This is a genomic window from Pseudomonas sp. PDM05, assembly GCF_014851685.1.
Classification (GTDB): Bacteria; Pseudomonadota; Gammaproteobacteria; order Pseudomonadales; family Pseudomonadaceae; genus Aquipseudomonas.
Genome location: NZ_JACVAC010000012.1, coordinates 1 through 115,343 on the forward strand (window position 1 = coordinate 1; position 115,343 = coordinate 115,343).

Genomic DNA, 115,343 nt, shown 5'->3' on the forward strand with positions numbered 1-115,343 from the left:
ATTATTTTCAGAAGCTTTCGAAGATTTCTTCAACAACTTCAACCACTTGCGCTTACGATCTCTCGTTAGCGGGAGGCGAATTCTACAGCGTTACACGCTGCTGTCAACACCTCTTTTTCAACTTCCTGAGCGCTTCGATGAACTGAAGCAACCTGCTGCCGAAAACCGCGTAACTCATTGTTTACCAAGGAGTTTTCCGTTTCGACTGCGCCGGAAGTGGGGCGAATTATAGACATCCAGAATCTGCCGTCAATGCCTTTCTTCATATTTCTGTCATATAAGTCAGAAAAGCCCCAAAAACGCAAAAGCCGGCCCCAAGTGCCGGCTTTTGCCTCAAGCGTTACAAGCTAGGGAAAGCAAACTGCGACGCTTCATGGCTGGCCCGTTGCGGCCAACGCTGGGTAATCGCCTTGCGACGGGTATAGAAACGCACACCATCCGGCCCATACGCATGCAAGTCACCAAACAGCGAGCGCTTCCAGCCACCAAAGCTGTGATACGCCACCGGCACCGGCAACGGCACGTTAACCCCGACCATGCCCACTTCAATCTCGTCACAGAACAAACGCGCCGCTTCACCATCACGGGTGAAGATACACGTACCGTTGCCGTACTCGTGGTCGTTGATCAGTTGCATCGCCGCTTCCAGGCTATCGACCCGCACCACGCACAGCACTGGCCCAAAGATCTCTTCTTTGTAGATACGCATCTCAGGCGTCACATGATCAAACAGGCTGCCCCCCAGGAAGAACCCCTCTTCGTGACCGGCAACGCTCAGACCGCGACCATCAACCACCAACTTGGCACCCGAAGAAACTCCGTCTTCTATATAGCCACTGACCTTATCCCGCGCCTGCCCCGTCACCAACGGCCCCATATCCAGGCCGCAGGAGGTGCCCGCACCGATCTTCAGCGCCTTGACCTGCGGCACCAACTTGGCGATCAACGCATCCGCGACCTGGTCGCCCACGCACACGGCCACCGAGATTGCCATGCAACGCTCACCGCACGAACCATACGCCGCGCCCATCAACGCGCTGACGGCGTTATCCAGATCCGCATCCGGCATCAATACCGCGTGGTTCTTCGCCCCACCCAGCGCCTGCACGCGTTTACCGCGCTTGGTCGCCTCGGCATAGATGTACTCGGCAATCGGCGTCGAGCCCACAAAACTCAGCGCCTTCACTTCCGGCGCTTCGATCAGCGCATCCACTGCGCCCTTGTCACCGTGCACCACGCTCAGCACACCTTTGGGCAAACCGGCTTCCTGCAACAGTTGTGCGATCAACAGCGTCGAGCTTGGATCACGCTCCGACGGCTTGAGGATGAAACAGTTACCGCAAACAATCGCCAGCGGATACATCCACAACGGCACCATTGCCGGGAAGTTGAACGGAGTAATACCCGCTACCACGCCCAACGGCTGGAAATCCGACCAGGCATCAATATTCGGTCCTACGTTACGGCTGTATTCGCCCTTCAGAATCTCCGGCGCGGAACAGGCGTATTCAACGTTCTCGATGCCACGCTTCAATTCACCGGCAGCATCTTCCAGCGTCTTGCCATGCTCTTCGCTGATCAACTGCGAAATGCGCGCTTCGTTCTGCTCCAGCAATTGCTTGAAACGAAACATCACCTGGGCACGCTTGGCCGGCGGGGTATTACGCCAGGCCGGGAACGCCGCCTTGGCCGAGTCGATCGCCTGTTGAATGGTTTCACGACTGGCCAACGGCACCTGGTGGATCACTTGGCCGGTCGACGGGTTGTAGACGTCGGCACTACGACCGCTGTCATTGACCAATTCACCGTTGATCAAATGCTGGATAAGGCTCATGCAGGGCTCCTGAAAAATTGTTCTATATAGAAGGAGAAATCAGTCGATCTTGTTCAGCACTTCGCCGACCGCATCGAACAGGCGATCCAGGTCCTGCGGCTTGCTGTTGAAGGTTGGCCCGAACTGCAGGGTGTCACCGCCAAAACGTACGTAGAAACCGGCTTTCCACAAGGCCATGCCGGCCTCGAATGGACGCACGATCGCATCACCGTCACGCGGGGCAATCTGAATCGCACCGGCCAGACCGTAGTTGCGGATGTCGATCACGTTCTTGCTGCCCTTCAACCCGTGCAGCGCATTCTCAAAGTGTGGAGCGACTTCGGCTACGCTCTGCACCAGATTCTCCTTCTGCAGCAGGTCCAAAGCCGCCAGGCCTGCAGCACATGCAACCGGGTGCGCCGAGTACGTATAGCCGTGTGGGAATTCCACCGCATACTCCGGCGTCGCCTGGTTCATGAACGTCTGATAAATCTCGCTGCTGGCAATCACCGCACCCATCGGGATGGCACCGTTGGTGACTTGCTTGGCGATGCACATCAGGTCTGGCGTCACGCCAAAGCTGTCGGCGCCAAACATCGAACCCGTACGGCCAAAACCGGTGATCACTTCGTCGAACACCAGCAGGATATTGTGCTGATCGCAAATTTCACGCAGACGCTTGAGGTAACCCTGCGGTGGCACTAGTACGCCAGCAGAGCCGGCCATCGGCTCGACAAACACCGCGGCGATGTTCGACGCGTCGTGCAGTTCGATCAACTTGAGCAACTCATCGGCCAAGGCGATGCCGCCCTGCTCCGGCATGCCACGGGAGAACGCATTGCTCGCCAACAGGGTGTGCGGCAGATGGTCAACATCCATCATCGCCTGACCAAAAATCTTACGGTTGCCGTTCACACCGCCCAAGCTGGTACCGGCAATGTTCACACCGTGATAACCACGGGCACGGCCGATCATCTTGGTCTTGGTCGACTGCCCCTTCAGGCGCCAGTAGGCACGCACCATCTTCACCGCGGTATCGGCGCACTCGGAGCCGGAGTCGGTGAAGAACACGTGGTTCAAGTTGCCTGGAGTCAGGTCGGTAATCTTTTCCGCCAACTGGAAGGACAACGGATGACCATATTGGAAGCCCGGCGAGTAGTCCAAAGTCCCCAGTTGCTTGGCCACCGCTTCCTGGATTTCCTTGCGCGTATGCCCGGCGCCGCACGTCCACAAACCCGACAACGAGTCGTAGACCTTGCGCCCCTTGTCATCGATCAACCAGCTACCTTCCGCGCCCACGATCAAACGCGGGTCACGCTGGAAGTTACGGTTGGCGGTGTAAGGCATCCAGTGCGCGTCCAACTTCAGTTGGCTGGCCAGGGACGATGGGGCGTTTTCGGGCATGTTCATCAGCAAAACCTCGCAGGGCAAAAGGCAGCGTCGGGATTGAAAAGCGTTGTTGCAGCTAAATTGCCACGGCGATAAAGTCGGTGAAATTCAACTCTTCTAACCTTCAGTCAGGCCTTCACTAAACTATGAGCAGCCGTCGACCCGATCCCCTCGCCCAAGTCAGCGACTTCGATATACGCTTGTTGCGCATCTTTCGCAGCGTGGTCGAATGCGGCGGCTTCTCGGCAGCGGAAACCGTGCTCGGCATCGGCCGCTCCGCCATCAGCCAGCAAATGAGCGACCTGGAGCAGCGCCTCGGACTGCGACTCTGCCAGCGCGGCCGCGCCGGTTTCTCCCTGACCGAAGAAGGCCGCGAGGTCTACCAGTCCGCGTTGCAACTGTTGAGCGCCCTGGAAAGCTTCCGCACCGAGGTCAACGGCCTGCACCAGCATCTGCGCGGCGAGTTGATCATTGGCCTCACCGACAACCTCGTCACCCTGCCCCACATGCGCATCACCCACGCCCTCGCGCAGTTGAAGGAACGCGGCCCGGACGTGCAGATCCAGATCCGCATGATCGCCCCCAACGAAGTCGAGCAAGGCGTACTCGACGGCCGCCTGCACGTCGGCGTGGTGCCCCAGGCCAGCGCCCTCTCTGGATTGGAATACCAGCCGCTGTACAGCGAGCGCTCGCTGCTCTACTGCGCAGTCGGCCACCCGCTGTTCTACGCCGACGACAAGCAACTGGACGACGCACGTATTGATAGCCAGGACGCCATCGCCCCCACCTTCCGCCTGCCCGCCGATATCCAGGCCCACTATCAGGCGCTCAACTGCACCGCCAGCGCCTCGGACCGCGAAGGCATGGCGTTCCTGATCCTCACCGGCCGCTACATCGGCTACCTGCCCGACCATTACGCCAGTCTATGGGTGCAACAAGGCCGACTGCGCGCGCTGAAACCGGCTACACGTTTTTACGATTTGAGCCTGGCATCGGTCACACGCAAGGGGCGTCGCCCTCATTTGGTGCTGGAAAGCTTCCTGGAAAGCCTGGCCGCCACCCGTTAATTCGGGCGCAAACGAAAAGCTGAGCAGTTGGACAGCTTTTTGCAAGAACCCAAGGACATAGACCTTGAGTTTGCCCGCCATGCCACCAGAATCCTCCAGCAGCAGCGACCTGATCTACGGCCTCAACGACCGCCCGAAACCCGCCCCGGCCCTGCTCGCCGCACTGCAACATGTGCTGGCCGCGTTCGTCGGCATCATCACCCCGCCGCTGATCATCGGCTCCACCCTGGGCCTTACCGCGCACTTGCCCTACCTGATCAGCATGGCGTTGATGGTCTCCGGCGTCGGCACCTTCATCCAGGCACGTAGGCCGTATGGCATCGGCGCCGGCATGATCTGCCTGCAGGGCACCAGCTTTGCGTTTCTCGGCGCGGTGTTGTCGGCGGGTTTCCTGGTCAAGCAACGCGGCGGCAGCCCGGAAGACATCATGGCAATGATCTTTGGCGTGTGCTTTTTTGGCGCCGTGGTGCAGATCGTGCTGAGTCGCTTCATCGGTCAACTGCGCCGGGTTATCACACCGTTGGTGACGGGGATTGTCATTACCCTGATCGGCATCAGCCTGATCAAGGTCGGTATTACCGATCTGGGCGGTGGCTTCAATGCCCCCGACTTCGGCGCCCCCATCAATCTGGCACTGGGCGTGTTCGTCGTATTGACGATCATCCTGCTCAACCGCTCGAACACCCCATGGGTGCGCCTCTCGGCCATCATCATCGGCCTGGCGCTGGGCAGCCTCGCGGCCTGGTTCAGCGGCAAGCTGGTGCCCCAAGCCTTGCCCGACCTGCCCCTGGTCAGCCTGCCGATCCCATTCCGCTACGGCTTCAACTTCGACTGGAGCGCTTTCCTGCCCATCGCGCTGATTTATCTGATCAGCAGCATCGAAACCGTCGGCGACCTCACCGCCAACTGCATGATCGCCCGCCAGCCCATCAGCGGCCCTTCTTATATAAGCCGACTCAAGGGCGGCGTACTCGGTGACGGCGTCAGCTGCATGATCGCCGCCACCTTCAGCGCCTTCCCCAACACCACGTTTGCCCAGAACAACGGCGTGATCCAACTCACCGGCGTGGCCAGCCGTTACGTCGGCTTATACATCGGCGTGCTGTTGTTTTGCCTCGGCTTGTTTCCGTTGATTGGCGCGGTACTCCAGCAAATCCCCAAACCGGTGTTGGGCGGCGCAACCCTGGTGATGTTCGGCAGCGTGGCCGCCGCCGGGGTGCGCATCCTCGCCCAGGCGCCACTGGATCGGCGCAGCATGTTGATCATCGCCACCTCGTTCGGCGTCGGCCTGGGCATCGCCGCCCAACCGAACCTGCTGCACCTGATGCCGACGCTGGTGCAGAGCCTGTTCGACTCGGCGATCACCAGCGGCGGCTTGACCGCCATCGTGCTGTGCCTGCTATTACCGGAAGCCAAGGCCACCGGGAATGCCGCAAACCACGCGTCGGAAAGCGACACGGTGGAATCGCTCTGACGGTTTTATTGCATCAGGACTTGTCTGAGGCTTGAGGGTGGGTTATCTGTGCACACGTCGTCTCTATCGATCTGCACGGAAACCTCCATGAGCCTCGAAGTTCCTGCCCACAGCAACCCCACCGGAAAACCCGCCAGCCGCATTCGGCAAAAGAACGAACAAGCGATTCTCCAGGCTGCTGAAGACGAATTCGCGCGCCATGGCTACAAAGGCACCAGCATGAACACCATTGCTGCCAGTGCCGGGCTGCCCAAGGCCAACTTGCACTACTACTTCACCAACAAGCTGGGCCTCTATATCGCGGTGCTCAGCAATATCCTCGAACTGTGGGACAGCACCTTCAACACGCTGACCGCCGAGGACGACCCCGCGGTAGCCCTGGCTCGCTACATCCGCACCAAGATGGAGTTTTCGCGACGCCAGCCCCAGGCCTCGCGGATCTTCGCCATGGAGATCATCAGTGGCGGCGAATGCCTCACCGAATATTTCAGCCAGGACTACCGCGCCTGGTTCAGTGGCCGGGCCGCCGTGTTCCAGGCCTGGATCGATGCGGGCAAGATGGACCCCGTCGACCCCGTACACCTGATCTTCCTGCTGTGGGGCAGCACCCAACACTATGCCGACTTCGCCACCCAGATCTGCCGCGTCACCGGTCGCACCAAGCTGACCAAGCAGGATATGGAAGACGCCGGCACCAACCTGATCCACATCATTCTCAAGGGCTGCGGCGTCAAGCCGGCTCTATAAACGAAGCGACTTATGCCTTTCACGCTCACCGGCCTTTGCGAGTTTCACGAAGAAATCCGCAAAAGCCGCTTTATCACCCTCGCCGCCCCGATCACCAGCCCGCAGGACGCCCAGGCGTTTTTCGCGCAACACAGCGACTTGAACGCCACGCACAACTGCTGGGCCTGGAAATTGGCTGATCAATACCGCAGCAACGACGATGGCGAACCCGGCGGCACCGCCGGGCGGCCGATCCTGGCGGCCATCGAGGCGCAAGGTTTCGATCAAGTCGCGGTGCTGGTGATCCGCTGGTACGGCGGCATCCAGCTCGGTACCGGCGGCCTCGCCCGTGCTTATGGCGGCGGTGCGAACAAATGCCTGCAGAACGCCGAGCGCATCGAACTGATCAGCCGCGTCCCGCTGAGTTGCGCTTGCAGCTTCTCCGAGTTGAACCTGGTGAAACTGCGTGTCGCCGACCTGGGCGGGCTGGTGGTGGAAGAAACCTTCACTGCCAATGGCGTCGAACTACAACTCGCTGTCGGCCAAGCGCATATCGATACCCTGCAAATTCAACTCGCCGACCTCAGCCGCGGGCGTATCCTGCTACAACGCTGAACTCCCTGAACCGCGACTCCAAAGGAAGCTTTTCATGTCTACGCCAAAAACCGCACTGATCATCGGCGCCTCCCGCGGGCTGGGCCTTGGCCTGGTCAAGCAACTGCTCCAGGACGGCTGGGACGTGACCGCCACCGTGCGTGACCCGAGCAAGGCCGACGCCCTCAAAGCGCTCGGCCCGGTGCAGATCGAGAAACTCGACATGGACGATCAGCAAGCCGTGATCGCCCTGAGCCAGCGCCTCAAGGCGCGCACCTTTGACCTGCTGTTCGTCAACGCCGGCGTCAAAGGCCCGGCCAACCAGGAGCCTGGCCACGCCACCCTGGCGGAAGTCGGCCAACTGTTTTTCACCAACGCCGTGGCGCCGATCAACCTGGCCCAGCGCTTTGTCGGGCAGATCCGCAAGGACAGCGGCGTGTTGGCCTTCATGAGTTCGGTGCTGGGCAGCGTGACCATCCCCGACGGTTCCGACCTGGCGCTGTACAAGGCCAGCAAGGCTGCACTCAATTCCATGACCAACAGTTTCATCACCCAACTGGGCGATCACAAACCCACCGTGCTATCGCTGCACCCGGGCTGGGTGAAGACCGACATGGGCGGCGAAAACGCCCACATCGATGTCGACACCAGCGTGCGTGGCCTGGTGGATCAGGTAAATGCCTACACCGGCAAAGGCGGCCATCACTTCATCGACTACAAAGGCGACACCATCGCCTGGTAAATGTCGGCAGTCAGAATGTGGGAGGGGGGACTTTCCCTTTCCCACACTGACTGAGCCTACTTTCCTACAGATGGACGAGACCCCGAACTACACGTAATCTAGCCCCTCGCCTTCACCGGCGACCCTGGATCAGCAGACAGGGCAACACTGAGCTGGCAAACCTGAACCCATCATTCAGAGGAGCCGGCCAATGCCTGCGACCCGTATCTGGTTAAAAAACCCCCTCGCGATTTTCACTGCCAACGGCCTCGACGCCCGTGGCGGCCTGGTGCTGCAAGACGGTGTCATCACCCAAGTGCTGGCCCTGGGACAAACACCCGCACAGCCCTGCGCACAAACTTTCGATGCCCGTGAGCATGTGGTCCTGCCGGGCCTGATCAATACCCATCACCACTTCTACCAAACCCTGACCCGCGCCTGGGCGCCGGTGGTCAACCAGCCGTTGTTCCCCTGGTTGAAAACCCTGTACCCGGTCTGGGCACGCCTCACCCCGGAAAAACTCGCCCTGGCCACCAAAGTCGCGCTGGCCGAACTGCTGCTCTCGGGCTGCACCACGGCGGCCGACCACCATTACCTGTTCCCCGACGGCCTGGAAAACGCCATCGACGTGCAAGTGCAAAGCGTGCGCGAACTGGGCATGCGCGCCATGCTCACCCGCGGTTCCATGAGCCTGGGCGAAGCCGATGGCGGCCTGCCACCACAACAAACCGTGCAACAAGGCCAGGTGATCCTCGACGACAGCCAGCGCCTGATCCGCGCATACCACGAGCGTGACGAAGGCGCGCAGGTCCAGATCGCCCTGGCGCCGTGCTCGCCGTTCTCCGTCACGCCAGAAATCATGCGCGCCAGCGCCGAATTGGCTGACAGTCTCGACGTACGCCTACACACACACTTGGCGGAAACCCTCGACGAAGAAGATTTTTGCCTACAGCGCTTCGGCCTGCGCACCGTGGACTACCTCGACAGCGTCGGCTGGCTTGGCCCGCGCACCTGGCTGGCCCACGGCATTCACTTCAACCCGGATGAAATCGAACGCCTCGGCGCGGCCGGCACCGGCATCTGCCATTGCCCAAGCTCGAATATGCGTTTGGCCTCGGGCATCTGCCCGACCCTGGACCTGCTCGCCGCTGGCGCGCCCATCGGTCTTGGCGTGGACGGTTCAGCCTCCAACGATGCGTCAAATATGATCCTTGAAGCGCGCCAGGCCCTGTACATCCAGCGCTTGCGCTACGGCGCGGAAAAGATCACCCCCGAAGGCGTGCTGGGCTGGGCGACCAAAGGTTCTGCGCAGTTGCTGGGGCGCACGGATATTGGTGAATTGGCTGTGGGAAAACAGGCCGACCTCGCGCTGTTCAAACTGGATGAACTGCGCTTCTCCGGCAGTCACGACCCGATCTCGGCACTGCTGTTGTGCGGCGCCGACCGGGCGGACCGGGTGATGGTGGCGGGTAAGTGGCGGGTGATTGATGGCCAAGTGGAAGGCCTGGACCTGAAAGGTTTGATCGCCGATCACAGCCAAGCGGCTCGAGCATTGATCGCCGGAACCTAAGTCATACGCAAATCAAAATGTGGGAGCGGGCTTGCCCGCGAAGACGGCGGGTCAGTCAATGCATGTGCTGACTGATACACCGCTTTCGCGGGCAAGCCCGCTCCCACAGCTGATTGGCGGCGGCTATAGACCCAGTAACGACAACATAATGAAGGTCGCAAACAACACAAAATGCGTCATCCCCTCAATGGCATTGGTTTCCCCGTCATTGAGGTTGATCGCACTGACAATCAACGTGATCAACACCATCACCGTCTGCACTGGCGTCATCGCCATCTGGAACGGCTGGCCAGTGTAGAGCGCCATCGCCTCCATCACCGGCACGGTCAGGATCACCGTCGACAACGAGGCCCCCAACGCGATATTGACCACCGACTGCATGCGGTTGGCCAACGCCGCACGCAACGCCGTCAGAATCTCCGGCGCCGCCGAAATGGCCGCGACCACAATTGCCGTGATCACCGGCGGTGCGCCCGTGCCCTCCAGGCCCAGGTCGAGGGTCTTGGACATCACCTCGGCCAACGCGCCAATCACAATCACGCCAAACACCAACGTACCGATAGAAAACGCCAGATTGATCGAATGCGCCTCTTCCGACGGCTTCTTACCGCGTTTCTCCGGGTAGCTGTAGCTGAAGAAATAACTGTGCGGCCCCACCTGCATGCGCAGGAACAGGGTGTAGAGCACCACCATCGCGCCGATGGTGAATGCCGAGTAAATTTTCCAGTCGGCCTCTGGGATAAATTCCGGCACCACCATCGACACGCCCATGGCCGTCAGAATCATCACGCTGTAGCTGCGCGCCGAATCGTCGTTGTAGGACTGTTCGCCATGCTTGATGCCGCCCATCAGCGCCGCCAGGCCGAGGATGCCGTTGATGTCGAGCATCACCGCCGAATAAATCGTGTCGCGCACCAAGGTCGGCGAAGGCTCGTTACTCATCATGATCGCCAGGATCACCACTTCCACCAGCACGGCGGCCAGGGTCAGGATCATGGTGCCGTAGGGGTCACCGACTTTTTCCGCGAGCTGCTCGGCGTGATGGGCCACGCGCATCGAGGCGATCACGATGAACACGATCAGCACCACCCCGCCAAGCAGTGCTACGCCCTGCCCGCTGTTGAGCATCCAGTGTTCCAGGGGGTATGCGGCGATGGCGGCAAGCAGCGCCAGCAGCATGAATTTTTCTTGCTTGAGGGATGTGAGCATTCCGGGCCTTATCAAACAGCGAATCAGTCATTGATGGAGTACAGACTACGGCAGGCTGCTAACGTTTCGTTACACCTTAGTTCACGCGGCCCTTGCGCGAATCCAACGAAAACGATCCTGCTGGTCAGGTTTTACCGATTATTTCAGCCATGCCCTGTAGAATGCCGCCATTGCACCTGATGAGAATTTAGAAAATGTACGATTGGCTCAACGCCCTGCCCAAGGCTGAACTGCACCTGCACCTGGAGGGTTCGCTGGAGCCTGAGCTGCTGTTCGCCCTGGCCGAGCGCAACAAGATTGCGCTGCCGTGGAACGATGTCGAAACCTTGCGCAAGGCTTACGCCTTCAACAACCTGCAAGAGTTTCTCGACCTGTACTACAAGGGTGCCGATGTGCTGCGCACCTCCCAGGATTTCTACGACCTGACCTGGGCCTATCTGCTGCGCTGCAAAGCGCAGAACGTGATCCACACCGAACCGTTCTTCGACCCGCAGACCCACACCGACCGTGGCATCCCGTTTGAAGTAGTGCTCAACGGTATCGCCGCTGCACTCAAAGATGGCGAGCAGCAACTGGGCATCACCAGCGGCTTGATCCTCAGTTTCCTGCGCCACCTGAGCGAAGCCGAAGCCGAGAAAACCCTGGATCAGGCCCTGCTATTCCGTGACGCGTTCGTGGCCGTGGGCCTGGACAGCTCGGAAATGGGCCACCCGCCGAGCAAGTTCCAGCGCGTGTTCGACCGTGCCCGTCACGAAGGCTTCCTCACCGTGGCCCACGCCGGCGAAGAAGGCCCGCCCGAGTACATCTGGGAAGCCATCGACCTGCTGAAAATCCAGCGCATCGACCATGGTGTACGCGCCATCGAAGACGAGCGTTTGATGCAGCGCATCATCGACGAGCAGATCCCGCTGACCGTGTGCCCGCTGTCCAACACCAAGCTCTGCGTGTTCGATGACATGTCCCAGCACAACATCCTCGACATGCTCGAACGCGGCGTGAAGGTCACCGTGAACTCGGATGACCCGGCGTACTTCGGCGGTTATGTCACCGAGAACTTCCACGCGCTGCACACCGCGCTGGGCATGACCCAGGACCAGGCCAAACGCCTGGCGCAGAACAGCCTGGATGCACGCTTGGTCAAGCCATAACCCGCACTCACTGGATGAGTGCAGGCTAAATGTGGGAGCGGGCTTGCTCGCGAAAGCGGTGGATCAGTCCATATAGCACTGACTGAAAGACCGCCTTCGCGAGCAAGCCCGCTCCCACATTAGAGGTGTATCGTCGATCAGATTTCGCTCAGCTCTTCCAGCGTCTTGCCCTTCGTCTCCATCCCAAACACCCACACCACCAGCGCCGCCACCGCAAAACACAGCGCGCCCAGGGCAAACACCCCACCCTGCCCGGTCATCGGAAATACCAACCCGGTCACCAACGGCCCCAGCAACGAACCGACCCGGCCGATCGCCGAGGCAAACCCGGACCCGGTCGCACGCGCCGAGGTGGGATAGAGTTCAGGCGTATAGGTGTACAACACCGCCCACATGCCAAACAGAAAGAACTGCATCAACAAGCCCGAGGTGATCAGCAAGCCCACATTGCCGCCAAACACCGCGCTTTGCCCATACACAAACGCCATCACCCCGCCACCGAGCAGCGTCACCACACACACCGGTTTACGTCCCCAGCGCTCCACCAGCCAGGCCGCCATCAGGAAACCGGGAATCCCGCCCAGGGAAATGATCACCGTGTAATACACCGACTGCGTCACCGCAAAACCCGACTGCTGCAACAGCGCACTCAACCACGACGTCAGCCCGTAGAAGCCGAGCAGGGCAAAAAACCACACACTCCAGATCATCATCGTGCGTTGGCGATACTGCACCGACCACAGTTGCTGGAACGCCGAGAAAAATGTGCCCGGCGTGCTCTCCCCCCGTGGCAGGCGAATTGGCTCCGGCAACTGTGCGCCGCCCAGGGAGTTGCGCACTTTCTGCTCGATGCCCTGCAACACTTTGTCCGCCGCGTCATGCCGCCCGGCCTGTTCCAGCCAGCGCGGCGACTCAGGGATAAAAAACCGGATCGCCAGCACAAACACCGCCGGCACCGCCAACACCAGGAAAATGTCGCGCCAGCCGATCACCGGCAGCAAGAAGTACGACAGCACACCCGCAGCCACAAAACCCAACGGCCAGAAACCATCCATCAAGGCGATGTAACGCCCGCGCCGCTTGGCTGGAATCAACTCCGACAGCATCGACTGCGCGATGGGAAACTCCATGCCCATGCCGATGCCCAGCAAGATGCGAAACAGCGTCAGCGTCTCTACCGTCTGCGCGGTGGAACACAGGTAACTGGCGATGCCCCATAACACGATGCTCCACTGGAACACCGGCTTGCGCCCGAAGCGGTCGGCGAGCATCCCGGACAACGATGCGCCCACCACCATGCCGAAAAAACTCGAACTGGCCAGCAATCCGGCCTGGGCCGTACTCAGCCCGAACTCGGTTTTGATCGAGCCCAACAGGAAGGTCATCATCGCCAGGTCCATGGAGTCGAAGAAAAACGCCAGGGCGATGATGATGAAAATGACTCGGTGGTAGCCGCTGATGGGCAACCGTTCCAACCGTTCCGCTGCGCTGTAGCCTCTCATACCCATGCCGCACCCCCAGTGTAAAAGTCCTCTCGGCGAGTGTGCGGCATGCTTTTTCCAGATTATTGCTGGATGCGACCTGATTGAAACTCTGAACGACGCCCGTATGGCCAAGGTTGCCGGGGCACAGGTATCTGCACAACTTTTGGCGAGCGCAAACACTATGACAACCGTGTTGTAGTGAGCGGGTTCGCCCGCGCCGGATGGCGAAGCCGCCCCAAACGGGACGCCGCCGTGTATCAGTAAGACCGCGGCGCCTGGATTTGGGGCGGCTTCGCCACCCGGCGCGGGGCGAGCCCGCTCACTACAGGGATGAGGTTCACGGTTTAGAGATTCTCGGGCGCAGCCAAACGATTGATTTCCACCAGCCCGCTGTCGTTGACCTGCAAGGCGTGTGACTCCTTGATCAGGCTGACCCAGTTCGATTGCAGAAACAGTTGCAGCAAGCCCGCGCCCAACGCACCGCCCAGATGCGGTTGCTGCTGGCTCCAGTCGAAACAATCACACACCACGGGCAATGCCAGCGCCTGGGTAAAAATCCCCAGGTCTGCCAAATGCCGAGCGCCCTTGAGGGTCACGCCCAGACGCTGCTCATGCCGCGCAATCCAGCCGGCCGCCAACATCCGTTGATACAACCCTGCCGCCAGTTCGCCGCCAAGGTGGCCGTGGCACATCCTGGCGTGACGCAGCAGCGATGGCACCACCAACGGCGGCGGTGGCGCACCCGGGCGACTGCGTGCGGCGCTGGCCATGGTGGTACTGGCCAAGGCATCGATGGCCGCACTGACATCCGGTGCCGCCACACGAAACAAGCGCTGGCCACGACGGGTCTCGACCCGCAGCAAGCCGCCACCTGTCAATCGCGCCAAATGCGCAATGGCCGAGGCCGGTGACAGCCCTGCATGCGCCGCCAGATCCTGCGACGACTTTGCCGAGCCGTCCATCAAGGCCCAGAGCATCGCCGTGCGCTTGGGCTCGGCGAGCAAGCTGGCAACTTGACTGATGCAAGGTGCTTCTTCCATGGTTTCACTCCCTGTTAAATCATTTTTCTGCTGTGGTTGGCGCCAAAGTATAGGGGCGCAAGCAACCCGTTCCGCGCCGTCCGATAGCGCGGATAAGGACAGAATCTGAGTGAAATTTCCTCGCTTGCTGGAGGCTACTGCCCAGCGGTCAATCGCTCCGGCCACTGCGCGGTCAAAGTCGCACAACGCGACACAAGCATTTCGCGCAGCAGGTTGACCGGTTTGCTCAATTGCGCACGGTGGGCACACAGCAGATTCAGCGGCGTACGCTCACCACGCAGCTCCGGCAGGATCACGCGCAAGCGCCCGGCGAGCACGTCAGCGCTGACATCCAGCCAGGACTTGTAGGCAATCCCCACCCCCGCCACTGCCCAGCGGCGCACCACGTCGGCATCGTCACTGAAGCGGTCGCCACTCACCGTCAGGCTGACCTCGCGTTTGCCGTCGTGAAAGCTCCAGCGGTCATGCACGCGGCTGCCGAGCATGTACAGCAGGCAATTGTGCTGGGCCAATTGCTCCAGGTGCCGGGGTTCGCCGTGCCGTGCGAGGTAGCCGGGCGCCGCGCACAACACGCGCACATTGTCCGGGGCCACCGGCAATGCGATCAGGCTGGAGTCCTCGGGCTCGCCGTAGCGCAGGGCGATGTCCACCGGCTGGCGAAACAGATCGGCAATCCGGTCGCCCAACAACAGACGCACGGTCAGTTGCGGATGCTCACGCTGGAAGTCATCCAACCACGGCAGCAACAGGTTGCGCCCCAGGTCCGAGGGTGCGGACAACTGCAGCACACCGCTGACCTGATCCTGGCCACTGGCCAATAGGCGCCGCCCCTCGTCCAGCGAACTCAGCGCAGCGCGGGCATATTCCAGGAACCCCTCACCTTCAGCCGTCAGGCGCAGGCTGCGGGTGGAGCGCGCCAGCAAGCGTGCGCCCAGTTGCTGTTCGATGCGCTTGAGCGCTGCACTGGCCACGGCGGGCGACAGGTCCATCACCCGCGCTGCCGCCGACAGGCTGCCCAAATCCGCCGAACGTACAAACAACTGCAAATCGTCAAAACGCAGCATGCCGCCCATCCATTATCAAAATTTTATTGAAACAGACCTCTGTTTTAGCCGCTTTTATCTATACGGGAAATAGCCAATCATCTGTCCATCCCGTTTATTCGCCCATTCCCCGGAGCCCCCCCATGAAAGCCATCGCGTACTACAACTCGCTACCGATCAACGATCCCCAATCCCTGCAAGACATCGAACTGCCAGCGCCGATCGCCGGCCCGCGTGACCTGCTGGTGGAAGTCAAAGCCATCTCGGTCAACCCGGTGGACACCAAAGTGCGCCAGAACGTCGCCCCGGAAAACGGCGCCGCCAAGGTGCTGGGCTGGGACGTGGCCGGGGTGGTCAAGGCGGTCGGCAGCGACGTGACGCTGTTCAAGGCCGGCGATAAGGTGTTCTACGCCGGCTCCCTGGTACGCCCCGGCGGCAACAGCGAACTGCACACCGTGGACGAACGCATCGTTGGCCACATGCCCAAGAGCCTGGGTTTTGCCGAAGCCGCCGCGCTGCCGCTGACGGCGATCACCGCCTGGGAATTGCTCTTCGAGCGCCTGCAAGTATCAGAGGGCAAAGAAGACAGGGGCCAGAGCCTGCTGATCGTCGGTGCCGCCGGTGGCGTGGGGTCGATCCTGACCCAACTGGCCAGCCAGCTCACCGCGCTGAAGGTGATCGGCAGCGCCTCGCGCCCGCAAACCCAGGCCTGGGCCAAGGCACTGGGCGCAGACCTGGTGATCGACCACAGCCAACCGCTGAGCGAAGAACTCAAACGCGCCGGTGTCGGCCAGGTCACCCACGTCGCCAGCCTGACGCAAACCGACCAACACCTCGATCAACTGGTCGAAGCCCTGCAACCCCAGGGCAAGCTGGCGTTGATCGACGACCCGAAGGCGCTGGACGTCAGCAAGCTCAAGCGCAAGAGCCTGTCGCTGCATTGGGAGTTCATGTACACGCGTTCGATGTTCGAGACGGCGGACATGATCGAGCAGCACCACCTGCTCAACCGCGTCGCCGAGCTGATCGACGCTGGCACCCTGCAAACCACGGTGGGCGAACACTTCGGCGTGATCAACGCGGCGAACCTGCGCCGCGCCCATGCCCTGCTGGAAAGCGGCACGGCCAAGGGCAAGATCGTGCTGGAAGGATTCTGAAAAGGGTCTGTAGGCGTCGTCCGTTATTCATGTGAGTGATGGACGACACCATTAGTCAGAGAGTTGATCTTTGTCATATTTGCGCGGGTATTCGGGTTTATATTGGCCGCCTTTGCCACGATTCTTTTACGCGAGGAAGTCAGTAATGAAGATCCTGATAAAAGCGTTAGCAAAATCCCAGTGGGAAGTGCGCCTGGACCAGAAGGCCATCACCTTCCACAGTGAAGCCGAGGCCCGCGCCTTTGCCGATACCCTGCAAGCCCGAATCCAGGCCCCTCACCGTCTTCCCGTCAACCAGCAACACTCCACCGCTGGCTGACCGCCACCTCAGACCTGCGCTTGCGCGGCCCGAGCCCGCTGCAGGCGCTGGGTCGACACGGCCACCGTCACTGCCAACACACCGCACAGGCTGATGACCATGGCCATCGGCATCGCCGTGCCATCGTGCAACAGGCCGACCAACGACGCCGCCCCCGCCGCCACACCAAACTGAATGCAACCGAGCAGCGCCGACGCACTGCCCGCCCGCGCCCCTTGCCCACTCATGGCGCAGGCCGAGGTATTGGGCAAAATGCAGCCCAGGCTGGCGATGCAGATAAACAGCGGCACCAGCAGCGGCCACAGGGCATCGGTGTGCAAAGCGCTGATCGCCAGCAATGACAACGCCGCCGCCAGGTACACCCACACGCTGCGCGACAGCAAGAACGCCGGGCCGCGCTTGGCCAGCAAGCGCGCGTTTACTTGGGCGATCAGGATGAAACCGGCCGCGTTGGAACCGAACACCCAGCCGTAATGCTCGGCAGGCACGCCATAGAGTTTGATGAATACGAAAGGTGAACCGGCGATGTAGGCAAACATCCCGCCAATCGCAATACCGCCAGTGAGGGCGTAGCCGAGGTAGACCCGGTCCGACAGCAACGACAGGTAGCGCCGCAGCGAGCCGGACAATGGCTGGCGCGGCTGATGGGCCGGGAAGGTTTCCGGCAGGCCGACGGCCACCGCAATCGCCGCCAATACACTGAACGCGGTCAGCGCGAGGAAGATCGACTGCCAGCCCCACAACCCGACCATCACCCCACCCGCCAACGGTGCGAGGATCGGCGCCAACCCCGTGACCAGCATCAGTTGGGAAAACACCTTGGCCGACCCCACCGCATCACATTTGTCGCTGACCACGGCGCGGGAAATCACCATGCCCGCACAACCACCCAGGGCCTGGACGAAACGTGCGGCGATCAGCCATTCCAACGACGGCGCATAGGCACAGGCAAAGGACGCGAGGGTAAACAGGGTCACACCGCTGAGCAGCGGCACGCGCCGGCCAAAGCGATCGGCCAGCGGGCCGTAGATCAATTGGCCGATGGCCAGGCCGGTGAAATACACCGCCAGGGTGGTCTGGATATGTTTTTCGTCAGTGCCGAACGCGATAGCCATGGCGGGGAAGCCCGGCAGGTAAAAGTCGATCGCCAACGGTGCGAAGGCGCTCAAGGCGCCCAGAATCAGAATTATGCGCAGGTTCATCAGACACCCAAGTGAGTCGGCAGCTCGACAGTCTAGCCGCGCTTGGGTGCCTTGAACATTACGTTAGCTCGCTAACTATTAAAAATCAGACGACGCTGTAGCCTTCTTCCCGAATCGCGTCGGCGATTTGCTGCGCGCTCAGTTGGCTTTGCACGCTGACTTGCTTCGCGGCGAGGTCCACCTTCACTTCGGCGCTCGGGTCCTGGTTGTGCACTGCCTGGGTCACCGATTTGACGCAATGGCCGCAGGTCATTCCTTCAACGCTGAATACTTGCATGACATGACTCCTGTATTGAGGGTGGAGGCAGTCTCGACCTTGCCATCATGGCAAGGTCAAGCTCAGAAAATATCCGCCGGGCTGGTATTCGCCCGCGCTGTCGGCCAAGCTTCACCCATCTTTGATTCAACCCACGGAGCATTCGCCATGCGCTGGTCGTTTTTTGCCCTTGCCGGCCTGATGAGCTTGTCTGCCGCTGCGCCGCTGGCCAGTGCCGCAGAAGACTATGCGGTGTTGATCATTTCCCGGGAACGCCTGGAAGTGTCGACCAACTGCGAGATCGGCCTGTACCTGAATGATCAGTTGGCCGGGCGGCTGTTCCAGGAACAGTCCACCTCGTTCAACCTGCCGGCGGGCAACCTGTCGTTGCGCCTCAAGTTGCTGCCGGGCCAGGCACCGGGCTGCCAGCCGGGCCTGCTCGCGCCGCCAGCACAGAACATCACGTTGAAGGTTGGCGACGTGCGCAAACTGCGCATTGCCCAGGGTCCGGACGGCATGTATCTCAAAGCCGCTGCGCTGGACTATTAAACGGCCTTGACCTTCCCCACAGGTCAAGGTTGATGCTAGGGGCCACTTCTCCTGGAGGACTGCCCCATGAATGGAACCACCACCTTTGACCTGCCGATCAGCGGCATGACCTGCGCCAGCTGTGCCGGCCGCGTCGAGCGCGCGCTGGGCAAGGTGCCGGGGGTGCAAAGCGTCAGCGTCAACCTGGCCAACGAGCGTGCCCACGTCGTAGTGGCGGGCCAGATGGACCCTGGTGTGTTGATTGCCGCCGTCGACAAGGCCGGCTACACCGCCACCCTGCCGCAGAGTGAAACCGCTACCGAAGTCGATCAGGCCCAGCGCCTGCAGCGCGAACGCCTGTCGCTGCTGCTGGCGATTGCCCTGGCGCTGCCGCTGGTACTGCCGATGCTGGTGGAACCCTTCGGCCTGCACTGGATGCTGCCCGCCTGGGTGCAGTTCGCCCTGGCCACCCCGGTGCAATTCATCTTTGGCGCACGCTTCTATATCGCTGCGTGGAAAGCCGTGCGCGCCGGTGCTGGCAATATGGATTTGCTCGTGGCCATCGGCACCAGCGCCGGTTACGGCCTGAGCATCTATGAATGGCTCAGCGCCCACCCCGGCATGGCGCCGCACCTGTATTTCGAAGCCTCGGCGGTGGTGATCGCCCTGGTGCTGCTGGGCAAATACCTCGAAAGCCGCGCCAAGCGTCAGACCGCCAGCGCCATCCGCGCCCTTGAAGCCTTGCGCCCGGAGCGGGCGATTCGGGTCAATGGCGGGCGTGAAGAAGACGTCGCCATCAACGCGCTGGCGCTCAATGACCTGGTGTTGGTCAAGCCCGGCGAACGCTTCCCGGTGGACGGTGAAGTGGTGGAAGGCCAGAGCCATGCCGACGAAGCGCTGATCAGCGGCGAAAGCCTGCCGGTGCCGAAGCAGCCAGGGGACAGCGTTACCGGCGGCGCCATCAACGGCGAAGGCCGCCTGCTGGTGCGCACCACCGCCCTGGGCGCCGAAAGCGTGTTGGCGCGGATCATCCGCCTGGTGGAAGACGCCCAGGCCGCCAAGGCGCCGATCCAGAAACTGGTGGATAAAGTCAGCCAAGTGTTCGTGCCCGCCGTGCTGGTGCTGGCGTTGGTCACGTTGGTGGGCTGGTGGCTGTACGGCGCATCGCTGGAAACCGCGATCATCAACGCGGTCGCCGTGCTGGTGATTGCCTGCCCGTGCGCCCTGGGCCTGGCTACACCCACCGCAATCATGGCCGGCACCGGCGTGGCTGCGCGCCATGGCATCCTGATCAAGGACGCCGAAGCCCTGGAGCGCGCCCATGCAGTCAGCGCCGTGGTCTTCGACAAGACCGGCACCCTCACCTCCGGCACGCCAAAAATCGCGCATCTGAGCGCCGTGGATGGCAACGAAGCCCTGCTGCTGCAACAGGCCGGGGCGCTGCAACGTGGCAGTGAACACCCGCTGGCCAAGGCCGTGCTGGACGCCTGCAACGAACAAGGCCTGGTGGTGGCCGACGTGAGCGCCAGCCAATCCCTGACCGGGCGCGGCATCGCCGGTACCCTCGATGGTCGGCAGTTGGCCCTGGGCAACCGCCGCCTGCTCGAAGAAAGCGGCTTGAACGCCGGTGACCTGGCCGAGTCCGCCAAGGCCTGGGAGGCCGAAGGCCGCACCCTGTCCTGGCTTATCGAGCAAGGCGCGCAACCGCGGGTGCTGGGGCTGTTCGCCTTTGGCGACACGCTCAAGCCCGGCGCACTGGAAGCAGTCCACCAACTCAAGGCGCAACACATCAGCAGCCACCTGCTCACCGGCGACAACCGCGGCAGTGCGCGCGTGGTGGCCGAGGCGCTGGGCATCGACGACGTGCACGCCGAGGTGCTGCCCGCCGACAAAGCCGCCACCGTCACCGAATTGAAAAAAACCGGCGTGGTGGCCATGGTCGGCGACGGCATCAACGACGCCCCGGCCCTCGCCGCCGCCGATATCGGCATCGCTATGGGGGGCGGCACCGACGTGGCCATGCACGCGGCCGGCATTACCTTGATGCGCGGTGATCCACGCCTGGTGCCGGCCGCGCTGGAGATCAGCCGCAAGACCTACGCAAAAATCCGCCAGAACCTGTTCTGGGCCTTTGTGTATAACTTGATCGGCATTCCACTGGCAGCATTCGGCCTGCTCAACCCGGTGTTGGCCGGTGCGGCGATGGCGCTGTCGAGTGTCAGCGTGGTCAGTAATGCCCTGCTGCTGAAAACCTGGAAACCCAAGGACCTGGAGGATCACCGCCCATGAACATCGGCCAAGCCGCACGCCAGAGCGGGCTCAGCGCGAAGATGATTCGCTACTACGAATCCATCGGCTTGCTCAAGGCCGCCCACCGCACCGACAGCGGCTACCGTGTGTACGGTGCCGACGACCTGCACACCCTGGCGTTTATCAAACGCTCGCGGGACTTGGGGTTTTCTTTGGAGGAGGTCGGCAAACTGCTGACCCTGTGGCAGGACCGGCATCGGGCCAGCGCCGACGTAAAAGCCCTGGCGCGCCAGCACATTGATGAGTTGAATCAGAAGATCATGGAACTGGGGCAGTTGCGCGATACGTTGCAGGACCTGGTGGAGCACTGCCATGGCGATCATCGGCCGGACTGTCCGATTCTCAAGGAGTTGGCTTCGGGCAGTTGCTGCACCTGATGGAATCTACCTGACTACATACAAAACCAAATGTGGGAGCGGGCTTGTGTGGGAGCGGGCTTGCTCGCGAAGACGGTGTGTCAGTCAACGATATATTCACTGATCCACCGCATTCGCGAGCAAGCCCGCTCCCACATTTTTAGATCTACGCAGGCCTTGAGATCACTGCATCCAAGGCGGCGGCGGTGGCTCGTCCGGCACTTTGCTCGGTGGTGCATCGTCCGCCGCGCGGATCGCCTGCCGACGCTCTTCATCCAGCCGCGCCGCTTCGATCTCGCGGATTACACCGCCCACGTCCGCCAGCTCTTCCGGCTCATCGAACTCGCCGGTCAACACACTGGCCGGGTGCAACGTGCCGGCTTCGTAAAGCGCCCACATTTCCTTGGCGTATTTGGTCTTTTTCAACTCCGGGGCAAAACGCCCGAAGTACGACGCCATGTTGCCCACATCCCGCTCCAGCATGCTGAACGCGTGGTTGTTGCCCGCCGCATCCACCGCCTGGGGCAGGTCGATGATCACCGGGCCGGTCGGCGTGAGCAGTACGTTGAACTCGGACAAGTCACCGTGCACCAGGCCGGTACACAGCATCAGCACGATCTGCGAGATCAGGAAGGCATGGTATTCACGCGCCTGGTCCGGCTCCAGCACCACGTCATTCAGGCGCGGCGCCGCATCGCCGTACTCGTCGGCCACCAGTTCCATCAACAGCACGCCTTCCAGGAAGTCGAACGGCTGGGGCACGCGAACGCCCGCACCGGCCAGGCGGAACAACGCCGCCACTTCAGCGTTCTGCCAGGCATCTTCGGTTTCTTTCTTGCCGAATTTGGAGCCCTTGGCCATGGCCCGGGCCTGACGACTGTTGCGGACCTTGCGGCCTTCCTGGTATTCGGACGCCTGACGAAAACTTCGTTTGTTCGCCTCCTTGTAAACCTTGGCGCAACGCAATTCATTGCCGCAGCGCACCACATAAACAGCTGCTTCTTTACCACTCATGAGTGGGCGCAGCACTTCGTCGACCAGACCGTCTTCGATCAGGGGTTCAATGCGTTTAGGAGTCTTCATCAGCTTTTATTGTGGGTCCTTTATTACCAAATACGCGTATGGCACTCGTTATACGGCAATCGGCCCGCCGGTGGGAGAGGCGACTGACCGTTGATCACTTAAGAATGCATCAGATATGCCAGTTTCAGCGCTCAATGATCGCCGTAACCCCCTGCCCGCCTGCCGCACAGATTGAAATCAGCCCACGCCCCTTGCCCGCCGCGTCCAACAGTTTGGCCAGGTTGGCGACGATACGCCCACCCGTGGCAGCAAACGGGTGCCCGGCCGCCAATGAACTGCCCTTGACGTTGAGCCGGCTGCGGTCGATCGCGCCGAGGGGGGCATCAAGCCCGAGGCGCGTCTTGCAGTAGTGCGCATCCTCCCACGCCTTGAGCGTGCACAACACCTGGGCAGCGAAGGCTTCGTGGATCTCGTAGTAATCGAAGTCTTGCAGCGTCAGGCCATTCCTCGCCAGCAAACGCGGCACCGCATACACCGGCGCCATCAACAGGCCTTCGGCACCGTTGACGAAATCCACCGCCGCCGCTTCACCATCGCGCAAATACGCGAGGATCGGCAGGCCACGCTCTTTAGCCCAGGCCTCGCTGCCCAACAATACCAATGAGGCACCATCTGTCAGAGGCGTGGAGTTGCCCGCCGTGAGCGTGGCTTTTTCGCCGCGTTCGAACGCCGGCTTGAGCGCGGCAAGTTTCTCCAGGGTCAGATCCGGGCGCAGGTTGTTATCGCGGGTCAGGCCGAGGAACGGCGTGAGCAAATCGTTGTGCCAGCCTTCGGCGTAGGCGGCCGCCATGTTCCGGTGACTCTCCAGCGCCAGCTGATCTTGCTCGGCGCGGGGGATCTGCCAGGTCTGCGCCATCAGTTCGCAATGCTGGCCCATGGACAACCCTGTGCGTGGCTCACCGTTGCGCGGCAGTTCCGGCTTGAGGTGATGGGGGCGCAGTTGCAACAGCACTTTAAGCCTGTCCGCCAGGGATTTGCTGCGGTTGGCTTGCAGCAGAATCTTGCGCAGCCCTTCGTTGACGCCGATGGGCGCGTCGGACGTGGTGTCGACCCCACCCGCAATCGCGCACTCGATCTGGCCCAGGGCGATTTTGTTGGCCACCAGCAACGCCGCCTCAAGCCCGGTGCCGCATGCTTGTTGAATGTCATAGGCCGGGGTTTGCGGCGACAGGCGCGAGCCGAGCACGCATTCGCGGGTCAGGTTGAAGTCCCGCGAATGCTTGAGCACCGCGCCGGCGGCCACCTCGCCGATACGCAAACCGTGCAGGTTGTAACGCTCGATCAGGCCTTCCAGCGCAGCGGTCAGCATCGCCTGATTGCTCGCCGTGGCGTAGGGACCATTGGAGCGGGCAAAAGGGATACGGTTACCGCCAATGATCGCTACACGGCGCAATTGAGTCATGAAAATCTCCCTGCTGGAAATGGGTGTAATCCGTCAGCCTAGCCTAGGCTGATCGAACGACTAGCGCGTTTTGATGGTCAACTCTTCTTTGAACCACAGTTTCTGGAGAGCGTTCCATGCCTGACCGTTATATCGACTTCGCCAATTCAGGCCTCGGCCATCGTCTGGTCGCCGCCCTTGGCCTGCCGTCACCGGTACGCCTGGAACGCTGGCAGGCCGGGCGTCTGCGCCCGGTCGAAGGCGCCTTGTTACTCGGCGGTGGCGGGTTGGTGGACAAGGTGCAGGCATTCGCGCACAAACTCACCGACGCCATTTACACCTACGGCACCGAAACCTCGACATGGATCCCCGGACATGGCCCGAAGATCAAGGCCGTGGTATTCGACGCCAGTGAGTTGCAGCACACCGAGCAACTCAAGCAACTGCGCGAATTCTTCCAGCCACTGCTGAAAAACCTCGATAACAGCGCACACCTGGTGATCCTCGGTCGTGCGCCAGAGAGCTTTCTCAACCCATTCGCGGCCAGTGCCCAACGCGCCCTTGAAGGCTTCAGCCGGTCCCTGGCCAAAGAGTTGCGCAACGGTGGCGTGCTGCAATTGCTTTACGTCGGTGACGGCGCCGAAGACCAACTGGAAGGCGCGCTGCGATTCTTCCTCTCACCCAAAAGCGCATACATCTCGGGCCAGGTGATCCGCCTGGAAGCCTGCGCCACGCCGGTCGAGGACTGGACCCGCCCGCTGGCCGGGCGCACGGCGCTGGTCACCGGAGCCGCCCGAGGCATTGGCGCGGCCATCGCCGAGACCCTCGCCCGCGACGGCGCCGAGGTGGTCCTGCTCGATGTGCCCCAGGCCAAGACCGACCTCGACGCTCTGGCCGCACGCCTGGGTGCGCGTAGCGTCGCGCTGGACATCTGCGCCGACGCCGCCGCCGACCAGTTGGTCGAGCAACTGCCCACCGGCCTCGACATTCTGGTGCACAACGCCGGTATCACCCGCGACAAGACCTTGGCCAACATGACCCCGGACTTTTGGGACGCGGTGGTGGCGGTCAACCTGAATGCCCCGCAAGTGCTGACCAAGGCGCTGATTGACAGCGGCACCCTGCAAGACCACGCCCGCGTGGTGCTGTTCGCCTCCATCAGTGGCATCGCCGGCAACCGTGGGCAAACCAACTACGCCGCGAGCAAGGCCGGCTTGATTGGCCTCGCGCAGGCCTGGGCGCCGCTGCTCAAGGGCCGTGGCATCAGCATCAATGCCGTGGCGCCGGGCTTCATTGAAACCCAGATGACCGCGCATATCCCGTTCGGCCTGCGTGAGGCCGGGCGTCGCATGAATTCGCTGGGCCAGGGCGGCCTGCCGCAAGACGTCGCCGAGGCCGTGGCCTGGCTTGGCCAACCGGGGTCCGGCGCGGTCAGCGGCCAGGCGCTGCGGGTGTGCGGGCAAAGTCTTCTGGGAGCGTAGCCATGGATTGGCAAACCTTAGGCAGCACTCCGTTTCTGCCACCGCTGTACTGGCGTGCGGCGCTCAAGCGCCAAATCAGCGGCGACACCTTGCCCGCCCTGGGGCTGCGCTGCCGGGTCAGCGTCGACCCTACGCACGTGGCGGCCTATCGCAGGGTCTGCGGCTTTGCCGACAGCCCGATCCTGCCGGCGACGTACCCCCATGTCCTGGCGTTCGGCCTGCAGATGCAGTTGCTCACCGACACAAGGTTCCCCTTCCCGTTGCTGGGCCTGATTCACCTGGGCAACTGCATCCGTATCCACAGGCCCTTGGGCGGCATCAGCGAGCTGACCCTCAGCGTACACACGCAAAACCTCAAGCCTCACCCCAAGGGTGCGACCTTTGACGTGGTGACCACCGTCGAAGATGCCCTGGGCCTGCTGTGGGAAGCCGAAAGCCGCATGCTCTGCCGAGGCGTGAAGACTGACGGCAACGCGGCGGACGACGCCCTGCCCACGCCCCCCCCCGTCAGCGAACTGACACGCTGGCCCGCCCCTGCCGACGTCGGTCGGCGTTATGCCAGGGTGTCCGGCGACTACAACCCGATCCACCTCAGCGCCCTGACCGCCAGGCTGTTCGGGTTCCCCCAGGCCATTGCCCACGGTCTATGGAACAAGGCGCACGCCCTCGCCGCCCTCGGTGAGCATCTGCCCGCGGCCAATATCGAAATACACGTCGAGTTCAAAAAACCGGTGCGCTTGCCCAGTGAAGTGCGGTTATTCACCAGCGCAGCCGGTTCCAGTGGTGAATGGGTGTTGAAAGGCAGCGAAGAGATTGAGCATATGCTCGGCAAGTGGCAACCCATTGCCTGAAACAAACCGATAAATTGTATATATACACCTTAAGTGATAGCGGACTTCATAAAGTCCGCCCATTTATTCAACCCCATGTTTTTTAATATATATACATCCTCCCCCTACACCCTTCGTATTAATCGCCAAGTACAGACTTGCCCTCCCTATATAAATCGTTAATACCAAGTTGAGCATTGCGCGAAAGTTGCCCCAGGCCTGTGATGATTCCACGGACAAACCCATCGCTATCCAAAGAAATAGCGAGTGTTTGAAGACAACTCAGGTTGTACAGGTGCAAGGAACTCAATCATGAAAACTCAAGTAGTGTTTTGGAAAGCAAGTACCGCACTCGCCCTCGCCGTAGCACTGACACTCGGCGGTTGCAGCAGCGGCGGTGGTGGGCATCACAGCGGCGGCTCGTCCTCCACCGACGATACGACTGCCGGCACAGGTGGCACCGGCGGTGGTACTGGCGGCGGCACTGGAGGTGGAACAGGTGGCGGCACTGGTGGCGGCACTGGAGGAGGTACTGGAGGAGGCACAGGTGGCGGCACCACCGGTCCTGGCACTGGCACCGGCGGCACGACCACGCCATTGGTCACCGCCACCGTCGTCGACACCGTGGGCACTACCGTGACCGGTGCCGGCACCGCGGTCGAAAGCCTAGGCACCCAACTGGGCAACCTGCCGATTGTCGGCGCTACCGCCGGCGGCCTGGTGACTGCCACTGGCACCGCAGTGGGCAGCATCGGCACCGGTTTGTCGGACGGCTTGGGCACGCTCGGCACTGACAGCAACGCACTGGGCACGACCCTCGCCGGGGTCGGCAACGGTGTCTCGGACCTGGGTGATGGCGTGAGCACGACCGGCACCAACGTTGCCACCTTGCTCGGGCGCGTGCCCGTGGTCAGCGGTGTCGCGCCGGCGGTCGGCGGCGCAGTCGACAATGTCGGCAACGTCGTGACCATGCTCGGCGACACCCTGAGTACCGCCAGCACCACCGGCCCACTGGGTTCGGTCACCAACGCCGTCGGCGCCAGAGTGCTGGTGCCCGTGGTCTCGCTGGTGGAAAAAACCACCGGCCAAGTCGGCACCGCGACCGGCCTGAACAGCCCTGTCAGCGGCCTGCTGAATAAAGTCGGGAGTACCGTCGACGGTCTCGGCAATCAAGTCGCCAGTGCGGGCGGCACTGGCAACCCAGTCACCGGCGCGGTGGGCAGCGTGCTCAATGGCGCAGGTACCGTGGTCACCAGCGCCGGGGGCTACGTCAACCCAACCGGCGGCACGGGTGGCGGCACGGGGACAACCAACCTCGGCCTGCCGGAACTCATCGGCGGCGTGATCGCCGGCGCCGGCAACGGCCTCAATGCCGGCAACACCAATGGCCTGGTCAGTGCGGCGGGCATCACGGGCGGCAACGCAGGCGGCAGCGTGGCATCCCTGGGCACGCTGCTCGGCGGCAGTGGCGTGCCGAACAGCGCAGCGGGTGCGCCGGTGGCGGCACTCACCACCAGCGTGGGTGGCGCGCTCAACCCGGTCACCAGCGGCGTCACCAGCCTCACGCAGAACGTCGGTAGCGCCACTGGGCTCGGCGCTCCGGTCAATGGCCTGGTCACCAACGTCGGCGGGGCTGTGAGCAACCTGGGCGGCGCCATCGTCGGCACCAATGCCAACCCGGTCACCAATGCCTTGGGCGGCACTGTGAACGCCGTCGGCAACACCGTGGCCTCGGTGGGTGGCGTGGTCACAGGTGGCACCAGCGGCGGTGGGTTGCTCGGTGGCGGCCTGAACCTGGGCGGCAGCGCATCTGCCAGCGCCAGCGCCGGTACGAGCAGCAACGGCGGCCTGCTCGGAGGCCTGATTGGCAAGAAATAGAATTGCACCTGGCCGATTAGACGGCCTCCCCTACAGCGCCTACGCTTGGTTGAGACGAGAGACCCAGTAAGTCTCTCGTCTTTTTTAGCGCCAATGAAAGGCACCCGAACCGCGCCCCCAGAGCCCGGCGGGAATCTGCGAAACGCTGCAGCAGTTTTGACCATGGAGTGTCCTATGCGCGCTTTCACGCCGTTGTTGTTGCTCACCCTCAGTGCCTACGCCCACGCCGATACCCTGCCCAGCTTCCTTAATAGCAACGACACCATCCGCAACCTGCCCGTGCCCAACCTGCCCGCCGATGCCTATCGACCGAACACCCCGCAGACCCAGTTGCCGACGCCCGCAGCCAGCGAAGCAAAACCCTTATTGATGGACACCAAAGTGACCATCCGCAAACTGCAGATCGACGGTGGCACGGTCTACCCGCTCAAGGAACTGGCCCAGGCGTTCGAGCCGCTGATTGGCCACGAAACAGACCTGGCCCACCTGATCGAAGCCACCCGCAGCATCACCCGGCGCTACCAGGCGGATGGCTACTTGCTGTCCTACGCGTTCCTGCCGGAACAACATTTCGAAGGCGGCCTGGTGCACGTCGTGCTGGTGGAGGGCTATATCCGCGATTACCACGTGCAGGGCGACATCGGCTCGGTGTCGGCCTACGTCGCCAAACTCGCGGACAAACTCAAGGCCGAACGCCCCCTCACACGCAAGACGTTCGAGCGTTACACCACGCTGATGGGCGCGATACCAGGCGTGACGCTCCAGGCGCAAGTGCCGCCACCGGGCACCACCGACGGCGGCACCCGCATGCAGATCACCGCCAGCCGCAAGCCGTTCACCACCAGCATGAGCCTCAACCAGGCCAGCCGTGGCGGCCTGCAAGCGCTGCTCAGCGCTACCAGCAACTCCCAGACGTCCATGGGCGAGCAGTTGACCGTCAGTGGCCTGTTCCCGCCGGGCGACGACAAGGAACACTACTACCGCGCCGCCTACAGCCAATTCATCAACGCCGAGGGCACCCAACTGGCACTTTCGGGGGAACGCTACCGCGCCGACCCAGGCACCCATTTGCAACTGGGCGGCGGTTTCGAGCTCAAGCCGCACCAGGCCATCGACCGATTTTCCATTGGTTTGAGCCACCCGCTGATCGCCTCGCCGACCGAGTCGTTGAGCCTGGGTACACGCTTGTACGGCGTCGACCAGAAAACCCGCTATCAACTGGTGGGTTTCCCCAATCGCTTCGATGTCGAAACAGACCTGCGCGCCCTGGCCTTCGAAGGCGACTGGCGCAAGGCCGACAGCGACCAACTGCGCATCCTCAGCGCCGGTTTGTACCAAGGCATCAACGGCATGGGCGCCAAGACCCGCAGCGATCTGCAAGGGCTAAAACCCGACCTCGACTTCTTCCGCCTGCGCCTGTCCGGCGTGCAAAGCAACAAGCTGTTCGCCAGCAACTTCCAGGGCGTGCTGTCGGGGGCGTTCTACTGGAGCGACGACACCCTGCCCGACAGCGAACGCGCCACGTTCGGCGGGCAGAATTTCGGCCGAGGCTACCCGGATGACCAGGGTTCCGGCGACAAGGGCTGGGGCGTGGCCTACGAGGTCAACTACAGCTACAACCGCGCCGGCGACTGGGTGCGCATCCTGCAACCCTACGTGGTGTTCGACCGCGCCAAGACGTGGTTCAACGAAGTGCCGGTCAAGGGCAATAACCTGTCCTCGGCGGCCGTCGGCCTGCGCTTTGGCGACAGCAAGTACTACAACATTGCGCTGGAAGCGGCCAAGCCGATGTCGGACGTCGCGCTGGACAGCTTTGATCGGCGGCCGCGCTATACCTTGAGCTTCAGCTATCAACTCTGAACGGCAGGGTTGCAAACCTGTGGCGAGGGCGCTTGTTGCCTCGCCATTGAGGTCAGAGATGGCGTTTCTGGAGAGGAAACAGATTGTTGAGGGTATCGATCAAGCGCACCAGATAGATCGGCTTGCGAAACAGATCCAGCACTTGCAGGCGCAGCATGTCGCTGACGTCATCCATCTCGGCATGACCCGACATCACGATCACCGGCAGGTGCTGGCGGTCGGTGTGTTCGCGCAGGCGCTTGATCAGAGAGATGCCACTTTCCTCGGGCATGCGCAGGTCGGTGATGATCAGCGCGATGTCGGGGTTGAGGGTCAATTCCTGTAGCGCGAAGGTCACGGAGGTGGCGGTGAAACAGACAAATCCCTCATTTGCGAGGGATTCGGCGAGTTCGATCAGGGCGTCTTCTTCGTCGTCCACCAAGAGGATTTGTTGCCGGGAAGACGAGGCAGGGAGGCTCATGGAAAAAGATTCTGACACTAAGAATGTACTCAGGTTAGTCGCGTCAATAAAATGATCAAGTCGACAGCAGGCTCGTTTCGATCAGGTTGAACAATACCTTCACACGGTCGCTGATCGGGGTCATGAAAATACCGATCACCGCCGCGCACATCGCCGCCACAATGGCGTACTCGATGCCGGAGGCGCCGTCCCTGGCGCTCACCATTACTTGCACTTTCACGTACGCGCTGCGAATGCTGTCTTCGATGTGCATATAGAGCTCCGTCAAACTAAAGAGGAGAACGCAACGCATTAAAACATCAAGTACCGATCCCGGTTTGTATGGAAGTAAAGATAGCCTTCACCTTGGTGCTGATCGGCGACATGAACGCCCCGATGACCGCCGCACACATCGCTGCAACAATCGCATATTCAATACCGGAAGCCCCTTCCCTGCCATACGACAGGATCTGGATTTTGATGAACACCTTGCGAATACCGTCAAGGAACATATTGAACATATGACTTCTCCTTTGCGCAGGAAGCGCGATGTAGCGGGCTTGCAACATGATCTTGCTATGCCACAAGAGCATTGTCGGCAAATCCACTCCCAACAACTGTAACAAGCGACTAATCACAAAGTATTAGTCAGTTTCATGGCGCCAACCCCCCTGTATTTGTGTGGCGACGCATAATATTCAGACGGATTAATGGCGTTTTGTCCTAGCTCTACTACCTTCAAATAGCGAAATAGTCAGAAGCCCAGAATGCACTGATTGCGTAGTCGCTGGACGGACCCGATGGCAGGCCCGGCAGCAGGAAAGGGAGAGCCTTTATGAGCAGTCGTATCAGCATGATTCTGGCCGTGATATTGCTGCTCGGCGCGCTGATCGCCGGGTATTGGGGCCTCGTCCTGAGCCGGCCGGAGCCCATCACCGCCGTCGCGCCACCTGTCATTAACAACGCCCCCGTGGCTCCCGTCGAAGACCCGACCCGCCTACCCGTGGTCGTACTGATCCATGACGTGCCGCCCTTCGTCGCGCTGACCGCCGCCGACCTGAGCGTGGAAAAACTCAAGACCGTGCCCGCCGGCAGCCTGACCCGCCTGGACCAAGCCGTCGGCCGCGCCCCATGGCGCGCCCTGGAAGCCGGCACCTGGCTGACCGAAGAGAGCTTCAGCGCCGGCGGCAACCTGTCCCGCATGATCCGCCCCGATGAGCGCGCACTGGCGGTCGCCGTGGATGAAGTGACCGGCGCCGGCGGCCAACTCAACCCGGGTGACTACGTTGACGTGATGCTCTATCTGCGCCAGGAAAACGGCAACCCGCAACCCTCCGCACAAACCATCATCCCGGCCCTGCGCCTGCTGGGCGTGGGTGATCAGCTGGGGCTGACCAACGACGGCAAACCCGGCTCCCCGGTACCCGTCACCCAGGAAGACAAGGCCAGGCAACAACAAAACCGCGCCAGTGCGCGCACGGTGTTGCTGGCGGTGCCTGAACAGTTGATGACCCGCCTGGTCCTGGCCATACAAGCCGGCAACCTGCGCCTGGCCGTACGCAGCGCCGACGAGCAGCGCCTGAGCCACTACTGGAGCGGCGGCACCGACGCCATGGCCAACCTCGACAGCGCCAAGCGCGATCTCTACCAATTCAACCAACTGGCGCTCACCACGCCGCCCCTCGGCAACTTCAACCGGCCCGCCACCACGGGCGCCCCGCGGCGCTCTGGGGTCGAAGTCATACGCGGCAACCAGATCACTCAACAAACGCCCTGATAGCGCTAAGGATGTCTTGAATGAGCAGTCGTTCCATGCCGAAGTTTTCGCGAGTGTTCTGGGCCGTCATCACCCTCAGCCTGCCCGTCGCGGCCGCCCAGGCGGCTTCCGCCAACTGCGCCAGCCTGGGACAGTTGCCCGCCACGCTGGAGGTGGGTGAAGGGCTGCAACAGGCCATACAGTCGCCGGTCGCCATTACCCGGCTGGCCGTCGGCGATCCGAAAATCGCCGACGTACACGTCAACGGCAACCAGGCCTTCCTGCTCACCGGCGTCGCACCCGGCGCCACCACCCTGATGATCTGGACCGCCTGCTCGCCCAACCCGCGCCAGACCATGGTGTTCGTCAAAGGCAAGGCCACTTCGGCGTTGACCAGCCTGTCGCTGTCGCCATCGGATGACCCTTCGCTGCCCAGCCAGGTGCAGACCGACATCCGCTTCGTTGAAGTCAGCCGCACCAAGCTCAAGGAGGCGAGCACCAAGTTCCTGGGGATCGGCACCAACTTCTTCGTCAGCAGCCCGAGCATCGTCTCGCCCTCGGAGAGCGTGTTCAAACTGCCGGTGAGTACCGACAATTTCAACGTCGGCTTCGGCGGGGGTCGAGTCAAGGCGATGATCAATGCCCTGGAAAGCAGCGGCTTCGCCTACACCCTCGCACGCCCCAGCCTGGTGGCCCTGAGCGGCCAGAGCGCGACCTTCCTGGCCGGCGGCGAAGTGCCGATTCCGGTACCCAGTTCCGGCAGCGACAGCATCTCCATCGAGTACAAGGAATTCGGCATCCGCTTGACCCTCACCCCCACGGTGATCGACCGCAACCGCATCACCCTCAAGGTGGCGCCAGAAGTCAGCGAACTGGACTACAGCAACGCCATCGCGATCCAGGGCATCCAGGTGCCCGCGCTTACCGTGCGCCGCACCGACACCAGCGTGTCCTTGGCCGATGGCGAAAGCTTCGTGATCAGCGGGCTGATCAGCACCAACAACCGTTCGACCATCGCCAAGTTTCCCGGCCTGGGTGACATCCCGATCCTGGGTGCATTTTTCCGTGACTCCAACATCAGCCGCGAAGAAAAAGAGCTGCTGATGATTGTCACCCCGCACCTGGTCCAACCCCTGGCCGCCAACGCGCAACTGCCTTCGCTGCCTGGGGAAAAACTGCGCAGCTATGACCCGAACTGGTATCGCCTGTTCTTCCTCGAAAACGGTAATTTCGACCGACGCACGGGACTGTCCCAATGAGTGAAAGCCTGAGCCAGACCTTCCTTGCAATCACCCGCAACAGCACCGACCTGGAATGGCTGCAGGGTGCCCTCGCGCCCCTCGGCCAAGTGGTCAGCGCCGGCAGCGGCAGCCTCGACGAATTGCTGGCGTTGGTAGACGTGACCTTCGCCAACCTGGTGTTCATCGGCCTGGACCGGGAAAACGTCAGCAACCAGTGCGCTTTGATCGAAGGCGCCCTGGAGGCCAAGCCCATGCTGGCCATCGTGGCCCTGGGCGACGGCATGGACAACCAACTGGTGCTGAACGCCATGCGCGCCGGGGCCCGGGACTTTGTCGCCTACGGCTCGCGCTCCAGCGAAGTGGCGGGGCTGGTCCGGCGCCTGGGCAAACGCCTGCCCGCCGTGGCCCACACCAGCCACCTGGGCGGCCTGACCGTGCTGTACGGCACCCAGTGCGGCACCGACGGCGCCATGCTGGCCGACCACCTGGCCCACGTGGTGCAGAAAAGTGGCCAGCAAACCCTGGTGCTCGACCTGGGCCTGCCACGGGGCGACAGCCTGGCGTTGCTCGGCCTGGAAAGCTCGTTCCACTTTGGCGATGCCCTGCGCCACCTGCGCCGCCTCGACGCCACGCTGATCAACAGCGCCTTTACCCAGGCCGAGGATGGGTTGCGGATCCTCGCCTACACCGACGGCGACGATCCCTTGGAACAAACCAGTGCCGCCGAGTTGTACATGCTGCTCAGCGCCCTGCGCCAACACTTCCAGCACATCGTGGTGAACCTCACTGGGCAGCCGGACAGCGACGCCCTGCGCACCGTTGTCAGCCACTGCGACAAGCTCTTGTGGTGCACCGACCAGAGTGTGCTCGACTGCCGTCGCAACCTGGCGGTGCTCAATCGCTGGCGCGAAAAGGGCATGAAACTCGAACACGGGCGGCTGCTGATCGACCGCTACATCAAAGGCGCCGCGCCCGAGGCCGAAGCCTTGGGCAAAACCTTCGGCCTGGAGGTGATGGCCATATTGCCGCTGAGTGCAGACATCCGCCTCAACGCCAAGAATCAGGGCCAAAGCCTGTTCACCCTGGCCCCGCGCGAACCGTTGACCCAAGGCTTGCGCAACCTCGGCGAGCGCTTGGCCAAGCGCTCCGAAGGCCTTGAGAAACCCACCGCCAACTGGCTGACCCGTCTTTGGAGCACCAAATGAGCGGCGACAAACTGTTCGGCGGGCCGGGCGGGCGCAGCGCCGTCGGCAACACCGACCATGACGGCCTCAAGCTGGTACTGCACCGCTACATCATCGATGCCATCGAGGAGTCGGGGCGCAACCTGCTGGAAGGCACACGCCAGTCCCTCGCGCAGTTTGTGATCGACAAGGTCAGCGAATACATCACCCGCATGCACCTGGCGATTTCCCGCTACGAGATGGAACGCCTGGCCGAAGAGATCGTCGACGAACTCACCGGCTTCGGCCCCCTGGAAGTGCTGCTGCGCGATGCCTCTGTCACTGAAATCCTGGTCAACGGCCCCCATCGGGTGTTCGTTGAGCGCGAGGGGTTGCTGCACCAGAGTGACCTGCGGTTTATCGATGACCATCACGTGGAACGCGTCATGCAGCGCATCCTCGCGCCGTTGGGGCGGCGCCTGGATGAGTCCTCGCCGATGGTCGATGCGCGGCTGCCCGACGGCAGCCGGGTCAACGCGATCATCCCGCCGATTGCCCTGGATGGGCCGTGCCTGTCGATCCGGAAATTCCGCAAGGACATGCTCAAAAGCAGCGACCTGGTGGCGATGCAAACCATCGACCAGCCGATTTTCGAGTTCTTCCAGGGCGCGGTGGGCAAGCGCTGCAACATCCTGATCAGTGGCGGTACCGGCACCGGCAAGACCACCTTGCTGAACATCCTCAGCCAACTGATCAACCCCCATGAACGGCTGGTCACCATCGAAGACGTGGCTGAACTGCAACTGGGCCACCCCCACGTGGTACGCCTGGAAACCCGCCCGCCGAATGCCGAAGGCCACGGCGAAGTAAAGGCCAGCGACCTGATCCGCAACGCCCTGCGGATGCGCCCGGACCGCATCATCCTTGGCGAGATCCGTGGCGTCGAAGTGCTCGATGTGCTCACCGCAATGAACACCGGCCACGACGGCTCGATGAGCACCGTGCACGCCAACAATGCCCAGGACGCGCTGCTGCGCCTGGAGACGCTGGTGGGCCTGACCGGGCGCCTGATCGCGGAAAAAACCCTGCGCCAGATGATCTGCGCGGCACTCGACGTGATCATCCAATTGTCACGCCTGCCCGACGGCCGCCGCTGCGTCACCGAAGTGGTGGAAGTGGTCGGCGTGCGCGATGACATCTACGTCACCAATACCTTGTTCCGCCTCGACAAGCGCACCGGCTACGGATTCTTGCGCGAGGCCATCCACCCCGCCGGCGACAAGCTGCGCCGCGAGAGCCACCTGCCGCACTAGGAGGCGTGCCCCATGCTTGGTCCGATACTGCTCGCGCTGACCTCCCTGGCCATGTTGTTGCTCGGTGTGCAGTTGATGCGCCGCGGGGTACGTCAGGCCCAGACCGACCGCGTATTGGAGCGCCTGGCCCACGGGCAGCCGCAAGCCCAGGAAAGCAACCCACTGCTCAACAGCCTGGAGCGCGCCTTTATGCGTGCCGGCCTGGGCAAGCCGACCGAACGCCTGGGGCTGTGGCTGAGCCTGTGGGCGCTGGGCGTAGTGCTGGGCTTGCTCGCCTTCGAATGGCTGGGATTGCTGGTGATGCTACTGGGGCCGCCGCTGATCCTGCGCTTCTACATCTCACTGCGCTATCAACGGCGCTTGCAGCGCATGATCGAACAACTGCCGCAGTTGCTCGATCACGCGGTGCGCAGTCTCAAATCCGGGCGCACCCTGGCCGATGCGGTGCTCAACGCTATCGACGCCAGCGACGACCCACTGCGCACCGCCATGGGCCGCATCAAGCGCAATGTGCTGCTGGGCGTCAGCCTGCCGGAGGCCACCCACGATTTCGCCGAGCTGTATGAACAGGATGAATTGCGCCTGTTTGCCCTCGGTTTGAAGGTCAACCATCGGTATGGCGGCAACGCCAGCGAGCTGCTGGAAAACCTGATCAAGATGATCCGCGAGCGCGACCAGGGTGCGCGCCAACTGCGCGCAATGACCGGCGAAACCCGGGTCACCGCGGTGGTCCTGGCGTTGTTGCCGGTCAGCGTGGCGAGCTATTTCCTGCTGACCAACCCGACGTATCTGGTGGGCATGTGGGCCGATGACAGCGGCCAATGGTTGCTGATCGGCGCCTTCAGCATGCAGGTCATCGGGTGCGTGGCGCTGTGGCGCATGCTGAGGAGCGTCTGAGATGGCCGTGATGATCAGCATCGCCCTGTTTTTCGCGGCACTCGCGCTGCTGGTCATCAACCTGCTCGCCCATCGTCGCCAGCAGCGGCTGGTCAGCCAGCGGCTACAGGGCAACACCGTACGCGATGACAAGATGGGCCAGTTGCTGCGTCAGTTGGGCAATACGCGCATCGGCCAGCGCACCATCAGCCTGGACAACGAAACCCAGACCCTGCTCAACCGCATCGGCTGGAGAAAGGCCAGCCAGCGCTCGATGTTCGCCGCCTGCCAGGTGGGCGCGCCGATTCTGTTGCTGGGCCTGACGATCCTGGTGCAAAGCCTGTTTTTCCCGGACGTCGCCCATGTCTGGCCGGTGCCGTTTCTCGGGTTTGCCGTCGGTTACCTGCTGCCCAAACGTGTGCTGGCCTCCGTCGCCAAACGGCGCCAGGAGCAGATCGCCCAGGAGATTTCGACCTTTATCCCACTGCTGCGCATCCTGTTCGAGTCCGGCATGGCGGTGGAGCAAACCTTGCGGGTCATGTCCAACGACTCCCAGACGTTGATGCCGGTGCTGACCGCCGAGTTGCGCCTGGTGCTGGCACGGGTGGACTCGGGCCTGGAGCTGGGCGAAGAACTGAGCAAAACCAGTCTGATGCTCAGCGTGGATGAGTTCACCGACACCTGCACCATCCTGCAACAGCTGCTGTATCAGGGCGGCGGTGCGATGAAATCGTTGCAGGCCCTCAAGCAACTGCTCGATGACCGGCGCCTGACGCGCATGCAGGAATTCATTTCCAAGATGTCGGCCAAGATGTCGGTGGTGATGATGGTTTTTCTGTTTCCCGCGCTGCTGATCGTACTGGCCGGCCCGGGGTTTATTGCCATATCCAAGGCCATCGGCACTTGAGAGGACGCACCATGAAATTACTGTTTGCCGCCTGCAGCCTGCTACTGATCAGTGGTTGCGCGAACATGGGCCAGGCTCCCTGGGCCGGGTTCGCCGGCACCGGCAGTTGCACCAAGCCCAACGCCGACCAGGAGCTGTCGCTGAACCTCGCCGACGACATGGCCAACGACGGCAAGCTACACGCCAGCCTGGCCAATCTGCAGAACCTGTCGGACAACCTGCCGCAGGTGCGCCTGCGCAAAGCCAAGGTCTACCGCTTGCTGGGACGCAGCGAGGCCGAAGGGTTATATCGCGGCCTGCTCGGCACGTGCCTGGCGGCCGAGGGCGAGCACGGGCTGGGCCAACTGGCGGTGGCCAAGGGGGATAACGGCCAGGCCATGGAGCATTTGCAGCGGGCAGCCAGGTTGTCGCCCATCGACGAGAAAATCCGCAATGACCTCGGCGTGGTCTACCTCAACCAGTTGCGCCTGGAGGACGCGCGCTTCGAATTCCTCACCGCCATGGAACTCAACCAGAGCAGCTCACTGGCGGCGGTCAATCTGGTCACCCTGCTGATCTATCAGGACAACTGGACGCAGGCGTCGCAGTTGGTCAGCCGCTTTGGCTTGAGCCCCGAGCAATTCACCCAGGCCCAGCTCCGCGCCGAACAACTCAAGCGCTCGGCGCCCCGCGCCAGGGAGCAAGTGGCAACCGTCAGCGACGCACGGCAAGTGCCCGTCAAATAAGTATCCGAGGGAGTATTCAGATGACACTCAAACCGTTCGCCCACCTGCTGCTGGCCACCCTGCCCCTGAGCGCACTGGCCATCGAGCCCGGCCCGTCATCGCCTTATCAACAGCAGACCGAAGGCTGGCTGCAGATGCAGGTCACCGGGCAATTGGCTTCGTCCACAGCGCAAAAAGCCTCCCCGGCGGAACGCGAGCAGGCCATGCAACGCTTGATCGAAAGCTACAAGCACCCCATTCCCGAGTACTACGACCAGAAGCAGGGTGGCGCCGCGAAGAGTGGCAGCAGTAACTAGTGGGCGCTCACGCGCTGGCGGATCGACGCGCTGGCGGGTGACAGCGCGAGCGCCAGTTGCGTGCGGTTGTGCATGTGGGTCAGGCGCAGCACCTGGGACACGTAGAGCTTCACCGTGTTTTCGGTGATGCCCAGTTCGCAGGCGATCTGGTAGTTGGTCTGGCCCTTGCCGACCAGGCGCGCCACATCCAATTGGCGCGGCGACAGTTGCTTGAAGATCACCGGCATTTCGGCGCCTTCGACGTCGTCGCCCAGGGCGTCATCAGTAGCAGGTTGCGGGCCGCTGCGCACCTTGTCGAGGTCGTGGTAAAGGTCGTCGATCGACGCGGACAGGAACTGCAATTTCTGATTCAACTGCCCCAGTTCCAGATCCTTCTGGCGCTCATGCAACGCGGCCTCCTGGCGTTGCAGGCCTTCAAGCAGTTCTTCGAGGTTGATCGGCTTCTGATAGTAATCGGCGATGCCCGCCCGCAGCGCCTTGATCACGTCCTGTTTGTCGGCACGCCCGGTCAGCATGATCGCCTCGAAGGCGCGGCGTTTGCCGGCAAGGCGTTGCAGCTCCTGGACCAGCTCGATGCCATCCATTTCCGGCATGTGCAGGTCGCACAGCACCAGGGCGATTTCAGCGTCTTCACGGAACCGCGCGATGGCCTGCCGGCTTGAATCGCAAGGCACGCAACGGTAACCGCTGCTTTCGAGGTATTCGCACAACTCTTCCACGATCAAGGGCTGATCGTCGACCACGAGGACTTTCATCTGAGAGATAAGCTTGTTCACGCTCTACTCCATGCCTGGCCAAGCAAAAATCGGTTCAAAACGGTACAACCGCGTCTATTTCGCACATCCTGGCTATAAACGTAGACGCACTTTCCGACTATGTACATAGAGCTACGCTACGTTGCGATCAGTGGGTTCCAAAGCCAGGCGAGGGTAAATCCGACCAACAAAAACGGCGCGAATGGCTGTTTTTTTGACTGGTGCGGGCCGAGGTACTCAAGGGCATTTCTAAGCCCTTGATTCATCAGCGGCCACAATTTTGGCGCCAGCAGCAGCCACACCGCGCTGGCCAGGCCGGCACCGACAAACGTGCCGAGCAAGTACGTGCAATTGCTCGCCAGGCCCAGGGCCGCCAGCAGTTTTACATCCGCAGCGCCAAGACGCCCCAGGGCATAACCGGGCAAGGTGAACACCACGGCAAGGGCAAATGCCCAGGCGCCCTCGGCCGGCGTCGCGCCCAGCCAGGTGGAACCGCTCCACACCAGGTAAACCAGTGCCAGCACGAAACCGCCGAGGGTCAGGCGGTTGGCGATCTGGCGTTGACGGGTATCTTGCACGGCGCACAGCGCCAGCCAAGCAAACACGATGAGGCTGTGAATCACGTAAAAAAAATCCCTTTTTACTGAATGACTCTATGCTGATATCAAGTAGTCGTTGTCAGGGTAGACGCGGTCATGAGAAAGGGCCTCCCCAGAAAACAGAAAGGTGCCGCCGCGCTTGAGTTCGCGATGGTGTTCATAATCTTTTTTGCCGTGTTTTACGGTTTGGTCAGCTACAGCCTGCCGTTGCTGTTGCTGCAATCGTTCAACCAGGCCACGGCCGAGGGTGTCAGGCGCAGCGTTGCGCTGGACCCCACCACCCCCGGTTACTCCAGCGCCGTCACCGCACGTGCCGTGGCGACCGCCCAGGCTCAATTGCAGTGGCTGCCTGCCGCGTTCAAATTCGTCCCGGGCTATGTCACCGCCACCTACTCGGCCGGCAACCTGTTGACCGTGCAAATCAACTACCCCTCCGACAACCTCAAAAGCGTCCTGCCATTCCTGGTGCTGCCGGGCTTCGGCACCGTGCCCAACCTGCCCACCACGCTGTCGGCCCAAGCGAGCCTGCAATTTTGACCTCGGGGGAAAAGTTCTTCGACCGCCTGCTCGGCCGCCCGCCCGAGTCACACCTGCCCGCGGCGCACGTCCCCGTCAACGCCGGTTTGCAGATTGACCTGGACAACCTCGGCCGCGTCCTGCAAACCCACGGTCCGCTGCGTCATCGCCTGGTCAAACACACCGCCGAGCAACATCCCGAACCGCTGGTGGACTACCTGTGTGCCCACAGCGCCGTGGTGATCGAGGGCAGCCCCGCCGATTGGCAGGGCCAAAACCTCGACCTGGATTTCAATGGCTTCGCCGGGCGCCCCCTGCAAACCCGTGGCTGGATCCAGCCCAGCGGCGACGGCTGGGTTTTGCAACTGTTGGACATCGGCGACTTGATCGGCCACCGCGAGCACGCCGAAGCCCGCGAGCAACACCAGTTGCTCAGCGCCCAGGTCAGCGAACGCTTGCGCGTGTGCAGCCTGACCCGGCTGCCGGAAGTGGTGCAGGACAACCTGCAAAGCATCGCCCAACACTTTCAGATTCCCTGTGTCGCCATCGCCCTGCTCGACGAACAGGACCTGGGCTGGCGGGTCCACAGCCAATACCGCACGTTTGACGCCCCGGTGCTGTGGCACGATGGCCAGGCACTCGGCGCGGCCCTGGACAGTTTGGGCGGCACCGCGCCCTTGAGCCTGACCCTCACCCACGGCCACAGCGAGCATCCGCGCCTGCAAGGCATCTTTGCGAATGCCGAGGGGTTCCTGGTGCCCTATCGCGATGACCATGGCGTCGCCGCCTGGCTGCTGTGCGGTTTCTACCACGCCCAAGACACCTTCGAGCGCGACTGGCTGCAACTCACCGCAGCCCTCGCCGCGCCCCTGCTCAGCCGCCTGCGCGAACAGCGCCACCAACAGCAACTGGATCGCCTCGAAGCCCTGCAAGGCCTGCTCGGCACAGGTTGGTGGGAACTGCCCAACCTCAGCGACGACATCCAACTGGCGCCCCAGCTGCAACAGCACCTGAACCCCGACGAAGCCACCACACGCCACACCTTGAGCGACTGGCTGCGGCTGTTTCACCCCGCCGACCGCGAGGAACTCGCCAGCCGCCTGCACGACTTGCAGACCCTGAGCAAACCGCTGTCGACCAGCGTGCGCCTGCACCGTCTCGACGCCGCGCAAAACCCCATCTGGTATCGCGTCCAGGGCCAGGCCCTGGGCGTCGGCAACCATCGGCGCCTGGTCGGCTTCATGCTCGACATCAGCGACATCAAAAACCAGCAACAGCAAGCCGCTGCCGCCCACGCCCGGCTGGACAACCTGATCGCCAGCTCACCGGCAATCATCTATGTGCAGCGCTACGTCGAAGGCACCCTGCAACCGCTGTTTTTCAGCGACAGCCTGCTGCCGTTGCTCGGCCGTACGCTCGCCGAATGCACGGCCGCCAGCCTGATCGAATGGCTGCACCCCGACGACCGCGACCTGTATTTCGAACGCACCCGCCAACTGCTGCGCGAAGGCAATGTGCGCAGCCGCTATCGCGTGCAGGACAAGCAAGGCAACTATCACTGGCTGCTCGACGAAGCCAGGCTGCTGCGCGACGACCTGGGCCTGCCGGTCGAAGCCGTGGGCCTGTGGTTGGATGTGACCGAGGCCACCCTGGCGGCGGAGCACGTCAAGCAAAGCGAGGAACGCTACCGCATCCTGGTAGAGGACTCACCGGCGATGATCTGCCGCTACCGCCCCGACCTGACCCTGACGTTCGGCAACACCCCGCTGGCCAACTATCTGGAGTGCCGCCCGGAACAATTGCCGGGGCTGAACCTGGCGGATTGGCTGTCGGCCGAACAACGCGACAGCTTTGTGCAGCGCATTGGCCGACTGACGCCGGAGTTCCCGGTCAGCACCGCCGAAATCAGCCTGCAACTGCCGGGGCGCGAACATGCCTGGTGGGTATGGTCGGACCGCGGCGTGTTCGATGAGCAGGGCGCGCTGGTGGAAGTGCAGGCTGTGGGCCGCGACAACACCGAAGTGCGCCGCTCCCAGCAACAACTGACCCAGAGTGCCAAAATGGCCACCCTCGGCGAAATGGCCACGGGCCTGGCCCACGAGATCAACCAACCGTTGAACGTGATGCGCATGGCCATCGTCAACGTGCTCAAGCGCGTGCGCGATGGCGATGCACAAATCGACTACCTGACCGAAAAACTGCAACGCATCGACACCCAGGTGCAGCGCGCGGCGCGGGTGGTCGACCATATGCGCGTGTTCGGCCGCCGCTCGGAAGTCGAGCAGCACCCCTTCGACCCGGCACAAGCGGTGGAAGGCACGCTGTCGCTGCTCAGCGAAGGCTTGCGCGGCAAGGGTGTGGAGTTGCGCCTGACACCGCCGGACTTCACGGCGCAGGTCAAGGGCCACGTCGACCAGTTGGAACAGGTGCTGATCAACCTGATCGTCAACGCCCGCGACGCGTTGCTCGGCCAGCGCGAAAAACAGCCGCAGCTGCGCCCCTGGATCGCCATGCACAGCGAGCATGACGGCCGCCACGTGCGCATCTGGGTCGAGGACAACGGCGGCGGCATCGACCCGCGCCTGCTGGAGCGGATCTTCGAACCCTTCTTCACCACCAAGCCGATTGGCGTAGGCACCGGCCTCGGGTTGTCGGTGAGCTACGGGATTGTGGAAAACATGGGCGGACGCCTGAGCGTCAGCAACGGCGAGCACGGCGCCCGGTTTTGCGTGGAGTTGCCGCTGGCCTAGTTCACCAGCGCCGCCTGGCCATGGGGGCGGCAACTGAGGTTGGCACCGACTTCGACCTGGTTGAGGTTGATGCCGAGGGTGTTCAGCAGGCCGTTGACCAGTGGGTCGACGACTGGGCTGAGTACGTTGCCGATCAGCCCTCCCAGCGTGGTATTCAAATCATTGAGCAACGTTGCGCTGGTCACCAGCAAGCCGCCCAGCAGGTTGAAGCCGGTGGGTTTGTAAACCTGGAACTGAATGCCCGCCAATGTCGTCTTGAGCGAGCCCACCAGCCCGGTGGTCGAGAATGCGTAGTAGAGCGCCGGCTGTTTGATTTCCGGCGGTTGATTGTAGGTGTGAGCACCAAGGGCCGCAGTGGTCGTCCCGACAGGACTGTTGATACTCAGCCCGATCCCGCCGCCATAAAACGCCTTGCGTGTCGCGGGGTCGCACGTGGTCGGCCCGAGCCCCAGCAGCGGTTTGAAGCAGGTGATCGCGCCGATGTCGACCACCGGTAACGGCGGCACAGGACTCAACGGCGGGCTGGAGGCCAGCGAGTTGATCAACGTGGGAGTCTGGCCGATCTTGACGGTGACTACCGAGGCGTTGGATTGGGTGGTCAAGGTTTTGGTCGCGTCGCTCACGCAGGTGAACCCGGTGACATAACTTTCAGCACTGCCCAATTCCAGAATCACATCCACGCCGGTGATAGGGGGGCTGGAGGCCGAGGTCAGCACTTTCAGGTCTGTACGCTCGCAGTAACCGCCCAATACACACAACAACGATGACACGGTCCCGCCCAGGTTCAGGCTCAACAAATTATTCAAAACGTCAGAAAGCGGACCGAGCAACCCGTTCAAGACCAGGTTCACTGGCGCCGTGTCGAGGAGTGGCAGCCCCACCGTCAACCCAACGCTGACTTGCGCCGTGCGCACATAAATCCGCGTCGTCGCATCGGTTTTGTTCTTGGCGTACGTGGGATCGCCAATCGCCGACAACTGCGGCGGCTGGATCACTTTGATCTTGAGATTCGCCGTGACCCCGGGCAGCGTCACCGGCACGTCGGCAACCACGGCACTTGTCTTGTTGGCCAACTGCACAAACGCCTCGATCAACTGGAAGGCATTCACCGTGGTATTGAGCCCCGCGGACACCGCGCCGGTCTGCACTTGCATCAAGCTGCCCAACGTCACGTCCAGGTTGCCCACCAGCGCACTGATCTTCGCCGCCCCCGCTGCAGCCGCCACCGAGGCGGTGCTGCCTCCGGCCTGCAACACCGTGACCGCTGCATCCACCAACTGACCGAGCTTGAGGTTCTTGGCCAACAACTCATCGTAATTGCCTGCCTGCACCCCCACGTTCAGCGCCAGTTGGTTCAGGTAACTGAGCAGGTTTATATCGGTGCCCACCAACCCTTGCCAGCCCGCCAGGCCCACCGACAGGTTGCCGCCCAGCAGCTTGCCGAACAGCAGGTCCAGGGCGTCCGACTTGCTGGAGTCGACCGTCAGCACCGTCGACTTGATCGTCAACTGCGCCTGCGGCGGCAGAATCTTCGGCGCGGCGACGGCCCTGGCGGTCAATTGAGTCATCACGTTGTAGGCGTTGCCATTGACCAGCGTCCAGACGCCACCCGCAACGCTGGTCAATACCGGACGTGAGGCGGTCACCTGGATGGCATCGGTCTTGGTGGAGTCCTGGCTGAACACGCGCAGGTTGCTGGCATTGGTGCTCAGCACGCCGCAGCGCACGTCCAGTGCACTGCCGGGGGGAATGACATAGCCGTTGCGCGTGGCGCTGGCGCCGGCAAAGGTCGGCGCGGTGTTGGTGGCCGGTATGCAATTGCCGTTGCGCTGCACCGCTTCCAGCGCGGCCATGTCGGCGATGCCTTGCAGCTTGCGCTTCTCCAGGTACAGCCGCCCGCTATCGACGACCAGCAACAGAAAGACCAGCGCCAGCCCCAGGGTCAGGGCCGCCATCAAGCCAATCGCACCACGCTGCCTGGAACGAAGCCGGGGAGACATCGAGCACTCCTTTAGCGCTTACTCTCCGTAGTGCAGTGGAGTGTAGACAAGGCGTTGCGGCCGCGCCGGCCAGTCGCCACATTGGCGACTGACGGAGATTGTGGGGCGTGCACAAAGCTAGAGGTGGGAGCGGGCTTGCTCCCACAGGGGGATTGCGGTGTTGGTTAGTGCGGCGGGTAGTTGGAGAGAATTTTAGTCACCGTCGCGCGGATGGCATTGCTGCGATCCTGGGGATTCGGCGTGCTGCTCATCATCTGCTCGTCGCTGCCGCGCCACACCAGCTTGCCGTCCTTGCCGTCGAGCAGGTCGATCTGAAGGGTCGCCACTTTGTAAGTGATGTTGCGCGTTTCGTTGTACATCGGCGCGCCCCAGTAGCCGTTCCACGGGCCGCCCCAGGCGCCGCCGTAGTTGGTGGTGACTTGTTGCTGGCGGTCTTCGACGATCAGGTAGGCCTGCACCTTCAAGTCCGCCTTGGCGCCAGCCGCCGCCGGACGCAGGCCGCGCTGGTCGAGTTGTTCGCCGACGGCCTGGCGGATGCGTTGTTCGGTGAGGTCGCTCTTGATCCGCGGGTCATCCGGGCGGTATTGCAGCGCCGGGTCTTTCCAGGCCCAACTGCGGTACGCGCCGAAATCACGGCTGGCGTCAAAATCGTGGTTGACCTGGCTGGTCTGGCAACCGCCCAGCAGCACTACAAAAGCGAGCGTTGCGATACGACGAAACATGAGTGTTCTCCAAAATAGACCGGGGCCTGTCATTGAGCTTAGCGCTTAACGCGGCGGATAAGCGCTCATCGCCTTCTGCACTGCCTTGCGCAGCCCATCGGCGCGTTCGCTGAGGCTACCCTGGCTGGCGGTTTCCGCGCTGGTGCTCCACACCGGCTGGCCGCTGCGGGCGTCGAACAGGTTGACGCGCACCACCGCCACCGTCACTTCATAGGTGCGCACGATCGGTGCCGAGTTGTACATGCCGTAGCCATTGCCATAGCGGTTGTAGCCACCATAGCCGTAGCCATAGTCATCCTGGACTTGCTTGAGGCGCTTCTCCAGGCGCACGTCGGCGCTGACCAGCAGGTCCGGCGGGCGATTGTCGTGCAGGGGGCGCAAGCCGCGCTGGTCGAGGGCGCCGCTGACCGCTTCGGCAATCTGCGCCGAATCGGCCCAGGCCGTGCCCGCCGGCAGCTGGCCGTTGCGCCAGGCCCAGTTGCGGTAGGCGCCATAGTCGCGCACCGGCGCCGGGTAGGCACTGGCATCAAAGGTATTGGCCGCCTGGGCCGGGGCCGGCGGCATCGGGGCCGAGGCGGCCACGTAGGGATTGGGGCTGGAACAGGCGCCCAGCCCCAAAGACAACAGGATCAAACAGAGACGACGCATTTCGACCTCCGCAGACTGGGCCGCTTAAACCGGACGGCAGATCCAGTGCAAATAACGCCCAAGTCCGGCAAAGCTTGGGTGACGACGGTGAGCGAGTTCCATCTCCAACAAGTCCTGCAGATTCGCGCGGGCCTGGAATTCCACCGGCATGTAGTCGTGGAACACCCGCACGCCACTTTGGCTTTCGACCTGCCAAAGGCCTTCGAGTTGCGCCGCCAGTTCACGCGGGTCCAGTGGCTGTTGCGGGGTGAGGCTTTGCTTTTCCCCGGCCATATCGTTCTTGCGCATCTTGCGGAAGTGGCCTTTGAGCAGATTGCGGTAAATCAGCGCATCACGGTTGTAGAACGCCAGGGACAACCAACCGCCGGGCACCGTGAGTTGGTGCAGCACCGGCAGGATCGCGTGGGGCTCGGCCAGCCATTCCAGCACGGCGTGGCACAGCACCAGGTCATAGGGTTCGGTGAGTTGGCCAAGCAAATCCTGCCACGGCGCGTGAATGAACGTTGCGCTCTGCCCGGCCTCGGCGAAGCGTTGGCGCGCGCCTTCGAGCATCGGTTCGGCGGGTTCGGCCAGGGTCACTTGATGGCCCTGCTCGGCCAGCCACAACGACATATGGCCCAGGCCCGCGCCGATGTCCAGCACGCGCAATGGGCGCTGGGGCAGCGCTTCGGTCAGGTCGGCCTGGAGCACCGCCAGACGGATCGCCCCCTTGGCGCCGCCGTAGATTTTCTCGGCAAACCGCGTGGCCAATTGGTCGAAATGTCGGTCACTCATGGGCAAACCGCCGTTCGCTGTCGGCCAGTTTGGCGCGCACCACCTCGTTCATGTCCAGGCCCAACTCGCTGCACAGCAACAGCAGGTACAACACGATATCGCCGACTTCCTGCCCGGCATGGGCGAGTTTGTCGGCAGGCAGCTGGCGGGATTGGTCTTCGCTCAGCCATTGGAAGATCTCCACCAGCTCGGCCATTTCCACGCTGGCGGCCATGGCCAGGTTTTTCGGGCTGTGGAACTGCTTCCAGTCGTTGGTATCGCGGATGCGGTGCAGGCGTTCGGTGAGGTGTTCGAGGTTCATGCGTGAGGCTCCTGAAGGTGAGTAGCTTCGGGGGGATTGGCCTTGAAGGCAAGTGAATCTCCGGGTGTTCTTGAGGACGCCTTCGCGAGCAAGCCCGCTCCCACGCTTGAAGGTATTCACAGATCAAAATGTGGAAGCGGGCTTGCTCGCGAAGGCGATTTAGTCGACGACACTGAACTCAAGCCGGGCAGTCTGCCCCGCCTCATCCAGCACACTCAACTGATACCGCCCCAACCGCTCAAAGCTGGCATTGATAAAGTCCTGGTTGGCACTGTCCCCCAACGGCTCGCCATTGAGAAACCACCAACGCCGCCCACTGCCACCCAGCGCCGAGATTTTCAGACGCAGCGCCTGCTGGCTGGCAGCCGGCAAGCGCAGTTGATCACCCTCGCGCACTCCTACAATCGACAACGGCGACGACGCGGCCAATACCGGCGGCGGGCAATCGGGATCGGCGGCCGGGATGCGTGCTTCGCGGCGCTCGACCCGCGGCAACCATGGCTCCAGCGGCGCCGGCCACAAGGCGATGCTTTTCGCCTCGGCGCCAGGGCAATGGGCGTCGACCCGCAGACCCTTGGCGTTGACCCACACGCTCTCCATCAACCCCACGCTCAACGGTTGATCCAACGCCTGCAAGGTCGGCGGTGTGGTGTTGTCCAACGTCCAGGCAAAACGCTGGCGCCGGCAATTGGGATCGCTGCGGCCCAGCGGCTGGCCCAGCGGCCAACAGATCGCAGCCACGCCAACATTCGCCGGCACCGGTTTGACGGGCGCACTGATGCCGCGCTGGCTGTCGCGGTTGGTCAGCACATCGTGCACCTGCAGCATCAACGGCGCCGCCGAGGCCAGGCCGAACTGCCCCGGCACCGGCGTGCCGTCCGGTCGGCCGATCCACACGCCGATCAAGTAACGCGGCCCCACACCAATCGCCCAGGCATCGCGAAAGCCATAGCTGGTGCCGGTTTTCCAGGCCAGCACCGGGCGCTGCACCAGTTCGGCACGCGGGTCGCGGTCGGGGCGTGCCTGGCCACTGAGGATACGTCGCACAATCCACGCCGCACCGGGGGACAACATCGGCCGCTCCCTGAGAACGTCGTCTGGCTGCAAGCGGATGGTCGCGCTCTTGCCATCCCGGGCGAAGGCGCTGTAACCGCTGACCAGATCCTCCAGACGACTGCCCGCGCCGCCAAGAATCAATGCCAGATTGGGCTCGGCCAGCGCCGGCAACGCCAAGGGCACGCCGCCGATGCGCATTTGGGCGGCGAAGCGCTTGGGCCCATAGGCTTCCAGCAACTGCACCGCCGGCAGGTTCAGCGAACTGGACAACGCCGTACTCGCAGGCACCGCGCCGGTAAAGCCCATGGAGAAATTGCCCGGCCGGTAATCGCCGTAACGGCGGGGGACGTCTTGCAACAGCGACTCGGAGTGGATCAAGCCGTCATCCAACGCCATGCCATACAGAAACGGTTTCAACGTGGAGCCTGGCGAACGCAACGCGCTGATCATGTCCACATGGCCAAAGCGCTTGGCATCGTTGATGTCCACCGAGCCGACGTAGGCGCGCACGGCCATGCTTTCTTCTTCCACCACCAGGATCGCGGCGGAGGTGTACTCCGGCAAACGGGCGCGCCAGCCCAGCAGCAGGTCTTCGAGACGGCGTTGCAAGGTGGCATCCACAGTAGTGCGGATCAGCGGCGGGCTGTCCGGACGGTTCAGGCGGCGCGCGAGCAAGGGAGCCAGGCTCGGCTCCAGGCGCGGGGCGAGCAGCAGCGGTTCCTCCAGGGCTTCGTCGACAGCGGTTTGCGGCCACACCTGGAACTCGGCGAGGCGGCGCAGCACCTTGTCGCGGGCTTGCTGGGCGCGTTGCGGGTGACGGTCCGGGCGCAAGCGGCTGGGGGCCTGGGGCAGTACGGCGAGCAAGGCCGCTTCGGCATGGGTCAAGTGCGCCGGGGATTTTCCGAGGTAGGCCCAACTGGCCGCCGCCACGCCTTGCAACGTCCCGCCAAACGGGGCGCGGTTCAGGTAGAGGTTGAGGATTTCGTCCTTGGACAGGTGCCACTCCAACTGCGCCGTGCGCCACAACTGGCGCAACTTGCCGTGGAAGGTGCGCGAATGCGGGTCGAGCAGGCGTGCGACCTGCATCGACAAGGTGCTGCCGCCGGACACTACCCGTGTGCCGCTGAGGTTCTGCCAGGAGGCCCGCACCAGCGCCAGCGGGTTGACGCCGGGGTGTCGGTAGAACCAGCGGTCTTCATAGGTGAGCAGTGCGTCGAGGTAATACGGCGAGACTTCGCCGGTTTGCACCGGGTAGCGCCACACGCCGTTGGCATCGGCGAAGCGCCACAAGGGCGTACCGTCTTCGGCGAGGACCACGCGTGCCAGGTCGTCCTGAGGGAGCGGCAAGGGCCAGATACGGTCGGCCAGCCACAACAGCGCGATCACCAACACCACAACCCCCAAGCTCCAGCGCAGTAACCGTGGGAGCGGGCTTGCCTGCGATAGCGGTGGGGCCGTTGGTAAATTTTTCACTGACCCACCGCGATCGCAGGCAAGCCAGCTCCCACATGGGATTGTGGGTATCCGATACTAAGCAAACCCATTATTTAACCTGCAAACCTCTATGCTTATAGGGAACTAGCCTGGCGCAATCACAACCAAAGGCACAGATACGCCCACCTTCTCATCAGGACACACACATGCAGGTAGAAAGCTTCTTCGAATGGCTGGGCCAAGCGCTCGGTTCGGTCATCCGCTTTATCGTCGATGGGCTCAGCGGATTGTTCGGGGCCTTGACCAACGCTGGCGGCAACTTTGTCGAGGGCCTCTCACGTACGCTGGGCATGGACACTTCGATCATCAGCATCCTCACGCTGATCATTGGCCTGCTGTTCCTGTATTCGGCGGTGCGGGCGTTTATGCGTGCGTCGATCATCTTCGGGATTATCTGGTTGCTGCTGGGGCTGTGGCTGCTCAGCTGGGTCGTGCACTGATCCCCAAACAACCAGCCCCCTCCTGTGGGAGCGGGCTTGCTCGCGAATGCGGTATGTCAGTATCAGATGTACTGGCTGACACGCCGTCTTCGCGAGCAAGCCCGCTCCCACATTCAGGCCCCATTTCAAGTTGAGATCTCAGCGGCCCTTGATCACCAAGTCCGCCGGGGTCTCGCCCACCGCCTGCCAATTCGGCCGGTACATCGACTCCACTTGCGGCGGCGGGACGCGGTACGTGCCCGGCGTCACCGCTCGTGCCAGATACAGCAAGTGCGTGGTGCCGGAACCGTCCAGGTTCAGCGCGGCCACATAACGGTCATCGCGGAACTCCTGATGCTTGAGCGACGCGTTCTGCATCGACTCACGCCATTCCTTCACCTGGCTGCTGGCGTTTTCCAGGCTGGCAGCGCTCTGTGCCAGGTTCTGGTTTTCCAGTTCCAGGCCGGCGGGCAGCAGGTCCACCACCAGGGCGTCCGGCACACGTTGCTTGGCGCTGACGGCCAAGTGCACCAGCACCAGGTCGCCGCTGTTGAGGCTGTGCAGGTTCAGCGGCTGGCCGTTCATGCCCAGGTATTCACGGCGGATGCTCAAGTTGTCGCCACCTGGCGCCGGTGGCACCTGTGGGTAACCTGAAATCGTCAGTTGCTGGTAAACCGGCACATCGCCCTGATTGGTCAGGCTCAGGTTGCTGGAAAGCAGCTTGCCCTCCAGATCCAGGGTCGACTGCTGGTTATTCAACTCGTGGCTTCCAGCGCTGCCATCCAGTAGCACTTTCCAGTCCGATTCAGGCTTGGCAAACCCCAGGCGCCCGGCGAGGAACAGCGAATTACGCTCCTGGGTCGACAAGTACGGGCTCGCTGCCAACTGATCCGACAGCGTGAACAAGCGCTCCTCACGCTTGCCCTTGGCCAGGTCGTTCTCCTCCAGCAGCGCCAGGATCATCGCTTGATCACGCAACGGGCTGCCGTAGTCGGCCAGCCATTCATTGGCATTGCGCTGCGCCGCCAGACCGGCCAGCAACGCCTGGTCCGCCCGTGGCTGGTCGCCCATTTTCTGCAACGCAATCGCCAGTTGCACCAGCGGCAACCCGGAGCGCGCATCGCTGCGACGCTCGAAGATGCTGCGCAACGCGCCCAACGGCGCCTGCAGGCTGCGCGCCAGGACCATGCCGGCGTAGGCCTGCACGGCGAAGCGGGTGTGGTCGGCGTTGTCGCTGTAATCGACGTCGATCAGGTTGCGTTCCTGCACATAACGCAGCAGTCGCTCGCTGGCCTTTTTCAAGGCCTCCTGCGGCACCGCGAAACCCTGATCGCGGGCGCGCAGGAGGAAGTCGGTGACGTAGGCTGTCAGCCAATATTCTTCTTCGCCGTCAGCCCCCCACAATCCGAAGCTGCCGTTATAGCGCTGCATGCCCAGCAAGCGCTCGATGCCGATTTCGATCTTGCGCTTGCGCTCGGCATCCGGCTCGCCCTTGATCGCCAGGCGCTTGAGCAACGTATCGTCGGCGTACAGCGACGGGTACAGGCCGCTGGCGGTCTGCTCCAGGCAGCCATAAGGGTAGGCCTTGAGCGCACTGATCTGCGCGCCAAGGTTCAACGGCGGCCGGCTCGACAGGCTCAACAGCGCCTCGCGCCCCGACGCATCGAACTGATCCAGGGTGCCCGCTGGCAGGCTCCACGGCTGATCCTTGAGTACCGCGCGGTACTGCTTGAGCAATGCCGGATACGCCGGACGCACGCCCAGGGTCCATTCGCGAGTGAACGGCGGTAGATTTTCACCCGGCAGGTCGAGGCCATTCACGGTGACCTTGACCTTGCCCTGCCCCAAGCCGCCCCAGGCTTTTACCGGGATGCGCAGGGTGGTGCGCTGGCCTTGTTTGAGTTCGAGGTTTTGTGCGCCAGGGCTGACCAATTCCAGCTGCCCCTCGACGCTCAATTGCACATCGAGCTTTTGCGCCCGGCCCGACAGGTTGGACAGGTCCAGCGCCAAGGTGGTCTGGTCGCCCCCGGCAAGGAAACGCGGCGCCGACAGCTCGGCGATCAGCGGCGCGGCAATCACTGTCTTGGCTTCGGCCATGCCATAGCGATCATCGCTCCAGGCCTGGGCCATCAGGCGCAGTTCGCCGTTGAAGTCGGGGATGTTGACGCTGACTTCGCCCTCGCCCCGCTCATTCAAGGTCACGGGCGCGCTTTGCAGGGCGACGATGGTGAGGCTGGTGTCCGGGCGCTTGCCGCCTTTGGCCAGCGCAGCGTCACCACCAAATGCCAGGCTGGCCAGGCGGCCCTGGCCAGCCTCGATCAACTGGCCGTAGATGTCGAACTGGTCCACGCCGTAAGCCTTGCGACCGAACAGGCTGGCGTACGGGTCCGGCGTCGGGTATTCGGTGATATTGAGGATGCCCACGTCCACCGCCGCGACCAGCACGTGCACCTGTTTCGGCACGCTGCCATCGGCATTTTTGGCGGCGACTTTCACCGTCAGCGCTTGCTTGGGACGCATTTTTTCCGGCGCGCTGAGGGTCACGCCGAGTTTGCGCTGGGTGCGATCCAGCGGCAGGTGCAGCAGGCCCACGGCCCGTTTGGGGGTGATATTGGCTTTGCGCTCGCCGGGACGAATCACCAGGGCACTGACGTACAAATCATGGCGCGACCATTTCGGGTCGAGCTTCACGGCGAAGCTTTTGCCTTCGGCCGGCACGTCGATTTCCTGCCACCACAACGGCCCTTCGGCGGACTCCACCAGCAGGTAGCCCTTGCCGGCGGCAGGCGGGGTCACGGTGACGTTGGCGGTATCGCCGTCGCCATACGCCGGTTTATCCAGCGCCAGCTTGACCTGATCGGGGCGTACGGCGCCGCCTTCGGTGTTGTCCTGGGCCTGGTAGCCGGCCCAGAAGCGCAGGCTGCTGACCAGCCCGGTCTGCGGGTCTTCGACCTCGACGCGGTAAGGGCCCCACTCGACCTGGAAGCTGACCTTGGCGGTGTCGCCCGCCTTGATGTTCAAGGTCTGTTCGTCGAGGTTGAGGAATTTTTCGTTGAAGTGGTAACTCCAGCCATCGTTGTCGGAGTAGTTCCAGTAGTAATCGCGACGCTCACGCACCAGGCGCACTTTGAGGTTTTGCGCGGCGAGCTTCTGCCCTTGCGGGTTGGCCAGCAGTACTTCGAATTCTGCCGGGCCATCGCCGTTGGTTTCCTTGCCGTCAAACAACCCGCGCAGGCCCGGCAGTTGTTCGGCCGGCCAGATCGGCTGCACCAGGCGCCGGGTGATGGGGCGCCCGCCGGACTCGTGCAGGCTGGCTTGCACGATCAGTTGCAGCGGCGACTTGGCGTCGGCCCATTTGCTTTCCAGGGTCAGTTCTTCCTGGCCCTTGGCGTCGAGCACGCTTTCGTCGAGTTCGAAATCCTGGCTCAGTTCTTCTTCGGTGACAGAGCCGAACTGATAGCCCGGCAGCGCCTTGACCGCTTCGCGCAACGGCCGCACATAGATTTGCCCGCTGACGCGGTTGCCCGATGCCGGGGCGCCGTAGAGGTAGCGGCCACTGACCTGGATGACTGGGTTATCGGCCGGGCTCAACGCCGTGTCGCTGCCCTTGAGTTCCAGCGCCAGGCGCTCGGGCAGGAAGTCTTCGACGAGGAATTCATACAGCTGAGGCTTGCCGTCACCCAGGTCGAACACCAGCTGCCAGCGCCCGGTCGGCGCTTCGCCAGCCAGTTGCAGTGGGTATTGATAGAGGCCGGACGCGTCGGCATCCCACACGAACTTACGGCTGACCTGCTCATCCGGGCGACGGACCTCGACGCTCACGGGTTGCGGCTTGACCGCGTTGCCATCCTTGTCGCGCAACAGGGCGTTGAGCAGCACGGTTTCGCCGGGGCGATACAGGTCACGCGGGCCGAACACAAAGAACTGCAACGGATGGGACGGCTGGCCGCCGATGTCGAACTCGGCCAGGTCCAGCGCCGCGCTGTCGAGGCGCAACAGGCTGGTTTGCTCGCCCTGCTTGGCCAGCAACACCTGGGCTTTTTTCGGCAACGGCAGCTCGGCGTGGCCGCCCTTCTCGGTCTTGCCCTGGCCCAGCACGCGGCCGTCGGCATCGAGCACTTCGAGGTCGACGCCATCCAGCGCCTTGCCGCCTTCGAGGGCCTGGGTAAACACGTCCAGGCGATTGGCGTAGCGGTGCACCGACAAGCCGATGTCACTCAAGGTAAACAGCGTCGCCGGCTGGGAATAGTTGTAGGTGCCGGAAGCGCGCATCACCGCCAGGTACACACCTGGCTGCTGCAATTGCTTGAGGCCGGCAATCGGCAGCAGCAGGGTTTCGCGGGTGTTGCGTGCCGGGTTCAGATCGAAACGGCCGCCGTAGACCAGGTCGGCCATCGGCAGCAGTTCGCGGGCCTCATAACTTTGCAGGCTGCTATTGCGGCCCCATTGCGCGAGGAAGGTGGGCAGGGATTCGGGCTTGATGCGAAAGAATTCGACGTCGATCTTGTCGACGTTCAACGCAATCACCGGCAGGCCTTCGGCCAGGCGCGTCGGCAGCAAGGTGCCACGGCTGGCGAAACCGACGGTGGCTTGCAGGTCGCGGGTTTCCAGGCGGGCGCTGTATTCGGCGGCGAGCTTGGCGTCGTTGACCGCTTTCACGCCGGCGTCGATGGTCAGCACCAGCTTGCGCTGTGGCTCCAGATGGCGCAGGCGCAGCTCCATCAGGTTGTCGGAAATTTCCCAGGCACCATCGACCTTGCCGGACTTGCTGTCCACCAGGTGAAGTTTGTCGGCGAATTTCTGATCGGGGTCCAGGGGAATGGAAAAGCTCACGGAGAGCGTGCTGGCCCCATCGAGCTGCACCTCGGACACATCCACCACGCTCAACTCACGCCCGGCGTAGCGCTGCTTCAGCGCCGCCACGTCCACCGCGGCCTTGGCAGGCTTGGGCGCAACCGTCGCCGCGGCGGGGGCAGTCGGAGCCGCCGGCTTATCGGAGGAATCGCAGGCGCTCAGCAGGGCCAGCGCACAGGCCAGGAACAATCCTTTGTTAAGCACGCTTTTATTAAGCATGTGAGCACTCGTTGTGAGGGGGTCCAAGGGGATGAACTATATATCAGCCCGCGCGGGGCCGATGTGGTGCTGGTCACATTGACCGACGGAGGGTGGTTTGGTTCTTGATGAGGCGTGATGCCAAGCCAAATCCCACAAACACTGAAGACCAAAATGTGGAAGCGGACTTGCTCGCGAAAGCGGTGGATCAGTAATACCTGTGCAGGCTGAACCACCGCTTTCGCGGGCAAGCCCGCTCCCACAGGTGATTGGTGTTGATGGATAGTGAGTGTTTGGCTGCACGGCTGTCGGAGCTGGAGCTTTAGCGAGGCCGCGAAGGCGGCGGCACTGTTGCAACCATGGAATCTCCCACATTGGTCCTGCTGTGGCAGGGAGGGGCGGTTACAATGCCGTTCTCCCAAGGAGCCTGCATGCCCACCTTATTGACCGACTGGCGCGACCGCTTTACTCATCGACGTGTATGGGCCCTGGCCGCGCCGATGATCCTGTCGAATATCTCGGTGCCACTGGTGGCCCTGGTCGACAGCATGGTCATCGGCCACCTGCCCCACGCCCATCAACTGGGCGCCGTGGCCGTCGGCGCCAGCCTGTACACCTTCCTCGCCTGGGCCATGGGTTTCCTGCGCATGGGCTCCACCGGGTTCGCCGCCCAGGCCGCCGGGCGCAATGACGGCGCGGCGCTACGGCAAATTCTCCTGCAAGGCTTGTTGCTGGCGCTGGGGCTGGCCATGCTGCTGGGCAGCGTGGGCATTCCATTGAGCCATCTGGCCCTGGAATGGATGCAGCCCTCCCCCGAACTCAATCAGTTGACCCAGGATTTTTTCCACACCCGCCTGTTCGGCTTGCCCGCCGCCCTCGCCAGTTATGCGCTGGTCGGCTGGTTCCTCGGCACGCAAAACGCCCGCGCGCCGTTGGCGATTCTGCTGACGACCAACCTGGTAAACATCGCCCTGAACCTGTGGTTTGTGCTTGGCCTGGATTGGGGGGTGATCGGTTCGGCGCGCGCCTCGGTAATCGCCGAATGGACGGGGGCCCTGCTCGGTCTGGCCCTCACGCAAAAAGCCCTGCGGGCCTATCCCGGGCAGATCTTCTGGGCTGCGTTGAAACGCTGGGAGAGCTGGCGCCCGTTGCTGGCGGTAAATCGTGACATCTTTATCCGCAGCCTGGCGCTGCAGTCGGTGTTTTTCATGATCACCGTACAAGGTGCACGCCTGGGCGATGCCACCGTGGCGGCCAACGCGTTGCTGCTCAACGGCCTGTTGCTGACCGCCCACGCACTGGACGGATTGGCCCACGCGGTCGAAGCCCTGTGCGGCCATGCCATCGGTGCCCACGACCGTCAGGCGCTAAGGCGTTCACTGGTGGTCGCCGGCGGTTGGTCGCTGATCGCCAGCGTCGGTTTTGCCTTGCTGTTCACGGTCGGCGGGCACTTGTTTATCGCCATGCAGACCGACATCCCCAGCGTGCGCGAAACGGCTGACCGTTACCTGCCGTATCTGGCGGTATTGCCGTTGATTGCGGTGTGGAGTTATTTGCTCGATGGCCTGTTTATCGGCGCTACCCGTGCGCGGGAGATGCGCAATGGCATGTTGCTGACGGTGCTGTTGACGCTGCCGTTCGCCTGGCTGTTGCAGGGGTTGGGCAACCACGGGCTGTGGCTGACCTTCCTGCTGTTCATGGCGCTGCGCAGCCTGACCTTGTGGGCGATTGCGTGGCGACTGAACCGGCAGGACCAGTGGCTTGGATAAAAAAATGTGGGAGGGGGCAAGCCCCTTCCCACATCTTGGATCGCCGTCGACTGTGCTTATGAGGACAGGTACGACGAACGCGTCAGGCCCAGGCGCAAGGCGTCGAGGAACTGGGTACGCTCAGACGCAGAGATCTTCGCGCTCGCACACTTGTCGCGGTAGTGGGTCATCAACTCCTCCGGCGACAAGTGCACATAACGCAGCATGTCTTCGATGGTGTCGTGGGTCTCGATCCCGGCGCTGTACACCGAACCGTCTTCACGCTGGTAGATGTTCACCGAATCGGTGTCACCGAACAGGTTGTGCATGTCGCCCAGGATCTCTTGGTAAGCACCGACCAGGAAGATGCCCAGCAAGTAATCCTCACCTTCGTTCAACGCATGCACCGGCAGGCTGGTCTCGATGGACTGCTCGTCGACGTACTGCTTGATCTTGCCGTCGGAGTCGCAGGTCAGGTCCTGCAACACCGCACGGCGCAACGGCTCTTCGTCGAGACGGTGCAGCGGCAGGATCGGCAGGACCTGGCCGATGGCCCAGGTGTCCGGCAGGCTCTGGAATACCGAGAAGTTGCAGATGTACTTGTCGGCCAGCTTGTCGTTGAGTTCGTCCAGCACCTGGCGGTGCGAGCGCTGGCGGGCCTTGAGCGAGTTATGCAGGCGGCGGCACACGGCGAAGTAGCACTGTTCGGCCAGAGCCTTTTCCGCCAGGGTCAGTTTGCCGTCGGCGTACTGGGCGGCCACGTCGCTCATGTAGTGGGTGGCGCGCCAGTAGGTTTCGGTGACCATTTCAATGTCGGTCGGACCGAGCAGGTCCACCAGCCACTGCACGGTTTCCGGCAGGCTTTCCTTGTTTTCGATCAGCGGGATTTCGTCGTTGTGTTTCTCGACGTCGGTAACCTGCACCACCAGCATGGCGTGGTGGGCAGTCAGGGAGCGGCCGCTTTCGGAGAAGATATGCGGGTGCGGCAGGCTCTGGGCATCGCAGAACTCCTTGAGCATGCCCACCACCACGCCGGCGTAGTCGTCCATGTCGTAGTTGATCGAACTGGCGTTACGCGAGTGGGTACCGTCGTAGTCCACGCCCAGGCCACCGCCGACGTCGATGTGATCCACCGGCAGGCCGAGGTTGCGCAGTTCGCCGTAGTAACGAATGGCTTCCTTGAACCCGTGCTGGTAATCCGCCAGGTTGGCGATCTGCGAGCCCATGTGGAAGTGCAGCAGGCGGATGCCCTGGTCCAGGCCGGCGGCGCGGAAGCGCTCGACCACCGACAGCAGCTGCGCCGCCGACAGACCGAACTTGGATTTCTCGCCGCCGGTGTCCGCCCACTTGCTCGACGCCAGGGACGACAGGCGTACGCGCAGGCCGACCTGTGGCTTGACCTTGAGGCTGGCGGCCTCTTCGATCACCAGGCCGACTTCGGATTCTTTCTCGATCACGATGAACACGTTGTGGCCGAGTTTCTGCCCCATCAGCGCGAGGCGGATGAACTCACGGTCCTTGTAACCGTTGCAGACGATGGTGCCGCCCTTCGGCGCCAGGGCCAGCACGGCCAGCAGCTCAGGCTTGGAACCGGCTTCGAGGCCGATGGACACGTTCTGGGTGGCGATGATGTTCTCGATCACCGCTTCCTGCTGGTTCACCTTGATCGGGTACAGCGCGGTGTACTTGCTCTGGTACTCCAGGCGCTCGATGTTCGCATCGAAGGCGCCGGTCAGCTGGCGTACACGGTCTTGCAGGATGTCGGGAAAGCGCACCAGCAGCGGCAAGGACAGGCCGCTCTTGCGCAGCTCGTCGACTTGCTCGTAAAGGTCGACAGGCGTGCTGTTCGGGCCGTTCGGACGGACTTCAACGCGACCGGCATCATTGATCGCGAAATACCCGGCCCCCCAATGGCGAATCCCGTAAACACTGCGGCTGTCCGCAACTGTCCATTGGCTGCCATCGTCTTTGCGTGTGCGTCGTACGGACATCGAAGTCCCCTATAAATGAAGTCGAAGGCGCAGCCCCCTATCAGAGGCTGGCGCAGTCTAAAGAATGAAAATGACGATTTGCCTGCGCGAGAGGTAGGACCCCACTTGCAGGACAGAGTTTAGACACAGGTCGGGAAGAGGCTTTCAGCCGCCGGACTTCTTGGCCTTGTACCCGAGCTTGATCAGCTCGGCCAACAGCAACTCGACGTGATCGCCCTGGATCTCGATGACGCCGTCTTTCAACGCGCCACCGGTGCCACAACGCTTTTTCAGCGTGGTGGCGAGTTCTTTCAGGGCATCCTCGGCCAACGGCACGCCGGTGATGGTGGTCACCGTCTTGCCGCCACGGCCCTTGCTCTCGCGTCGCACGCGGGCAATACCGTCGCCTTCGGGGATCAGGGTCTGTTTGCAGGTGCACGAATCCACGGGCTGACGACAGTCCGGGCAGTGTCGACCTGCGTCGGTGGAAAATACCAGGCCACCAAGGGCGGCGAAGGATGCGGCTTTTTTGGCCACCGGCAATCCTCTTGGGAGGACAAAGACAGATCGGTGCCCGCAACGGGACTACCGACCGCGAAGCCCCACTCAGGCAGGGGCAGCGCTACCGAACCGCCCCACTCCTAATAGCAGGAAGGCTCGGGTGAAAAGTCGCGCAGTGTAACGGCAAAAAGCCGACTTGCTAAGGGCCAAATCGCGCCAATTTATGCAAGTTTAGCGACGCAGGGCCAGATAGCGACGCAGGCCCTCCTGGGCGTCCGGGCAATAGGGCTTTTGTTCAGCTTCCCGAAGGATAACGTCGAGGGGCAGAAAGTGCGCTTCCATGACCTCTTCGGGCTGCAAACGCAGCGACCCGTCCCACACGGCAGAGTAGGACTTGCACCAGAGCCGGCTGTCGCCGTCGGCGAAATAGAAGTGATCATGCTCGACCAGTGCTACCCCGGCCACACCGAGTTCTTCTTCCAGCTCGCGGGCCGCCGAATCGGCGTAGCTCTCCCCCGCCGCGACCATCCCACCCGCTGCCGTATCCCAGAAACCGGGGTACAAGGCTTTGCTCAGTGTGCGTCGATGCACACACAGCTCGCCCTTGGAATTGAACAGGAAAATGAAGGTGCAACGGCCGATAAGACCGCGCTGGCGCAGGTCGGACCTGACCAGGTGACCGAGGAGCCTGTCCTCTTCGTCAACCCAGCAGATCAGTTCAGCATCAGAGGCCGCACGGTGTGCGGCCTCGTTTTGAGTAGCGTCCATCATCAACCCTGGTTGAGGAGCTGACGCAAGTCGATCACTGCAGCGTTGGCCCGGGAAATGTAGTTGGCCATCACCAGCGAATGGTTCGCCAGTACGCCGAAGCCACTGCCGTTAAGAATCATAGGACTCCAGACCGGTTCCTGCGAGGCTTCCAGCTCACGGATGATCTGGCGCACGCTGACCGTGGCGTTTTTCTTGGCCAGTACATCGGCAAAGTCGACCTCGATGGCGCGCAGCAGGTGGGACAGCGCCCAGGCCTGGCCACGGGCTTCATAGAACACGTTGTCGATCTGCATCCATGGGGTTTCCACCACTTCTTCATCGACCTGCGGCACTTCACCCGGCGCCAGGGCTTCGGTTTTCAGCGCGGTGTTCAGTTTCACCCGGCCGACGCTGGCCGACAGGCGCTGCGACAGCGAACCCAGGCGGGTCGCCACGTCACCCAGCCAGTTGTTCAGGTTGTCGGCACGTGCATAGAACAAGGCGCCGCGCTGGTTCGGGTCGGACAGGCGCGCTTCATAGCGGCTCAGGGAGTTGATGCCTTCCTGGTATTCGGACTCGCTGGAAGGCAGCACCCAGCTCTTGTTGTCGAAGTTGAAGCGCGGTTCGGCCTTGGCCAGGTCCGCGTCTTCGGCCGACTGCGACTGGGAACGCGCGAAATCTTTACGCAGGGCGCGGGTCAGGTCACGCACCTGGACCAGCACGCCGTATTCCCAGCTGGGCATGTTGTCCATCCACAGGCCAGGCGGGAAACGGTCGTTGGAGATATAGCCACCGGGTTTGTCCAGCAAAGTGCCGACCACGGTCTTGAGGGTTTCGACGGTGGTATAGCCCACCACCATCTGCTTGCCTTCCTTCTCGGCGGCAATCTGCGCATTTTGCTGGACCGGGAACAGCGCCGGCTCTGCGCTCCAATACCACCCCAGGGCACCCGTGACCAACAGGTACAAGCCCAGCAGGCTGAGCACGGCGCGGCTCATCAGCAGGCTGCGAAAGTAGCTGCGGTTGGCCGACTTGGGTTCGGGGGCGGGGCCTTTGGTACTGTCTGCGCGGTTTTTCCAGTCCAGCATGGCGGGATCCTTTCAATCACTTGAGTTCATGCACGTCTATTGTCCGGGTGCGTTCAAACACTCCGACCACAACCCTACCCCATCGTGCCCGTCAGCGCGGGGCTTTTAAACGAAAGTGGCGCATACGGGGCGTTCGACTATAAAGGATGCACACTTTTTACGCTGCGCGACCGATGAGTCGAAAATTGAATGCGTAAGTCTCGCAGTTAATTGACGTATGACACTCATGCAACAGAAAAGAGGTGCTAGCATAGAGCCATCAGTTCGACCTCAGCATGCAGCCTTACTAGTAGTCAGGATATGACCGAGCCAGAAGACCCCAGCCGTGAGCGTCTCAAGCACCATTTTGCCCAGCGGGTAATTCATCAGGCACGTCAAATTCTTGAGATCTGGCAGCGCCTGCAACGCAGTGAATGGTCCAACGCTGACCTCTCCGAACTCAGCGAAGCCAACCTGCGCCTGCAGCGTTTTGCCGAGCGTTTCGAGCAGCCGGAGCACGGCCAGTTGGCGCGGCATATCGGCGAATCGCTCAAGCAGGTCGACGAAAACCGTGGCCGCCTCAGCAGCCACCTGATCACCGAACTCAATCGCCTGATGCAGCGCCTGTCGCGCACCGGGCTGCGCCAGGGCGACCAGCTCGAACAAACCTTCCTGCCACCGATGCGCAAGCCGATCTACGTGATGCTCGCCGATCACGACCGCGCCGAGCGCCTGGCCAAGCAGCTGGAATTTTTTGGCATGAGCGCGCAGTCCCTGGACAGCGTGCCGGCGTTCCGAGCGTCGATGGCCGAGCGCTTGCCGTCGGCCATCGTCATGGACGTGGACTTTTGCGGCGCCGGCCTGGGCCTCAAGCTGGCCGCCGAAGCCCAGGAAGGCCTGGAGCAAAAACTGCCACTGCTGTTTTTCAGCCTGCACGAAACCGACACCCCGACCCGTCTCGCCGCCGTGCGCGCCGGTGGCCAGGAGTTCCTCACCGGCACCCTGGAAGCCTCCAGCCTGCTGGAGAAGATCGAAGTGCTCACCTGCGTCGCCCAGTACGAGCCGTATAAAGTGCTGATCATCGACGACTCGCGCGCCCAGGCCCTGCACACCGAACGCCTGCTCAACAGTGCCGGCATCGTCACCCGCACCTTGATCGAGCCGATCCAGGCCATGGCCGAGCTGGCGGACTTCCAGCCCGACCTGATCATCCTCGACATGTACATGCCCGCCTGCACCGGCACCGAACTGGCCAAGGTGATCCGCCATAACGACCGCTATGTCAGCGTGCCGATCATCTACCTGTCGGCTGAAGATGACCTGGACAAACAGCTGGACGCGATGAGCGAGGGCGGCGACGACTTCCTGACCAAGCCGATCAAGCCGCGCCACCTGATCACCACCGTGCGCAACCGCGCCGCCCGCGCCCGCCACCTCAAGGCGCGCATGGTGCGCGACAGCCTGACCGGCCTGTACAACCACACCCACATCCTGCAGTTGCTCGAAGACTGCAGCTTCCGTGCACGCCGCGAGAACAAGCCGCTGAGCTTTGCCATGCTCGACATTGACCACTTCAAGCGGGTCAACGACAGCCACGGCCACCCCATGGGCGACCGCGTGATCAAGAGCCTGGCGCTGTTTCTCAAGCAGCGCCTGCGCAAGACCGACTACATCGGGCGCTACGGCGGCGAGGAATTCGCCATCGTGATGCCCGACACCGACCTGGAATCGGCCTGCAAGGTGCTGGACGAAATCCGTGGGCGCTTTGCCGAAATTCACTACCCGGCCCAGCCGCAGGACTTGTGGTGCACCTTCAGCGCAGGGGTTGTGGAGCTGTGCGACGGTTCCGACAGCCTGATGATGGCGGCCCAGGCCGACGAGGCGCTGTACCGCGCGAAGAACGCCGGACGCAATCGAGTACAAGCGGCGCGCACATCAAAGCAAAGTGCCACCTTTTCACCGGAATCCACTGATTCCGTCATAACCTTGTAATGAAAGCGCAATAACTTCAGGCACTTACCTTTTGCTGTCGGTTGAAATCCCGCATGCGCCTGAAGCTGCTGACCAATCTCAATACCCTTCTGCTCGTGGCCGTGTGCCTGGCGCTCGGGGCGACACTCTGGTGGTCGCAGCGGGCACTGGAGCGTCCGTATTTGCTGATGGAACGCTACCTGGGCCTGTCCCAGACCTTCCAGAACCAGGCCGCGCGCAATATCGACGACTACCTCGCCAGCGGCGACGCCCTGCGTTTGAGCAGCGCCAGCCAGAGCCTGGAAAACCTGCTGCAACATCTGGATGAACTGCCTGCCGACCTCGCGCAAAACCTGCGCCCGAGCCTTGTGGATCTGGACGCCTTCAGCAAGACCGACCTGCTCGCTGCCGGCAAGCTGGCCGGCGACCCGCAAGCCCTGCTGCTGCAAGCCGAGCGCGAATTGGGCGCGAACCTGGAGCAACTGAGCCAATACGCCATCGGCGTGAATTCCCCCCAGGCCGCGCGCTACCTGCCGCCGCTGCTGGCCGCGTCGCAACACCTGGGCAAACTGTCCCTGGCCCGCGACAAGCTGGTGAGCAGCGGCCGTGCGGAACTCGCCGCTGATGTGGAGCGCGAAGTCGGCAACATCCGCAGCCAGGCGGACCTGCTGGAGCAACTGCCGCTGCTGGGCGTGACGGCCAGCGCCGAATCCAGCGCCGACGACTTCTCCGCCCTGATGGGCCTGGAAAACAGCGAAAAAACCGAAGCCCAGGACACCGGCGTCGACCTCAAGCGCGAACTCAACAGCCTGCTGACCCGCTACCCCGCCGAACTCAAGCGCACTCGCGAGCAGATCCAGCAGCGGGCCGACCTGGCCAACGCCACTCACCTGAAAATCAACGCCGTGCAACAAGCCATCGCCAGCCTGGAGCCGGTGGTGCGCGCGCAGCACGGCAAGATCCAGGGCGAAGTGCGGGTGATGCAAGGCGTGATGATCGGTCTGATCCTGCTGATCGCATTGCTGATCGACACCCTGCAACGCCGCTTGGCACGAGTCCTGACCAACCTGGCACCGGCCCTGTCGACCTGGGCCGAAGGCGACTTCAGCCAGTCGATTGCCTTGGGCAAGACCAACCGCGAACTGCACGACATTGAAGCGTCGCTGAACCGCCTGCGCGCCTATTTGGTGGCGTTGGTCGGCACCATTCGCGGCAATGCCGAGGAAGTCGCCGGCAGCAGCCGTGCATTGGCCGAACTGAGCAGCGGCCTGCATGACGGCGCCGAGCGCCAGGCCGGCGACACCGCGCAGATCCGCGACTCCCTGGGCGAACTCGAAGCGACCATTCAACAAGTCGCCGGCGACGCCAGCCAGGCTGCCGGGGCCAGCCGCAGCGCCGGTGACGCGGTGGAACAGGGCCAACGGGTGATCGGCCTGAGCCTGACCGGGCTACATGCGCTGGTGGGTGAAGTGCAGCAAAATGCGCAGATGATCGAGAAACTCGCTGAAGAGTCCGCGACCATCGGCGGCGTGCTGACGGTGATCCGCTCGATTGCCGACCAGACCAACCTGCTCGCGCTCAACGCGGCAATTGAGGCCGCCCGGGCCGGTGAAGCCGGACGCGGGTTTGCCGTGGTCGCCGACGAAGTGCGCTCCCTGGCGCAGCGCACCGCCGGCGCCACCGCCGAAATCCAGACCCTGATCGCCGGCCTGCAAGCGGCTGCACACCAATCGGTGCAAGGCATGCGCGCCCAGGTCGAACACGCCGAAGCCACCGCCCAGCAGGCCCAGGCGGCCGACGGCGCGCTGGATGAAATCGTCGGGGCGATCCAGACCATTTCCGCCACAGCAGTGCGCATTGCCGATGTGACCGCGCAGCAGAGCAGCGCGGTCAGCGAAATCCGTGATAACAGCGAGCGGATTCACCAATTGGGTGAGGACAATTTGCTGCGCATCGGCCAGGGCCGCAGCCAGGGCGAGCATCTGCTGGTGCTCGGCGGGCAGCTCAACACCGCTGTCCAGGCTTTCCGCGTTTAACCCGGTCTGAGCCTGGATGCCGCTCCCACACTGACCGGATCCAGCCTCGCAGTCACAAATTTTGCGCTATCCTCGCTAATCGTGCTGCCTACTGCATAGAACTGGACAGTCACAAAGGCTTTGCGGCATAGTCGCCGGGTTCTGCCGTACCCACATCAATAACAAGGAACAGCCGATGGCGACCTTTCTGGTTCTACACGGACCCAACCTGAACCTGCTCGGCACCCGCGAACCGGGCGTCTACGGGGCAGTCACCCTGGAACAGATCAACCTCGATCTGGAACGCAGGGCCCGTGAAGCCGGCCACCATCTGCTCTACCTGCAAAGCAATGCCGAGTATGAATTGATTGATCGCATCCATGCCGCGCGCGGCGAAGGCGTGGACTTTATCCTGATCAATCCCGCCGCTTTTACGCATACAAGTGTTGCATTACGTGACGCGCTGCTGGCGGTGAGCATCCCATTCATCGAAGTGCATTTGTCCAACGTGCACAAACGCGAAGCTTTCCGCCATCACTCTTACTTCTCCGACGTAGCGGTAGGAGTGATCTGCGGCCTTGGCGCCAGCGGTTACCGACTGGCCCTGGAGGCCGCCCTGGAACACATTGAACAACCGGCCAAGCGCCCCTGACCGACCCTTGGGAGTTGATGATTCATGGATATCCGTAAAGTTAAGAAACTGATCGAGCTGCTGGAAGAGTCCGGCATCGACGAGCTGGAAATCAAGGAAGGCGAAGAGTCCGTACGGATCAGCCGCCACAGCAAGACCCCGGCCCAACAGTTCTACGCACCGCAAATGCAAGCACCGGCTCCAGCCGCCGCTCCTGCTGCTGCGCCAGCCGCTGCCGCCGCCGCTCCTGCAGCGCCAGCCGCTCCAGTGCTGAACGGTTTCGTGGTCAAGTCGCCAATGGTCGGTACTTTCTACCGCACCCCGGCGCCAACCTCGCCAGCCTTCGTTGAAGTGGGCCAGACCGTGAAAGTGGGCGACACCATCTGCATCGTTGAAGCGATGAAGATGATGAACCACATCACCGCTGAAAAAGCCGGCGTCATCGAATCCATCCTGGTAGAAAACGGTCAGCCGGTTGAGTACGACCAGCCGCTGTTCACCATCGTTTGAACCGCGGAGCGCCTTCGATGTTGAAACCTGCGAAGAAACTGCAAAAAGTCCTGATCGCCAACCGCGGCGAGATCGCGCTGCGTATCCTGCGCGCCTGTAAGGAAGAGGGCATCAAGACCGTCGCTGTTTACTCGACGGCTGACACCGAATTGATGCACGTGAAACTGGCGGACGAAAGCATCTGCATCGGCCCGCCACTGGCCACGAACTCGTACCTGAAGGTCTCGAACATCATCGCTGCCGCGGAAGTGACCGGCGCTGATGGCATCCACCCAGGCTACGGCTTCCTCGCGGAAAACGCCGATTTCGCCGAACAGGTGGAAAAATCCGGCTTCGCCTTCATCGGCCCGAAAGCCGAAACCATTCGCCTGATGGGTGACAAGGTTTCTGCCAAGGACGCCATGATCGCAGCCGGCGTGCCAACCGTTCCCGGTTCCGACGGCCCGCTGCCGGAAGACGAAGAAACCGCGCTGCGCATTGGTCGCGAAGTCGGCTACCCGGTGATCATCAAGGCCGCCGGTGGCGGTGGTGGTCGCGGCATGCGCGTGGTGCACAAGGAAGAAGACCTGATCGAAGCGGCCAAGCAGACGCGCTCCGAAGCGGGTGCCTGGTTTGGCAACCCGATGGTCTACCTGGAAAAGTACCTGACCAACCCACGTCACGTGGAAGTGCAAGTACTCTCCGACGGCCAAGGCCACGCCATCCACCTGGGCGACCGCGATTGCTCGCTGCAACGTCGTCACCAGAAGGTACTGGAAGAAGCACCGGCACCGGGCCTGGACGAAAAAGCGCGTCAGGAAGTACTGGCTCGTTGCGTCAAGGCGTGCATCGACATCAACTACCGTGGCGCGGGTACCTTTGAGTTCCTCTACGAGAACGGCCGTTTCTACTTCATCGAGATGAACACTCGCGTGCAAGTAGAGCACCCGGTTTCGGAGATGGTCACCGGTATCGACATCGTCAAGGAGATGCTGAGCATCGCCGCCGGCAACCCGCTGTCCTTCACCCAGGACGACGTGAAGATGCACGGCCACTCCCTGGAGTGCCGCATCAACGCCGAAGACCCGAAAACCTTTATCCCAAGCCCTGGCCTGGTCAAGCATTTCCACGCGCCCGGCGGCAACGGCGTACGTGTGGATTCGCACCTGTACAGCGGCTACAAGGTTCCGTCCAACTACGACTCGCTGATCGGCAAGCTGATCACCTGGGGCGCGACCCGCGACGAGGCCATGGCCCGCATGCGCAACGCCCTGGACGAGATCGTGGTCGACGGCATCAAGACCAACATCCCGTTGCACCGGGACCTGGTCCGCGATGAAGGCTTCTGCGAAGGTGGTGTGAACATTCACTACCTGGAACACAAGCTGGCCAACCAGTAAGCGCTCCACCCGACAAAGCCGCCTTCGGGCGGTTTTGTTGTTTATGGCCCCCGGACTTTACTGGCGAGATACATTCCCCCTGTGGAAGCGGGCTTGCTCGCGAATGCGGTGCATCAGCCAAGATATTATCCACTGACCCACCGCATTCGCGAGCAAGCCCGCTCCCACATTTGTTATGTGTACACCCCTCCCGCCGCTCGCGTAAACTTGCGCCCTTTCGCGACCCACCCGTCGCACATTCAATTTTTTCAAAGGTGCCCGCCATGCCTTGGCTGCAAGTCCGTCTCGCCATCAGCCCAGAACAAGCCGAAACCTATGAAGACGCGTTCCTCGAAGTCGGCGCCGTTTCGGTCACCTTCATGGACGCCGAAGACCAGCCGATCTTCGAACCCGAACTCAACACCACCCCGCTGTGGTCGCACACCCATCTGCTCGCCCTGTTCGAAGACGGCACCGATGCCGCCAGCGTGCTGGCCCATATGGAACTGCTCACCGGCGCACCGCTGCCGGAGCATCACAGCGAAGTCATCGAAGACCAGGACTGGGAACGCAGCTGGATGGACAACTTCCAGCCGATGCGTTTCGGCCAGCGCCTGTGGATCGTACCGAGCTGGCACGCCGCGCCAGAACCTGACGCCGTGAACCTGCTGCTGGACCCGGGCCTCGCATTCGGCACCGGCACCCACCCCACCACCGCACTGTGCCTGGAATGGCTGGACGGCCAGGACCTGCACGACTGCAATGTGCTGGACTTCGGCTGCGGCTCGGGGATTCTGGCGATCGCTGCCCTGTTGCTGGGCGCCAAGGAAGCCGTCGGCACCGATATCGACGTGCAAGCCCTGGAAGCCTCCCGCGACAACGCCGGGCGCAACAACATCGCTGAAGGCAAATTCCCCCTCTACCTGCCGGAGCAATTGCCCCAGGTGCAGGCCGACGTACTGGTCGCCAATATCCTTGCCGGGCCGCTGGTGTCGCTGGCGCCGCAGCTGTCGAGCCTGGTCAAGCCCGGTGGCCGCCTGGCCCTGTCGGGCATCCTGGCCGAGCAAGGTGAAGATGTTGCCGCCGCCTATGCCCAGGATTTCGAGCTGGACCCCATCGCCAACCGTGATGGCTGGGTACGCATCAGCGGCCGTCGGCGCTAGAATGAGCGCTTGCCTGAATCGGATGGCCGCATGACCGACAGTTTCGTCACCCAGTGCCCGCATTGCCAATCGCGTTTTCGCGTCAACCACGCTCAATTGAGTGTGGCCCGCGGCGTGGTGCGTTGCGGCTCGTGCCTGCAAGTGTTCAACGCGGTGCGCCAGTTGCTGGAGCAGCGCGCAGCCGCGGCCGCCTCGCAAGCCGAGCAACCGGCCAGCGTCGAGCCGGCCCCCGCGGCCCCGCGCGCCATCAGCCAGAAGCAATGGAGCGCCGAAGAGCTGGACCTGGACAACCTGGACCTGGACCAGGAACTGGCCAAGCTGGAACGCCGCGAGATTCAGCACACCCAGCCGCTGGGCGCGGATCGCCGCCAACCCGGCAGCGATCGTCGGCAAAAAGACGAACCCCTCAGCGCCAGCCGCGACACCATCAAGGCCGAGGAAGAAAAGTGGGCCGCCAGCCTGTTCAGCGAACCGCCGCAAGAACGCCTGCCGGCTGAAGAAGACGACGCCGAACCGACGAACGCACCTGCGACCAAGCAGCGCACCGAACCGTCGATGTCGTTCCACACCGACGACCTGGATGACGAGCCGCCACTGCACGCGCCGCCGGACGAGGACGACATCGACCCGCCGTTCACGCCGCTGACCCATGCCGCCGGCCAGGCGGAAGCCGAAGAACGTCTCGGCACCCGCCGCAAGCGCCCGCGCACCGAAGCCGGCGTGCACGACGACGTGCTTCAGGACCTGGAAGACGACCCGCTGCACCTCTACGCGCAAAAACGCCCGGCCAGCCTGGGCAGCCGCCTGATCTGGATCTTGCTGGTGCTGATCGCCGCCGGCGGCCTCGCCGCTCAGTACATCGCCTACCAGTTCGACGACCTGGCCCGCCAGGACGCCTACCGCCCGTGGTTCCAGCAACTGTGCCCGACACTCGGCTGCACCGTGCCATCACGGGTCGACATCGCCCACATCAAGAGCAGCAACCTAGTGGTGCGCAGCCACCCAGAGTTCGCCGGGGCGCTGGTGGTCGATGCCATCATCTATAACCGCGCGACCTTCTCCCAGCCCTTCCCCTTGCTGGAACTGCGCTTTGCCGACCTCAACGGCAACCTGATCGCCAGTCGTCGCTTCAAACCCGCCGAATACCTCAGCGGCGAATTGGCCGGTGTCAGCGAAATGCCTTCGCAGACGCCGATCCACATCTCCCTGGACATCCTCGACCCGGGCAACAAAGCCGTGAATTACAGCCTGAGCTTCCACTCGCCCGAGTGAATCGGCCTATGCATGGAGGTTTGACGGCGGATTCTTGACTGGACCCCGCACATCCAAACCGGCGGCGATAAACAAATAACTGTTCAGATTTTATCCAATTCAGCCTTTATCCAGTCATCGAGAGCGGGTATCATGCCAACCCTTTTTCGAACTCTAATGATCCGGCCCCACAACAGGGAAGTCCTATGTCGGCGGTACGCATCGGCCCATATACATTGCACAACGGTTTGATTCTCGCCCCGATGGCGGGCGTCACCGACCAGCCCTTTCGTCAGCTGTGCAAGCGTTTGGGCGCGGGTCTAGTAGTCTCGGAAATGGTCACCAGCGACATGAGCTTGTGGAACACCCGCAAATCGCGGATGCGCATGATCCACGAAGGTGATCCCGAGCCCCGCTCGGTACAGATCGCCGGTGGGGATGCACAGATGCTGGCGGATGCGGCCCGGGCCAACGTGGAGTTGGGGGCGCAGATCATCGACATCAACATGGGCTGCCCGGCCAAGAAGGTCTGCAACAAGGCCGCCGGTTCCGCGCTGTTGAAAGATGAGCAATTGGTTGCCGAGATCCTGCAGGCCGTTGTCGCCGCAGTCGAGGTGCCGGTGACGCTGAAGATCCGTACCGGTTGGGACCGGGAGAACAAGAACGGCCTGACGGTGGCGAAAATCGCCGAACAGGCAGGAATTACAGCGCTGGCGGTGCATGGCCGCACCCGCGCCGACCTTTACACAGGTGAAGCCGAGTACGACACCATTGCCGCGATCAAGCAGGCGGTGTCGATACCGGTATTTGCCAATGGCGACATCGATTCAGCCGAGAAAGCCCGGCGCGTGTTGCACGCCACTGGCGCCGACGGCTTGTTGATTGGCCGGGCCGCCCAGGGGCGGCCCTGGATTTTCCGTGAGATCGACCATTTTCTGCGTACCGGCGAAGTCTTGCCGGCACCGGAGCTGATCGAGGTGGAACGTATTCTGCTAGAGCATCTGGCCGCCCTGCACGCCTTCTACGGAGACGTGATGGGAGTACGCATTGCTCGCAAGCATGTCGGCTGGTATCTCGCAACCCTGCCGGGCGCCAGGGAGTTTCGCGCCCACTTCAATCGTTTGGATGATACGGAAGCACAGTGCGCCAACGTTCGTGAGTTCTTCGGCGAGCGTTACAAGAGCCTGGGGACAGGGGACGGAGAGGGGGTGGCCGCATGACGATGATGACCGAGACTTTAGTGAGTGGAACGACACCCGTGAGCGACAACGTCAATTTGAAACAGCACCTGAACACGCCGAGCGAAGAAGGCCAGACCCTTCGCGGTAGTGTCGAGAAGGCGCTGCACAATTATTTCGCCCACCTTGAGGGCGCATCCGTCACGGACGTGTACAACCTGGTGCTCTCCGAAGTCGAAGCGCCCTTGCTCGAAAGCGTGATGAACTACGTCAAGGGCAACCAGACCAAAGCCAGTGAGCTGCTCGGCCTCAACCGTGGCACCTTGCGCAAAAAGCTCAAGCAGTACGATTTGTTGTAAGCATTCAATCAAACCAGAAAGGCGCCCGCGTAAAAAACGGCCGCCTTTTTTGCTGACTCCTTTGCTTTTGATGGAAATTGAAATGACCGACCAGACTACCCGCCTGCCGATCCGCCGCGCCTTGATCAGCGTTTCCGACAAGACCGGCATCCTCGAATTTGCCCGGGAGCTGGAAGCCCTGGGCGTGGAAATCCTCTCCACGGGCGGGACCTTCAAACTGCTGCAGGACAACGGCGTGGCCGCAGTAGAAGTTGCGGACTACACCGGTTTCGCAGAAATGATGGACGGTCGGGTCAAGACCCTGCACCCGAAAATCCACGGCGGCATCCTTGGCCGTCGCGGCACCGACGACGCCATCATGGCCGAGCACGGCATCAAGCCGATCGACCTGGTAGCCGTCAACCTGTACCCGTTCGAAGCCACCATCAACAAGCCAGGCTGCGACCTGCCGACCGCCATCGAAAACATCGATATCGGCGGCCCGACCATGGTGCGTTCGGCGGCCAAGAACCACAAAGACGTGGCCATCGTGGTCAACGCCAGCGACTACAGCCAAGTGCTCGAAAGCCTGAAAGCCGGTGGCCTGACCTACGCCCAGCGTTTCGACCTGATGCTCAAGGCGTTCGAACACACGGCAGCCTACGACGGCATGATCGCCAACTACATGGGCACGGTTGACCAGGCCGCTGAAACCCTGTCGACCGAAGGCCGCAGCCAATTCCCGCGCACCTTCAACAGCCAGTTCATCAAGGCCCAGGAAATGCGCTACGGCGAGAACCCGCACCAGAGCGCGGCGTTCTACGTGGAAGCCAAACCTGCCGAAGTCGGCATCGCCACCGCGACCCAGCTGCAAGGCAAGGAACTGTCCTACAACAACGTGGCCGATACCGACGCCGCGCTGGAATGTGTGAAGAGCTTCGTCAAGCCCGCCTGCGTGATCGTCAAGCACGCCAACCCGTGCGGCGTGGCCGTGAGCCCGGACGCTGAAGGCGGTATCCGCCAGGCCTACGAACTGGCCTACGCCACCGACACCGAATCGGCATTTGGCGGCATCATCGCCTTCAACCGTGAACTGGATGCCGAGACCGCCAAGGCGATCGTCGAGCGTCAGTTCGTGGAAGTGATCATCGCCCCAAGCGTCAGCGATGAGGCCCGCGCCATCGTGGCGGCCAAAGCCAACGTGCGCCTGCTGGCCTGCGGCGAGTGGTCGGCTGACCGCGCTGCGGCCTGGGACTACAAGCGCGTCAACGGCGGCCTGCTGGTACAGAGCCGCGACATCGGCATGATCGGCAGCGACGACCTGAAAGTCGTGACCAAGCGCGCGCCAACCGAGCAAGAGATCAACGACCTGATCTTCGCCTGGAAAGTGGCCAAGTACGTCAAGTCCAACGCCATCGTCTACGCCAAGAACCGCCAGACCATCGGTGTCGGCGCCGGCCAGATGAGCCGCGTGAACTCGGCGCGTATCGCTGCGATCAAGGCTGAACACGCTGGTTTGCAGGTGGTCGGTTCGGTGATGGCATCCGACGCGTTCTTCCCGTTCCGTGACGGCCTGGACAACGCCGCGAAAGCGGGCGTCACCGCCGTGATTCAACCGGGTGGCTCGATGCGCGATGCCGAAGTGATCGCTGCGGCTGATGAAGCCGGCATCGCCATGGTCTTTACCGGCATGCGCCACTTCCGTCACTGATCCAACTCGATAGAGATGTGAGAGCGGGCTTGTGTGGGAGCGGGCTTGCTCGCGAATGCGGTGTATCAGCTACATATCCTGCGACTGACACACTGCCTTCGCGAGCAAGCCCGCTCCCACATTTAAAGGCGCTTCTGCAGCGTCCACAGAATTTGAGGTTTTTGAAATGAATGTTTTGATCATTGGCAGCGGTGGCCGTGAACACGCCCTGGCCTGGAAAGTAGCCCAGGACCCACGCGTCCAGAAGGTTTTCGTCGCACCCGGCAACGCCGGCACCGCCATTGAAGCCAAGTGCGAAAACGTCGCTATCGACGTGCTGGCCCTTGAGCAACTGGCCGATTTTGCTGAAAAGAACGTGTCCCTGACCATCGTCGGTCCGGAAGTCCCCCTGGTTGCCGGCGTCGTGGACCTGTTCCGCAGCCGTGGCCTGGACTGCTTCGGCCCTACCGCCGGTGCAGCCCAGCTGGAAGGCTCCAAGGCGTTCACCAAGGACTTCCTGGCACGCCACAAGATCCCGACCGCCGACTACCAGAACTTCACCGAGATCGAGCCGGCCCTGGCTTACCTGCGTGAAAAAGGCGCACCGATCGTGATCAAGGCCGACGGCCTGGCCGCCGGTAAAGGCGTGATCGTCGCCATGACCCTGCAAGAAGCCGAAGACGCCGTGCGCGACATGCTCGCCGGCAACGCGTTCGGCGACGCCGGTTCCCGCGTGGTGATCGAAGAGTTCCTCGACGGCGAAGAAGCCAGCTTCATCGTGATGGTCGACGGCAAGAACGTGCTGCCGATGGCCACCAGCCAGGACCACAAGCGCGTCGGCGACGGCGACAGCGGCCCGAACACCGGCGGCATGGGTGCTTACTCCCCGGCCCCGGTAGTGACCGCCGACGTGCACCAGCGCGTGATGGACCTGGTCATCTGGCCAACCGTGCGCGGCATGGCCGCCGAAGGCAACGTGTACACCGGCTTCCTGTATGCCGGCCTGATGATCGACAAGGCCGGCAACCCGAAAGTCATCGAGTTCAACTGCCGCTTTGGCGACCCGGAAACCCAACCAGTGATGCTGCGCCTGCAGTCGAGCCTGGTGTTGTTGGTAGAAGCCGCCCTCGCCCAGGCCCTGGACAAGGTTGAAGCACAGTGGGACCCACGCCCAAGCGTCGGTGTCGTACTGGCCGCCGGCGGTTACCCTGCCGACTACGCCAAGGGCGATGTGATTGAAGGCCTGGACGCAGCTGCTACGCTGGAGGGCAAGGTGTTTCATGCGGGCACCGCGCTCAAGGATGGCAAGGTTGTAACCGCAGGTGGCCGCGTGCTGTGTGCCACCGCAATGGGTGCCAGTGTCGACGCCGCGCAACAACAGGCGTACAAGCTGGCCGCGAAGATCGACTGGAAAGGCTGCTTCTACCGCACGGACATCGGCTATCGCGCGATTGCCCGTGAACGTGGCGAGAGCAACTGAGTCGTAGCTATCCGTTCGGTTAGGCAAGGGCCCGCGGCCCTTGCCGTACACATGTCGCCCCGCGCATAGTTAACCCGTGCATCAACCTACGAAGGGATTTCGCCGTGCGCTGGCTCAGGATCGCCATAGGTTTCACAGTCAGTCTGCTGACACTGCTCTGCTTGTTCCCGGCCCAGGCCGCGGCGCAAGGCAGTGGTTGGGCAGTATTGCTTGATGAACAGGCCGACCTGCAACTGAGCGACATCCGTTCAGCCCGCTACACCAATCAATTCAGCCCCATCGAACTCGACCGGATCACGGCTGCGCCGCCCGACGGTGCGTTGTGGGTACGCTTCAAGCTGCAACCCGGCGCGCACGAACAAGTGCTGCGGGTGTTTGCCCCGGACCTGTCCCACCTGAGCCTCTACGTACTGGACGGCGACACCCTGGTGGAACAACAGAGCACCGGCACGCGCCAGCCCCAGGCCGAGCGCCCACTGCCCAGCAGCGATTTCATGCTGGCGATGCCCCAGAGCCAGAAAACCCTCGATGTGTACCTGCGCATGGTCTCGGAACACGAGCTGCGCCCGTACATCACCCTGGAGCCGGCCGTCCTCGTCGCCGCCAACCAGACCCAGACGCTGATCTACGGCCTGTTGTTCGGCTGCCTGCTGATGCTGATCCTGCACAACCTCACGCGCTTTGCCTACCACCGCTCGCGCAGCAGCCTATGGCTGGCCGCCTGCGAAGTGCTGTTGATGCTGAGCCTGGCGTTGCTGCTCAATGTGGTCGGCCCCTGGCTGCCAAACTGGCACGCGATCCAGACACCTGGCGCCTACCTCGCCCTGCTGCTCACCGCGCCGTGCGGGCTGATGTTTGCCTACCGCTTCTTCATGCCGCTGGGCCCGCACCCTCTGAACAAGCTGCTGATGGCCGACATCCTGTTTATCGTGCTGTGCGGCCTGCTGCTGTTATTCGTCAACACCCTGCCACTGAACATCATCACCTACGCCCTGGTCGCCCTCGCCGGGCTGAGCATGCTGTTTGTCTCGGCCTATCACTGGCAGAAAGGCTACCGCCCGGCGCGCCTGTTCGTGGCGGCGATGGTGGTATTCAACACGGGTACGCTGATCATCCTGCCCGCCCTGCTCGGCCTCACGCTGCTGGCGCCGCAAGGCTTGATCATCACCCTGCTCGCCTTTATCTGCATCAGCGGCTTGTTGATGAGCCTTGCGCTGGGTGAACGCCAGCGCGCCATTGTCGAAACCCGCTTCAGCCTCAGCCGCGACCTTGCTGCGAGCAACGCCGAAATCGCGGCCAAGGCCGAGTTCCTGGCGAAGATCAGCCACGAAATCCGTACCCCCATGAACGGCGTGCTGGGCATGACCGAGCTGTTGCTGGGCACGCCGTTGTCGGTGAAACAGCGGGACTACGTACAGACCATCCACAGCGCCGGCAACGAACTGCTCACGCTGATCAACGAGATCCTCGACATCTCCAAGCTCGAATCCGGGCAGATCGAACTGGACGACGTGCAGTTCGACCTCAACGCATTGATCGACGACTGCCTGAGCATCTTCCGCGCCAAGGCCGAACAACAGAACGTCGAGCTGATCAGCTTTATCCAGCCTCAGGTGCCACGCGTCATCAGTGGCGACCCGACCCGCCTGCGCCAGGCGCTGTTGAGCCTGCTGGAAAACGCCCTGCAAAAGACCGATGAAGGCGAAGTGCTGATCGTCGTCGCCCTCGATGAACGCAGCACCAAGCCGCGCCTGCGCATCGCCGTGCAAGACAGCGGCCTACCGATGGAAGCGGCCGAACGCGACGCGCTGCTGCACAGCGAACTGCACAGCAAGAATTTCCTCTCGGCCACCCGCTTGAGCGGCCACCTGGGCCTGGTCATCGCCCGCCAACTGATCCTGTTGATGAACGGCGAGTTCGGCATCAAGAGCGGCAGCCACCAGGGCAGCACCCTGTGGCTGACCCTGCCGCTGGACCCGGAACGCCTGGAACACCCGACGTCCGACCTAGACGGCCCGCTCAAGGGCGCGCGCGTTCTGGTGGTGGACGACAACGACACCTGCCGCAAAGTGTTGGTGCAGCAATGCACGGCCTGGGGCCTCAACGTCAGTGCCGTGCCTTCGGGCAAGGAAGCCCTGGCGCTGCTGCGCACCAAAGCGCACCTGCGCGACTACTTCGACGTGGTTCTGCTGGACCAGAACATGCCCGGCATGACCGGCATGCAACTGGCGGCGAAGATCAAGGAAGACCCGAGCCTGAACCACGACATCCTGCTGATCATGCTCACCGGCATCAGTAATGCGCCGAGCAAAATCATCGCGCGCAACTGCGGGATCAAGCGCATCCTCGCCAAGCCAGTGGCGGGCTACACCCTCAAGACCACCCTGGCCGACGAACTGACCCAACGCAGCAAAGGCACCGTGCAATCACGCCCGACGCCAAGTGCACCGGCCGCCGTGACCGTGCCCGCCGACTTCCGCATCCTGGTGGCCGAAGACAACAGCATCTCCACCAAAGTGATCCGCGGCATGCTCGGCAAACTCAACCTCAACCCGGACACCGCCAGCAACGGCGAAGAAGCCCTGGAAGCGATGAAAGCTCAGCGTTATGACTTGGTGTTGATGGACTGCGAAATGCCGATCCTCGATGGCTTCTCGGCGACCCAGCAACTGCGCGCGTGGGAAGTCAGCCACCAGCGCATCCGCACGCCGGTGGTAGCGCTGACCGCACACATCCTCTCCGAACACAAAGAGCGCGCGCGCCAGGCAGGGATGGACGGGCACATGGCCAAGCCGGTGGAACTGTCGCAGTTGCGCGAGCTGGTGGAGTACTGGGTTGCACAGCGCCAGCAACGCCCGGAACACGCCCCCTCCTGACCTGCAATGCAGTTCCCCTGTGGGAGATTCCATGGTGGAGGGACAACATCTTCACCAGCAGTACCGCCGCCTTCGCAGCCTCGCTAAAGCTCGACAACTCCAACAGGGGATTGGCAGTGCCTGGGCAATCTCCAGCCAAACACTCACTCCCCAGCAACCCCAATCACCTGTGGGAGCGGGCTTGCCCGCGAATGCGGTGGTTCAGCCAACACCTCTGCCAACAGTACCGCCGCCTTCGCAGCCTCGCTAAAGCTCGACAACTCCCACAAGGGATTGGCAGTGCCTGGGCGATCTCCAGCCGAACACTGACAGCCCAGCAACCCCAATCAACTGTGGGAGCGGGCTTGCCCGCGAAAGCGGTGGCTCAGGCAACCTCTCTACCAGCAGTGCCGCCGCCTTCGCAGCCTCGCTAAAGCTCGACAGCTCCCACAAGGGATTGGCAGTGCCTGGATAATCTCCAGCCGAACACTGACAGCCCAGCAACCCCAATCAACTGTGGGAGCGGGCTTGCCCGCGAATGCGGTGGTTCAGCCAACACCTCTGCCAACAGTACCGCCGCCTTCGCAGCCTCGCTAAAGCTCGACAGCTCCCACAGGGGATTGGCAGTGCCTGGGCAATCTCCAGCCGAACACTGACAGCCCAGCAACCCCAATCACCTGTGGGAGCGGGCTTGCCCGCGAAAGCGGTAGTTCAGCCAACTCCTCTACCAGCAGTACCGCCGCCTTCGCAGCCTCGCTAAAGCTCGACAACTCCCACAAGGGATTGGCAGTGCCTGGGCAATCTCCAGCCGAACACTCACTCCCCAGCAACCCCAATCAACTGTGGGAGCGGGCTTGCCCGCGAATGCGGTGGTTCAGCCAACACCTCTGCCAACAGTACCGCCGCCTTCGCAGCCTCGCTAAAGCTCGACAACTCCCACAGGGAGTTGGCAGTGCCTGGGCAATCTCCAGCCGAACACTCACCATCCATCAACACCAATCAACTGTGGGAGCGGGCTTGCCCGCGAAAGCGGTGGCTCAGGCAACCTCTCTACCAGCAGTACCACCGCCTTCGCAGCCTCGCTAAAGCTCGACAGCTCCCACAGGGGATTGGCAGTGCCTGGGCGATCTCCAGCCGAACACTCACCATCCATCAACACCAATCACCTGTGGGAGCGGGCTTGCCCGCGAAAGCGGTGGCTCAGGCAACCTCTCTACCAGCAGTACCACCGCCTTCGCAGCCTCGCTAAAGCTCGACAACTCCCACAGGGAGTTGGCAGTGTCTGGGCGATCTCCAGCCGAGCGCTGACAGCCCAGCAAGCCCGCTCCCACATTTGATCTCTGGCGCCTGATAGACTCGACACACTTCTCTCATCGCGAGCCACTCACATGCTCCACGTGTTATTCAGCGTCTACCTGAAAATGCTGGTGCTCTACAGCCCGTTCTTCGTGCTGTCCTGCTTTATCAGCCTGACCCGTGGTTACTCCAGCAAGGAGCGCCGACGCCTGGCGTGGAAGGTCGCGCTGGCGACCCTGGTGTCGAGCGTGTTGCTCTACCTGTTCGGCCGCGTGATTTTCAGTGTGTTCGGGATCACCGTGGATGCGTTCCGCATCGGCGCCGGCAGTGTGCTGTTCATCTCGGCCCTGGGCATGGCCCAAGGCAAGTCGGCGGTGCAGACCGACAACGTGCAGCAGGACGTCACCATCGTGCCGCTGACCATTCCCCTGACCGTCGGCCCCGGCACCATCGGTGCGCTGCTGGTGATGGGCGTCAGCCAGCCGCACTGGGACGACAAACTCACCGCCATCCTCAGCATCGCCCTGGCCAGCCTCACGGTGGGCGTGGTGCTCTACCTGTCCAACCGCATCGAGCGGATTCTTGGCGACCAGGGTTTGCAGATTGTCAGCCGCTTGATGGGCCTGTTCGTCTGCGCCCTGGCCGCGCAAATCATCTTTACCGGGGTACGCGGCTACCTGGTGCCTTAGATCCGGTACTTGGCGATTGCCAGCTGCACCTTGTCACCCGCGCTCTCGCGCATCAGTTGAATGGTTTTTTCGTTGACCACCGAGGTATTCAGCACCAGACACGTCTGCCCGCTGAAGGCCTCGGACGAGGAACTGTCCCACTCCAGGAACGGCAGGCCGACCTGCTTGCTCACGCCGAGGGTGCTGTAGGTCACCAGCACCATCGTCACTTCGCCATCGGTTTGCGCACAGGACGCCAGGCCGAAATCCCCCCCTTGCTGCATGGTGCTGTTGCGCTTGAACAGCTCGAACGACGCTGGCGCCTGTTTCAAGGCCTCCAGCGCATCCGCCGCCAACTTAGGCAACGCCGCGAACGCCGGCCCGACCAGTGACGTCGAGGCCAGCATCGCCGCGATCATATTCAATGCCGCCAGTTGCACCGTCAGGCCCTTGCCGCTGCTGGAAACCCGCTCAAAGCTGCTACGCAACGGCAGCCAGCCCAAGCTGATCATCACCTTGATAAATTCGTCGTACCAGCCCTCGGTGCCGCGCTGGACCTTCAACACATCGCTGACGTAACTGCTGGCCAGCAAATAGCTTTTGCGGATGTACTCACGATTCAACGCCGACATGCCCTCGACGAACGAAATCACGCCGTTGTTCACCACCGCCGCATTGCAGTCATCCGCCGTATCCACCGGCAGCGCGGCATTCAATCCCGAAGCCCCCGGCAGCTTGTAGGCGGCGATCAATTTACGCCTCTTGGTACTGTTGATCCTTCTTTGATGTCGCTCCATTTCCAGTTCTCCACAAACACCCCACATGGGGCTTACCTGCACACTAGTCCAGCGGCTGGCGGGCTTGCCAGGCGACAAACATGCCTTGGCCGGGCGCGTTAGCCCCCAGCGTCCAGCAACCGCGCGGGCCTTGCGGATTTCAGCGCGCAAAAAAAGAAAAAGCCCCGGACAACCGCAGGTAAATCCCTGGGTCATTCGGAGCTTTCGGGCAGCCACGAGGCTGTTTTCAGGACAGGGGTTTTTCGCCGTACCAGCGTGGCGTGTACACCCACTCACCACCACCGGCGCGCGGGAACGCGCAGGTGGTGGACGAGCCGATCAACACCATGGTGCGCATGTCCACTTGCTCGGGCGTGAGCTGCCCCAGGGTGGTGACGCGCAAGGTCTGGCCCGGCCGACCGATGTCGCGGCCCAGCACCACCGGGGTTTGCGGCGTGCGGTGCAGCGCGACGATTTGCAGGGCACGCCCCAGTTGCCACGGCCGCGAGCGCGAGATCGGGTTGTAGAACGCCAGGGCAAGATCGGCCTGGGACGCGAGGTCCAGGCGCTTTTCGATGATTGCCCAAGGCTTGAGGTTGTCCGACAGCGACATCACGCAGAAGTCGTGCCCCAACGGCGCACCCGCCTGGGCGGCGGTGGCCAGCGAAGCCGAGACGCCCGGCAGGATCTGCAGGTCGACCTGATGCCACGCCGGATCGCTGGACTCGTGCAGCGCCTCGATCACCGCCGCTGCCATGGCGAACACGCCCGGGTCGCCGGACGACACCACCACCACCGAACGGCCTTGCGCGGCCAGCTCGAATGCGTGGCGCGCGCGCTGCATTTCTTCGCGGTTATCGGTGCAGTGCTGCACCTGGTCGTCACGGAACGGCCCGGCCATGCGCACGTAGGTTTCGTAACCCAGCACATCGGTGCAGCGTGCCAATTCGGCCTTCACCGCCGGCACCATCAATTCAGCCGCGCCAGGCCCCAGGCCGATCACGGCCAGACGCCCGCGCACACGCCCTACCTGGGACAGGTCCAACGGTTGCTCGGCAACGGTGATCACGATGTCGGCGTCCTGGCTGACGCAGGCAAAACGCAGCGGCACCCCCAGTGCCGCCGCGGCTTCATGCAACGACGCCTCGGCCATCTGCGTATCACTGGCCAACAGGCACGCCAGGGATTGCACGGCGATGCCCGCCTCACACAACGCCGTGCGCACACGCTCGGCCAGTTGCGCGCCGGGCTTGCAGGTCACGCTGACGTTCTTCGGATAGATCAGCAGTTCGTTGGCCGCAGGCGTGCGCTCGGCACTGCCCACGTGAATCGCCAACTGCGCCTGCTGGTCCTGGCGCAGGTTGGCTTGATCCAACCACGGCGCCGCGCCTTCGATGCGCACGCTTGCGCCCGCCAACAGGTCCGAGACAAAGCGCTTGCCCAGCTCCAGGTCGGCCAGCTCATAACCACTGGGAGGATTGAGCAGGCAGGTGCCGAAACGCAACTCGCCGCTGGTGGTGATCGCCGCAGCCACGTTCAACGCTGCCGCGATGTCCCGCGCCATGACGTTCACACCGCCCAGGCCACCGAGCAGCGGCACCACGGCGCTGCCGTCTTCGGCCACGGCCAGCACGGCGGGCTCTTCGCCTTTCTCCAGCAGCAGCGGCGCCAGGGTGCGGATCACGATACCGGCGGCACACAGCGCAATCAGCGGCGTGCCTTGTTGGTACAAGTGCCGCAGGGTCGTGCCGAACTCGCTGTAGGTCTGGTCCGCGCCTTCAACCCGTGCGGCCAAGCCGTGGATCAATGCGCCCGGGTAAACCTGCTGAATCTTGCGCGCAGTGGCCAGGCTGCCCTGGCCCAGAATGACAATCGCCGGCGTCATCAACCTTGCCACCGTTCACCGGGCACGATGATCAGCGAAAAGTACGGCGACGACGACGGATCCACCTGATCCAGCGCCACGATCTTCTGATTCGCCATGGTGGCGCGTTCCACATACAACGCGCGCCCGGCCAGGCCGAGTTCTTCCAGCACCTGGCGTACCTTGGGGAAGTTGCGGCCCAGCTTCATGATCACCGCCGCGTCGGCATCGGCCAGGCGGCGCTTGAGATCGTCATGGGGCAACACGCCGGAAAGCACCGACAGGCTCTGGTTGCGATACACCAGCGGCGCGCCCAGCACCGAGGCGCCGCCGAGCATCGAGCACACGCCGGGAATCACTTGCGCTTCATAACGTTCGGCCAGGCGGTCGTGCAGGTACATGTAGGAGCCATAGAAGAACGGATCGCCTTCACAGATCACCGCCACATCGCGGCCGGCGTCCAGGTGCGCGGCCACATCGACACTGGCCGCGTCGTAGAAATCGCTGATCACTTGCTCGTATGACATCGGCGCCGGCAAGGCTTCGGTGGTCACCGGGTACACCAGCGGCATCAGGGTCTGCTGCGGCACCAAGTGATCCTCGATGATGCCGAACGCGTTGCCCTTCTTGCCCTTGGCCACGAAGTACGCCACCACCGGCGACTCACGCAGCAGGCGCAGGGCCTTGAGGGTGATCAGTTCCGGGTCGCCGGGGCCTACGCCCAGGCCGATCAACCGTCCGCGAGCCTGCATTATTCGACCTCCGTGGCCAGGGCATTCACCGCGGCGGCTGCCATGGCACTGCCGCCCAGGCGGCCCTGCATGATCACGAACGGCACGCCACGGCTATCGGCGGCGAGCATCGCCTTGGATTCGGCGGCGCCGACAAAGCCCACCGGGAAGCCGAGGATCAGTGCCGGTTTCGGTGCGCCGGCATCCAGCATTTCCAGCAGATAGAACAACGCGGTCGGCGCGTTGCCGATCACCACCACGCTGCCTTCCAGGTGTGGGCGCCACAGTTCCAGCGCCGCAGCGGAACGCGTGTTGCCCAGCTCCCGCGCCAGCTCCGGCACACTGTCGTCGCGCAAGGTGCAGATCACCGCGTTGTTGGCCGGCAGGCGCGTACGGGTCACGCCTTCGGAAACCATCCGCGCATCGCACAGAATCGGCGCGCCGGCCGCCAGCGCATCGCGCCCGGCCTTGCCCGCGCCTTCGGAGAATTGCAGGCCGTCGACGGCGTCGACCATGCCGCAGGCATGAATCACCCGCACCGCGAGTTTTTCCAGGTCGGCCGGGATGCGCTCCAACTTGGCTTCCGCGCGAATAATGGCGAAGGAGTTGCGATAGATCTCCTGACCGTCGCGGATGTAATCAATCATCGGTGTTGCTCCGTGGGCGGGCGCGCAGCAAGGCACCCGTCGCTTCAATAGAAAGGGCGTGCGCGTGCAGCCGGCCGAAACCCGGGTGGGCTGCATCGCGAAAATAGAGGTCGTAGTGGCCGGGGCTTACCGCCAGCAAGGTCACCGGCGCGATGTGCGCGGCGGCGCAGGAACGCGGGCAGCCGGACAAGTGCACGCCGTGCCCTGGGTGCAGGGCGGCGAGTTGCACGGCGTCGGCCTTGGTATCGGCCAGGGCCTTGGCGCAACCGCTGGAGCCGGTGCAGGCGGTCATGTGCGCCAGGGTCTGGTCGACTGAGCAGAGGAAGCCCAGTTGCGCCAGGCGTTCGGTCACGGCATGGGGTTTTTCGGCGCCGGGCAGCAGCACGCCTTGCCAAGGGGTGAAGCGCAAGGTGCCGTCGCCGTGCTCGCTGGCCAGTTGCGCGGCGCCTTTGAGCATCGTCGAATCCAGGCGCCCCAAGGGCGCGATGGCGGCGACATAGAATTGATTTTTTTGCACCTGTGGATAAGTCCCCAGGTGCAATAACGCGCCGCTGGGCGGGCGTTTGAAGCCATCCGCTGGCAGCAGCGGCAGGCCGAGGTGGCTCAATAACTTATCCACAGCCAGATGGCGCATGCGGGTTTGCGCCGGGGTCGCCAGGTCGAGAAAGGCTTCCAGCACCGCCACCACCAGCGCATGACCCTGCTCCAACGGCACGGCGGCCACCGGCGCATCGAGCCCCGGGCAACCGGCCAGGCCGAACGCGAGGAGAGTCTGACCATCGCGCACGAACGCCGACAGCCACAGGTCATGATGATGTTCGAGCATCGCCAGGTCCTCGCCGCCATCCAGTTGCACGGCGAACTTGGCCGACAACTCGTGGAAACGCGGGTGGCTTTGCAGGGTGTTCAGGATCTGCCCGGCCAGCGGGCGCGTGTCGAACAGCATCTGCGGGTCGATCCCGGCGCTGGGGCTGAGCATCAGGTTGCGCACGTCGTCGCCAGCGGCGTTGTTGGGGCCGAGGTCGGCGGCCAACAGCATCGCGATCAAGGCCCCCTCTTCGGTGCCGATCCCGCGGATCTGCAGGTTGGCGCGATTGGTCGCCTCGATCACCCCGCCTGCATAGGTCTGGGCGGCGTCCGCCACCGCATGGGCCTGGGCGGTGGTGATCGAACCGCCGACCAGTTTGATCCGGCAAATACCGCCATCCAACGCCTGGACAATACGCAGCAACCCCGGACAAGCCGAGGGGCGCAAGGTATTCACAGCGGGCGTTGGTTTCACGGGGCTTCCGGTTGACGGGTAAAGGCGCGGTATTATGCCTGCTTTGTCCGGCAGCATGAAAAGCCTGCCCGTCGGATGTCGCTCAAGGAATTTTTATGTCGCCCTGGCTGACGGTTGTAGGCATCGGTGAAGACGGCTTCAAGGGGCTGGGCAGGAATGCCCGGCATGCCCTGTTGCACGCTTCGCGGATTATAGGCGGCCAACGCCAGTTGGACCTGTTGCCGGTGTGTATTCGTGGTGCGCGCGAGGTGTGGCCCAGCCCGTTTTCCCTGGAGCCGGTACTGGCCCGGCGCGGTACGCCGGTGTGCGTGCTGGCCAGCGGTGATCCGATGCTCTATGGCGTTGGCGCGAGCCTGGCGCGGCAGGTGGCGGCGGATGAACTGCTGGTCCTGCCGGCACCGTCGTCGGTGTCCCTGGCCGCAGCGCGGTTGGGCTGGCCGTTGCAAGAGGTGGTGACGCTGTCCGTGGTGGCCCGGCCGTTGGCGGCACTGCATGCACATCTGGCCAGTGGCATGCGGTTGTTGGTGTTGAGCAATGACGGCAGTAGCCCGGCGTTGATCGCCGCGTTATTGGCCGAGTCGGGATTCGGACCGAGCCGTGTGAGCGTGTTTGAACACTTGGGCGGCGCGGGTGAGCGGCGTCTCGATGGGTTGGCTGCGGATTGGCAACATACTGGAATCGCCGATTTGAACCTGGTTGCCATCGAGTGCCTGGCCTCTGGCGAAACACCCCGCCTGTCACGCTTGGCAGGCCTGCCGGATTCGGCGTTCAAACACGACGGCCAACTGACCAAGCGCGATGTGCGTGCCATGACCCTGGCCCGCCTCGCACCGATGCCCGGCGAATTGCTGTGGGACGTGGGCGCGGGCAGCGGTTCCATCGGGATTGAATGGATGCGCACCCATCCCAGCTGCCGAGCCCTGGCGATTGAAGCCGACGAGGGCCGCCAAGGCCTGATCGAACACAACCGCGACGCCCTCGGCGTGCCCGGCCTGCAACTGATCCGCGGCAAGGCCCCGGACGCGCTGCACGGCCTGCAAGCGCCGGATGCAATCTTCATCGGCGGTGGCGTCACCCGCGACGGCGTGCTCGACACCTGCTGGCAATACCTGCGGCCGGGCGGGCGCTTGGTCGCCAACGCCGTGACCCTGCAAAGCGAAATGACCTTGATGGACTGGCGCGCCCGGCATGGCGGCGAACTGACGCGCATCCACGTGGCCCAGGCGCAGCCGCTGGGGGACTTTGATACGTGGCGGCAGGCGTTGCCGATTACGTTGTTGGAAGTGGTCAAGCCGCTATGAAGCGCATCCTGCTACTGGGCGGCGTGACGGAAGCCCTGGCCATCGCCCGCACATTGGGCCCGGAACATATCTACAGCCTGGCCGGCGTTGGGCGCGTGCCGACCGATCTGACCTGCCAAGTGCGGGTCGGCGGTTATGGTGGCGCCGAGGGCTTGGCGCGGTTTGTCCGGGATGAGGGCATTAGCCTGATTCTCGACGCAACCCACCCGTATGCGGCACAGATCAGCCGCAATGCTGCCGAGGCCGCGCAGTTGAGCGGCGTGCCATGCTGGGCACTGCGCCGCCCGGCGTGGCAGCCGCAGGCGGGGGATGATTGGCGGGAGGTCAGTGATTGGGCCGCCTTGATAGAAGCGTTGAAACCATTCAAGCGCCCGCTGTTCACCTTGGGACGCGAGCCGTTACAGCACCTTGATGAAATCCCGCCGGAGCAGTTCTGGACGCTGCGGGCACTGGACGTGTACCCGGGGAATGAACGCTGTGAAGTGATCGGCGCACGCGGGCCGTTCTTGATCGAGGATGAGCGGTTGTTGTTTGAGCGGCGTGGGATTGATGTGCTGATCAGCAAGAACAGCGGCAGCATGGCGACGGAACCGAAGCTGGAAGTGGCGCGGGCGCTTGGGGTGCCGGTGTTGGTGTTGAAGCGGCCGGTGTTGGCGGCGGTGGATCGAGAATTCACCACCGTGCCTGCGCTACTACAGGCAATCACCACTCTCTAAACACCACAAATCCCCTGTGGGAGCGGGCTTGCTCGCGAAGGCTGTGTATCAGTCACCACATGTATTGGCTGACACTCCGCTTTCGCGAGCAAGCCCGCTCCCACATTTGGACGGTGTTGTCAGGCGCCTTAATGCTTGCGGGCCGCGACGCCCGACCGCTGCGCTTGCAGCGGTGTACGGAGACTAGGGATTGAGTTTCCTAGGGGCAACCTTAAAGGCTTGTCGGAGATTTCTGTCGAATGACTCCATATTCGAGCCGAACACAATCCAAAATGTGGGAGCGGGCTTGCTCGCGAAGGCTGTGTGTCAGTCACCCCATGTATTGGCTGACACTCCGCATTCGCGAGCAAGCCCGCTCCCACATTCAGACCGCGTTGCCCTTGATATCGGCAACCTATCAGTTCCCGTCTATCCTCAACCACTGGTACTGCGACACCAAACCACACCACCCTTTTTTACTTATCCCCTACGATCAGGCTAAATACCCGCCTGATCGTTTAACCCTACGGATTGTCCGCCATGGCCCGTCAACGCTTTGCAATCGTCTGGATCGCCTGCTTTGCAGTGCTGTTCAACGCCTTTGCCATGCCGCTGGCCAGCGCGATGCAACAGTCCAAGGACCCGGCGCAGCAATTGCTGTGGGGCAGTTTCTGTTCCTCCAATGGCGCCAGTCTCAAGACCATCGCCCTGGGCAAGCTGGAGATTCCGGCGCCGCAGCAGGACGATCATTCCACCATGCAGCATTGCTGGTGCTGTTCGGGCTCGGCGCCATTGGTGGCGTTGCCGGGGCATGTGCCGCAGTTGTATCTCGCGCAATTCAACACCTCACAAAGCTTGCCGCCGCCCCGGCTGCAAGGCCCGACCCCGCGCCAGCAATGGCCGAGCCTCAACCCGCGCGCCTCTCCAACGGTCTGATGTCTTCGCAAGTGAACTGCGTTTAGAACCGTTCTGGAGAACTGCCATGCTCAAATCTTCCCTGCTTCTGGCCGCGTTGTTGCTGCCGGTGTTTAGTGCTGCCAATGCCGATGACTACAAAACCGGCGACCTCGTGGTCAGCGAACCCTGGTCCCAGGAGTTGCCGCCGAATGCGCCCACCGTCGCGGCGTACTTTGTGATTCATAACACCGGGGAAACGCCGGACCGCCTGCTCAGTGTCGAGACGCCGGTAGCCGACAAAGCCGAGCTGCACGAGCACGTCATGCAGGGCGACCTGATGAAGATGCAGCAAGTGCCTACCGTCGCCGTCCCGGCCAAGGGCGACCTGACCTTCGCGCCCATGGCGTATCACGTGATGCTGCTGGGCCTCAAAGACCGCAGCCTGCTGGCCAACGGCAAGCACTTCCCGCTGACCCTGACCTTCGAAAAAGCCGGCAAGGTCGAGGTGCAAGTGTCGGTGCAGAAGATGCCGCCGATGGCCGGCCACGAGCATAAACACGCCCAATAGGCCAACACTCGATGGGCGCCCCCCGCGCCAGGTTGTCCCCACCGTCGCGTGTGAAACGCGGCAGTTGGATCAGCCTGTTCGCCATGCTGATGATCTTTATCGGTCCGCTGATTTCCCAAGCGATGCCGATGGATCATCACGCCGGTATGTCGATGGACATGCCGATGGACCACGGCGCCGCCCATCACCCCAAGGCGCCTGACGAACACCACGCCCTCTGGTCCAAGTGCGGCTACTGCGACCTGCTCTACAGTTGCCCCGCCCTGCCCGGTGGCGTTTCCACGCTCACCCTCGGCGCCCCCACGCCGGCCAACGCCCTCACCCCCGCCACGCGCCTGGGCCATGCCCGGCAGAGCATCTTCCCCGGCGCCCGTAGCCGTGCGCCGCCCATCGTCTCGTAAGCACTTCACAGCGTTACTTCACCCCGGCCGACTCTAGACAGACAGCCGCAGGCTGCTGGCCGTGTTGTTTACGATTGATTGATGGAATTTGTCATGTCCAGGTTTACTGCTGACTCCCGTTTGGGATGTACCCCCGTGCTCGCTGCCCTGTGCGGCGCGCTGCTCGCCCCCCATGCCCTGGCCGATGAACATGCCGAGCATGAACTGAGCCCCACGGTGATCACCGCAATCGCCCCCAGCTCACCGCTGACCGTAATCACCAACCCCAAGGACCCGCGCCAACCAGTGCCCGCCAGCGATGGCGGCGACTACCTCAAGACCATCCCCGGCTTCGCCCTGGTGCGCAACGGCGGCACCAACGGCGACCCGGTGCTGCGCGGCATGTTCGGCTCGCGCCTGAACATCCTCACCAACGGCAGCATGATGCTCGGCGCCTGCCCCGGCCGCATGGACGCGCCGACCTCGTACATTTCGCCGGAAACCTACGACAAGCTCACCGTGATCAAAGGCCCGCAAACCGTGCTTTGGGGCCCGGGCGCGTCCGCCGGCACGATCCTGTTCGAACGAGAGCCTGAGCAGTTCGGCGAACTGGGCACGCGCCTCAACGCCAGCGTGTTGGCCGGTTCCAACGGGCGCTTCGACAAGGTCATCGATGCCGCCGCCGGTGGCCCACTGGGCTACGTGCGCGTGATCGGCAACCAGGCCCACGCCGACGACTACAACGACGGCAACAACGACACCGTGGCCTCGCGCTACGACAAGTGGAACGGCGACGTCGCCGTCGGCTTCACCCCCGACGCCGATACCCTGCTGGAACTCACTGCCGGGCGCGGCGATGGCGAAGCACGCTACGCCGGACGCGGCATGGACGGCTCGCAATTCCTACGCGAAAGCCTCGGGCTGCGCTTTGAAAAATCCAACCTCGGCGAGGTGCTGGACAAGGTCGAGGCCCAGGTCTACTACAACTACGCCGACCATGTGATGGACAACTACAGCCTGCGCACACCGTCAGGCACCGGCATGATGGCCGGGCCGATGGCGTCCAACGTCGACCGCCGCACCCTCGGCGCACGCATCAAGGCCACCTGGCGCTGGGCCGATGTGCAGTTGATCAGCGGCCTGGATGCGCAGACCAACGAACACCGCCAGCGCAGCAGCATGGGCGTCGACACCTACAAGGAGCTGCCGCGAAACAAGGACGCCAACTTCCATAACTACGGCGTGTTCGGCGAACTGACCTGGTACGCCGCCGACCGCGAACGCCTGATCAGCGGCGCGCGCCTGGATCGCGCCTCGGCCAAGGATTTCCGCCAGCGCACCGGCTCCGGCATGAGCGCCCGCCCCAACCCGACCGCCGACGACACCCGTGCCGACACCCTGCCCTCCGGTTTCGTGCGCTACGAGCATGATCTGGCCGACAGCCCCACCACCCTCTACGCGGGCCTGGGCCATTCGGAGCGTTTCCCGGATTACTGGGAGCTGTTCTCGCCGAACACCGGCGCGGTCGGCTCGGTGAACGCCTTCGACGGCGTGAAGCCAGAGAAGACCACTCAACTCGACTTCGGCGCACAGTACAAATCCACCGACCTCGAAGCCTGGGCCTCGGGTTACATCGGCCGTGTACAGGACTTCATCCTGTTCGACTACAAGCCCGGGATGATGGGCACCACCTCCCAGGCGCGGAACGTCGACGCGCGCATCATGGGTGGCGAACTGGGCGCCGCGTACAAGCTGACGCGTAACTGGAAAACCGACGCCACCCTAGCCTACGCCTGGGGCAAGAACAGCAGCGACGGCAAGGCGCTGCCGCAAATGCCGCCGCTGGACGCCCGCCTGGGCCTCACCTACAGCGAAGACGACTGGAGCGCCGGTGCCTTGTGGCGCGTGGTCGCGGCGCAAAACCGCATCGACCAGAACAAGGGCAACGTGGTCGGCAAGGACTACGACAAGAGCGGCGGTTTTGGCGTGTTCTCGCTGAACGCGGCGTACCGCATCAACAAAAACTTCAAGGTCAGCACCGGCGTCGACAACCTGTTCGGCAAGGCTTATGCCGAGCATCTGAACCTGGCCGGCAACGCCGGGTTCGGCTACCCGGCCAATGATCCGCAGGCCATCAAGGAGCCCGGTCGCACCCTGTGGACCAAGGTCGACATGAGCTTCTAAAAGCATCGCGGGCAAGCCCGCTCCCACAGCTTGGAATGTGTTCACACATCTGAATGTGGGAGCTGGCTTGCCTGCGATGGCGGCCTAACCAACAAAAAAATTCCAAGCCTTTGCGGAGCATCCCTGATGAGCACCCCCAAAATCTCTTTCTACAACCTGGCCTGGCGCTGGCACTTCTACGCCGGCCTGTTTGTCGCGCCGTTCATGGTGCTGCTGGCCCTGACCGGCATCATCTACCTGTTCAAGCCCCAGCTCGACCCGCTGATGTACGGCCACTTGCTTACGGTCCCGGTCGCCGAACACCGCCTGAGCGCCGACGAACAACTGCAACGCGCCAAGGCTGCCTACCCCAAGGCCGCCATCAGCAAATACCTGCCCCCGGCCGACGCCACCAGCAGCGCACAATTCGTGATGCACAACGACGGCCGTGAAGTGACGGTGTTTGTCGACCCGTATCGCGGCACCGTCCTCGGCGAGCAAGACGCCAAATACAACCTGCAAGCCATCGCCCGTGCCCTGCACGGCGAACTGATGATCGGCACCGTCGGCGACCGCCTGGTGGAGCTCGCCGCCGGTTGGGGGGTGATGCTGGTGGTGTCCGGCGTGTACCTGTGGTGGCCGCGCGGCAAGTCGTCGGCCGGCGTGTTGTGGCCGCGTTTCAACACGCGCGGTCGCGTATTTTGGCGCGACCTGCACGCCGTCACCGGTTTCTGGGGCGCGTCACTGTTGCTGGTGATGCTGCTCAGCGGCATGACCTGGACCGGCTTCTGGGGCAAGCAATACGCCGACCTGTGGAACACCTTCCCGGCGGCGATGTGGAACGCCGTGCCGCAGTCCGACCAGCAGGCCCGCGTGCTCAATACCGCGACGCAACAGACCGTGCCATGGGCCCTGGAAAACACGCCGATGCCGATCTCCGGCGACCACGCCGAACACATGAACCACGGCGCCATGCACGCCGCTCCTGCCGCCCCCACGTTGCGCCTGCAGCAGGTGGTGGACCTTGCCACCGCACGCAAAGTCGAACCCGGCTACAGCATCACCTTCCCCACCACCGCCGAAGGCGTGTTTACCGTCGCGGTGTTCGCCAACGACCCGCGCAACGACGCCACCCTGCACGTGGACCAGTACACCGGCAAGGTCCTCGCCGATGTGCGCTGGGAGCACTACAGCACGGTCGCGCGCGCCACCGAGACCGGCGTGATGCTGCACGAAGGCAAGATGTTCGGCTGGGTCAACCAACTGATCGTGCTGCTGATCTGCCTGATGATCCTGCTCAGCGCCGTCAGTGGCGTGGTGATCTGGTGGAAGCGCAAACCCCAGGGCAAGCTCGGTGTGCCGCCACTGCGTCACGACCTGCCAAAGTGGAAAACCGCGATGGTGATCATGCTCGGCCTGGCGATCATTTTTCCCCTGGTGGGCGCGTCGCTGATCGCCGTGTGGGTCCTGGATCGCCTGATCCTCTCACGCTTTTTTGGCCAACATGAGCCCGTCTCAGGTTCGTCATGAGCCCGGTGAGATGCCCGTTGCAGAGCACTTCTGTAGCCTTGCGCGACTTTTGCCGCGCAGCGAATAAGTGTTAACTTATAACACTTGTTGCGTTATCGTTGCTCGCCGCCACACGCGGCGAGCATCCCTCGAAGAAGACTGAACACCCCATGAACAAGTACCTAGCGTCCGGCCTGTGCCTGCTCGCCCTGCACACCCATGCCCAGGCCCTGACCCTGCCCGCCAGCGCTGTCAACGCACCCGCCGTGGACGACGAACATGTCGACCTCAAGACCCCGACCACCGCCGGCTCGCACCTGAACCTCAGCGCCCTGCAAACCCCCGGCAGCGTCGAAAGCCAGACCGGCGCGCAGATCCGCGCGCGCGGCGACGCCAGCGTGCAAGATGCGATTTCCCGCGCCACCGGCATCAGCCGCACCGGCACGCCGGGTGACGGCGGCACCTCGTTGGCGGCCCGAGGCTTCAGCGGCCAGGGGTCGGTGATGCAGCTCTATGACGGCAACCGCATGTACATGGGCATGGGCACCTCGACCTTCCCGGTGGATACCTGGGCAGTGGAACGCGTCGACGTGCTGCGCGGCCCGGCCTCGGTGCTGTATGGCGAAGGCGCCACGGGTGCGGTGATCAACACCGTGCCGAAAAAGCCGTTTGAAGGCGCGATCGAAAACCACATCCGCCTCGGCTACGGTTCCTATGACCGCCAGCAACAAGCCCTCGACAGCGGCGGTTCGCTGAGCGACACCCTGAGCTATCGCCTCAACCTCAATCGCCTGCGCAGCAACGGTTTCATCGATCGTGGCGATTCCTCAAGCGACTTCATCAGCGGCGCCCTGCGCTGGCAGGCGGCCGACAACCTGAGCTTCACATTGGCCAGCGACTACGGCGACCAACGCCCGCAAAACTACTTCGGCACGCCGCTGATCAACGGCCAGTTGCACAAGGGCCTGCGCGACAAGAACTACAACGTGCGCAACGACGAGCAGCACTACAACGACCAGTGGACGCGCCTGACCAGCGAGTGGCAGATCAACGACAGCGTCAGCGCCACCAACGAATTGTTCTACCTGAAAAACCAGCGCCGCTGGCAGAACGCCGAGAACTACAACTTCACTAACGGCCAGCTCACCCGCAGCGGCAACTACGGCATCAAGCACAACCAGGAACAGGTCGGTGACCGCCAGACCTTCACCTTCAAGCACACCCTGTTCGGCCTCGACAGCCAGACCGTGACCGGTATCGAATACAACCGCATCCGCTTCCGCCTGGCCAGCAATTCGCCGTTCACCGACAGTTTCGCCGATGGCCAGCCCATCGATGTGAACCACCCGCCAGCCGGTCAGTTTGCCAGCAACGACCCGTTCAAGCCGCTGTTCGCCAGCACCACCAAAACCGTGGCCGGCTTCGCCGAAAACCGCCTGCAACTCACCGACAAGCTGGCGCTGGTCACCGGTATCCGCCGCGACTACGCCCACGTCGACCGCGATGATCTGCGCGATGGCAGCCAGGCCGACAAAACCCTCACCGGCAACAACTGGAAGGCCGGCCTGGTCTACGCGATCACCCCGGACACCTCGGTCTACGGCCAGCAAGCCACCAGCACCGACGGCGTCGGCGGGCTGATTTCCCTGAGCCCCGGCCAGCAACAATTCGACCTGTCCAGCGCACGGCAGACCGAGATCGGCATCAAGCAAGCCTTCTGGGACCAGCGCGGTGAATGGACCCTGGCCGCGTATCACATCGTCAAAAAGAAACTGCTCACCGACGTGCCCGGCAACCCGGACCTCAAGCAGCAAGTCGGCCAGCAATCCTCCCGTGGCCTGGAGGCCAGCCTCGACCTGCAACTGCCGGACGCCTGGCAGCTGCAAGCCAACGCGGCCATCGTCCGCGCGCAGTACGACGACTTCAAACAGGCCGTCGACGGTGTGCAAGTCTCCCGGGACGGCAACCGTCCGGTAGACGTGCCACGCCGCACCGCCAACCTCTGGCTGAGCAAGGCCGTGACCGACGACATCCGCGCCGGCGCCGGCGTGCGTTATGTGGATGCGCGGTATGCCGACATGGCCAACCAAAATGAGCTACCGAGCTATACCGTGGTGGATGCGACGGTTTCGTGGAAGGCCATGCGCAATACCACGTTGGGGCTGCAGTTGAATAACCTGTTTGATCGCACCTATGCGGTCAGCCAATACAATGACGGGCAACAGTGGATCCTCGGTGAACCGCGCTCGTTCTTCGTCACGGCGGACTACACCTTTTAACTGACACAACACAGGTCAAAAATGTGGGAGCGGGCTTGCCCGCGAATGCGGTGGATCAGTAAAGAATATAGCGACTGACACACCGCTTTCGCGGGCAAGCCCGCTCCCACATTTGGACCTGGTTTGACCTGAGAGTATTGATGACTTCACTTACCGTCACCGACCTTACCTGGTCCCCCGCAGGCCACTGCCATCACCAGTTCCACCTGCGTGACGTCAGCCTGCAGGTCGGTGCGGGGGAATTTGTCGGCCTGATCGGCCCCAACGGCAGCGGCAAGACCAGCCTGTTGCGCTGCGCCTATCGTTTCACCAGGCCCGCACGCGGCGATGTGCTGCTCGACCACCAGAACGTGTGGAAGCAAAGCGCCAAATGGTGCGCCCAGCGCATCGCCGTGGTGCTGCAGGAGTTCCCCGACGCCTTCGGCTTGCGCGTGGATGAAGTGGTCGCCATGGGCCGCACGCCCCACAAAGGCCTGTTCGATGGCGACACGTTACGCGACCGGCAACTTGTTCGCAGCGCGCTGGAGTCGGTGGGCATGCTCGGCTTCGAAGACCACGGGTTCGCCACCCTCTCCGGCGGCGAAAAACAACGTGTGATCCTGGCCCGCGCCCTGGCTCAGCAGCCGCAACTGCTGATCCTCGACGAGCCCACCAATCACCTCGACCCACGCTATCAGCTGGAGTTGCTGCGTCGGGTCAAGCGCTTGAACATCGGCACCCTGGCGAGCATCCACGACCTGAACCTGGCCGCCGCGTTCTGTGATCGCCTGTACGTGATCCACCACGGACGTATCGTCGCCAGCGGCACACCTCACCAAGTACTGAGCGTCCAATTGCTGCGCGAAGTGTTCGGCGTCGAAGCACTGATTGACACCCACCCCCTGTCCGGCTACCCCCGAATCACCTGGATAACCCAACCATGATCCTGCGCGCGCTCCTAGCCTTCGCCTTGTCTCTCGCGGCAGCCCCCGCGTTCGCCGACGCCACCCACTACCCGGTCACCGTGAAAAGCTGCAACCGCGACGTGACCTTCCAGCAAGCCCCGCAACACGCGGTCAGCCACGACATCAACATGACCCAGATGATGCTCGCCCTCGGCCTCAAGCCGCGCATGGCCGGCTACAGCGGCGTGACCGGCTGGAAGTCGGTCACCCCCGAAATGGCCTCGCTCCTCGACGGCCTGCCAGAGCTGGCGAGCAAATACCCGTCGGTAGAAACCCTGCTCAACGCCAACGTGGACTTCTTCTTTGCCGGCTGGGACTACGGCATGCGCGTGGGCGGCGACCTCACGCCGAGCAGCCTGCAACCCCTGGGCATCAACGTCTACGAACTGACCGAATCCTGCGCCTTCGTGATGAAGCGCCCGGCCGCGACCCTCGACGACACCTATAACGACCTGCGCAACCTGGGCCGGATCTTCGACGTGCAGGACCGCGCCAACACCCTGATCGCGCAGATGCAGGCCCAGGTCGATGAGGTGCAACAAGACCTGCCCGAAGACAAGCCGCGGGTGTTCCTCTACGACAGCGGCGAAGACCGCGCCATGACCTCCGGGCGCCTGGGTATGCCCCAGGCGCTGATCGACGCGGCCGGCGGGCGCAACATCCTCGATGACGTCGACGCCAGCTGGACCCGCGTCAACTGGGAGACCGTGGTGGAACGCAACCCGCAGGTGATCGTGATCGTCGACTACAGCGAAACCACCGCCGCGCAGAAGCAGCAGTTCCTGCTGGACAACCCGGCGCTGCAAGCGGTGGACGCGATCAGGAACCAGCGCTTTATCGTGATCCCGTACGTGCAGGCCACGCCGGGGATCGACAACGTGCTGGCGGTGGAAACCCTGGCCAAGGGGTTCCACGGCGAATGATCTCCTGTCGCTACGCCTGGCTGTTGGTCGCCCTCGCGGCGCTGTTGCTGGTCTCGTGCGTGATCTCCCTGGGCTTTGGTCCGGCGCGGGTGCCGGTGGACGTGGTGTGGCGGATCATGCTCTACAAGTCTTTGGGCATCGGCGAGGTGAATTGGCCGGCGGGGCAGGAACATATCGTCTGGCTGATCCGCGTACCGCGCATGCTCCTGGGTGCGTTGGTCGGCGCCGGTCTGGCGTTGATCGGCGCGGTGTTGCAGGCGGTCACACGCAACCCGCTGGCCGACCCGCACTTGCTCGGTGTGACCTCCGGCGCGACGTTGGGCGCGGTGATTGTGGTGCTGCACGTGGGCGAAATCATCGGCCTGCTGACCCTGCCCATTGCCGCGTTTATCGGCGCCATGCTGAGCATGCTGGTGGTGCTGGCGGTGGCCAGCCGCAATGGGCGGTTGGAGAGTGATCGCCTGCTGCTGTGCGGGGTGGCGGTGTCGTTCGTGATGATGGCGGCGGCCAACCTGCTGCTGTTCATGGGCGACCACCGCGCGGCCTCGGCGGTGATGTTCTGGATGCTCGGCGGCCTCGGCCTGGCGCGCTGGGAGCTGTTGGCGATCCCGTGCGCCACGGTGCTACTGGGTCTGCTGGTATTGCTGGGCATGGCCCGCCCGCTGAACGCATTGATGGCCGGCGAACAGACCGCCGTGACCCTGGGCCTGAACGCCCGCACGGTGCGCTTGAAGGTGTTCCTGGTAGCCTCGCTGATGACCGGTGTACTGGTGTCCATCAGCGGCTCCATCGGCTTTGTCGGGCTGATGGTGCCGCATATCGCAAGGCGCCTGGTGGGTGCCGAGCATCGTCGCTTATTGCCAGCCTGCGCCCTGCTTGGCAGCCTATTCCTGGTGTGGGTCGATGTGGCGGCACGCACCCTGATCGCCCCCGAAGACCTGCCCATCGGCGTAGCCACGGCGGCGATTGGCGGGGTGTTTTTTATTGGCTTGATGCGCAAACGCTGAACCCTGGGTGTTTGAGCATCCCGTTCACCTTCACCACACCTTTGCGTGTCCAGTGGTCATCTGTACACCCGGCGACTCAGTTCAAAGCTCGTCTTTTTCGGGCGTGCCCGGCGGCGCGCCGTTCTGAGGTTGCCCCCCCTGCCCCAGTACTCCGCGCCTTGTCCAGAAGCGGCCGGCGTGCACAACCCGCAACTCGCCGATGCGGGCCAATTCAGCGATCACCCATGACGGTTCAGGCGCAAAATCTGTGTACCCACTCCCTTCGGACCATTTGCCGGTACTGGCCAGCAGGTTGTATTCCGCGTCGCTGAAACGCGGGGTGTAGCGCAGCAGTGCGCCATCGCGGGCACTCAGGTAGAACACGTCGATGGACAGGCCATCGCGAGTCAATTGATGGATGTAGTACGCCAGTTCGCGCCATGACACGAAGTACTCGCGGTACGGGTCCTCAGCCACGGAATGTGGCTGGTCGAGGCCGGCATGAAACACCAGGTGCGCCGCACATAGCCGATAGCCCTCGGGCCATTGCGACCCGGTAAACAGCCGTGGTGCCATCGCGCAAGGAAAGCCCGTATCCGCCACCGGCATCACCGCAACCCAACTGCTCGCCGCAGGATTTTCCAGCAGCGCTCCCAGGTATTGCGTACCGCTGAAGCGTCCGATGCGCCCATGCACGTAGCCCACCGCGTCATCCGCATGCGCATGGATCGGCCCCAACCCCCCTTGCGTCGCCCCACCCTGGGGCCAGTTCACGCTGGACACCAACACCGTCAACACGCCGGCCGCCCGCATGCGCTGGATAAAGTCGGCCGGACGGAGCAACCGCAAACGCAGTTTCAACTCGTCGCCGTACCCGACAAACCGGGGGTCACGCACCACAAACCGCAGCAGTGCGCCGTCTGCGCAGGACAGGTACAGCGGCAGGCTCTGGCGTGTACTCGTGGCATGCACTTGAAACATCGCCTCGATCAGGTCGGAGGGTGAAAACAACCCCTGATAAACCCCGTCGCCGCTTTGCTCACGGCCCTCGGGATAAAACCCCGCCGGCCGCGAAACGCGCAGATACAGGCCCGCCAACTGGTAGCCATAGGGATAGCCGGCATCGCTGAATACACGGCGGCGCGCCAGCCTGGACCCCGCATCGCTGACCGGCAGGGTCGCGGTGTATTGGCCGTTGTGCCGGGCCTTGAGCACGTAGCCAAAGCGTAATTCGGTGCGCGCCATCGGCAGGCCATGCACGTACCGCGCAGCGTCGTCGACCTGGCTGAACAGCGGGGTGCACGCCGGATCATGGCGCGCCATGGGGTAACCACGCGCCGTCGCCACCTCCGACACCAGCGGGTGCCACCCCGCCACCACGCCCTGCGGGCCCCATAACGGGCTGCCGATCACCACCTGTAAATCAAAGCTGTCGGCCACGCGGTTGACGTAATCAATCGGCATCAGTTCGGCGTTGCGCAGTTGGCGCTCCAGCGGGCTGTCCAGCCAATCATGACGGTGGCGTGGCTTGAGCTTGAGCTGAGCCGCGCTGATCACCGGGTTGTCGACCCGGGGCGCGCCGAACAGACGCAAGAGTGCTCCATCACTGGCCAGCAAATAGTGATATTGCCTGGCGGACGCATCTTCCATCGCCTGGGCCAGCTGCCGAGTGGAAAACATCGTGCCGTATACCTTGGCCTGGACCGGCGACAGAAACAGCGGCCCCCCCCTGGCAGGCCGTGATACGTAGCGCGCCACCACCGAGGTACGTACCGGGTACAGTCCGCGAGTCACCAGTTCATCGGGAAACACCCACGCGATGTCGAACACTTCGTCCCGCACCTGCAGCGGTTCGGTGGCGACAAACCAGCCATCGTCGCGGCGCAGGATCACGCCACCGTAGTGCAGCGCCAAGTCGGTGGGTACCCGTTGCCGCACATACCGAGCCGCGTCGTCCATCGACACAAAGGCCGGGCTCAGGCGACGCCGCTCAAGAAAGTGGTAGGGGCTCCACAACCCGGAGACCGGCCCCTCGCGATCCCAGCACGGGCTCGTGCGGATCACCCGCAACGCCCCGGACATCGCGAAACGCCGCACCACCTGCACCGGCAGCAAGGTCCCGGCATTCAGCTTGGCCTGCATCACCTCGGCCGAATCCCCCTCGCTTTGCGCCTCGAACAGGCCACGGGTAGACGGCGACTGGTAGCGCAGCAAGGCGCCTTCCGGCGTGGCGATGTACACCAACGCGCCATGGGGCGGCAGCGGTGCATTGAGCCGGGCCTGGGTGATGGCCGTGTCCAAGTCTTGCATGCCGATGAAAAAACGCTCCAGCCACGCAGTCGACGCATTGCTTGCCCACGGCTGGGCATAGAACAAAGCATGGCAGTTGAACCCCGCCGGCAGGGTGTCGCCGTACAGGCTCGACAGTGACAACAGCGGTGACGCGCGGGTAACGGGGATCGGCTCGCTGGCCAGATACTCGTCCTTGAGATCGGCCTTGAGAATAAAGGCGAAATAACGGCTGACGTGCTGTTCACCAAAGTCCTGCAAGTCGCGCTCTTGCAGGTCGAGGGCGGCGGCGTCGGCACTCGCGAACAGCGCGCCGTGGCTCACTGGCTGCGGTCGTTGATAGGCGAGCAGCCGGGTGAAGGGTGCCCAATCCGCATCAAGCGTGCCGGCGGGGCCCCACAGCGCGTTGCCCTGCAGTACCCGCAGCGTGCCGCCTTCGGTCAGCTTGCGCACCACATCCACAGGTTTGAGCGCGCCGAGGGCAAGGTTGCGGGCGATCAGGCTGTCACCGGTCTTGGAGTCGCTTATCCATTGCGCCCGCCACTGCGCCGTGGACTCACCCAGTTGATAGGCCAGCAGCCCGTCCTGGGCGCATGACAGATACGCCATCAGGCGATGCTGCAACAACGCTTCGATGTCGCGGTCCTGGAACATCTGCGCATCCAACTGCATATCCTCGCGCCGCCAGGCGGACTGCGCCGAAGCGCTGGGCTCAGAGACCGAAAGCGCCGGGCGCGAGCCATACACGGCGTGCAATTGGTAGCCGGCGTGCAACACGATCGGTTGGCCTTGGCGGTCCTTGGGATAGGGCCCGCCCTCGGTAAACGGGTGCGTACCGACGGACACTGGCGCGGTGATCACGAAACGGCCGTCCTGCCGCTTGAGCACCAAGCCGCCATACGCGTGCCCACGCAGTGCGTCGATGCGTTCGTGGCCATGGCGTGCGGCATCGTCGGCCGTCAGGAACGCACCACTGAGGGCCGGCAACGAAAAATCCGCATAGGGTTGCCACTGCGGGTCGACCACTCCGGGGCGGTCCCACAGGGCACTGGTTTTTTCCACACTCAGCTCACCCGCTGCAGCGACTTGCCGCACATAGTCACGGGTCAGCCGTTGCCCACTCGACAAGGCCGTCTGAATGCCGTGGTCGATGACCTCACCGTGCTCATCCCGGGTGAATAACTCGGATTCAGCCGCCGAGCCTGAAAAACGGTAGCGCAATACGGCCTCATCGCGCATGCGCAGGTACAGCGAGGCGCCCAACGTGGGCTGCCCGCTCAGGCTGTACTGGCGAAATCGTGCGATGTGGCCGGCCAACTCGGGCGGGCTGACAAAGTTCTTGTAGAGCCAGCCCTCCAGTGCCGGGTAGTGCCCGGGCAAAGGCCGGGAATGGACGTAGATGCCGTGCAGGTGCCAGCCCGCCGGCAGCAATGGCAGTGCATCGGGCGTCTGCGGTTCGCTGGCCACATAACCTTCGCCCGCCGTCTGTTGCAGGATCAACACCTGTTGTCGCGCCGCAGGTGTGCGCTGGATCAGCGACCAGGCATAGGAGAACACCTCAAGCTTGTCGTTGAACACCGGTCCGCAGGCGACTGGCAGCGCGGCCGCACTGAACGCCCGGTAAGGCTGCCAGTCGGCCGGCACCGCACCGACCGAACCACCCCAGGCAGCACTGGAGAGCACAAAGGTCAGTTGCCCCACCGACGCGAGCTTTTTGTAGACCCCCTCCAATGTTCCATCGTGAGCGTGCACCGACTCCCACGGGCCATTGGTGTCGAGCCAATGCACAAACCCGGCCTCGGCCACCGAGCCGCTGGGCTGGTACTTGAGCAACGCGCCATCCGGCCCGGACAGGTACGCCGCGGTAAAGCGTGCACGGTCCTGATAGTTGAAGCTGATGTCCGGGACCGAATAGAAGCTCATGAACGCCCTGGCCTGTTGCTGCGTCCAACGCGGGTTCTGGTGCTGGGTCGTCGCCAACGTATCGGGATGGGAGTGCAGGCTGGCGACAATGCGATAGCCGACCGGGTGGATGAACTCCCCGGACGCACGGTCGCGGTCCAGCAGCCGGTTCCAGTCGAAAGACGTCGCCTTGCCCATCACCGGCTCGCTGGCGACAAACCATCGATCCGACAGGCGCTGCATGATGACGCTCGCGTATTCAACGCTACGCCGCGCGCCAATGCGCTGGTGGGCCCAGCGCGCAGCATCATCGCTGCTGAGAAACGCGGGGCTCAGTCGGCCCGGCTTGGGGAGGTTTTTTTCGTCCATGAATGCACCTGAAACCTGAAAATGAAAGGTGCCCACCATCCTGATCCCATGCCTGCGACGCTGGCGCTACATAGTTAAATCGTGCACGCACCATGACGGTGCCCATCGCGCACCAACGCCGCCGTCCGGCGCCTATTCAGTGCGCGAGCCACGTACCGCCATCTGCCCGCAGGCCCCAGCCACGCCCTTTTCGAAAGCAGGCACAGCCTTTGCAATCGCCCCTGTATCTGTCCAACAACAACACTTGGGTTCTCGGAGATCGCACCATGAAGCGTCGCAGCTTGATCAAGGCTTTCACTCTTTCGGCATCCATCGCCGCCATGGGCATGACCTGGACCCTCCAGGCCGCCGAGACCATCAAGGTCGGCATCCTGCACTCGTTGTCCGGCACCATGGCCATCTCCGAAACGTCGCTTAAAGACATGGCGCTGATGACGATCGACGAGATCAACGCCAAGGGCGGCGTGAACGGCAAGATGCTCGAACCCGTCGTCGTGGACCCCGCCTCCAACTGGCCGCTGTTCGCTGAAAAAGGCCGGCAGTTGCTGACCCAGGACAAGGTCGCCGTGGTGTTCGGCTGCTGGACCTCGGTGTCGCGCAAATCCGTATTGCCGGTGTTTGAAGAACTCAACGGCCTGCTGTTCTACCCGGTGCAATACGAAGGCGAAGAGATGTCGCCGAACGTGTTCTACACCGGCGCAGCGCCGAACCAGCAGGCGATCCCGGCGGTGGAATACCTGATGAGCGAAGAAGGCGGCAGCGCCAAGCGCTTCTTCCTGCTGGGCACCGACTACGTGTACCCGCGCACTACCAACAAGATCCTGCGTTCGTTCCTGCATTCCAAAGGCGTGGCAGACAAAGACATCGAAGAGGTCTACACCCCGTTCGGCCACGCCGACTACCAGACCATCGTCGCCAACATCAAGAAGTTCTCCGCCGGCGGCAAGACTGCGGTGATCTCCACCGTGAACGGCGACTCCAACGTGCCGTTCTACAAAGAGCTGGCCAACCAGGGCCTGAAGGCCACCGACGTGCCCGTGGTGGCGTTCTCGGTGGGCGAAGAAGAACTGCGCGGCATCGACACCAAGCCGCTGGTGGGCAACCTCGCGGCGTGGAACTACTTCCAGTCGGTGGAAAACCCGGTGAACCAGAAATTCGTCGCCGACTGGAAAGCCTACGCGAAGAAACACAACCTGCCGGGGGCCGACAAAGCCGTGACCAACGACCCGATGGAAGCCACCTACGTGGGCATCCACATGTGGGCGCAGGCGGCGGAGAAAGCCAAGTCCACCGACGTCGACAAAGTGCGTGAAGCCCTCGGCGGGCAGACGTTTGCCGCGCCGTCGGGCTTCACCCTGACCATGGACAAGACCAACCACCACCTGCACAAGCCAGTGATGATCGGCGAGATCCAGGCCGACGGGCAGTTCGCGGTGGTATGGCAGACCCAGGAGCCGATTCGTGCCCAGCCGTGGAGCCCGTACATCCCAGGCAACGACAAAAAGCCGGACTATGCGGTGAAAAGCAACTAAGCCCTACCTCGGTTCAACTGTGGGAAGGAGCTTGTGTGGGAGCGGGCTTGCTCGCGAAGAGGGAGTGTCATCCAGTACATCTGATACTGACACACCGCATTCGCGAGCAAGCCCGCTCCCACATAAAGCCAGTCCGCGCATGATCAGGACACTTTGTTATGCCTACTGCCCTGTACCGTTTCATTATCACGGCGCTGCTGTTGCTGCCTCTGGCCGCACACGCCAGCGACGCCGAAGATTTCATCAACGCCAACCCGGCCCAGCAAGCCAAGCTCCTTCAGGACTGGGCTGCCCAGCCCGACCCGGCGCGCATCGAATTGGTCGACGCTCTTGAACAAGGCCAACTCAACCTCAACGGCGAAACCAAAACCGTACGCTTGAACAACCGCCTGCGCGGCTTGATCGACAACGTGCAAGCCAGCCAGCAACTGCTCGCCGCCGACCCCAAGGTGCGCCTGGCCGCGGCCCAGACCCTGCAAAAAAGCGCGCAACCTGCGCAGCTCAAATTCCTCGACCAGCGGGTCGCCGCCGAAACCGACGAAGACGTGCATACCGCGCTGAGCCTCGCGCTGGCCAACCTGCAACTGGTCGACGCCGACCCCGTGGTGCGCCTCGCCGCCGTGCGCCTGCTCGGCAGCACCGGCGACCCGCTGGCGCGCACGCGCCTTGAAGCGCTGCTCGCTCCTGGCGTGGAAACCGATGCCGCCGTGCACACCGCCGCCGAGACCAGCCTGGCCCAGGTCAAACGCAAGCTGATGTTTGGCGAGATCCTCGGCCAGGCCTTCAGCGGCATGTCCCTCGGCTCGATCCTGCTGCTCGCCGCCCTCGGCCTGGCGATCACCTTCGGCCTGCTCGGCGTGATCAACATGGCTCACGGCGAGATGCTGATGCTCGGCGCCTACTCGACCTACGTGGTGCAAATGCTGATGCAGCGCTACGTGCCGCAGGCCATCGAGTTCTACCCGCTGATTGCGCTGCCCGTGGCGTTTTTCGTCACCGCCGCCATCGGCATGGCGCTGGAGCGCACGGTGATTCGTCACCTGTACGGCCGCCCCCTGGAAACCCTGCTCGCCACCTGGGGCATCAGCCTGATGCTGATCCAGTTGGTGCGCCTGGTGTTCGGTGCGCAGAACGTCGAAGTCTCCAACCCCGTGTGGTTGTCCGGTGGCATCCAGGTGCTGCCCAACCTGGTGCTGCCATACAACCGCATCGTGATCATCGCCTTCGCCCTGTGCGTGGTGGTGCTGACCTGGCTGCTGCTGAACAAGACGCGCCTGGGCCTCAACGTGCGCGCCGTCACCCAGAACCGCAACATGGCGGCGTGCTGCGGCGTGCCGACCGGGCGCGTGGACATGCTCGCGTTCGGCCTCGGTTCCGGCATTGCCGGCCTGGGCGGCGTGGCGCTGAGCCAGATCGGCAACGTCGGCCCGGACCTGGGCCAGAGCTACATCATCGATTCGTTCCTGGTGGTGGTATTGGGCGGCGTCGGCCAGTTGGCCGGTAGCGTGATGGCCGCGTTTGGCCTGGGGATAGCCAACAAGATTCTCGAACCACAGATCGGTGCCGTGCTTGGCAAGATCCTGATCCTCGCGCTGATCATTCTGTTTATCCAGAAACGCCCGCAGGGACTCTTCGCACTGAAAGGACGGGTGATCGACTGATGAACCAACCATTGATGCTCACGGCCACGCAAAAGGCCGGCCCCAAGGTGACGATTGCAGTGGGCGCGGTGATCCTCGCGCTGCTGCTGGCACTGCCGTTGCTCTCACTGTTGGCGCCGGACAACCCGCTGCATGTGTCGGCCTACACCCTGACGCTGGTGGGCAAGATTCTCTGCTACGCCATCGTCGCCCTCGCCCTGGATTTGGTGTGGGGTTACGCCGGCATGCTGTCCCTCGGCCACGGCCTGTTCTTTGCCCTGGGCGGCTACGCAATGGGCATGTACCTGATGCGCCAGGCGTCCGGCGATGAGTTGCCGGCGTTCATGACGTTTTTGTCGTGGACCGAACTGCCGTGGTATTGGGCTGGCACCGACCACTTCCTCTGGGCCCTGTGCCTGGTGGTGCTGGCCCCCGGCTTGCTGGCGCTGGTGTTCGGTTTCTTCGCCTTCCGCTCGCGGATCAAGGGCGTGTACTTCTCGATCATGACCCAGGCGCTGACCTTTGCCGGGATGCTGTTGTTCTTTCGCAACGAGACCGGGTTTGGCGGCAACAACGGCTTCACCAACTTTCGCAGCATCCTTGGTTTCGGCATTACCGAGCCGGGCACGCGGGCGGTGTTGTTCGTGGCCACGGTGCTGTTGCTCGTGACGAGCCTGTACATCGGCTGGCGCCTGGCCCAGAGCAAGTTCGGCCGGGTGCTGACCGCGCTGCGTGACGCCGAGAACCGCCTGATGTTCTGCGGCTACGACCCGCGGGGCTTCAAGTTGTTCGTGTGGGTGTTGAGCGCGGTGCTGTGTGGCCTGGCCGGGGCGCTGTATGTGCCGCAGGTGGGCATCATCAACCCCAGTGAAATGTCGCCGACCAACTCCATCGAAGCGGCCGTGTGGGTCGCCCTCGGCGGGCGCGGCACGCTGATCGGCCCGCTGCTCGGCGCCGGGGTGGTGAACGGCATGAAGAGCTGGTTCACCGTGGCATTCCCGGAGTACTGGCTGTTCTTCCTCGGGGCGCTATTCATCATCGTCACCCTGTACCTGCCCAAGGGCGTTATCGGTCTGCTGAAGAAATGAGGAACGTCATGCTGGAACCTATTTTCGACGCAGGCAGTGGCCGCGAGGCCATCGGCCTTGGCCAGGCGGCAGGCCCGGGCCTGAATACGCGCCACGGCACCATCCTGACCCTGGAAGACATCAGCGTCAGCTTTGATGGTTTCAAGGCGCTCAACAACCTGAACCTGTACATCGGCGTTGGCGAATTGCGTTGCATCATCGGCCCCAACGGCGCGGGCAAGACCACCCTGATGGATGTGATCACCGGCAAGACCCGGCCCAGCCACGGCACCGCCTGGTTCGGCGAAAACCTCGACCTCACGGGCATGAGCGAAGTGCAGATCGCCCAGGCCGGTATCGGCCGCAAGTTCCAGAAACCCACGGTGTTCGAAGCCTTGAGCGTGTTCGAAAACCTGGAGCTGGCTCAGAAGACCGACAAATCCGTATGGGCCAGCCTGCGTGCGCGCCTGAGTGGTGCGCAGAAAGACCGCATCGATGAAGTGCTCGACACCATCCGCCTGAGCGCCTCGGCACAGCGCCCGGCGGGGCTGTTGTCCCACGGGCAAAAGCAGTTCCTGGAAATCGGCATGCTGCTGGTGCAGGACCCGCAACTGTTGCTGCTCGACGAACCTGTGGCGGGCATGACCGACGCCGAAACCGAGTTCACCGCCGAACTGTTCAAGCGCCTGGCGGGCAAGCATTCGCTGATGGTGGTGGAGCACGACATGGGGTTTGTCGGCTCGATTGCCGACCATGTGACCGTGTTGCACCAGGGCAGCGTGCTGGCCGAGGGGTCGTTGGAACAGGTACAGGAAAACGAGCGCGTCATTGAGGTGTACCTCGGTCGCTAACCCAGACAAGCACTTGCTTTATGTGGGAGCGGGCTTGCTCGCGAATGCGGTGTATCAGTCACTACACCTTTCACTGACACACCGCATTCGCGAGCAAGCCCGCTCCCACAAGGGATTTGAGGAGAGTTGGAAGATGTTGCAAGTCGAAAAATTGCACCAGTACTACGGCGGTAGCCACATCCTGCGTGGGCTTTCATTTGATGTGAAAGTCGGTGAAGTCACCTGCCTGCTCGGGCGTAACGGCGTGGGCAAGACCACCTTGCTCAAATGCCTGATGGGCCTGCTGCCCGCCAAGGAAGGCGTGGTGAACTGGGAAGGCAAGGCCATCACCACGTTCAAGCCGCACCAGCGCGTGTATGCCGGGATCGCCTATGTGCCCCAGGGCCGGGAGATTTTCGGGCGGCTGACGGTGGAAGAAAACCTGCTGATGGGCCTGGCGCGCTTCCCCGGTGCCGAAGCCAAGGAAGTCCCGGCCTTCATCTACGAGCTGTTCCCGGTGCTGCTGCAAATGAAACACCGGCGTGGCGGCGACCTGTCCGGCGGCCAGCAGCAACAGTTGGCCATCGGCCGCGCGCTGGCCAGCCGTCCACGCCTGCTGATCCTCGATGAGCCCACCGAAGGCATCCAGCCCTCGGTGATCAAGGAGATCGGCGCGGTGATCAAGAAACTCGCCGAGCGTGGCGACATGGCGATCCTGCTGGTGGAGCAGTTCTACGACTTTGCCGCCGAACTGGCCGACCAGTACCTGGTGATGTCCCGTGGCGAAATCGTGCAGCAGGGCCGTGGCGAAAATATGGAAAGCGAAGGTGTACGCGGCCTGGTTACGATCTAATCTGTAGCGTCCTAACGATAAGCACAACGACATGAACCTGCCCTCTGCCCTGTTCACCCCCAGCTGGCACGCCGAGCTCAACCTCGGCTACGCCCGCTTCGGCGACACGACGCGCCCGGTGATGCGCCGCCACCTCGGCCCGCTGCGTGTGCAAAAACACCTGTACGCCGAAGGCCCCGAGGTGTGCCAGCACATCATCGTGCACCCGCCCGGCGGGATTGCCGGCGGTGACCGCCTGGACATCAGCGCCCACGTCGGCAGCGGCGCCTGGGCGCAATTGACCAGCCCCGGCGCGGCCAAGTGGTATCGCGCCAGCGGCCCGGCGTTTCAACAACTCGAGCTCACGGTTGAAACCGGCGCGACCCTGGAATGGCTGCCCCAGGAAACCATCGTATTCAGCGCGGCCCAGGCCGAACTCACCACGCGCATCGCGCTGCAGGGCGATGCACGCCTGTTCTACTGGGACGTGATCGCCCTCGGCCGCCCGGCCAGCGGCGAGCGTTTTGACCTGGGGCACTTCCAATCGCACCTGGACATCCGCCGCGACGGCCAGTTGCTTTGGCATGAGCGCCAGCGCATTGTCGGCGCCGACGCTTTGCTCGACTCGCCGATCGGGCTGGACGGACAACCGGTGTTTGCCACGTTGCTGCTCACGGGTGACATCGACCCTGAACTGCTCGAACAATGCCGCGCCTTGCCCCATGCGGTGCGCGGCGACCTGACGCAATTGCCCGGCTTGCTGGTGGCCCGCTGCCTGGCCGCTGAGGCGCTGGTGGCAAGGGCATGGCTGATTGATTTATGGAAATTGCTGCGCCCTGCCGTACTGGGTCGCGAAGCGGTCGCCCCACGAATCTGGAGCACATGAAGATCCAAAGATGGGAATCGGCTTGTGTGGGAGCGGGCTTGCTCGCGAATGCGGTGGATCAGCAACAGATGCATTGACTGACACACTGCATTCGCGAGCAAGCCCGCTCCCACACAAGCTCTCTCAACATGTGATCTCTGGTGTATTTGAGAATGTATTGATTAAGGACCTTGAACCATGGACCTGACCCCACGGGAAAAAGACAAACTGCTGATCTTCACCGCCGGCCTGGTCGCCGAGCGTCGCCTCGCGCGTGGCGTGAAGCTCAACTACCCGGAGACCATCGCCTACATCTCCGCCGCGCTGCTGGAAGGCGCCCGCGATGGCCGCACGGTGGCCGACCTGATGCACTTGGGCACCACCCTGCTCAGCCGCGAACAAGTGATGGAAGGCATCCCGGAAATGATCCCGGACATCCAGGTGGAAGCCACCTTTCCCGACGGCACCAAGCTCGTCACCGTCCACCAGCCCATCGCGTGAGGCACGGCCATGATTCGTGATGCACTTGAAAGCGACCTGCCGGCGATCCGCGACATCTACAACGATGCGGTGCTGAATACGACGGCGATCTGGAACGAGCAACCCGTGGACCTGGCTAACCGCCAAGCCTGGTTCAACGCCCGCCAGGCGCAGCGCTATCCGATCCTGGTGTCGGTGGAAAACGGTGAAGTCACCGGCTACGCCTCGTTCGGTGACTGGCGGCCCTTCGAAGGCTTCCGCTACAGCGTCGAACACTCGGTGTACGTGCGCAACGACCAGCGCGGCAAGGGCCTTGGCCCGCTGTTGATGCAAGCCCTGATCGCGCGCGCGCGCAGCGCTGGCAAACACGTGATGGTCGCCGCCATCGAAAGCGGCAACCAGGCCTCGATCCGCCTGCACGAGCGCCTGGGCTTCGTCACCACCGGGCAGATGCCGCAGGTGGGCATCAAGTTCGGCCGCTGGCTGGACCTGACCTTCATGCAACTGGCGTTGAACCCGGGTGCCGAGCCGCCCAAGGAGTGAGATCGATGAGCGCTACACAACTGCGTCGAGTCAATGCTGAAAGTTTTGCCCACTACCGCCTGGGCTTGATCGAGCTGTTGCTGGACGCGGTCAGGCACGGCGCGTCGGTCGGGTTCATGGCCGACTTCGACGAGGCTCAGGCCCGCACCTATTTGAGCGGCGTGCAGGCGAGCATCGAAGACGCCAGCCTGTTGCTGTGGGTGGTGGTACGCGATGAACACGTGATCGCCAGCGTGCAATTGGCGCTGTGCCAGAAGGCCAACGGCTTGAACCGCGCCGAGGTGCAAAAACTGCTGGTGCACAGCAGCGCACGGCGCCACGGCCTCGGCCAACAGTTGATGAACACCCTGGAACTCGCCGCACGCCAGTACAAGCGCGGCCTGCTGTACCTGGACACCGAGGCCGGCTCACCGGCCGAAGCGTTCTACCAGTCGTTGCGCTACACCAAGATCGGTGAGTTGCCCGACTACTGCCAAAGCCCGGACGGGCGCTACAGCCCGACCGCCATCTACTTCAAGACCCTGGGGCAACCCTCATGATTCCTGGTGAATATCAGATCCAGCCTGGCGACATCGAACTCAACGTCGGCCGCCGTACGATCAGCCTGAGCGTGGCCAACAGTGGCGACCGGCCGATCCAGGTGGGTTCGCATTACCATTTTTTCGAGACCAATGACGCGCTGACGTTTGACCGCGCGGCGAGCCGTGGCATGCGCTTGAACATTCCGGCGGGGACGGCGGTGCGGTTTGAGCCGGGGCAGAGTCGCGAGGTGGAGTTGGTGGACTTGAGTGGGGGTCGGCGGGTGTTTGGGTTTGCCGGGCGGATCATGGGTGATCTTTAGGGCCTCTTCGCGAGCAAGCCCGCTCCCACATTTTGACCGCGTTCGCTTGAACAACACCGACTCCATGTGGGAGCGGGCTTGCTCGCGAAAGCAGTCTCACATTCAACACAAATATTTCAGGGCAACCACATGAAAATCAGCCGCCAAGCCTACGCCGACATGTACGGCCCCACCGTCGGTGACAAGGTCCGCCTGGCCGACACCGAACTGTTCGTCGAAGTCGAACAGGACTTCACCGTCTACGGCGAAGAAGTCAAATTCGGCGGTGGCAAAGTCATCCGCGACGGCCAGGGCCAGAGCCAATTGCTCGCCAGTGAAGTGGTCGACACCCTGATCACCAACGCGCTGATCATCGACCACTGGGGCATCGTCAAGGCTGACGTCGGCCTCAAGAACGGGCGCATCCATGCGATCGGCAAGGCCGGCAACCCGGACATCCAGCCCGGCGTGACCATGGCCATCGGCGCCAGCACCGAGGTGATCGCGGGCGAAGGCATGATCCTCACCGCCGGCGGCATCGACAGCCATGTGCATTTCATCTGCCCGCAGCAGATCGAAGAAGCGCTGACCAGCGGCGTCACCACCATGATCGGCGGCGGCACGGGACCGGCCACCGGCACCAATGCGACCACCTGCACCTCGGGCCCATGGCACCTGGCGCGCATGCTCCAGGCCAGTGATTCGTTCCCGATGAACATCGGCTTCACCGGCAAGGGCAACGCCAGCCTGCCGGACCCGTTGATCGAACAGGTCAAGGCCGGCGCCATCGGTTTGAAGCTGCATGAAGACTGGGGCACCACCCCCGCAAGCATCGACAACTGCCTGAGCGTGGCCGACGACTACGACGTGCAGGTGGCGATCCACAGCGACACCCTCAACGAGTCGGGCTTCGTCGAAACCACCCTCGCCGCGCTCAAGGGCCGCACCATCCACACCTATCACACCGAAGGTGCCGGCGGCGGTCACGCGCCAGACATCATCAAGGCCTGCGGCTTCGCCAACGTGCTGCCCAGCTCGACCAACCCGACACGCCCGTTCACCCGCAACACCATCGACGAACACCTCGACATGCTGATGGTCTGCCACCACCTCGACCCAAGCATTGCCGAAGACGTGGCCTTCGCCGAAAGCCGCATCCGCCGCGAAACCATCGCCGCCGAAGACATCCTGCACGACCTCGGCGCGTTCTCCATGATCAGTTCCGACAGCCAGGCCATGGGCCGCGTCGGCGAGGTGATCACACGCACCTGGCAGACTGCCGACAAGATGAAAAAGCAGCGCGGCCCGCTGCCCGGCGACGGCCCCGGCAATGACAACTTCCGCGCCAAGCGCTACATCGCCAAGTACACCATCAACCCGGCGATCACCCATGGCGTAAGCCACATTGTCGGCTCCATCGAAGTGGGCAAGTGGGCCGACCTGGTGCTGTGGCGCCCGGCGTTTTTCGGCATCAAGCCGACCCTGATCCTCAAGGGCGGTGCGATCGCCTCAAGCCTGATGGGCGACGCCAACGCCTCGATCCCCACGCCGCAGCCGGTGCACTACCGCCCGATGTTCGCCAGCTTCGGCGCCTCGCTGCACGCCACCAGCCTGACCTTTATCAGCCAGGCCGCCCATGACGCCGGACTGCCCGCGGCCCTGGGGCTGAAGAAGCAGATTGCCGTGGTAAAGGGCTGCCGCGACGTGCAGAAAACCGACCTGATCCACAACGATTACCTGCCGGACATCGACGTGGACCCACAGACCTACCAGGTCAAGGCCGACGGCGTGTTGCTATGGTGCGAACCGGCCGAGGTACTGCCAATGGCGCAGCGCTATTTCCTGTTCTGAGACGATCGCCCCATGACCCGGTCTGTCACGCTGCGCAGCACGTTCTTGTGCTCCTCGCCCAGGCTGGCCATGTCGGCGAAATACTCGTCGTCGCTCATCACCTGCTCCGGGGTGGCCTGCGACGACGATTTGCCCAATATCTGCGCCGATGTGTCGATAGTCGCGCGCAGGTCGGCCTTTTCCAGCGCAGTCAAACCACCGTCACCCGCCAGCTCTTGTTGAGCGGAGTAGAGGTTGATCAGGGCTTCATTCTTTGCACTCACGGCATCGAACTCCCTGGGGAAATTCACCTGCACATAGTCAGCCCAGAACGGTTGCTCAATGATGCCTTCACGCAGCAGGTTGCCCCGCTCCAGCGCAATAACGCGGGTGTAGGCGGCATCCAGCATTTTCGAGGTTACATCGGGTTCCTCGAACCTCATGCTTTTGGACTGCCAGGGCAGGTCCAGGCGGTCCGCCAGCCCGGTCGCGTACGCCAAATGAACCTCCACCTCATCAATGCTGCGCACAGCGTTTCCTTGGTCGTCATACTGCTGCACCAAGTCTCCCATCGCGTCGTACTGGGGAAACCTGCGCCCCTGGGCCAGCAATTCGCCCACCCGGGCGTGGGCGATACGGCCCAATTCATCCAGCCGCGCCTTGCCCTTGGCCAGTTCGAGCATCTCAAGGGCGATCAGGCCGGCATCCGGCAAGTCCTGCGCTTCGCGCAGCATGACTTCGATCCCCATCGCATTGAACAACTGCGCGCCCGCATCCACACAGGTGGTGGGCGCGGTGGCCATCTCAAAGAGCCGCTCGCGCAGCGCCGTGTCGCTGGCCATCGCTTCGAGCATGCGCCAGACCTTGGCGGTCAAATCGATCTTGTAATCGGGGTGAAACATGTCCGATGACACACTCAGTTTGCGGATCTCGTCAAAAAACGCTTCGCTGCCAATGGCCTCTTCAAGGTCATTCCAGATGGGTTGTTTGCTCAACCATTGCTGTTGCGTCATGCCGCTCATCCAATGCGCGCTATCTTGCACGCCGCGTGGCGGAAAGCGCCGGGCGGGGTCCAGGCCTACTGATTCAACATAGAGACTGAGGGTGCTGCGCACCTGGGGTGTGAGCCAGTCACGCGTCACGACGGTTCTGGCGAGAATTCGTGCCCGATCGGAACCTGGGGCGACATCGGGAATGCTGCTCAGGTGATTGCCACTCAGATCAAGCAGAAACTGCCGGGGTCGATGGAAGGCAAACAGGCCCACCGGCCAATCGCGCAAACCACTGCCCGACAAGTACAACCACGTCAGGCGGGGCATGCGACTGATGTCGATGTTCCTGGACAGTGGATTTCCCTGCAGGGCCAGCCCTTCAATCCGGTGCATGGCACGGATGTGCAGTGCCGTCTCGCTCGTCAATACAATCGCGTTATCCGACAGTTCCAGGCCTTCAATGCGCGGCATGTTCGCGCACACATCCGGCAAGCGCGTCAGGGCATTGTTTTCCAGGTTGAGCGTGCGCAGTGCCCGAAAGCTCGACAGGAAGGCGATGCTCTGGTCAGTCAGGCCGCAGCCTGGCAGGTAGACGCTGGAGACATGATCGAAGTTGCCCGGCAAGGCAGGCAGCGTCGCCAGCTGCGCGCCAAGTGCCGGGTCTTCCAGACGGATGCGCTGGCCGCGGTAGTTGCCGCTGATGTCGGTGTCCCATTCCGCACTTTTGCGCCAAACGTCGCGCAAGGTGTCGTAGATCCTGCGGCGCACACGCAAGGTGGCGCGGTCCCTCGGCCCCTCCACCAACCAGCGGCTCAAGGTGCTTTCCAGTTGCTTGTACTCGGTTTCCAGGGCCTTGAGCCAACGGTCGTCCTCAAGGTTGCGACCTTGCAGGTACTCGCTCAACTGCGCCGGGTTCATGCTCGGGTACAACGAGCGCACACGCTCCTCGATAAGGCGCCGCCACGTCACGGTGCCACGCCCACTCAGCGGGTAGCCCAAGCGGTTGTCGGATAAACGCCAAGGCCACCTGAAGAAGGGCTTACGCTCCGGCTGCATGCCCAGCACGCGACGCAGGTTCTGGCGAGGCAACGCCTTTTCGAGGATCAGCCCTTTCAACTGCTCGCCCTGCCCCACATGGGGCAGGCCAATGGCATTACGGTGCGCGTCCGGCAGCGCGTGCTGCAAGGCACCAAACAGTCCGTTGACGCCGTGCAGCGCCTGCCCGCGCCCATCAAATGCCTGGTAA

The 115,343-nt window shown here is 62.9% G+C and carries 97 protein-coding genes (1 of these 97 running past the window's edge); 64 read left to right on the plus strand and 33 right to left on the minus strand.

Features of this window, described 5'->3' with window-relative positions; all coding sequences use genetic code 11:
• Nucleotides 1–232: hypothetical protein (locus IB241_RS27580; protein ID WP_225595645.1), on the plus strand; the 232-nt coding region annotated here is incomplete at its 5' end.
• Nucleotides 233–340: 108 nt separating this feature from the next.
• On the opposite strand, the gene IB241_RS21070 is transcribed toward IB241_RS27580, so the two are convergent.
• Nucleotides 341–1,834, minus strand: a complete 1,494-nt coding sequence (locus IB241_RS21070) for a CoA-acylating methylmalonate-semialdehyde dehydrogenase (protein ID WP_192300141.1) — start codon at nucleotides 1,832–1,834, stop codon at nucleotides 341–343.
• A gap of 39 nt (nucleotides 1,835–1,873) precedes the next feature.
• The gene (locus IB241_RS21075) at nucleotides 1,874–3,223 is read right to left on the minus strand and encodes an aspartate aminotransferase family protein (RefSeq protein WP_192300142.1); all 1,350 of its coding nucleotides are present in this window, start codon (nucleotides 3,221–3,223) and stop codon (nucleotides 1,874–1,876) included.
• Nucleotides 3,224–3,348: 125 nt separating this feature from the next.
• Here IB241_RS21075 and IB241_RS21080 point away from each other — a divergent pair, with 125 nt between their 5' ends.
• The 6 genes from IB241_RS21080 to IB241_RS21105 all read left to right on the plus strand — a co-directional run bounded on the left by IB241_RS21080 (nucleotide 3,349) and on the right by IB241_RS21105 (nucleotide 9,354).
• Entirely contained in the window at nucleotides 3,349–4,269 is a 921-nt protein-coding gene (locus tag IB241_RS21080) for a LysR family transcriptional regulator (RefSeq protein ID WP_192300143.1), read from the plus strand.
• Nucleotides 4,270–4,348: 79 nt separating this feature from the next.
• Nucleotides 4,349–5,743 (plus strand): uracil-xanthine permease family protein, encoded by a 1,395-nt coding sequence (locus tag IB241_RS21085; RefSeq protein ID WP_192300144.1) that lies wholly within the window; start codon nucleotides 4,349–4,351, stop codon nucleotides 5,741–5,743.
• Nucleotides 5,744–5,830: 87 nt separating this feature from the next.
• A complete protein-coding gene (locus IB241_RS21090; protein ID WP_192300145.1) occupies nucleotides 5,831–6,490 on the plus strand; it encodes a TetR/AcrR family transcriptional regulator in 660 nt (219 codons plus the stop codon).
• A 12-nt stretch (nucleotides 6,491–6,502) separates the two neighbouring features.
• Nucleotides 6,503–7,084 carry an IMPACT family protein gene (locus IB241_RS21095; protein WP_192300146.1) on the plus strand — a complete coding sequence of 194 codons (582 nt, stop codon included), beginning with the start codon at nucleotides 6,503–6,505 and terminating at the stop codon, nucleotides 7,082–7,084.
• 34 nt (nucleotides 7,085–7,118) lie between these two features.
• Nucleotides 7,119–7,805 (plus strand): SDR family oxidoreductase, encoded by a 687-nt coding sequence (locus IB241_RS21100; protein WP_192300147.1) that lies wholly within the window; start codon nucleotides 7,119–7,121, stop codon nucleotides 7,803–7,805.
• Between the two features lie 190 nt (nucleotides 7,806–7,995).
• Entirely contained in the window at nucleotides 7,996–9,354 is a 1,359-nt protein-coding gene (locus IB241_RS21105; RefSeq protein ID WP_192300148.1) for an 8-oxoguanine deaminase, read from the plus strand.
• Nucleotides 9,355–9,477: 123 nt separating this feature from the next.
• Here the strand turns inward: IB241_RS21105 and IB241_RS21110 are convergent, their stop codons facing one another.
• Nucleotides 9,478–10,563: a calcium:proton antiporter gene (locus IB241_RS21110; protein WP_192300149.1), complete on the minus strand. Its 1,086-nt coding sequence runs from the start codon at nucleotides 10,561–10,563 to the stop codon at nucleotides 9,478–9,480.
• 194 nt (nucleotides 10,564–10,757) lie between these two features.
• On the opposite strand from IB241_RS21110, the gene IB241_RS21115 reads away from it, so the two are divergent.
• Nucleotides 10,758–11,711: an adenosine deaminase gene (locus IB241_RS21115; RefSeq protein WP_192300150.1), complete on the plus strand. Its 954-nt coding sequence runs from the start codon at nucleotides 10,758–10,760 to the stop codon at nucleotides 11,709–11,711.
• Nucleotides 11,712–11,848: 137 nt separating this feature from the next.
• On the opposite strand, the gene IB241_RS21120 is transcribed toward IB241_RS21115, so the two are convergent.
• From IB241_RS21120 to IB241_RS21130, 3 genes are all read right to left on the minus strand, one after another.
• The gene (locus IB241_RS21120) at nucleotides 11,849–13,219 is read right to left on the minus strand and encodes an MFS transporter (RefSeq protein ID WP_192300151.1); all 1,371 of its coding nucleotides are present in this window, start codon (nucleotides 13,217–13,219) and stop codon (nucleotides 11,849–11,851) included.
• A 320-nt stretch (nucleotides 13,220–13,539) separates the two neighbouring features.
• Entirely contained in the window at nucleotides 13,540–14,235 is a 696-nt protein-coding gene (locus IB241_RS21125) for an ArsR/SmtB family transcription factor (protein WP_192300152.1), read from the minus strand.
• Nucleotides 14,236–14,369: 134 nt separating this feature from the next.
• Entirely contained in the window at nucleotides 14,370–15,299 is a 930-nt protein-coding gene (locus IB241_RS21130; RefSeq protein ID WP_192300153.1) for a LysR family transcriptional regulator, read from the minus strand.
• A gap of 122 nt (nucleotides 15,300–15,421) precedes the next feature.
• Between IB241_RS21130 and IB241_RS21135 the strand changes: the two genes are divergently transcribed.
• Both IB241_RS21135 and IB241_RS21140 read left to right on the plus strand, forming a co-directional pair.
• Nucleotides 15,422–16,435, plus strand: a complete 1,014-nt coding sequence (locus tag IB241_RS21135) for a zinc-binding alcohol dehydrogenase family protein (protein WP_192300154.1) — start codon at nucleotides 15,422–15,424, stop codon at nucleotides 16,433–16,435.
• A gap of 145 nt (nucleotides 16,436–16,580) precedes the next feature.
• Nucleotides 16,581–16,754, plus strand: coding sequence for a hypothetical protein (locus tag IB241_RS21140; RefSeq protein WP_192300155.1), 174 nt, complete (start codon nucleotides 16,581–16,583; stop codon nucleotides 16,752–16,754).
• An 8-nt stretch (nucleotides 16,755–16,762) separates the two neighbouring features.
• On the opposite strand, the gene IB241_RS21145 is transcribed toward IB241_RS21140, so the two are convergent.
• Nucleotides 16,763–17,956: a multidrug effflux MFS transporter gene (locus IB241_RS21145; protein ID WP_192300156.1), complete on the minus strand. Its 1,194-nt coding sequence runs from the start codon at nucleotides 17,954–17,956 to the stop codon at nucleotides 16,763–16,765.
• A gap of 85 nt (nucleotides 17,957–18,041) precedes the next feature.
• Nucleotides 18,042–18,233: a heavy-metal-associated domain-containing protein gene (locus IB241_RS21150; RefSeq protein WP_192300157.1), complete on the minus strand. Its 192-nt coding sequence runs from the start codon at nucleotides 18,231–18,233 to the stop codon at nucleotides 18,042–18,044.
• A gap of 147 nt (nucleotides 18,234–18,380) precedes the next feature.
• On the opposite strand from IB241_RS21150, the gene IB241_RS21155 reads away from it, so the two are divergent.
• The 3 genes from IB241_RS21155 to cueR all read left to right on the plus strand — a co-directional run bounded on the left by IB241_RS21155 (nucleotide 18,381) and on the right by cueR (nucleotide 21,427).
• Nucleotides 18,381–18,761 carry a hypothetical protein gene (locus IB241_RS21155; protein ID WP_192300158.1) on the plus strand — a complete coding sequence of 127 codons (381 nt, stop codon included), beginning with the start codon at nucleotides 18,381–18,383 and terminating at the stop codon, nucleotides 18,759–18,761.
• Nucleotides 18,762–18,827: 66 nt separating this feature from the next.
• Nucleotides 18,828–21,029 (plus strand): heavy metal translocating P-type ATPase, encoded by a 2,202-nt coding sequence (locus IB241_RS21160; RefSeq protein WP_192300159.1) that lies wholly within the window; start codon nucleotides 18,828–18,830, stop codon nucleotides 21,027–21,029.
• Nucleotides 21,026–21,427 carry a Cu(I)-responsive transcriptional regulator gene (cueR, locus tag IB241_RS21165; RefSeq protein ID WP_192300160.1) on the plus strand — a complete coding sequence of 134 codons (402 nt, stop codon included), beginning with the start codon at nucleotides 21,026–21,028 and terminating at the stop codon, nucleotides 21,425–21,427. The genes IB241_RS21160 and cueR overlap by 4 nt, the downstream gene beginning before the upstream one ends.
• Before the next feature lie 162 nt (nucleotides 21,428–21,589).
• Here cueR and IB241_RS21170 read toward each other — a convergent pair whose 3' ends face one another.
• Nucleotides 21,590–22,489 carry a PA4780 family RIO1-like protein kinase gene (locus tag IB241_RS21170; RefSeq protein ID WP_014716761.1) on the minus strand — a complete coding sequence of 300 codons (900 nt, stop codon included), beginning with the start codon at nucleotides 22,487–22,489 and terminating at the stop codon, nucleotides 21,590–21,592.
• Nucleotides 22,490–22,613: 124 nt separating this feature from the next.
• Nucleotides 22,614–23,891, minus strand: coding sequence for an acetyl-CoA C-acetyltransferase (locus tag IB241_RS21175; protein ID WP_192300161.1), 1,278 nt, complete (start codon nucleotides 23,889–23,891; stop codon nucleotides 22,614–22,616).
• A gap of 116 nt (nucleotides 23,892–24,007) precedes the next feature.
• Here IB241_RS21175 and IB241_RS21180 point away from each other — a divergent pair, with 116 nt between their 5' ends.
• From IB241_RS21180 to IB241_RS21195, 4 genes are all read left to right on the plus strand, one after another.
• Nucleotides 24,008–25,351 carry a 3-oxoacyl-ACP reductase gene (locus IB241_RS21180; protein WP_192300162.1) on the plus strand — a complete coding sequence of 448 codons (1,344 nt, stop codon included), beginning with the start codon at nucleotides 24,008–24,010 and terminating at the stop codon, nucleotides 25,349–25,351.
• A gap of 2 nt (nucleotides 25,352–25,353) precedes the next feature.
• On the plus strand, nucleotides 25,354–26,202 hold the full coding sequence (locus tag IB241_RS21185) for a MaoC family dehydratase (protein WP_192300163.1): 849 nt from the start codon (nucleotides 25,354–25,356) through the stop codon (nucleotides 26,200–26,202).
• Between the two features lie 291 nt (nucleotides 26,203–26,493).
• Complete coding sequence (locus IB241_RS21190) at nucleotides 26,494–28,059, plus strand: collagen-like triple helix repeat-containing protein (RefSeq protein WP_192300164.1); 1,566 nt, start codon at nucleotides 26,494–26,496, stop codon at nucleotides 28,057–28,059.
• A 174-nt stretch (nucleotides 28,060–28,233) separates the two neighbouring features.
• Nucleotides 28,234–29,919, plus strand: a complete 1,686-nt coding sequence (locus tag IB241_RS21195; RefSeq protein ID WP_192300165.1) for a ShlB/FhaC/HecB family hemolysin secretion/activation protein — start codon at nucleotides 28,234–28,236, stop codon at nucleotides 29,917–29,919.
• A 52-nt stretch (nucleotides 29,920–29,971) separates the two neighbouring features.
• Here the strand turns inward: IB241_RS21195 and IB241_RS21200 are convergent, their stop codons facing one another.
• Genes IB241_RS21200 through IB241_RS21210 form a run of 3 tightly spaced genes read right to left on the minus strand, consistent with a single transcriptional unit; the run spans nucleotide 29,972 to nucleotide 30,879 of the window.
• A complete protein-coding gene (locus tag IB241_RS21200; protein WP_192300166.1) occupies nucleotides 29,972–30,379 on the minus strand; it encodes a response regulator in 408 nt (135 codons plus the stop codon).
• Nucleotides 30,380–30,434: 55 nt separating this feature from the next.
• A complete protein-coding gene (locus IB241_RS21205; protein WP_192300167.1) occupies nucleotides 30,435–30,632 on the minus strand; it encodes a Flp family type IVb pilin in 198 nt (65 codons plus the stop codon).
• Nucleotides 30,633–30,678: 46 nt separating this feature from the next.
• On the minus strand, nucleotides 30,679–30,879 hold the full coding sequence (locus tag IB241_RS21210) for a Flp family type IVb pilin (protein ID WP_412547883.1): 201 nt from the start codon (nucleotides 30,877–30,879) through the stop codon (nucleotides 30,679–30,681).
• 314 nt (nucleotides 30,880–31,193) lie between these two features.
• Here IB241_RS21210 and cpaB point away from each other — a divergent pair, with 314 nt between their 5' ends.
• From cpaB to IB241_RS21250, 8 genes are read left to right on the plus strand one after another with little or no spacing between them, the layout of a single operon-like run.
• The gene (gene cpaB / locus IB241_RS21215; protein WP_192300168.1) at nucleotides 31,194–32,135 is read left to right on the plus strand and encodes a Flp pilus assembly protein CpaB; all 942 of its coding nucleotides are present in this window, start codon (nucleotides 31,194–31,196) and stop codon (nucleotides 32,133–32,135) included.
• A gap of 20 nt (nucleotides 32,136–32,155) precedes the next feature.
• Nucleotides 32,156–33,373: a type II and III secretion system protein family protein gene (locus IB241_RS21220; protein WP_192300169.1), complete on the plus strand. Its 1,218-nt coding sequence runs from the start codon at nucleotides 32,156–32,158 to the stop codon at nucleotides 33,371–33,373.
• On the plus strand, nucleotides 33,370–34,560 hold the full coding sequence (locus IB241_RS21225; RefSeq protein ID WP_192300170.1) for a pilus assembly protein: 1,191 nt from the start codon (nucleotides 33,370–33,372) through the stop codon (nucleotides 34,558–34,560). Before IB241_RS21220 ends, IB241_RS21225 begins: the two co-directional genes overlap by 4 nt.
• Nucleotides 34,557–35,831 carry a CpaF family protein gene (locus IB241_RS21230; RefSeq protein ID WP_192300171.1) on the plus strand — a complete coding sequence of 425 codons (1,275 nt, stop codon included), beginning with the start codon at nucleotides 34,557–34,559 and terminating at the stop codon, nucleotides 35,829–35,831. The genes IB241_RS21225 and IB241_RS21230 overlap by 4 nt, the downstream gene beginning before the upstream one ends.
• A gap of 12 nt (nucleotides 35,832–35,843) precedes the next feature.
• Nucleotides 35,844–36,728 (plus strand): type II secretion system F family protein, encoded by an 885-nt coding sequence (locus IB241_RS21235; protein WP_192300172.1) that lies wholly within the window; start codon nucleotides 35,844–35,846, stop codon nucleotides 36,726–36,728.
• Nucleotide 36,729: 1 nt separating this feature from the next.
• Complete coding sequence (locus tag IB241_RS21240) at nucleotides 36,730–37,614, plus strand: type II secretion system F family protein (RefSeq protein ID WP_192300173.1); 885 nt, start codon at nucleotides 36,730–36,732, stop codon at nucleotides 37,612–37,614.
• 11 nt (nucleotides 37,615–37,625) lie between these two features.
• Nucleotides 37,626–38,339 carry a tetratricopeptide repeat protein gene (locus IB241_RS21245; RefSeq protein WP_192300174.1) on the plus strand — a complete coding sequence of 238 codons (714 nt, stop codon included), beginning with the start codon at nucleotides 37,626–37,628 and terminating at the stop codon, nucleotides 38,337–38,339.
• A gap of 20 nt (nucleotides 38,340–38,359) precedes the next feature.
• Nucleotides 38,360–38,635, plus strand: coding sequence for a DUF3613 domain-containing protein (locus IB241_RS21250; protein ID WP_192300175.1), 276 nt, complete (start codon nucleotides 38,360–38,362; stop codon nucleotides 38,633–38,635).
• Here the strand turns inward: IB241_RS21250 and IB241_RS21255 are convergent.
• Both IB241_RS21255 and IB241_RS21260 read right to left on the minus strand, forming a co-directional pair.
• Nucleotides 38,632–39,411 (minus strand): response regulator transcription factor, encoded by a 780-nt coding sequence (locus IB241_RS21255; protein WP_192300176.1) that lies wholly within the window; start codon nucleotides 39,409–39,411, stop codon nucleotides 38,632–38,634. The genes IB241_RS21250 and IB241_RS21255 overlap by 4 nt on opposite strands.
• A 116-nt stretch (nucleotides 39,412–39,527) precedes the next feature.
• Nucleotides 39,528–40,013: a prepilin peptidase gene (locus IB241_RS21260; protein ID WP_192300177.1), complete on the minus strand. Its 486-nt coding sequence runs from the start codon at nucleotides 40,011–40,013 to the stop codon at nucleotides 39,528–39,530.
• Nucleotides 40,014–40,085: 72 nt separating this feature from the next.
• Between IB241_RS21260 and IB241_RS21265 the strand changes: the two genes are divergently transcribed.
• Both IB241_RS21265 and IB241_RS21270 read left to right on the plus strand, forming a co-directional pair.
• Complete coding sequence (locus IB241_RS21265) at nucleotides 40,086–40,526, plus strand: TadE/TadG family type IV pilus assembly protein (RefSeq protein WP_192300178.1); 441 nt, start codon at nucleotides 40,086–40,088, stop codon at nucleotides 40,524–40,526.
• Entirely contained in the window at nucleotides 40,523–43,255 is a 2,733-nt protein-coding gene (locus IB241_RS21270) for a PAS domain-containing sensor histidine kinase (protein ID WP_192300179.1), read from the plus strand. Before IB241_RS21265 ends, IB241_RS21270 begins: the two co-directional genes overlap by 4 nt.
• Here IB241_RS21270 and IB241_RS21275 read toward each other — a convergent pair.
• The 6 genes from IB241_RS21275 to pbpC all read right to left on the minus strand — a co-directional run bounded on the left by IB241_RS21275 (nucleotide 43,252) and on the right by pbpC (nucleotide 50,172).
• The gene (locus IB241_RS21275) at nucleotides 43,252–45,255 is read right to left on the minus strand and encodes a pilus assembly protein TadG-related protein (RefSeq protein ID WP_192300180.1); all 2,004 of its coding nucleotides are present in this window, start codon (nucleotides 45,253–45,255) and stop codon (nucleotides 43,252–43,254) included. The genes IB241_RS21270 and IB241_RS21275 overlap by 4 nt on opposite strands.
• 164 nt (nucleotides 45,256–45,419) lie before the next feature.
• Nucleotides 45,420–45,977 carry a DUF4136 domain-containing protein gene (locus tag IB241_RS21280; protein ID WP_192300181.1) on the minus strand — a complete coding sequence of 186 codons (558 nt, stop codon included), beginning with the start codon at nucleotides 45,975–45,977 and terminating at the stop codon, nucleotides 45,420–45,422.
• A 45-nt stretch (nucleotides 45,978–46,022) separates the two neighbouring features.
• Nucleotides 46,023–46,625: a DUF4136 domain-containing protein gene (locus IB241_RS21285; RefSeq protein ID WP_192300182.1), complete on the minus strand. Its 603-nt coding sequence runs from the start codon at nucleotides 46,623–46,625 to the stop codon at nucleotides 46,023–46,025.
• Between the two features lie 24 nt (nucleotides 46,626–46,649).
• A complete protein-coding gene (locus IB241_RS21290) occupies nucleotides 46,650–47,399 on the minus strand; it encodes a methyltransferase (RefSeq protein ID WP_192300183.1) in 750 nt (249 codons plus the stop codon).
• Nucleotides 47,392–47,700, minus strand: a complete 309-nt coding sequence (locus IB241_RS21295; RefSeq protein ID WP_048723087.1) for a MazG-like family protein — start codon at nucleotides 47,698–47,700, stop codon at nucleotides 47,392–47,394. The genes IB241_RS21290 and IB241_RS21295 overlap by 8 nt, the downstream gene beginning before the upstream one ends.
• A gap of 159 nt (nucleotides 47,701–47,859) precedes the next feature.
• Entirely contained in the window at nucleotides 47,860–50,172 is a 2,313-nt protein-coding gene (gene pbpC, locus IB241_RS21300; RefSeq protein WP_192300283.1) for a peptidoglycan glycosyltransferase PbpC, read from the minus strand.
• A 224-nt stretch (nucleotides 50,173–50,396) separates the two neighbouring features.
• Between pbpC and IB241_RS21305 the strand changes: the two genes are divergently transcribed.
• The gene (locus tag IB241_RS21305; RefSeq protein ID WP_017738360.1) at nucleotides 50,397–50,690 is read left to right on the plus strand and encodes a hypothetical protein; all 294 of its coding nucleotides are present in this window, start codon (nucleotides 50,397–50,399) and stop codon (nucleotides 50,688–50,690) included.
• Between the two features lie 138 nt (nucleotides 50,691–50,828).
• Here IB241_RS21305 and IB241_RS21310 read toward each other — a convergent pair whose 3' ends face one another.
• The gene (locus tag IB241_RS21310) at nucleotides 50,829–55,727 is read right to left on the minus strand and encodes an alpha-2-macroglobulin family protein (RefSeq protein WP_192300284.1); all 4,899 of its coding nucleotides are present in this window, start codon (nucleotides 55,725–55,727) and stop codon (nucleotides 50,829–50,831) included.
• 425 nt (nucleotides 55,728–56,152) lie between these two features.
• Here IB241_RS21310 and IB241_RS21315 point away from each other — a divergent pair, with 425 nt between their 5' ends.
• A complete protein-coding gene (locus IB241_RS21315; protein ID WP_192300184.1) occupies nucleotides 56,153–57,490 on the plus strand; it encodes an MATE family efflux transporter in 1,338 nt (445 codons plus the stop codon).
• Between the two features lie 56 nt (nucleotides 57,491–57,546).
• On the opposite strand, the gene speA is transcribed toward IB241_RS21315, so the two are convergent.
• The 4 genes from speA to IB241_RS21335 all read right to left on the minus strand — a co-directional run bounded on the left by speA (nucleotide 57,547) and on the right by IB241_RS21335 (nucleotide 61,778).
• Entirely contained in the window at nucleotides 57,547–59,460 is a 1,914-nt protein-coding gene (gene speA, locus IB241_RS21320) for an arginine decarboxylase (protein ID WP_192300185.1), read from the minus strand.
• A gap of 144 nt (nucleotides 59,461–59,604) precedes the next feature.
• Nucleotides 59,605–59,976 (minus strand): translation initiation factor Sui1, encoded by a 372-nt coding sequence (locus tag IB241_RS21325; protein ID WP_005784408.1) that lies wholly within the window; start codon nucleotides 59,974–59,976, stop codon nucleotides 59,605–59,607.
• A gap of 195 nt (nucleotides 59,977–60,171) precedes the next feature.
• Nucleotides 60,172–60,708, minus strand: coding sequence for an NUDIX hydrolase (locus IB241_RS21330; RefSeq protein WP_192300186.1), 537 nt, complete (start codon nucleotides 60,706–60,708; stop codon nucleotides 60,172–60,174).
• A 2-nt stretch (nucleotides 60,709–60,710) separates the two neighbouring features.
• A complete protein-coding gene (locus IB241_RS21335) occupies nucleotides 60,711–61,778 on the minus strand; it encodes a DUF2333 family protein (protein ID WP_192300187.1) in 1,068 nt (355 codons plus the stop codon).
• Between the two features lie 300 nt (nucleotides 61,779–62,078).
• Here IB241_RS21335 and IB241_RS21340 point away from each other — a divergent pair, with 300 nt between their 5' ends.
• The 13 genes from IB241_RS21340 to IB241_RS21400 all read left to right on the plus strand — a co-directional run bounded on the left by IB241_RS21340 (nucleotide 62,079) and on the right by IB241_RS21400 (nucleotide 80,182).
• Nucleotides 62,079–63,749 (plus strand): response regulator, encoded by a 1,671-nt coding sequence (locus tag IB241_RS21340; RefSeq protein ID WP_192300188.1) that lies wholly within the window; start codon nucleotides 62,079–62,081, stop codon nucleotides 63,747–63,749.
• A 53-nt stretch (nucleotides 63,750–63,802) separates the two neighbouring features.
• Nucleotides 63,803–65,764, plus strand: a complete 1,962-nt coding sequence (locus IB241_RS21345) for a methyl-accepting chemotaxis protein (RefSeq protein ID WP_192300189.1) — start codon at nucleotides 63,803–63,805, stop codon at nucleotides 65,762–65,764.
• Between the two features lie 175 nt (nucleotides 65,765–65,939).
• A complete protein-coding gene (gene aroQ / locus IB241_RS21350) occupies nucleotides 65,940–66,395 on the plus strand; it encodes a type II 3-dehydroquinate dehydratase (protein WP_017738538.1) in 456 nt (151 codons plus the stop codon).
• 24 nt (nucleotides 66,396–66,419) lie between these two features.
• Nucleotides 66,420–66,884, plus strand: a complete 465-nt coding sequence (accB, locus tag IB241_RS21355) for an acetyl-CoA carboxylase biotin carboxyl carrier protein (RefSeq protein ID WP_192300190.1) — start codon at nucleotides 66,420–66,422, stop codon at nucleotides 66,882–66,884.
• 17 nt (nucleotides 66,885–66,901) lie between these two features.
• Nucleotides 66,902–68,263 carry an acetyl-CoA carboxylase biotin carboxylase subunit gene (gene accC, locus IB241_RS21360; protein ID WP_010213490.1) on the plus strand — a complete coding sequence of 454 codons (1,362 nt, stop codon included), beginning with the start codon at nucleotides 66,902–66,904 and terminating at the stop codon, nucleotides 68,261–68,263.
• Nucleotides 68,264–68,526: 263 nt separating this feature from the next.
• Complete coding sequence (gene prmA, locus IB241_RS21365; RefSeq protein WP_192300191.1) at nucleotides 68,527–69,405, plus strand: 50S ribosomal protein L11 methyltransferase; 879 nt, start codon at nucleotides 68,527–68,529, stop codon at nucleotides 69,403–69,405.
• Nucleotides 69,406–69,435: 30 nt separating this feature from the next.
• Entirely contained in the window at nucleotides 69,436–70,677 is a 1,242-nt protein-coding gene (locus IB241_RS21370) for a DUF3426 domain-containing protein (protein ID WP_192300192.1), read from the plus strand.
• Nucleotides 70,678–70,862: 185 nt separating this feature from the next.
• Entirely contained in the window at nucleotides 70,863–71,876 is a 1,014-nt protein-coding gene (dusB, locus tag IB241_RS21375; protein ID WP_192300193.1) for a tRNA dihydrouridine synthase DusB, read from the plus strand.
• On the plus strand, nucleotides 71,873–72,193 hold the full coding sequence (gene fis / locus IB241_RS21380; protein WP_002555375.1) for a DNA-binding transcriptional regulator Fis: 321 nt from the start codon (nucleotides 71,873–71,875) through the stop codon (nucleotides 72,191–72,193). The genes dusB and fis overlap by 4 nt, the downstream gene beginning before the upstream one ends.
• 82 nt (nucleotides 72,194–72,275) lie before the next feature.
• The gene (purH, locus tag IB241_RS21385; RefSeq protein WP_192300194.1) at nucleotides 72,276–73,883 is read left to right on the plus strand and encodes a bifunctional phosphoribosylaminoimidazolecarboxamide formyltransferase/IMP cyclohydrolase; all 1,608 of its coding nucleotides are present in this window, start codon (nucleotides 72,276–72,278) and stop codon (nucleotides 73,881–73,883) included.
• A 166-nt stretch (nucleotides 73,884–74,049) separates the two neighbouring features.
• The gene (gene purD / locus IB241_RS21390; RefSeq protein ID WP_192300195.1) at nucleotides 74,050–75,342 is read left to right on the plus strand and encodes a phosphoribosylamine--glycine ligase; all 1,293 of its coding nucleotides are present in this window, start codon (nucleotides 74,050–74,052) and stop codon (nucleotides 75,340–75,342) included.
• Nucleotides 75,343–75,446: 104 nt separating this feature from the next.
• The gene (locus IB241_RS21395) at nucleotides 75,447–78,218 is read left to right on the plus strand and encodes a hybrid sensor histidine kinase/response regulator (RefSeq protein WP_192300196.1); all 2,772 of its coding nucleotides are present in this window, start codon (nucleotides 75,447–75,449) and stop codon (nucleotides 78,216–78,218) included.
• A gap of 1,367 nt (nucleotides 78,219–79,585) precedes the next feature.
• Nucleotides 79,586–80,182, plus strand: coding sequence for a MarC family protein (locus IB241_RS21400; RefSeq protein ID WP_003171467.1), 597 nt, complete (start codon nucleotides 79,586–79,588; stop codon nucleotides 80,180–80,182).
• On the opposite strand, the gene IB241_RS21405 is transcribed toward IB241_RS21400, so the two are convergent.
• The 5 genes from IB241_RS21405 to cobG form a co-directional block, all read right to left on the minus strand.
• Complete coding sequence (locus IB241_RS21405; protein WP_192300197.1) at nucleotides 80,179–80,958, minus strand: hypothetical protein; 780 nt, start codon at nucleotides 80,956–80,958, stop codon at nucleotides 80,179–80,181. The two genes, IB241_RS21400 and IB241_RS21405, sit on opposite strands and share 4 nt — an antisense overlap.
• A 226-nt stretch (nucleotides 80,959–81,184) precedes the next feature.
• Nucleotides 81,185–82,822 (minus strand): precorrin-3B C(17)-methyltransferase, encoded by a 1,638-nt coding sequence (cobJ, locus tag IB241_RS21410; RefSeq protein WP_192300198.1) that lies wholly within the window; start codon nucleotides 82,820–82,822, stop codon nucleotides 81,185–81,187.
• Complete coding sequence (locus IB241_RS21415) at nucleotides 82,822–83,553, minus strand: precorrin-2 C(20)-methyltransferase (protein WP_192300199.1); 732 nt, start codon at nucleotides 83,551–83,553, stop codon at nucleotides 82,822–82,824. The genes cobJ and IB241_RS21415 overlap by 1 nt, the downstream gene beginning before the upstream one ends.
• Nucleotides 83,553–84,179 (minus strand): precorrin-8X methylmutase, encoded by a 627-nt coding sequence (locus IB241_RS21420; protein WP_192300200.1) that lies wholly within the window; start codon nucleotides 84,177–84,179, stop codon nucleotides 83,553–83,555. Before IB241_RS21420 ends, IB241_RS21415 begins: the two co-directional genes overlap by 1 nt.
• Complete coding sequence (cobG, locus tag IB241_RS21425; RefSeq protein ID WP_192300201.1) at nucleotides 84,172–85,518, minus strand: precorrin-3B synthase; 1,347 nt, start codon at nucleotides 85,516–85,518, stop codon at nucleotides 84,172–84,174. Before cobG ends, IB241_RS21420 begins: the two co-directional genes overlap by 8 nt.
• Nucleotides 85,519–85,556: 38 nt before the next feature.
• Between cobG and cbiE the strand changes: the two genes are divergently transcribed.
• The 11 genes from cbiE (at nucleotide 85,557) to IB241_RS21480 (ending at nucleotide 98,127) form a co-directional block, all read left to right on the plus strand.
• Complete coding sequence (gene cbiE / locus IB241_RS21430; RefSeq protein ID WP_192300202.1) at nucleotides 85,557–86,762, plus strand: precorrin-6y C5,15-methyltransferase (decarboxylating) subunit CbiE; 1,206 nt, start codon at nucleotides 85,557–85,559, stop codon at nucleotides 86,760–86,762.
• The gene (locus tag IB241_RS21435) at nucleotides 86,759–87,478 is read left to right on the plus strand and encodes a cobalt-precorrin-6A reductase (protein WP_192300203.1); all 720 of its coding nucleotides are present in this window, start codon (nucleotides 86,759–86,761) and stop codon (nucleotides 87,476–87,478) included. Before cbiE ends, IB241_RS21435 begins: the two co-directional genes overlap by 4 nt.
• Before the next feature lie 519 nt (nucleotides 87,479–87,997).
• A complete protein-coding gene (locus IB241_RS21440; protein WP_192300204.1) occupies nucleotides 87,998–88,393 on the plus strand; it encodes a DUF2946 domain-containing protein in 396 nt (131 codons plus the stop codon).
• Nucleotides 88,394–88,439: 46 nt separating this feature from the next.
• Nucleotides 88,440–88,922 (plus strand): copper chaperone PCu(A)C, encoded by a 483-nt coding sequence (locus IB241_RS21445; protein WP_192300205.1) that lies wholly within the window; start codon nucleotides 88,440–88,442, stop codon nucleotides 88,920–88,922.
• A gap of 11 nt (nucleotides 88,923–88,933) precedes the next feature.
• Complete coding sequence (locus IB241_RS21450) at nucleotides 88,934–89,323, plus strand: DUF2946 domain-containing protein (RefSeq protein WP_192300206.1); 390 nt, start codon at nucleotides 88,934–88,936, stop codon at nucleotides 89,321–89,323.
• 93 nt (nucleotides 89,324–89,416) lie between these two features.
• Nucleotides 89,417–91,486: a TonB-dependent copper receptor gene (locus IB241_RS21455; protein ID WP_192300207.1), complete on the plus strand. Its 2,070-nt coding sequence runs from the start codon at nucleotides 89,417–89,419 to the stop codon at nucleotides 91,484–91,486.
• A gap of 126 nt (nucleotides 91,487–91,612) precedes the next feature.
• Complete coding sequence (locus IB241_RS21460) at nucleotides 91,613–92,995, plus strand: PepSY-associated TM helix domain-containing protein (protein WP_192300208.1); 1,383 nt, start codon at nucleotides 91,613–91,615, stop codon at nucleotides 92,993–92,995.
• A gap of 149 nt (nucleotides 92,996–93,144) precedes the next feature.
• Nucleotides 93,145–95,253: a TonB-dependent receptor gene (locus IB241_RS21465; RefSeq protein WP_192300209.1), complete on the plus strand. Its 2,109-nt coding sequence runs from the start codon at nucleotides 93,145–93,147 to the stop codon at nucleotides 95,251–95,253.
• 140 nt (nucleotides 95,254–95,393) lie between these two features.
• Nucleotides 95,394–96,176, plus strand: coding sequence for an ABC transporter ATP-binding protein (locus IB241_RS21470; RefSeq protein WP_192300210.1), 783 nt, complete (start codon nucleotides 95,394–95,396; stop codon nucleotides 96,174–96,176).
• Entirely contained in the window at nucleotides 96,173–97,120 is a 948-nt protein-coding gene (locus IB241_RS21475) for an ABC transporter substrate-binding protein (protein ID WP_192300211.1), read from the plus strand. The genes IB241_RS21470 and IB241_RS21475 overlap by 4 nt, the downstream gene beginning before the upstream one ends.
• Complete coding sequence (locus IB241_RS21480; protein ID WP_192300212.1) at nucleotides 97,117–98,127, plus strand: FecCD family ABC transporter permease; 1,011 nt, start codon at nucleotides 97,117–97,119, stop codon at nucleotides 98,125–98,127. The genes IB241_RS21475 and IB241_RS21480 overlap by 4 nt, the downstream gene beginning before the upstream one ends.
• A gap of 81 nt (nucleotides 98,128–98,208) precedes the next feature.
• On the opposite strand, the gene IB241_RS21485 is transcribed toward IB241_RS21480, so the two are convergent.
• Nucleotides 98,209–102,666: a DUF4329 domain-containing protein gene (locus IB241_RS21485; RefSeq protein WP_192300213.1), complete on the minus strand. Its 4,458-nt coding sequence runs from the start codon at nucleotides 102,664–102,666 to the stop codon at nucleotides 98,209–98,211.
• 266 nt (nucleotides 102,667–102,932) lie between these two features.
• Here IB241_RS21485 and urtA point away from each other — a divergent pair, with 266 nt between their 5' ends.
• The 11 genes from urtA to ureC all read left to right on the plus strand — a co-directional run bounded on the left by urtA (nucleotide 102,933) and on the right by ureC (nucleotide 113,126).
• Entirely contained in the window at nucleotides 102,933–104,198 is a 1,266-nt protein-coding gene (gene urtA / locus IB241_RS21490; protein WP_192300214.1) for an urea ABC transporter substrate-binding protein, read from the plus strand.
• Between the two features lie 158 nt (nucleotides 104,199–104,356).
• Complete coding sequence (gene urtB / locus IB241_RS21495) at nucleotides 104,357–105,859, plus strand: urea ABC transporter permease subunit UrtB (protein WP_192300215.1); 1,503 nt, start codon at nucleotides 104,357–104,359, stop codon at nucleotides 105,857–105,859.
• Nucleotides 105,859–106,926: an urea ABC transporter permease subunit UrtC gene (urtC, locus tag IB241_RS21500; protein ID WP_192300216.1), complete on the plus strand. Its 1,068-nt coding sequence runs from the start codon at nucleotides 105,859–105,861 to the stop codon at nucleotides 106,924–106,926. Before urtB ends, urtC begins: the two co-directional genes overlap by 1 nt.
• On the plus strand, nucleotides 106,923–107,756 hold the full coding sequence (gene urtD, locus IB241_RS21505; protein ID WP_192300217.1) for an urea ABC transporter ATP-binding protein UrtD: 834 nt from the start codon (nucleotides 106,923–106,925) through the stop codon (nucleotides 107,754–107,756). The genes urtC and urtD overlap by 4 nt, the downstream gene beginning before the upstream one ends.
• A 133-nt stretch (nucleotides 107,757–107,889) precedes the next feature.
• Nucleotides 107,890–108,588: an urea ABC transporter ATP-binding subunit UrtE gene (gene urtE, locus IB241_RS21510; protein WP_192300218.1), complete on the plus strand. Its 699-nt coding sequence runs from the start codon at nucleotides 107,890–107,892 to the stop codon at nucleotides 108,586–108,588.
• Between the two features lie 31 nt (nucleotides 108,589–108,619).
• The gene (locus IB241_RS21515) at nucleotides 108,620–109,453 is read left to right on the plus strand and encodes an urease accessory protein UreD (protein ID WP_192300219.1); all 834 of its coding nucleotides are present in this window, start codon (nucleotides 108,620–108,622) and stop codon (nucleotides 109,451–109,453) included.
• Nucleotides 109,454–109,630: 177 nt separating this feature from the next.
• Nucleotides 109,631–109,933 (plus strand): urease subunit gamma, encoded by a 303-nt coding sequence (locus tag IB241_RS21520; protein WP_192300220.1) that lies wholly within the window; start codon nucleotides 109,631–109,633, stop codon nucleotides 109,931–109,933.
• A 9-nt stretch (nucleotides 109,934–109,942) separates the two neighbouring features.
• Nucleotides 109,943–110,455 carry a GNAT family N-acetyltransferase gene (locus tag IB241_RS21525; RefSeq protein ID WP_192300221.1) on the plus strand — a complete coding sequence of 171 codons (513 nt, stop codon included), beginning with the start codon at nucleotides 109,943–109,945 and terminating at the stop codon, nucleotides 110,453–110,455.
• Nucleotides 110,456–110,460: 5 nt separating this feature from the next.
• Nucleotides 110,461–110,994, plus strand: a complete 534-nt coding sequence (locus IB241_RS21530) for a GNAT family N-acetyltransferase (protein WP_192300222.1) — start codon at nucleotides 110,461–110,463, stop codon at nucleotides 110,992–110,994.
• The gene (locus IB241_RS21535; protein ID WP_185705172.1) at nucleotides 110,991–111,296 is read left to right on the plus strand and encodes an urease subunit beta; all 306 of its coding nucleotides are present in this window, start codon (nucleotides 110,991–110,993) and stop codon (nucleotides 111,294–111,296) included. The genes IB241_RS21530 and IB241_RS21535 overlap by 4 nt, the downstream gene beginning before the upstream one ends.
• A gap of 129 nt (nucleotides 111,297–111,425) precedes the next feature.
• Entirely contained in the window at nucleotides 111,426–113,126 is a 1,701-nt protein-coding gene (gene ureC, locus IB241_RS21540) for an urease subunit alpha (protein WP_192300223.1), read from the plus strand.
• Here ureC and IB241_RS21545 read toward each other — a convergent pair.
• Nucleotides 113,111–115,343 carry the 3' end of an NEL-type E3 ubiquitin ligase domain-containing protein gene (locus IB241_RS21545; protein ID WP_225595647.1) on the minus strand. 2,909 nt of this gene lie beyond the right edge of the window, so only the last 2,233 of its 5,142 coding nucleotides appear in the window; its start codon lies off the right edge, out of view — the gene reads right to left on this strand; it ends in the stop codon at nucleotides 113,111–113,113. The two genes, ureC and IB241_RS21545, sit on opposite strands and share 16 nt — an antisense overlap.

Bases quoted from the DNA above. Each gene is read 5' to 3' on its own strand.
- IB241_RS21470 (WP_192300210.1), top strand. From the start codon at position 95,394: ATGACTTCACTTACCGTCACCGACCTTACCTGGTCCCCCGCAGGCCAC.
- IB241_RS21190 (WP_192300164.1), top strand. From the start codon at position 26,494: ATGAAAACTCAAGTAGTGTTTTGGAAAGCAAGTACCGCACTCGCCCTC.
- IB241_RS21485 (WP_192300213.1), bottom strand. From the start codon at position 102,666: ATGGACGAAAAAAACCTCCCCAAGCCGGGCCGACTGAGCCCCGCGTTT.
- urtC (WP_192300216.1), top strand. From the start codon at position 105,859: ATGAACCAACCATTGATGCTCACGGCCACGCAAAAGGCCGGCCCCAAG.
- IB241_RS21225 (WP_192300170.1), top strand. From the start codon at position 33,370: ATGAGTGAAAGCCTGAGCCAGACCTTCCTTGCAATCACCCGCAACAGC.
- IB241_RS21085 (WP_192300144.1), top strand. From the start codon at position 4,349: ATGCCACCAGAATCCTCCAGCAGCAGCGACCTGATCTACGGCCTCAAC.
- IB241_RS21240 (WP_192300173.1), top strand. From the start codon at position 36,730: ATGGCCGTGATGATCAGCATCGCCCTGTTTTTCGCGGCACTCGCGCTG.
- IB241_RS21265 (WP_192300178.1), top strand. From the start codon at position 40,086: ATGAGAAAGGGCCTCCCCAGAAAACAGAAAGGTGCCGCCGCGCTTGAG.
- purH (WP_192300194.1), top strand. From the start codon at position 72,276: ATGACCGACCAGACTACCCGCCTGCCGATCCGCCGCGCCTTGATCAGC.
- IB241_RS21415 (WP_192300199.1), bottom strand. From the start codon at position 83,553: ATGCAGGCTCGCGGACGGTTGATCGGCCTGGGCGTAGGCCCCGGCGAC.
- IB241_RS21530 (WP_192300222.1), top strand. From the start codon at position 110,461: ATGAGCGCTACACAACTGCGTCGAGTCAATGCTGAAAGTTTTGCCCAC.
- IB241_RS21435 (WP_192300203.1), top strand. From the start codon at position 86,759: ATGAAGCGCATCCTGCTACTGGGCGGCGTGACGGAAGCCCTGGCCATC.
- IB241_RS21475 (WP_192300211.1), top strand. From the start codon at position 96,173: ATGATCCTGCGCGCGCTCCTAGCCTTCGCCTTGTCTCTCGCGGCAGCC.
- urtB (WP_192300215.1), top strand. From the start codon at position 104,357: ATGCCTACTGCCCTGTACCGTTTCATTATCACGGCGCTGCTGTTGCTG.
- IB241_RS21135 (WP_192300154.1), top strand. From the start codon at position 15,422: ATGAAAGCCATCGCGTACTACAACTCGCTACCGATCAACGATCCCCAA.
- IB241_RS21180 (WP_192300162.1), top strand. From the start codon at position 24,008: ATGCCTGACCGTTATATCGACTTCGCCAATTCAGGCCTCGGCCATCGT.
- IB241_RS21330 (WP_192300186.1), bottom strand. From the start codon at position 60,708: ATGGACGCTACTCAAAACGAGGCCGCACACCGTGCGGCCTCTGATGCT.
- IB241_RS21370 (WP_192300192.1), top strand. From the start codon at position 69,436: ATGACCGACAGTTTCGTCACCCAGTGCCCGCATTGCCAATCGCGTTTT.
- IB241_RS21315 (WP_192300184.1), top strand. From the start codon at position 56,153: ATGCCCACCTTATTGACCGACTGGCGCGACCGCTTTACTCATCGACGT.
- IB241_RS21235 (WP_192300172.1), top strand. From the start codon at position 35,844: ATGCTTGGTCCGATACTGCTCGCGCTGACCTCCCTGGCCATGTTGTTG.
- IB241_RS21535 (WP_185705172.1), top strand. From the start codon at position 110,991: ATGATTCCTGGTGAATATCAGATCCAGCCTGGCGACATCGAACTCAAC.
- IB241_RS21155 (WP_192300158.1), top strand. From the start codon at position 18,381: ATGCGCTGGTCGTTTTTTGCCCTTGCCGGCCTGATGAGCTTGTCTGCC.
- IB241_RS21230 (WP_192300171.1), top strand. From the start codon at position 34,557: ATGAGCGGCGACAAACTGTTCGGCGGGCCGGGCGGGCGCAGCGCCGTC.
- cobJ (WP_192300198.1), bottom strand. From the start codon at position 82,822: ATGACGCCGGCGATTGTCATTCTGGGCCAGGGCAGCCTGGCCACTGCG.
- IB241_RS21420 (WP_192300200.1), bottom strand. From the start codon at position 84,179: ATGATTGATTACATCCGCGACGGTCAGGAGATCTATCGCAACTCCTTC.
- IB241_RS21140 (WP_192300155.1), top strand. From the start codon at position 16,581: ATGAAGATCCTGATAAAAGCGTTAGCAAAATCCCAGTGGGAAGTGCGC.
- fis (WP_002555375.1), top strand. From the start codon at position 71,873: ATGACGATGATGACCGAGACTTTAGTGAGTGGAACGACACCCGTGAGC.
- IB241_RS21285 (WP_192300182.1), bottom strand. From the start codon at position 46,625: ATGCGTCGTCTCTGTTTGATCCTGTTGTCTTTGGGGCTGGGCGCCTGT.
- IB241_RS21400 (WP_003171467.1), top strand. From the start codon at position 79,586: ATGCTCCACGTGTTATTCAGCGTCTACCTGAAAATGCTGGTGCTCTAC.
- IB241_RS21080 (WP_192300143.1), top strand. From the start codon at position 3,349: ATGAGCAGCCGTCGACCCGATCCCCTCGCCCAAGTCAGCGACTTCGAT.
- IB241_RS21160 (WP_192300159.1), top strand. From the start codon at position 18,828: ATGAATGGAACCACCACCTTTGACCTGCCGATCAGCGGCATGACCTGC.
- IB241_RS21170 (WP_014716761.1), bottom strand. From the start codon at position 22,489: ATGAAGACTCCTAAACGCATTGAACCCCTGATCGAAGACGGTCTGGTC.
- accC (WP_010213490.1), top strand. From the start codon at position 66,902: ATGTTGAAACCTGCGAAGAAACTGCAAAAAGTCCTGATCGCCAACCGC.
- IB241_RS21120 (WP_192300151.1), bottom strand. From the start codon at position 13,219: ATGGGTATGAGAGGCTACAGCGCAGCGGAACGGTTGGAACGGTTGCCC.
- cobG (WP_192300201.1), bottom strand. From the start codon at position 85,518: ATGCTGCCGGACAAAGCAGGCATAATACCGCGCCTTTACCCGTCAACC.
- IB241_RS21245 (WP_192300174.1), top strand. From the start codon at position 37,626: ATGAAATTACTGTTTGCCGCCTGCAGCCTGCTACTGATCAGTGGTTGC.
- IB241_RS21335 (WP_192300187.1), bottom strand. From the start codon at position 61,778: ATGCTGGACTGGAAAAACCGCGCAGACAGTACCAAAGGCCCCGCCCCC.
- IB241_RS21095 (WP_192300146.1), top strand. From the start codon at position 6,503: ATGCCTTTCACGCTCACCGGCCTTTGCGAGTTTCACGAAGAAATCCGC.
- IB241_RS21200 (WP_192300166.1), bottom strand. From the start codon at position 30,379: ATGAGCCTCCCTGCCTCGTCTTCCCGGCAACAAATCCTCTTGGTGGAC.
- IB241_RS21125 (WP_192300152.1), bottom strand. From the start codon at position 14,235: ATGGAAGAAGCACCTTGCATCAGTCAAGTTGCCAGCTTGCTCGCCGAG.
- IB241_RS21070 (WP_192300141.1), bottom strand. From the start codon at position 1,834: ATGAGCCTTATCCAGCATTTGATCAACGGTGAATTGGTCAATGACAGC.
- urtD (WP_192300217.1), top strand. From the start codon at position 106,923: ATGAGGAACGTCATGCTGGAACCTATTTTCGACGCAGGCAGTGGCCGC.
- IB241_RS21280 (WP_192300181.1), bottom strand. From the start codon at position 45,977: ATGTTTCGTCGTATCGCAACGCTCGCTTTTGTAGTGCTGCTGGGCGGT.
- urtE (WP_192300218.1), top strand. From the start codon at position 107,890: ATGTTGCAAGTCGAAAAATTGCACCAGTACTACGGCGGTAGCCACATC.
- urtA (WP_192300214.1), top strand. From the start codon at position 102,933: ATGAAGCGTCGCAGCTTGATCAAGGCTTTCACTCTTTCGGCATCCATC.
- accB (WP_192300190.1), top strand. From the start codon at position 66,420: ATGGATATCCGTAAAGTTAAGAAACTGATCGAGCTGCTGGAAGAGTCC.
- IB241_RS21525 (WP_192300221.1), top strand. From the start codon at position 109,943: ATGATTCGTGATGCACTTGAAAGCGACCTGCCGGCGATCCGCGACATC.
- cbiE (WP_192300202.1), top strand. From the start codon at position 85,557: ATGTCGCCCTGGCTGACGGTTGTAGGCATCGGTGAAGACGGCTTCAAG.
- IB241_RS21520 (WP_192300220.1), top strand. From the start codon at position 109,631: ATGGACCTGACCCCACGGGAAAAAGACAAACTGCTGATCTTCACCGCC.
- IB241_RS21295 (WP_048723087.1), bottom strand. From the start codon at position 47,700: ATGAACCTCGAACACCTCACCGAACGCCTGCACCGCATCCGCGATACC.
- IB241_RS21110 (WP_192300149.1), bottom strand. From the start codon at position 10,563: ATGCTCACATCCCTCAAGCAAGAAAAATTCATGCTGCTGGCGCTGCTT.
- IB241_RS21345 (WP_192300189.1), top strand. From the start codon at position 63,803: ATGCGCCTGAAGCTGCTGACCAATCTCAATACCCTTCTGCTCGTGGCC.
- IB241_RS21305 (WP_017738360.1), top strand. From the start codon at position 50,397: ATGCAGGTAGAAAGCTTCTTCGAATGGCTGGGCCAAGCGCTCGGTTCG.
- IB241_RS21290 (WP_192300183.1), bottom strand. From the start codon at position 47,399: ATGAGTGACCGACATTTCGACCAATTGGCCACGCGGTTTGCCGAGAAA.
- IB241_RS21480 (WP_192300212.1), top strand. From the start codon at position 97,117: ATGATCTCCTGTCGCTACGCCTGGCTGTTGGTCGCCCTCGCGGCGCTG.
- cpaB (WP_192300168.1), top strand. From the start codon at position 31,194: ATGAGCAGTCGTATCAGCATGATTCTGGCCGTGATATTGCTGCTCGGC.
- IB241_RS21275 (WP_192300180.1), bottom strand. From the start codon at position 45,255: ATGTCTCCCCGGCTTCGTTCCAGGCAGCGTGGTGCGATTGGCTTGATG.
- IB241_RS21465 (WP_192300209.1), top strand. From the start codon at position 93,145: ATGAACAAGTACCTAGCGTCCGGCCTGTGCCTGCTCGCCCTGCACACC.
- prmA (WP_192300191.1), top strand. From the start codon at position 68,527: ATGCCTTGGCTGCAAGTCCGTCTCGCCATCAGCCCAGAACAAGCCGAA.
- IB241_RS21150 (WP_192300157.1), bottom strand. From the start codon at position 18,233: ATGCAAGTATTCAGCGTTGAAGGAATGACCTGCGGCCATTGCGTCAAA.
- IB241_RS21175 (WP_192300161.1), bottom strand. From the start codon at position 23,891: ATGACTCAATTGCGCCGTGTAGCGATCATTGGCGGTAACCGTATCCCT.
- IB241_RS21100 (WP_192300147.1), top strand. From the start codon at position 7,119: ATGTCTACGCCAAAAACCGCACTGATCATCGGCGCCTCCCGCGGGCTG.
- IB241_RS21515 (WP_192300219.1), top strand. From the start codon at position 108,620: ATGAACCTGCCCTCTGCCCTGTTCACCCCCAGCTGGCACGCCGAGCTC.
- ureC (WP_192300223.1), top strand. From the start codon at position 111,426: ATGAAAATCAGCCGCCAAGCCTACGCCGACATGTACGGCCCCACCGTC.
- IB241_RS21195 (WP_192300165.1), top strand. From the start codon at position 28,234: ATGCGCGCTTTCACGCCGTTGTTGTTGCTCACCCTCAGTGCCTACGCC.
- IB241_RS21220 (WP_192300169.1), top strand. From the start codon at position 32,156: ATGAGCAGTCGTTCCATGCCGAAGTTTTCGCGAGTGTTCTGGGCCGTC.
- IB241_RS21250 (WP_192300175.1), top strand. From the start codon at position 38,360: ATGACACTCAAACCGTTCGCCCACCTGCTGCTGGCCACCCTGCCCCTG.
- aroQ (WP_017738538.1), top strand. From the start codon at position 65,940: ATGGCGACCTTTCTGGTTCTACACGGACCCAACCTGAACCTGCTCGGC.
- IB241_RS21105 (WP_192300148.1), top strand. From the start codon at position 7,996: ATGCCTGCGACCCGTATCTGGTTAAAAAACCCCCTCGCGATTTTCACT.
- IB241_RS21460 (WP_192300208.1), top strand. From the start codon at position 91,613: ATGAGCACCCCCAAAATCTCTTTCTACAACCTGGCCTGGCGCTGGCAC.
- IB241_RS21445 (WP_192300205.1), top strand. From the start codon at position 88,440: ATGCTCAAATCTTCCCTGCTTCTGGCCGCGTTGTTGCTGCCGGTGTTT.
- IB241_RS21205 (WP_192300167.1), bottom strand. From the start codon at position 30,632: ATGCACATCGAAGACAGCATTCGCAGCGCGTACGTGAAAGTGCAAGTA.
- IB241_RS21115 (WP_192300150.1), top strand. From the start codon at position 10,758: ATGTACGATTGGCTCAACGCCCTGCCCAAGGCTGAACTGCACCTGCAC.
- IB241_RS21090 (WP_192300145.1), top strand. From the start codon at position 5,831: ATGAGCCTCGAAGTTCCTGCCCACAGCAACCCCACCGGAAAACCCGCC.
- IB241_RS21075 (WP_192300142.1), bottom strand. From the start codon at position 3,223: ATGAACATGCCCGAAAACGCCCCATCGTCCCTGGCCAGCCAACTGAAG.
- IB241_RS21185 (WP_192300163.1), top strand. From the start codon at position 25,354: ATGGATTGGCAAACCTTAGGCAGCACTCCGTTTCTGCCACCGCTGTAC.
- dusB (WP_192300193.1), top strand. From the start codon at position 70,863: ATGTCGGCGGTACGCATCGGCCCATATACATTGCACAACGGTTTGATT.
- IB241_RS21210 (WP_412547883.1), bottom strand. From the start codon at position 30,879: ATGTTCAATATGTTCCTTGACGGTATTCGCAAGGTGTTCATCAAAATC.
- IB241_RS21405 (WP_192300197.1), bottom strand. From the start codon at position 80,958: ATGGAGCGACATCAAAGAAGGATCAACAGTACCAAGAGGCGTAAATTG.
- IB241_RS21340 (WP_192300188.1), top strand. From the start codon at position 62,079: ATGACCGAGCCAGAAGACCCCAGCCGTGAGCGTCTCAAGCACCATTTT.
- speA (WP_192300185.1), bottom strand. From the start codon at position 59,460: ATGTCCGTACGACGCACACGCAAAGACGATGGCAGCCAATGGACAGTT.
- IB241_RS21130 (WP_192300153.1), bottom strand. From the start codon at position 15,299: ATGCTGCGTTTTGACGATTTGCAGTTGTTTGTACGTTCGGCGGATTTG.
- IB241_RS21455 (WP_192300207.1), top strand. From the start codon at position 89,417: ATGTCCAGGTTTACTGCTGACTCCCGTTTGGGATGTACCCCCGTGCTC.
- cueR (WP_192300160.1), top strand. From the start codon at position 21,026: ATGAACATCGGCCAAGCCGCACGCCAGAGCGGGCTCAGCGCGAAGATG.
- purD (WP_192300195.1), top strand. From the start codon at position 74,050: ATGAATGTTTTGATCATTGGCAGCGGTGGCCGTGAACACGCCCTGGCC.
- IB241_RS21145 (WP_192300156.1), bottom strand. From the start codon at position 17,956: ATGAACCTGCGCATAATTCTGATTCTGGGCGCCTTGAGCGCCTTCGCA.
- IB241_RS21440 (WP_192300204.1), top strand. From the start codon at position 87,998: ATGGCCCGTCAACGCTTTGCAATCGTCTGGATCGCCTGCTTTGCAGTG.
- IB241_RS21450 (WP_192300206.1), top strand. From the start codon at position 88,934: ATGGGCGCCCCCCGCGCCAGGTTGTCCCCACCGTCGCGTGTGAAACGC.